Source organism: Paenibacillus sp. H1-7 (assembly GCF_022354825.1).
Taxonomy (GTDB): domain Bacteria; phylum Bacillota; class Bacilli; order Paenibacillales; family NBRC-103111; genus Paenibacillus_S.
Window position 1 is genome coordinate 6166666 of sequence record NZ_CP031168.1, and the last position, 115343, is coordinate 6282008.

A 115343-nucleotide genomic window follows, 5' to 3' on the forward strand; every position below is an offset into this window, starting at 1 on the left:
GTTATGTAGACGGGCTCCTCCGGAACGTACCACCGGTGATCCCTTAACGGCTCCGTCGGCTCGTCGCGGTGCGGATCGCTGGAATCTTGGTCGTCCGGCTGACGCATGTAGCCGGTTTCCATATCCGTATTCCGTCCGCCCGATTCACGAATGATTCGTTCCACCCGGTTCGTTTCCGTATCAAAAGAGCTCTGCCAGCCGCCGTAATCCGTCGTATACAGATTTAACGGCTGGGCATCGACGAGCACCGGTTTCGCCGGCTGCTTGGAACCATTCGTATCGTCCGCCGCCGGCGCCGGCGTCTCCTGCATGCTTGGCGTAGCCCATTCTTTAATCAGTATCGCATCGTCGTCCTTGGCCGGCGGCTCGACCACCTTGTATTCGTCGACGTGAAGCGGGATCACCTTGGATTCTTCCTTCACGGACCGTTCCGATCCGCGTTTGCGTCCCTGGCTATGATCAAATCGAAAGGTCATTTTGTTGTTCATTCTACTTCTCTCCCTTTGTCCAATTATCGTATTACTAGACTATGAGAGAGAGTAGACGATTAGAACAAGCTGTATCAGCTGCATGGCTGTAAAACCGGATTTTTAGTTAGCCGGAGGTGTAAATACGCGCTGGGAGAATTCGGTATCCAGCATGAAGAAGGCGTTGCTGTCCTTATCGATCCGCTTCAGCTTCTGCACGATGCTGTCGAACATCGCTTCTTCCTCCACCTGCTCATCGATAAACCATTTCAAGAAATGGATCGTCGCATGCTCGCGGTCGTTCAACGCAATATCGGACAAATCGTAAATCCGTTTGGTAACGATTTGCTCATGATGATAGGCATGCTCGAATACATCGAGCACCGATTTATACTCATTGTTCGGGTGTTCCATGCCGCTAAGCGTGGCTCTTCTTCCCCGGTCGTTCAGATATTTGTAAATTTTCATCGCGTGAAACCGTTCTTCTTCCGCCTGAACGATAAAGAAATTTGCGAATCCGTCCAGGCTTTCACCGGAGCAGTACGCTGCCATAGCCAAATAGACGTGGGAGGAATAGAATTCGAAGTTCATTTGTTCGTTGAGAGCTTGGCTTAATGCATCGTTTAACACAAAAACACAACCTTTCCCGTATGTAGGTACGATCTGTAGATGCCCTGAAGATTTACCCGATCAAATCCAAGAGCTCGTCATACAGCTTATCGGCTGAAGACGCACAGACGACTTTCGACTTCCCTATCATGACCATACAGGTCTTCGAGCACAGCTTGCATTCTCCCAAGCAGTCCTTCTTCTTTTGCTTAATATCGGGAAACATCTTTTTCATCGTCTTGTATACGCTCTTGGAGCCATGCTTAAAATTGCGGCAGCAGTATTTGATCTTCTTCATAAGCCTTCCCTTCTCTCCCTATATTCCATTCAAATGATAATAGTTATCATTATCATTGTCAATACAGAGATGCGGAACACTGAGGTACCGAGAAGGTACGGATTGTCCAGTTTTCTGCTGCTACTGCAAGCGAATCTTATGTATCTGAAAAAGAACCGCGCCAGAACGGATAGCTCCTTATCTGCACACAGTTCTTTTATCATTCTATGCTATTAAAGTCCCGCACGGGCTTTGAGAGCTTTGGCCAATCCGTCCGCTGCCTTCCAAATATCCCCTGCTCCCATCGTGATGATCAGATCGCCTTTTTTCACACGAGCGAGCAAATCCGCCTGCACTTCTTCCTTGGTCGGAATGTAGCGGACATTCGCATTGCTGTTCTGACGAATCAGCTCTACGAGCTTATCCGAGGATATCCCCTCGATCCGCTTCTCTCCCGCCGGAGAATAAATGTCCGTAATGATGACCTCGTCGGCTTCGGAGAATGCCCTGCTGAATTGCTCGAACAGGAAGTACGTGCGCGTGTAGCGCTGCGGCTGAAATACGGCGATAATCTTCTTACCTGTCGATTTGGCTGCGCTGATCGTGGCTTCAATCTCGGTCGGGTGATGAGCATAATCGTCAATGACGAGAATATCGTCCACTTCGCCGAGTACTTGAAACCGCCGTTTCGCACCGCGAAAATCGATGATCGCGTCCGCTACCTGCTGGAACGTCAGCCCCGCTTCCATGCAAGTAATCAGCGTTGCAAGCGCATTGTAGACGTTATGCCTTCCAGGTACGGACAAGCCGATGGTACCCAGCAGAACACCCTTACTCACGACCTCGAAGTGCACCTTCCGGTCACCCAAATCGATGTTGCGGGCTATATAATCGGCATCGTTCTCAATGCCGTAAGTAATGACTTCGCTTTGAATCGTAGGAATAAGCTCACGCAAATAAGAGTCATCCTTGCATACTACCGCTTTGCCGTCGGCTTTGACTTGGCTTAAAAATTGGGCGTAAGCCTTTTTCAAGTTTTCAAAATCGCCGTTGTAGTTTTCCAAATGATCCGCTTCAATGTTATTGACAAGGGCGATATACGGATGATACTGCAGGAAAGAGCCGTCGCTCTCGTCCGCTTCCGCTACTACCCAGTCCCCTTGTCCCGCCTTGGCGTTGCTGCCCACATTCATAATCTCTCCGCCGATAATATACGTCGGATCCTTCTCGCACTGCTCCAGCACCAGAGCAATCATCGACGACGTCGTCGTTTTGCCGTGAGCACCCGCTACCGCGATGCCCTTCTTGGCGTTCATGAGCCTGCCGAGCATTTGGGAGCGGTGAAGAATAGGAATGTTCAATTGCTCCGCTGCGGCCATTTCCACGTTATCCTTGGACAAAGCCGTCGAATAGACGACGACGTCAGCCCCTTTGACATGCTCGGCTTCATGGCCGATAAATACTTGAGCTCCTTTAGCCGCCAGCTTCTCCGTCAGCTCCTGCCGGGCCAAATCGGATCCCGAAACTTGGTAACCCATTTCCAGCATCACCTTGGCAATGGCACTCATGCCATACCCGCCGATACCGATAAAATGGATACGCTCAGATGTATTCACGCTGCTCTCACCAGCCTTTTTCAGAATCGGATTGATGTAAGATCCAGGAACGCACATCGCCTATCAAATATAACGTGCCGGAAACTACGGCCAAATCGTCTTGTGCCGTTCTGCTTTTGACCAGCTCCAGCGCCGCCTTCCAATCCGGTTCCACGATCACGTCCACGTTCTTACGATCGATCTCCTGACAAAGCGTTCTGGCCAGCTCGGCTAGCTTGGCAGCATCCTCTTTTTTATGCCAATCCGGCTCGGTAAGGATGAGGGTATCCACCAGTGGTAGTATATGCCGCAAATATTCGGAATGATTCTTTGTCGATAGCATACCCATTACAAAATGTAGTTTATTGTATGTGTAAGTTTCGCGGAGTGCCTGTGCTAGTACAGCCCCTCCTTCAGGATTATGCGCCCCGTCGATCAAAATGCGCGGAGAACTCGAGATCATCTCCAGCCGTCCTGCCCATTTCGTATCCCGCATCGCCTGCAGCAGCACGTCATCCTCTACGATCAAAGCGTAATATTGGCGCAGCAGCTCAATCGCCATCAAGGCTACGGCTGCGTTTTGCAGCTGGTGGCTGCCGTTCAAGCTGATGCCTACCTTCGGGATGTTGCGGAACGGACTGTAAAAGTTGAACGTCTGCTCGTCTTCCGCCGATGCTACCAGCTCATAGCGGAACTGCCGGTCGTTGCTATACAGCGTGCTGTTCTTGCCCTTGGCCGTCTGCTCGATCACTTCCAGCGCTTCAGGCTGATTAACCGCTGTGACTACCGGGACGCCGGCTTTGATAATGCCTGCCTTCTCCGCAGCTACTTTTTCTATCGTATCTCCCAATATTTCCATATGATCGTGACCGATATTCGTAATGACCGATACTAGAGGCGTAACGACATTGGTAGAATCAAGTCTGCCTCCCATTCCCGTCTCCCATACGACAAAATCCGGATAGGCTACATGGGCAAAATATTCTATGGCAACCGCAGTGGATACTTCGAACATGGTAGGCTGCCCCAGATCGGAAGCAGCCACCTCATCAACCAGCGGTTTGATTTTGTTAACAACTCGAAGCAAATCTTCATCAGCGATATTTTCGCCGTTCAGCCGAATCCGATCCGTGTATTTTTGTATATAAGGTGAAGTGAACGTTCCTACATCGTATCCGCTCTGCTTCAGCACCTCGGTCAGGTACGCGCATACCGAGCCTTTGCCGTTCGTCCCTGCCACATGAATGAACTTCAGGCGGCGTTCCGGATGATCGAGCAGCTCCATGAGCTGCTCCATCCGTTTGAGACCCGGCTTAATGCCGAAAGGAATTAGATGAACGATCCAATCGATCGCCTCCGCTGCGGTTTGGAATGCGCCTGCTGCGGCTTCGTTTAGTTGCACTCTCGTATCGCTCATCGTGCTCACCCTTTCAGCTCTGCCAAACGGGCGTTGACTTTATCCCGCTTGTCAGCGTAATCGGCCAGCTTCGCTTTTTCCTCGTCGATGACTTTGGCCGGAGCTTTCGCAATGAAGCCTTCGTTGCCAAGCTTCTTCTCGATCCGTTCCACCTCTCCGTGAAGGGTTTGAAGCTCCTTCTCCAAGCGTGCCACCTCTTGGGAAATATCGATCAATCCCGCCAGCGGCAAATACAGGTCCGCTCCGGTTACGATACCGGTCATCGCTTTGTCCGGAGTAGCCACGCTCAGGCTGATTTCAAGCAGCGCCGTGTTACAGAAACGTTGAACGTACTCTTCGTTCCGTTTCAAAATCGCGTGCGCATCGTCTCCGGCCGGCTTGACCAGCAGCTCGATCTTTTTGCTCATCGGCACGTTCACTTCCGCTCGGATATTGCGAACGGTGCGGATAATATCCATCAGCATTCCCATTTCGCCAACAGCGTCCGCCGCTTCAAAACGGGCTTCATATTTCGGCCACTCGGCCAATGTAATCGTATCGCCTTCATGCGGCAAGTGCTGCCAGATTTCTTCGGAAATAAACGGCATGAACGGGTGAATCAAACGCTGAGTGCGGTCCAGGACGTAGGCCAGGACGGACTTCGTCGTTTTCTTCGCTTCTTCGTCGGTTCCATACAAGGACAGCTTGCTGAACTCGATATACCAGTCGCACAGGTCATCCCAAATAAAGTCGTACAGGACACGTCCGGTTTCCCCGAACTCATAGGAATCGATAAGACGCGTTACTTCGCGAACCGTTTCGTTCAGGCGGTGCAGAATCCAGCGATCCGCCGTTCCGAGAGGTCCGCTAAGATCGATATCCTTCGCTTGGAAATCGCCCAAGTTCATAAGCACGAAGCGGGATGCGTTCCAGATCTTATTGGCAAAATTGCGCGCCTGTTCGACCTTCTCCCAGCGGAAACGCAGGTCTTGACCAGGTGTGGAGCCGGTGGACAGCATGAAGCGCATCGCATCCGCGCCATATTTCTCGATGACTTCCAGAGGGTCGACCCCGTTGCCCAGCGACTTGGACATTTTTTGTCCATCAGCTGCGCGAACCAGACCGTGGATGAGAACGTCCTTGAACGGCATTTGGCCGGTAAACTCCAGTCCGGTGAAGATCATTCTCGATACCCAGAAGGGGATAATATCATATCCGGTTACAAGCAGGCTTGTAGGGTAGAACCGTTTCATATCCTCGGTTTCTTCCGGCCAGCCCAGCGTGGAAAACGGCCACAGTGCGGAGCTGAACCAGGTATCCAGCACATCGTTGTCCTGACGAAGGTTCGTGCTGCCGCAGGAGCATGTTGACAAGTCCGTCATGGATACGTGCATAGCATTGCAATCGTCGCAGTACCATGCCGGAATGCGGTGTCCCCACCAAAGCTGACGGGAAATACACCAGTCGCGAATGTTCTCGATCCAGTGCAGGTATGTTTTCTCGAAGCGGTCCGGAATAAAGTTGGCGCGACCCTCGGATTTCTGAGCAGCAATCGCCTGATCGGCCAACGGCTTCATTTTAACGAACCATTGTGTGGACAAATACGGCTCAACGACAGCACCGCTGCGCTCGCTATGGCCTACCTGATGCACGTGATCCTCGATTTTCACGAGAACGCCGAGCTCTTTCATGTCAGCCACAATTTGCTTGCGGCAGTCAAAACGGTCCATGCCGTTGTATTTGCCTGCATTTTCATTCATTTTGCCCATTTCATCCATGACCAGTACTTGCGGCAGATCATGGCGTCTGCCTACCTCAAAGTCGTTCGGATCGTGCGCAGGAGTAATCTTTACGGCGCCGCTTCCGAAATCCTTCTCAACGTACTCGTCGGCAACGATAGGGATTTCACGGCCGATGATCGGCAATACGAGCATTTTGCCAATCAGGTGCTTATATCGTTCGTCCTCCGGATGTACCGCAACGGCTGTATCGCCCAGCATCGTTTCCGGTCTGGTTGTCGCCACTACGATAGATTCGCTGCTGTCTTTAACCGGATAGCGCAAATGATACAAGTGCCCCTGAACTTCTTTATATTCCACCTCGATATCCGAAAGCGCCGTGCGGGCTGCCGGATCCCAGTTAATAATATAGTTTCCGCGGTAGATCAAGCCTTTTTCATAGAGCGTCACGAACACGTGGCGAACCGCTTTGGACAATCCTTCGTCGAGTGTAAACCGTTCGCGGGAATAGTCGAGCGAGAAGCCCATTTTTGCCCATTGCTGGTGAATCGATTCCGCGTAATGCTCCTTCCACTCCCATACTTTTTCGAGAAATTTCTCGCGGCCCAGATCATAGCGCGTTACGCCTTCCTCGCGCAGCTTCTGCTCGACTCTGGTTTGCGTAGCGATCCCGGCATGGTCGGAGCCAGGCAGCCACAGCGCGTCGTACCCTTGCATCCGTTTGGTGCGGATTACGATATCCTGCAGCGTGCAATCCAGAGCATGACCGATATGAAGCATTCCCGTAACGTTCGGCGGCGGGATAACGATTGTATAAGTTTCAGCGTCCTGGCGCTGACCTGCTTTGAAAAATTCGCCTTTCAGCCAATAATCGTACCATTTGCGCTCCGCTTCTTTCGGATCGTAAGTGGTTGGCATCGAAGTCGTCGCTTGCGTTTGCGTTGTTTTTGTTTCTTCCATGGCTATGGACCTCCCAATTGATTAAGAATGGAAACGTCGCCGTTACTCTCCAATAAGTTCGACAAGAATGAGGAGATTGCTTCGGGGCGTCTCCGGCTACATGCAGGAACAGAACATGCTTGCTCCAAATAAAAAAATCCTTCCGTCGCAAAGGACGAAAGGATTATCTTCCGTGGTACCACCTTTATTCCGCAAAAGTGCGTTGTTATCCCTGCTCCCCTCCGGTCCAAACCGGAAGGTGTGCGTTATAATGCAACGGCGCTATGCGGCACTCAACAGATAACGGCTGCAGCCGGCAATGTCTACGTGTATCCGCGTCATCGATACCTTGAACATTGCAACTCCGGGGCGACTTCGGTCAGTTACATCCTGCGGAATCTTTCAGCGAAACAATTCCGCTCTCTGAAGGGTTGGCTGCCTACTATTCCCTTTCCAAGTTGTTAACATGTGTAATCATTCCTATGATAAACAACATTGCACGCAGAGTCAATACGATTGATGCCTAATAACAAGCTGATGTCCTCATTATAACCAAAAAACACCCCGATCAAACCCGGAAAACGGGCAGCTCGAGGTGTAGACGGCGTTTATTTTGCCGCTGAATAAACGCAGCAGCTTTATTTCGGTATATAGACGATCTGCCCTTCCGACAGGTCGCTTTCACCGAGACGGTTGAACAGCGCGATCTCACGCGGGTTCAAATCATAACGCTTCGCAATGGATTCGAGAGTCTCTTCCTTCTGTACGATGCACAGGCGCAGACGCTTGAATTCCTTCTGCTCATGCTTAGGTCCGCTCAGAAGCCTCTTCCACTCCAGCTTCTCGGACTTGTCGCTCTCCGGCGCCGGCTCAGCATCCTCCGGACGCGTCTCTACTTTGGAAGAGACTGCGCTTTGGAGCAAGGTGGTCAGTCCGATAGGCTTCGGAGACGTATCTTCGTTCTTTTTGCCAAACGCGATTTTCATCTCTTTCTTATCTTCGGCAGTCACGGTTTCAGACGCTTCAGCCTGGAAAGCCGATGTCTCGGCGGTACTGCTCGTCTCTGCTGCTTCTTCGGATTCATTCTCCGCTTCATCCGAAGCTGACTCCGAGGCGTTCACAGCAGCAAGCGAGCCGCTTTCCGCCGCTGTCCATGATTCGTGACGCTCCTCCGAAACATTCGGTTCAGCCGCTTCTGAATCCGGGAGAGGATTGGCTGCGGCATAGGCCAAGGCTGGAGATGCCCATGGGTCTTTCGGTTGAAAGTTTGGCTCCGCCGCCGCAAACGTCACTTCTTCCGGAAGCTGCTGCTCTCTGTTTTCATGGACGAAAACAACCTCATCCTCCGCCTGCTGCCAGCTATCTCCGGCAAAAGAGGAAATGGCTTCCAGTCCGTTTAGTGATAAAACGCCGGTAATATTCAAACTTCTTGTGGAGAGCAGCTCCACATCGAAATTTTCAATCTCGACTGCAATATCCTCCATCCGGTGAACGCGATTCATGGGAAGCGTTATTTCCACTGGAATGAGATGCTCCAACGTTCGGTTCGCTGCGTCCTGTTCGTCCACATACGTCCCGGATAAGAGCAAATTACCTCGTAACAATGCTTGTTCTCCGTAAGGGAGCACCTGGATGTGAGGTACGAGCTCCACGCCCTCCAATTCCTTGATCCCTGCCACGCCCTCCGACAAATGCACCCGCTCATAGATATCAAATCGTAATCCGCTTTGCTGTTCAGCCAATGTATTGCCCTCCCTTTCGTAAAACTAGTCTCGCAAACCGCATCGTGCAGATGGTCAGTTTCACTTGTCTATAGAATTATATGGTTTGCGTGGGAGGAGCATGACTATATTTTTTTCACAGCTTCATATAGGCTGGTCATATCGGCTGGCCAAGGACAGCCAATGTCCAGCTTCTCGCCTGTAAGCGGGTGATCCCAGAGCAGCCGTTCCCCGTGTAATGCCTGCCGGCCGATAAGCTCCCGCTTTCCGCCGTACAGCGCATCGCCCCAAATCGGAGCACCGAGATGGCTCAGGTGGACCCGGATCTGGTGCGTCCGCCCCGTTTCCAGCCGAAGTGCGACGAGAGCTGCATCCCGCCATTGCTCCAAGACCTCATAATGCGTAACCGCCCTCTCCCCGGTCGGCGACACCCGCCTTCTTGATGCATGATGCCGATCCCGGCCGATAGGAGCGTCGATGGTACCGGCTTTCGACGGAAGACGCCCTTGTACGATAGCCGCATAGCGCCGATCGATCCTCTTCTCTCTCATCGCTTCGTCCAGTACAAGCTGCGGCCATTCATACTTCGCGTACAGCACGGGGCCGGTCGTATCCTCATCCAGACGATGAATGTGCCGGACCTTGCACTGCTGCCCGCTGGCTTCGTAATATGCAGCCACCGCATCCGACAGCGTGGGCTCTTTACTAGGGCCTCCCCCTTCGCCGTGCACCTTCATCCCTGCCGGCTTGTGGACAACGAGACAAAAATCATCCTCATACAGCACTTCTACAGGCATCCAATTCGACATATAGTGTAGCGGTTCATTAGGAAATAAGCGCAGCCGCACCCGGACGCTTTTTATGGAAAATCCGCCGGTTTTGATCAAAGCTCCGATATATTTGTCCGAAAGGCGAAGGTACCGCTTAATCTCGTACTCCGATTCGAGCGGTTGCGGAAGTCTCAATTCCAGCCATTCCCCTTTTCTCTGCCAAGGAATCATTGCGTATATGCCCCTTCTCCAACTTGCGTTTTTGCATTGCTCTCAATTGTAGCAAAATGTCCGTGCAAGCTCAAAGTTTATAAGACTTTCAGCCCGTTCTGTTGCTATCCAATCGATAGAGAGTATGGTAGAATAATAGAGTTATGTCCAGGTTCTAATTGCCCGACAAATCGAGATGGCATGGGAACGTGCACTGTTGCAAACGTGAATGCTTTTTATTTTTATAACAGGAGTGAACCAAGTGAGCACTGCCGTACAATGGTTCGAGTCGACCGCACAGCAGCTCCGCAATTGGAGCTTGCTTAAGAAGTTATTAATGATGATCGCACTTCTTACTTTTCTAACATCGAGCTTTTTGTTTCTGACCGGCCCCGGAACGGAAATTCGCATTTGGATGGCCCAAACGGTTATCATTACGCAGCATCGGGATTGGGCATGGATGTTCGTCGGTCCGGAAAAAAGGGACGATCTGGTAAGGCAGCTCCATGCAAACGTGGAAGAGAATGCTCTCGAGAAACAAAATATGAATCTTATCAAGCCTGTCGCCACCCGCAAGAACAGATCGATCGATGAGCTGATCAAAGTCGAGGACATCTCCGGCAAGCTGTGGAAAGGCAAACGGATGTATGTATTCGATCCGAAGTCGATTCGCATTATGACTCCCGAAAAGTCCGGCGAAGGAGAGCGCATCAGCTCCATGGTCAAAAGAACCGGCGCTGTTGCCGGTGTCAATGCGGGAGGATTCACCGATCCGGAGGGGCTCGGCAACGGCTTTGCCGCCATCGGCGCCATTATTTCCGGCGGGGACATCATCTTCACGGACCAAGACGGCAGCGTTAAGCAGCATATCGTCGGCTTTACCAAAGACGGAACTCTCGTAATCGGTAAATATGATATGTTTGAATTGGAAGAAATGGGAATTTCCGAGGCTGCATCCTTCTATCCGCGCGTTATCGCCAACGGAAAGCCGCTTCCTATCAACGACAATAGCCGCGCTCCACGGACGGCGGTTGGCCAAAAGGCCGACGGTACGGTCATTTTTATCGTCGTAGACGGAAGACAGGTGCACAGCGTAGGCGCAACGTTAAAAGAAATTCAGGATATGTTCCTGGAAGATGATGTAGTCAATGCCGGCTTCCTGGATGGCGGCGCCTCCTCGGAGCTGGTTGTGAACGGCGAAGTCGTCACCAAGCCGTCCAGCCGATACGGCGAACGCCGATTGCCGTCCGCTTTTCTCGTGTATGACGATCCGGATAGCGCGGTCGCCAACCGGGTATGGGACGGTGTAGACAAGATTGATGCCGGCGGCTCTTACGACCACCCTGATTTCCTGAGAGAGCAGGCTGAGCTAAAGGCGAAGCAGAAAAACAATCCGACGCCTACGTCGACACCTACACCAACGCCGCCACCGAAAAAGACGGATACCGGAACGAACGGTTCCAAGGGAACAACCGGCAGCAATGATTCCGATACGAAAGAGTCATCGGATAAGGGATCGACACCGAAGCCGACCCCAACACCTACACCTACCCCGACGCCGGGGCACAACAATGGTTCGGGCAACAGTACGCCGGATCCGAATAAGCCTTCGACGGGCGGTAACACAACCGGCAATGAAGGTACAGCAACGCCGACGCCGAAACCGACACCTACGCCTACACCGACTCCTTCTGCGACCCCGACCCCTAAGCCGGGTAACGAACCGCAGAACGGGAACAACGGTACCTCCCAGCCGCCGAAAGCCAACAACGGAGGCTCAGCCGGAGCGCCTGGTGTATCAGGAAACACTCCTGATGCACCAGGAACTCCGACTCCAAAGCCGACGCCAACCCCTGCAGCAGGAAGCGGTACCGGCGGCCAGCAGCAATAGATTCTCTTGAATACCGTCGTCTAACAAACCAAGTCGACCAGGCGGTACATAGGTAAGCGTCGCCCCTCTCACCGAGGGGCGTTTTCTTTTGCCAGAGCAGCCTTTAAACAAAGAGAGGCAGATGCCCGCATGCAGCGAACATCCGCCTCTCTATTTTATAGGCTACAGCCTTTTCAACGCTTCGTAGTGCGCAGCAATGGTAGCTTCAATATCCTCGTCGGTATGTGCCGTTGATACGAACATACCCTCGAATTGGGATGGGGCGATGCTTACGCCCAAATCGAGCAAGGAGCCGAAGTAACGGTTGAAGCGTCCCAGATCGGACGTCTTGGCCGTTTCATAATTGATAACTTGCTGATCCGTAAAGAACGGACAAATCATCGAACCGACCCGGTTGATCGTGCTGGCGATGCCTAATTCACGGGCATTCGCCGTGAAGCCTTCTTCCAGACGAGCCGCTTTCCGTTCCAGCTCTTCATATACGCCCGGCTGTCCCAAAAGCTGAAGCGTCGTGTATCCCGCAGCCATAGCCAGCGGGTTGCCCGACAAGGTGCCGGCTTGGTAAATCGGGCCGCTCGGAGCCATGTGCTCCATGATAACCCGCTTACCGCCGTAGGCGCCTACCGGCAATCCTCCGCCAATGATTTTGCCTAAACAGGTAAGGTCCGGATCAATGCCGTACAGCCCCTGCGCGCTGTGCAATCCGACCCGGAAGCCGGTCATAACCTCGTCAAATATGAGCAAGCTGCCGTAACGGGTCGTTACATCACGCAAGCCCTGCAAGAAACCGGGAAGCGGCGGCACGACACCCATGTTGCCGCCTATAGGCTCCACGATGATTGCGGCGATTTCTTCGCCGAATTTTTCAAATGCCAGCTTAACCGATTCAAAATCGTTGTAAGGCACAGTGATCGTGTTAACCGCTACGCTCTCGGGTACTCCCGGACTGTCGGGAAGCCCCAACGTCGCAACGCCGGAACCGGCCTTGATCAGCAGCGAATCCGCGTGCCCATGATAGCAGCCTTCGAACTTCAATATTTTTTGTCTCTTCGTATAGCCCCTTGCCAGCCGCAGAGCACTCATGGTCGCTTCCGTACCGGAATTCACCATACGTACCATTTCAATGGAGGGAACACGCTCGATGACGAGCTTCGCCATCTTCGTTTCCAGTAACGTCGGAGCCCCATAGCTGGATCCGCTCTCCGCCGTCTTCTTAATGGCCTCCACGACGTCAGGATGGGAATGTCCGACGATCAAGGGACCCCAGGAGCCGATATAATCAATGAACTCATTCCCGTCGATATCGTAGACCCGGGAGCCTGATCCCCGTTCCATAAACAGCGGTGTCAGTCCCACGGATTTAAAAGCGCGTACCGGACTGTTCACCCCTCCAGGTATGACTTCTTTCGCCTCGGCAAAAGCTTCGGCAGACCGTTCGTCCGCACGTTTGCGCAAGCTCATTTCGCAACCATCCTTTACCATAATATGACTTGTAAAACCTCTACTCAGCAAGATATAATATTCGGGACCACGGACCTATCATCCTTCAAAGCGAGGAAACTTTATGATCGAACTCTTACATACGGTACCGCTATTCTCTAGATTGAACATGAATCAGCTAGAGTCGATATCTGGCATTTGCACCAAAAAGTCGTTTAAAACAGGAACCGTTCTATTTCACGAAAAAGAGCTCGGCTCGGTGTTTTATATTGTACATAGCGGGTCCGTCAAAATTTATACCGCAGGCTCAACCGGAGAAGAAAAGATCCTTTCCTTAATGAAGCCCGGAGACAGCTTCGGAGAATTGTCCCTTATCGACGGCAAGCCTCGTTCCGCAACCGCCAGGACGCTGGAAGACAGCGTGCTGATATCGATATCGGGGCAGGACTTCATTACGCTGTTAAAGACTCATTTTGACATTTCGCTAGGTATCATGCAGGAGCTGAGCACCCGGCTGAGAGAATCGAACCAGCATGTTCACGATCTTACCTTTCTGGATGCGAGAAGCAGAGTCATTCGAAGCCTGATAACGCTGGCCAATAAAAACGGCATCCGCACCGGCAGCACCATCACGATCAAAATGACCTTGAACTATGATGAAGTGTCTCAAATGGCCGGTGTTCAGAAGCCGATACTTATCCAAGTGATTCGCGAGCTCCAAGAAAAACAAATCATTACGATGCCGGGTCATGAAATGAAGCTGGATTTAGCCAAATTAAGAGCCTAATCCCTCCATTACCGGCTTCATGAAATGAAAGTCAAGCTGCCCTGCCGGTCCTTCTCATCGAACGGATTGGCAAGGCAGCTTCCTCTATTACTGCTTATTCCCGCAAAGCTCATAGACTACATCGCTTAACGTTTCCATATACAGCGGATCGGTATTAAGAGACGGTGTTCGCTCCAAATGCATTCCCAGCTCCGCCGCTACCTTCTTCGCCTCGATATCCAGATCGTAGAGCACTTCCAAATGATCGGAAACGAACCCGATCGGACAAACCAGCACATGCTTTACCTGTTCCTCCGTGCTTAACGACTGAAGCACATCCAAAATGTCAGGTCCGAGCCACGGCATCGCCGTCTGACCTGCGCTCTGCCATCCGAACTGCCAGTTGACGATCCCGGTTTTTTCCGCAACCGCCTTGGAGGTAGCCATGAGCTGATCCGGATAAGGATCTCTCATTTCCAATATTTTTTCCGGCAGGCTGTGGGCCGTGAACAGTACGCGAACATCGTCCTTCGGTGTATCGCCGAACCGCTTCAACGTTTCCGTAACCCGGCTGGATAATGCTTCGATCAGCTGAGGATGGAGATGATAGCTCTTCACAAAGCGGATATCGATGCCTCCGAGCTCCTCGGCTTTGTCCTGTGCACGCTTGATATATCCGCCAACGCTCATAATCGAATAGTGAGGCGCCAGCACGACGCCGACAGCCTGTTGAATGCCGTCCTTGACCATTTGCTCCACTCCGTCCTCGATGAACGGAGAAGCGTGCTTCAATCCCTGATAGCATACGAACGTATAGTCCGGATGGCTCTCATTCAGCTTGTCTTCCAATGCCTGGACTTGCTTGTTCGTATTTTCTCTCAGCGGGAAGAAGCCGCCCACAATAGCGTCATAACGGTCCGTCAGCTCCTTCAGCTGTTCGGGGCTTGGCGGATTTCCGCGGCGGATATGCGTATAATAGGCCTCAACCTGATCCAGACTTTCCGGTGTTCCATAGGACATGACGAGGACGCCGATTCGCTGTTTTGTCATTTTAGACACCACTTCCTAGTCTTTGTTGGGCTATGGCTTCTTTCGAGTATGCATGGATGAACTCGGTCAATTCACGCAGCTTATCGATGGACGCTTCCGGGAACACGCCGTGTCCCAGATTGAATATATAGCCCGGCTGTTGAATTCCTTGATCGATGATGGCTTTAGCCTGCTCCTGAATAAGCGACATCGGCCCGGTCAGCACGGTAGGATCCAAATTCCCTTGAATCGCAAAGCGCGACCCGACTCTTTTGCGCCCTTCCGTTATAGGCACGCGCCAGTCCAAACCGATAACATCCGCTTCGATACCGGACAAATGAGGCAGCAGCTCTCCTGAGCTAACGCCAGGGAAGTAAATTTTCGGCTGATCCAGATGGTTCAGCTCGGCAAAAATTCTTGTAATCGTAGGCAGCACATACATTTGAAAATCTCTTGGGGACAACGCTCCCACCCAGCTGTCGAACAGCTGAACCGCCTTCGCGCCCGCTGCGATCTGCGCCTTCAAATACGTGATGATCATATCGCCAAGCTTATCCATCAGCTGGAACCATACATCAGGGTTTCCGTACATTAGAGCTTTCGTATGTAAATAATCTTTCGATTTGGACGGTCTTCCTTCAACCAGATAGCTGGCAATGGTAAAAGGCGCTCCCGCAAAGGTGATCAGCGGAACTTTCAGCTCGGCGACCAAAATTTCAATCGTTTTAATAATATGGGATAAATCCTGCTCGACCTGAATCGGGCGAAGTCTGGCTACATCAGCAGCCGTTCGGATCGGATTGTGGATAACCGGACCTACGTCCTTGACGATATCAAAATCGACCCCGATGGAAGCAACCGGATTCATAATGTCGGAATACAAAATCGCTGCATCCACGCCCAGCTTCTTCACCGGCATCATCGTAACTTCCGCTGCGAGCTCAGGCTGCTTGCAAATTTCGAGCAAGCTGTATTTCTCTTTGATTTTGCGATAATCCGGATCGGAACGACCCGCCTGGCGCATATACCAGACCGGCAGCGTATCCACATCTTGTTTTTTACACGCTCTAAGGAATGCATCGTTATAGCTCATTGAATTAACCTCATTTCCGTAAGTCCTATGATCTACTAACATTATGCCCTATTTGGCATTGTCTAACAACTGATTGCCCGTCGCAGAATCCGACAAAAGTATGACAAGAGCGGTCTCCACCCGAAAAAAAGGAGCTCTTCGTCCAACCGCAGTCAGCAAGAAAAGCTCCATTATTTGGAACGAAGTCAGGAAACCTGCTCTCTTATTTAAGCCATCCGGCGATATCTTTAGCAAAATACGTGATGATCAGATCGGCGCCTGCACGCTTGAAGCCTATCATCGTTTCCATAACGATAGACTTTTCGTCCACCCAGCCCTGCAAGGAGGCAGCCTTGATCATCGAGTATTCCCCGCTCACGTTATACGCAACCAGTGGAAGATCGAACTGATCTCTCAACGTACGAATGATATCCATGTAAGCCATAGCCGGCTTCACCATCAGGAAGTCCGCGCCTTCAACGACGTCGGATTCTGCTTCACGCAGCGCCTCGCGGGCATTGCCCGGATCCATTTGATACGTTTTGCGGTCTCCGAATTTCGGAGTCGAATGAGCCGCTTCACGGAAAGGACCGTAGTAGGACGAAGCAAATTTCACGGAGTACGACATGATAGGCACTTGATTGTACCCTGCTTCGTCAAGTCCTTGACGGATAGCATAAACGAAGCCGTCCATCATGTTGGAAGGTGCGATAATATCGGCTCCCGCTTCCGCCTGGGACACCGCCGTTTTGACCAGCAGCTCCAGGGAAGGATCGTTCAAAATTTCCGCACGCTGTTTTTTCTCGTCGAAATGAACGACGCCGCAATGCCCATGATCGGTAAATTGGCACAGGCACGTATCGGCGATGACAAGCAGCTCAGGGAACCACTGTTTGATGAGGCGAGTCGCCTGCTGAACGATGCCATTCGCATCGTGGGCGGATGTCGCATGAGCGTCTTTATGTTCAGGCACTCCAAACAGCATAATAGCCTGGATACCGAGCTCCGTCACTTCTTTTAATTCTTGCTCAAGCAAATCCAGCGAAAAATGATACACGCCCGGCATGGAGCCGATCTCTTCTTTGACTTGAGAGCCATGCGTTACAAAAATAGGATAGATCAGATCATGAACCGACAGGCTTGTCTCTCTTACCAAGTTGCGTAAAGCGTTGGAGCTGCGCAATCTGCGATTGCGAACGATTGGAAAACTCATCTTAGTTTCCTCCTCATCCTGTATATAGTCTCGGTATGGAATGTTATTTTTGCGAATACAAGCTGTGAACGAGCGACTCAACCGTCGCTTCCTTCGCTACATAATCTATGGTTAGGCCGGCTTCCTCTGCCGTTTGAGCGGTCATCGGACCGATACAGGCGATCTGGCATGGCTGAAGCAGCTCTAGCGGATTCTCTACGCCAAGCTCCTTCAAAGCGACTAGCAAGTTCGACACCGTCGATGAGCTGGTGAACGTGACTACCGATATCGCTTGCTGCTGAAGCAGCTCAATGACCTCCGCACCGCCGGTTGTATCCGGCACCGTTTCGTACACGTCCACTTCGGTAACGTTCAGTCCCATTTCTTTAAGCCGCTGAGGAATATACGCCTTGGCAATATCGGCGGTCGGGAGGAGCACGTTCTGACCGGCTTTCATTTCGCCTTCGATGGAAGCGAGCAAGTCGTCCCCCTGAAACTTAGGCGGCAGCAAGTCAACCATGAGCCCCCGCTGCTCCAAGGCGTCCGCCGTCTTCGGCCCGACCGCTGCGATGCGTGCACCGCCAAGCTTGCGGATATCGATGCGATGTTTCCGGATGCGTTCAAAGAAGTAGTCGACTCCGTTGACGCTGGTGAAAATAACCCATGCAAACTCGTCCAGCCGTCCGAGCGCATGGTCCAAAGCCTGCTGCGCTTCCGGCTTCGTTGGAGACTGAGTGCGGATGACCGGAAACTCAACCGCCTCTCCGCCCAGCTCTTCAATTTGCTGTACCAGACTGCTGGACTGACTGCGGGCTCTTGTTACAAGAATGCGCCGCCCGAATAGCGGCTTCTTCTCGAACCAAGCCAGCTTGTCGCGAAGCTTGACCACATCCCCGACGATAATGACAGCCGGAGATTGAAAATTGGCGGCCTTAACCTTGTCGACGATATCGTCCAACGTGCCCGTTAACGTAGCCTGCTCCATCCAGGTTCCCCAACGGATCAGAGCAACCGGGGTACCCGGAGATTTGCCTCCATCTATCAAGTGACGGCAAATAGACTCCAGATTAGCGACCCCCATCAGAAAGATCAGCGTGCCTGATGCTTGCGACAAATTGTCCCAGTTGACGCTGCTGTATGTTTTGTTCGGGTACTCGTGTCCCGTTACTATGGAAAAGGATGAAGTAAAATCTCGATGGGTGACGGGAATACCGGCATAGGCCGGAACCGCAATCGCGGAGGTAATCCCCGGAACGATCTCGAACGGGATATCATGATCGGCCAGCAGCTCGGCTTCTTCGCCTACTCGTCCGAATACGCTCGGATCGCCGCCTTTCAAGCGGGTAACCACTTTACCCTGCAGCGCCAAATCGACCAGCAGCTGATTGATTTCCCCCTGCTTCATCATATGCTTGTCAGGAAGCTTTCCTACGAAAATCTTCTCCGCTTCCGGTTTCATATGTTTAAGCAAGCGCGGACTCGCCAGACGGTCGTACACGACGACGTCTGCACGCTGGATGGCCTCCAGTCCCCGTACCGTAATGAGCTTGGGATCCCCTGGCCCAGCTCCTACGAGATATACAACGCCTTTACTCAACTCGATTCAACCCCTCACCATGGCCAATATGTCTACAGCACCCTTGCCGATCAAAGCATCGGCAACCATCGTGCCAAGCTGATCGGGATCCGTGCCGGTCATCGTTTCCTTTAGCATGGTCTTGCCGTCAGGTGAGCCTACCATACCGGTCAGCGTAACGACCGGGTTGCCGGCTTCGTCCCCCAGGACGGCATAGGCTCCAATAGGCACCTGGCAGCCGCCGTTCAGCCTGCCAAGAAAGCTGCGCTCAGCAGCAACCGCCAATGCGGTCGGCTCATGGTTGTAGTACTTGAGCAGGCCGAGCACGAACTCATCGTCGCCACGGCACTCGATGCACAGAGCTCCCTGGCCGACGGCGGGAAGACATACATCCGCTGATAAATACGCGGTGATGCGGTCCTGCCAGCCAATCCGGTGCAAACCGGCGGCTGCCAGCATGATCGCGTCGAAGCCTTCGGTTTCCAGCTTGCGCAGACGCGAATCGATATTGCCTCGAACCGACTCGATGTTCAAGTCGGGGCGGTGGTTTTGCAGCTGGCAAGCTCTGCGCAGGCTGCTTGTGCCGACTTTGGCACCTTGCGGAAGCTCGTCAAGCGAAAGCCCCCCGTTGGAGATTAAGCAATCCCGGGGATCCTCCCGTCTCGGAACCGCTCCGACAACGAGCCCTTCAGGAAGCTCTGCCGGCATATCCTTCATACTGTGAACCGCCATGTCGATTTCACCGTCGAACAGCGCCTGCTCGATCTCTTTGACGAACAGGCCTTTGCCCCCGACCTTCGACAAGGTGACATCCAAGATCCGGTCCCCTTTGGTTACGATCTTTTTCAATTCAAATTCGCACTCGATCCCCAGCTGTTTGCACAGCTCGCGCAATTGCTCCACGACTTGTCCTGTTTGCGTTAGCGCCAGCGCGCTCTGTCTCGTACCTACGACGATTTTCCGCATGCAGTCCGCCTCCTCTGTTAGTCAATGCAATACAGTTCCTATGTAACCTTTATGGCTTATGTATGATGTTGGATCCAAATACGGATCCGTTCCATGGTCCCGGGTGTCGGCTCCAGCTCGATCCGGCGGATCAGCTCATCCTTCTCGGCCGCCTGGAGCTCTCCTGAACGTATCCAGGGCAGCAGCTCCCAGTCCAGCATTCGCCGGAACATCTCTTGGCGCACCTTGGTGTCGGAGACCATGCGCTGAACTATCAAGCGCAGCTCCTGCAACAATTCGAGGTACTCCCCGTACTCTTCGCCGAACGACTGCTCCAGCTCCTGCTTTACTTTTCTCGCAACGGCAGGACTCGCACCCGCTGTAGATACGGCAAGCAGCAGCCTGCCTCTTCTTACCGCTGCCGGGACGATGAATCCGCTGCGTTCCGCATCATCGGCCACATTCACCAGCTTGCCCAACGCTTCCGCTTCCAAACGCACAGCCTCATTAATATCCGGCCGGTCGGTCGCTGCAAAAACAAGCACCGCCCGCTGCACCTGCGGCATTTGCGTCCGATACGTTTCATACACCGCTTCCAGCACGCCGGACTCGGCCCACTGGACCAGCTTGTGCGTACATACCGGACTGATCACGGTTACCGATGCTCCCGCTTCGATCAGCGATTCCGCCTTCCGTTCCGCCACGGCACCTCCGCCAATGATGACGCAGGGCTTGTCCTGCAAATCCAGCATTAACGGATAGTAATTCTTTGATCTCATCGCGAACCTCACCGCCTCTTCGTCCTCTGCGATTAAGACCATTGATGGAACGAGGAGTAAAAATTAGCAAATACGAAATTGAGAGCCATGATAAAAAATGCAGCCAAATTCCAAAGCGCCAGCTTGTAGCCCGGTGTTTTCAGCAGCACCCTCTGAAACAAATAAAACACGTAAGCCAGCAGCACGAACCAGGAATTGATCACCTTCGGATCGAAAAACAGCGACAGGTCATGCTCCAAGGAGATCCATACGACCCCGAGCGACATGCCGAACATCAAAAGCGGCGTTCCTATGACAACGGAAACAAAGGAATAATGATCCGTCTTGTCCAGGCTCGGCAATCGCTGCATCAGCTTAGACCATTTCTTCTCCTTCAGCTGCCGGTGCAAAAACAAATACATGCCGGAGAATACGGCAGCAACGACGAATGCAGCGTAGCTTGCGATAGAAAAGCTGATGTGAATGAACAGCACCTCATCGTTGATTTCCCAGGAATCCAATGTCGGAGAAACCTTCGGGTTGCTGAAAAAGTTAAGCGCCAATACGGTGAACCCCAATATATTGACCAGAAATACAAACAGCTCGATACGAAAAAAACGGTTCACTACGAGCGAGACCGTTACGAGAAGCCAGGACAGCATAAACAGCGTTTCGAACATAGAAAACGCTGCAGAACGGTCATGAAACACGATACTAAGAACCAAATAGACCGTTTGCAATACCCATACAAAAGAAAGCAACCCTGTCCCCATCCGTTTCGCACTTCGGTTCGGACCGACAAAGTCCGAGAAGTAAAACAGCAGGCTCAGGGCATATATATAAATAATGGCATCGTATAACCAGCTTTTCGCGACCATGGCACCTCTCCCGAACTACGTTTTAGCCAAGGCATCGACAGCCTGCATCGATACTTTCGTTAACAGGTCTTCCCTCCAGCGCTCATGAGCATCGGTAGCTTCTTGCTGACGGACAGCCGCTTGCTCCGCTCGCTCTTGTTCAGCCAATTGCTCTTCCAAGGCAAAAATTTTGGTGAAATAGTCCAACGCTTCTTCCCCGTCGCGCTCGGCGGCCATTTCCTTAATCCGGATTACCGGATCCCGCAGCATTTGATTGACAATGCTTTTGGTTAATTTACGGATTACCTTCAGCTCGCGTTCATCAAGATCCGGCAGCTTCTTCATCAAGCTGTCCATCGTCTCGTCATGAATCGCACTGGCTTTGGTTTGCAGCGCTTGAATTAGAGGACTTACGCCCAACGTACGGGTCCATTGCTCGAATGCATCCATCTCTTCATCAATCATCCTCTCAATGACGACCGCAGCTTTACGGCGCTCCTCCAAGTGATTGTTAACAATCGAATGCAGATTGTCTATATCGTAAAGAAACACATTCGGCAATTCGCCGATAGCCGATTCGAGATCCCGCGGCACAGCGATATCGATCATGAACAACGGACGGGAACGCCGTTTTTGCAGCACCGCGGCAACCTGCTCACGGGTCAGCACGATATCCGCCGATCCGGTAGAGCTGATCACAATATCGACTTCTTCGAGATACTGCAGCAGATTGTCCATCGAGCTCGCGACGCCTTGGAACTTCCCTGCCAGCTCTTGAGCGCGGCTTAACGTCCGGTTCACCACGATGACCTTATCCGCTCCGTTGGCATACAAATGCTTGACGGTAAGCTCGCTCATCTTCCCTGCGCCGATAATCATAACTTTCTTATGATCATAGCTGCCAAATATCCGTTTGCCTAGTTCTACCGCAGCATAGCTGACCGATACCGGATTATCGCCGATGCCCGTCTCGGTATGAGCCCGCTTCGCCAGAGTGACCGCTTGTTTAAAGAGCGTATTGAACATAATCCCAGTTACTTTCGTTTGCTGGGCCAGCAAAAAGGAATCGCGAATTTGACCCAAAATTTGCGTTTCGCCGATAACCATAGAATCAAGTCCGCATGTAACCCGGAATAGATGATCGATTGCTTTCTCATTTTCATAAATGTACAAGTGCTTGTTGAATTGTTCGCGCGGAACGCCGAACCACTTCTCTATGAATCCGCGCAAATAATGACCGCACAAATGCTCCCGATCCACTACGACATAAAGCTCCGTCCGGTTACAGGTGCCCACAATGACACATTCCATTACACTTTTCGTTTCTTTGAGCTCTTTCAACGCCAGTTCAAGGTCGCTTTCGGCGAATGTGAATTTCTCACGAATCGCCACCGGTGCCGTCCGATAATTCAAGCCCGCCACTACGATATGCATTGGGTGTCCACCTGCCTTCCTCAATAATCTAGAAATCATTATAGCATACAATGACGAGCTTCTCCGACAAATTTTTTGTATAATATGTGAAAGAGATGTTTATCAATCAACACTATTTCCCTTATTTTCAGCATTTTTCAGCTTGTTTATACGGCTGCCATTCCAGTTTATTGAAGCAGCTTCTTGCGGAGCAGCTCTACCATCTCTTTATCCGCCTTGACCAGCCGGTCATTTTGCGAAGATACCATACTCCCGCCGGATGACATCAGCTTGCCGTAGGCGTCATAAATCTCTTCAAACAACCTTCGGCTCTCGGTCAACGTCTGTACTTCCTCGGCCTTCAAGGCGCGCTGTCCGCCTATCTGCAGCCGCAGCAAATACTGCATCAGCTGAGATAAGCCTTCGAGCGGCCTCAATTTCTTCTCGCCATAAGCCTGAACCAAATGCTCGTGAGTGAAGCTCGCGGTGTAAACGGCTTGCCTTAGCGGATTCAGCGAATTCGTATCCTTGGCTTTATCTACATCGTGCAGTGAGCTGCTTAACAGCTCCATCTGAAACAACGATACCTGATACAGGAGCTTGCCGGCGTCCTCCGTCTCCGAGTGCCCCCGCACCATTCCGATAATTTGATATAGCGGCCAAATGATTAAAAAAGCAACGATCACGTATATTATTATATTCGGCTTCCGCTTCATAAGCTTTCCTCCCCTGCCCATGCTGGTGCAAGCAGCTCCGTCCTGACGGATTCATGCAAGCTTGTCATGAACATTGTATGGGGAAGCATATAAACAAATAACCACGGATTATATCCGCGGTTATCATTCTCATTACGAGTTTATTTTGTTAGTTGAGCTTGCTTGATTACCGGCGTTTCGACTGTCAATTCGCCCATACCCCGAACCAGCTTCTTGGCATGAGCAGTTTCCGGCTTAAGCACGGAAATCATGTAGTCGATAGCCAATTGAGGATCTACCGTTTCGCCGCAAGTATAACAGTCCAGAGCAGCAAAACCCTTCTCAGGATAAGTATGAATGGAGAGATGACTTTCCGACAATAATACTAGCACTGTTGCACCTTGTGGTTCAAACTGCTTGGATTGAACCGACATCACCGTCGCTCCACATGCCTCCGCAGCCTCTACCATTTGAGCTTGTAACCATTCTGCATTGTTGAGAAGATCAAAATCGACTCCCCAAGTATCAACAGCAACGTGTCTTCCGAAAGTTGAGTATTCCATCTTTCGGTCCCCCTTCCTAGGAATAAAATGTTTGAAAATTTCATCCGCTAGGACCTACGTCATTCACTTCTCGAGGGAATAATCTCTCGCAACATTCAATGTCCTGAGTGAATCCTGGTTCCTATTTTGTTTTCAACGAAAATAAAAATAACATCTATTCGGTAGAAATGCAATACTTTTTTTTACCATTCACCTATATTTCTTTTTTGCGAGAGCTCACACAATGACTAACATATGTACGACACTTGTCCCAGGTGAATGCACAGCGCTTATATGGGCCGAAATAACAAAAAACTTTTCCGGACAATACGGCCCGAAAAAGTTTCTTCATCGTGTATAATTATGCTTCGAGTACGAATAAACGATGCGTCATTTTGTATAATCGGCTATCGATTTGTTCGCGTACGGCAGTATCTTGCATGTCATTTCGCAAGTCTAGCAGGCTGTTAATCTGCGCTTTGATGAACTGGATTTCATGCTCCACATCATCCCGGCGGTACAGCTGCTCCAGCATTCCGATCGTATCCTTGTACTCGTAGATCACCCGATCGGTCTGATCCTTGCGCTCAACGATTTTTACCACGGAACCCCATTCATATTCGTATATCATGATATACCCTTCATAAATACGATGAACGATTGCGCTCCCCTTGAAAGTGGATACCGCTTTGCGCATCAGGTTAACCAAATTCTTGTCCGTGATGCGGCAGGTGCCCCGGCAAACATAGGTGTTGAACTTTCTTTCGAACGAAAGAACGATTTCTTCTCCCGATTCGTTGTCTTGAAACACGACTTCCTGATTTCCATTCTCAAGTACTTTAACCTGCAGAGAGGCTTGATGATCGACAAACATCTGAATAAACATGGCCATCTCGGCTTCCGTTAACTGTAGGCAGGTTTTGACGTATTGGGTCGCTAACCTCATTGCCATAAAAATCCCTCAATTCTTTGTTTTCGAACCATGAAGCCAAACCGTTATTCTTTTTTTTGTTACTATATACATTATACTACATAAATATTTAATATTCCTCCCGCCATTTCATTGAATTTCGTTGAAATTCTGAAAAAACTGCTTTTTTTACGGAATGATTCAACGTATCATCTAAATCCCTCTGTTTCCCGCAGCAAGTTATGCAGTTCCCTCCTGCATCCGACGTTAAACAAAATCTTCATCTTTCAAGGACAGCGGCCTAAATCGGACTCTCTCGATAGTATTCCTCTTTCTCGCTGCTCATCACTACGTAAGCCGATTTTATGAAAAAGAAAAAACGCCTTGCGGCGTTAGGATGGATGTACAAAATACGTATGTGCGTGGAGAGGGAATCGGGTGTGGGATTCCGGCCGCTGTTGAAAAGCCGGCTATCCGGCCGTCTCTTCCTCAGCTTCTTGCTCTGCAGACGCTTCTGACGTTTCATCTGCCTCGTCATGCTTATGCTTGATCGTCTCCATGATAACCTGCCACAGCTCGTCTTTGCCTACTCCAAGCTCGGAGGAGAACAGCACCAGCCGTTCGCTTTTCTCCATTTGCAGCGTTTCCCTGACGATTTTGACATGCTTCTGCCATTGTCCTTTAGAAATCTTATCCGCTTTCGTCGTAACGACGCAATACGGAACCTCATTATGCTTCAGCCAGTCGTACATGGCTTGATCATCCTTCGAAGGAGGGTGACGCAGGTCGATTATGAGCAGCACGAGGTTCAAATATTCCCGGTGCAGCAAATATTCCTCGATAAACTTGCCCCATATCTCGCGCTTGGACTTGGATACCTGAGCATATCCGTATCCCGGTAAATCCACAAAAAATAAGTCCTGATTGATTTTATAATAATTCAATTGCTGCGTTTTTCCCGGCTTCGAGCTTGTCCTCGCCAAATTTTTGCGCTGGATCATCCGATTGATCAGTGACGATTTGCCGACATTCGAACGCCCTGCCAGAGCAATCTCCGGCAAGGCGTCGGCAGGGTACTGATTCGGACCAACCGCGCTGATAATAAACTCAGCCTGATTGACCTTCATTGTTTTCACTCTTCCTTGTTGTCGGGCTCGCTTCAGCCCTATTTTTCCGTAGCCTTATTAAACCTGTACGGGCTTCACTAATGCATGCTCGAGTACCTCATCCATATGAGCTACAGGAATGAAAGTAAGCTCCTTGCGTACGCTCTCCGGGATTTCCTCGATATCCTTGACGTTATCCTTCGGGATAATGACCTTCCGTATGCCCGCACGGTGAGCGGCAAGACTCTTCTCCTTCAAGCCGCCGATCGGCAGAACACGGCCTCGCAGCGTAATCTCACCGGTCATCGCCACTTCTCTGGACACCGGAATGTTGGTCAGCGCGGAGATCAATGCGGTTCCCATCGTAATCCCCGCGGAAGGACCGTCCTTCGGGATAGCTCCCTCCGGAATGTGAATATGGATATCCACTTTTTCATGGAAATCCTTGGCGATGTTCAACGCTTCTACGCGGGAACGGGTGTAGCTGAATGCCGCTTGAGCGGACTCTTTCATGACGTCCCCGAGCTGCCCTGTAAGCGTCAGCTTCCCGTTGCCCGGCATAACCGTAACCTCAATGACGAGAGTGTCGCCGCCGACTTCGGTCCAAGCAAGACCGGTCACGGCACCGATCTGATCGAATTCTTCCGCTACGCCGAAACGGAACTTCGGAGGTCCGAGGAATTCCTTAACCGTGTCGGAAGTAACGTGAACGGAGCTCTTCTGCCCGGAAACAACCTGCTTCGCCGCCTTGCGGCAGACCGCGGAAATTTGCTGCTCGAGATTACGAACGCCCGCTTCGCGAGTGTACTCACGGACGATGCGCATGAGCGCCTGTTCATCCATATTCAGCTGCTCTTCCTGCAGCCCGTGCTCCTTCAGCTGCTTCGGAAGCAAGTAGTTGCGTCCGATGTTCAGCTTCTCCAGCTCCGTATAGCCAGGAATGTGCAGCACTTCCATCCGGTCCAGCAGCGGCCGCGGAATATTGTGCACCACGTTGGCGGTCGTTACGAACATGACGTTGGATAGATCGAACGGTACCTCGATATAGTGATCGCTGAAGGTGCCGTTCTGCTCCGGATCGAGCACTTCCAGCAATGCCGCGGACGGATCTCCGCGGAAGTCCATCGCCATCTTGTCGATCTCGTCGAGCAGAAACACCGGATTGGACGAGCCTGCATTTTTCATGCCTTGAATAATGCGTCCCGGCATCGCGCCTACATACGTGCGGCGATGACCGCGAATTTCCGCTTCGTCACGAACGCCGCCGAGTGAGATACGGATGAATTGGCGGCCCAACGACCTCGCGATAGAACGAGCAATCGACGTCTTACCGACGCCGGGAGGCCCCACGAGGCAAAGAATCGGTCCTTTCATTTTCTTAACAAGCTGCTGAACGGCCAAATATTCGAGGACGCGCTCCTTCGGCTTCTCCAGGCCGTAATGGTCCTCATTCAATATTTCCTCAGCCTTGTTAATGTCCAGATCGTCTTCGGTGAAAATGCTCCACGGCAAGCCGAGAAGCCAGTCGATATAATTGCGGATGACGCCGCCTTCCGCGGAAGTGGCGGGCATTTTCTCCAGCCGGTCGATTTCCTTCTCGATCTTTTCCTTCACTTTCTCGGGAACTTCCGTTTCGGCTAGCTGCGAACGCAGCTCCTCCACTTCGCCTGCGCGGCCTTCCTTGTCACCCAGCTCCTTCTGAATCGCCTTCATTTGCTCACGAAGGTAATATTCCTTCTGGGTTTTCTCCATTTGCTTTTTGACTCGCTGGCTGATCTTGCGCTCAAGCTCCAATACTTCACGTTCGTTGTTAAGAATGCCTAGGAGCTTTTCCAGCCGTTCTTTGACTTCAATCGTCTCGAGAATATCCTGTTTGTCTTTGATTTTGAGGGATAAATGACTGCAGATGACATCGGCAAGCCGGCCCGGTTCATCAATATCGGATACCGCCGCCAAGGTTTCCGGTGTGACCTTTTTGGACAAATTGATATAATGCTCGAATTGATTCAGCACGGTCCGCATCAACGCATCGACTTCCGGATCCGTCACTTCCTGTTCAGGCAGCTCCTTGACCTGTACTTCGTAATATTCTTCGTTGGATAAAAATTCGGTGATTTCGGCTCGGACGACCCCTTCGACCAATACCCTAATCGTTCCATTAGGCAGCTTCAGCATTTGCCGTACTTTGGCAATCGTTCCTATGCGATATATATCTTCCGTGGTAGGCTCTTCAATGTTAACTTCCGATTGCGAGCAAAGAAGAATCATGCTGTCATCCACCATGGACTTATCCAGTGCTCTGACTGATTTCTCTCTGCCGACATCCAAGTGCAGCACCATGCTCGGATAAACGAGCAATCCCCGCAGCGGAAGCAGAGGCAAGCGCCGCACCTTTGTTTTGTTCGGTCCCATCCTGGAGCACCTCCTAGAGAACTTCGCTTCAGCATAGTAGACTTGGGGCAAGCATACAAGGCATGTAAATTTCCTCACCCGGTCCCTATTACCAATTGCTGTAGTTAACATTTTAGCAAAATTAAAATCAAAACACCAATCGGCATGTCAGCTTAACTTGCACCGGGTAAAAAAAGAGACGCCAATGAGCTAGAATTACTCCAGCCCATCAGCGTGCAGGACGGTAACCGAGGCGGACGGCAGCACATCCGGCTGTACTCCGGTGATCTCGGCCTGCCTGGAAATTTCAATCCCAAGCGCATGATGCAGCACCTCTTCCACCGACTCGACCGGGATAACCTCCAGCCCGTTCAGCCCGGCGAAAATCTCCTGCCAGTTTTCCTTAGGAATGATCACCTTGGTAGCTCCCGCCTGGAAAGCGGCCTCCACCTTGGCGACTACGCCCCCTACCGGTTTGACTTTGCCGTGAATCCCGACTTCGCCCGTCATGGCGATATGATTGTCTACAGGGATTTGATTGATAGCGGAAGCTATTGCCGTCGCCATCGATACTCCCGCGGAAGGGCCGTCAATTGGCGTTCCCCCCGGGAAATTAATATGCAAATCATAGTTGTAAGGATTGATCCCGAATCTGCGCAATACCGTCAGAACGTTCTCTACAGAGCCGCGAGCCATGCTCTTCCTGCGGATGGTGCGGGAGCCTCCCCCCATCTCCTCTTCGTCGACAACGCCGGTAATCGTGAATTTGCCGCTTCCTGCCTGTACTACCGGGATAGCCGTCACTTCAATTTCCAACAGCGTTCCGAGGTTAGGACCATATACGGCAAGGCCGTTGACGAAGCCGATCTCCGGCTGCGAACCGATTTTCCGTTCCGGTCTCGGAGGAATCTGAGAGCTGTTTACGACCCACTCCACATCGGCTGCGGACACCTCTTTACGACCGTCCGTCAACGCCATCCCCGCTGCCAGCTGAACGATGTTGACCGCTTCGCGACCGTTGGTCGCATGCCTTTTGACTACGTCCATCGCTGCCTGATTTTCGGGAAAGCCGATTTTTTTCAAAGCGTTGCTCGCAATCGTTCCGATCTCGTCAGGCAGTAGAGGGCGAAAATAAATCTCCATACACCTCGAGCGAATAGCTGGCGGAAGCTCCTGCGGATTGCGTGTTGTCGCTCCAACCAGTCGAAAGTCGGCCGGCAGTCCGTTCTGAAAAATATCATGAATATAGCTCGGAATGTTCATATCCTCCGAGTTGTAATACGCGCTCTCCAAAAAAACTTTACGATCCTCAAGCACCTTTAATAATTTATTCATTTGATGCGGATGTAATTCGCCGATCTCGTCAATAAACAAAATTCCGCCATGAGCCTTGGTTACGGCTCCCGATTTGGGCTGAGGAATTCCTGCAACCCCCATCGCGCCGGCTCCTTGATAAATAGGATCGTGAACCGATCCGATCAACGGGTCGGCAATGCCGCGTTCGTCGAAACGAGCGGTAGTAGCATCGACTTCCGTAAACTTGGCGTCTTGGCGGAAAGGCGAATCCGCGTTTTTCTTCGCTTCCTCCAGAACGACACGGGCCGCTGCCGTCTTGCCCACTCCTGGAGGACCATAAATGATGACATGCTGCGGATTGGCGCCGCACAAGGCCGCTTTTAACGCCCGCAGCCCTTCCTTCTGCCCTACAATATCCGTCATGGCGGTAGGACGCGTTTTCTCGGCCAGCGGTTTATTTAACGAGATCGAGCGAAGCTTTCTAAGCTTCTCAAGCTCTTTCTTCGACTCTTTATCTACGGCCGAACGGTTCGATTGCTGATTGCGGAGCAAATTCCAAAAGTACATACCGATAACGACGGCAAAAAACAGCTGAATAATCATCAAAATCACACTGATATTCATTTTACTTAATCCCTCCTAAATGTTGAGAGTGAGTAGCAAGCGCTCAACCATTGCATAATTGGTAGTATTGCCCTCTTCAGGATGGGTTAATCCGATTTGAGAAAGTTTTCTGGCACGTATTGAGAAAGTCGTCTCTGAGAACGCTAGGACAGTGAACCTGGAGCAAAGGAGCGTACATATGAAAAAAGTCGTTGTTTTTGTGCTCTTATTTCTAACCGTATCGCTGCTCATTCCACGCGAAACCATTGTCGCTGAGCAGACCGGTCCTTATCCGATCATTAAAAATCCAATCGTCACCGATGTTGATGTGCTTATAGATGTAGGCCATGGCGGGATTGACAGCGGAACGCTGTATGGAGAGCTGTACGAGAAAGATATTAACCTCGAGATGGCAAAGCTGACATACAACGTGCTGAAGAAAAAAGGCTACAACGTGATGATGAACCGCGTAGAGGATTACGCGTTGAGCGGCGAAAACCGCTGGTTTCGCTCCAGCTCCCGCCATCTGAAAGACTTAGCGCAGCGCAGCCATCTGGCTAATGAAATCCACCCCAAAACCGTGATCAGCCTTCACGTAAACTGGGCTGCTAAAACGGGAAAACGAGGCCCTATCGTGCTTCATCAGAAGTCGGAGGAAAGCAAGCAGCTGGCAACCTGTCTGCAAACATCGCTGAATCAGCTGTATGGCACGAACAGGGAGGTAGTATATGGAAAAACGTTCTACCTGCTGAAACATGTTCAAGTGCCTGCAGTAATTCTGGAAATGGGCTTTATATCGAATTCGCTGGACCGGGAGCAAATGACCCATCCGAAAAAACAACAGAAGCTGGCGGAATCCATTGCCGACGGAGTGATCGCTTTTCTGAAAACGACGCAGCAGCCGGCAAAATGAGAAAAAGCCGGCACCTCAAGGTACCAGCTTGGAAATCGTAACGAACTGAGCCTTCTGCTGCAGCGCAGGAACGGATTGCTTCAATACGGCAGCCGTATGTTTGCCCGGAGGCCCGACATGGCCGATCAGGATCGTTGTATCATGCTCGTCCACATGCTTGTGTACTTTTAGCGCTTGTTTCACAATGTGCTCCCGGGTATAGACATCATCCATGAACACATTATTCTCTAGCGTTCTCATCCCGATCTCCGAGGCGGTGGACTGCACGATGCTCTTATGTGTCGTTTTGCTGTCTAAGTAGAGCAGATTTTTTTCCTTGCATACTTCCAGAACGATTCGCATCACTCTTTTGTCGGCAGTCACTTTGGACCCCATATGATTATTGATGCCAACTGCATAAGGGACTTCTTCAATAGCCGCTATGACTCGGGAACGAATTTCTTCATCGGACAGATCCGTTGTAATTGCACCGGGTCCTAACCAGCTTTTCTTACCTTTTACCGGCTCCATAGGCATATGAACCAGCACGTCATGTCCGAGCTTATGCGCCCATTCGGCATCCCGCTTGGTTGTTGGCAGGAACGGCATGACCGCTACTGTAAAAGGAACCGGAAGCTCCATCATTTCCTTCGTGCCCGCCATGTCGTTACCCAGATCGTCGATGACGATCGCAATTTTCTTCTGAACGGCTTGTTCTTCCTGACTGCGGGCGCCTGCCGCCAACATGCCGGACGGTCCAAAAGCCAAACAAACGATGATAAAATACATGACAATCCATTTCACGGTTTGATTCATAGTTCCAACCTCCTGAAGTCTTGTGGCACTTATATGGTATTTACCTCAGGTGGAAAAACTATGCATCGTAAAAAAAGAACAGTGCTGCTCCACAGGAGTGACACTGTTCTTTGTATGATTTCCGTTAGTTGGCGTGTACCTGATGATGCTTTCTTCCCGGGATTTCGCCGGTACGGTTAAAATGCTCGACAATGATGTCGATTTCTTTTTTCAGCTCAGCCAATAGCTCCGCTTCCGGCACTTTCCGGATCATCTCTCCGTAACGGAACAGCATACCCTCGCCGCGGGCGCCGGCGATGCCGATATCGGCTTCTCTGGCTTCCCCAGGGCCGTTTACAGCGCAGCCGAGGACGGATACTTTAATTGGCACTTTGATCTTGGAAATGTATTCTTCCACCTCGTTGGCGATGGAGAACAAATCGATGTCCAGACGGCCGCAAGTAGGGCATGATACCAAAGTCGCCGCATTCGTAATCAGACCGAATGTTTTCAAGAGCTCCCGTGCAACCTTGATTTCCTCAACAGGATCCGCACTAAGAGAAATACGCAGCGTCGAGCCAAGGCCCATGCTGAGCAGTGCTCCGATGCCGGCAGAGCTCTTGACGGTGCCGCTAAACAAGGTGCCGGCTTCCGTAATCCCTAAGTGAAGCGGATAGCGGAACGCTTGTGCAGCCTTCGTATAAGCAGCGATAGCCATAGGCACATCGGACGCCTTCAACGACACGATAATATCACGGAAGTCAAGCTCCTCCAAAATCCCGATGTGAAACAAGGCGCTCTCTACCATAGCCTCCGGCGTAGGATAGCCGTACTTTTCAAGAAGGTGGTTTTCCAGCGATCCGGCATTAACCCCGATACGAATAGGGATACCGCGCTCCTTGCATGCTTTTACAACGGCTTCGACCTTCTCGCGGCGGCCGATATTGCCGGGATTTATCCGAACCTTATCGATGCCGTTCTCAATCGCCATCAGCGCAAGCCGATGATCGAAGTGAATGTCCGCCACCAACGGAATTTTGATTTGCTTTTTAATGTCTTTGATCGCTTCAGCTGCTTCCTTGTTATTAACAGTAACTCGAACCATTTGGCAGCCGGCCTCTTCCAATCGGTGAATTTCGGCAACGGTCGCTTTTACATCGGCGGTTTTCGTGGTGCACATACTTTGCATAATGACCTCGTTGCTTCCGCCGATCGTCAAATCCCCCACTCTGACAGGGATGGTTTCCGTTCTGTGGAACATTGTTATCGATCTCTCCCATGATACCAAACATCCTCCGCTCCAGTTCAGAGCCGTAATCGGCTCCAAACCGGATTGGAGGCTGCTATGGTTTATTTATGTTATGCGCTCTCTTCTTTTTTCTTTACGGATTTGTCGTCGCCCTTGCTTGTAATCTCCGGAGTAATTTTCGCTTGAATGGCTTCTTTCGTTACCGTGCAAGTCGAAAGCTCCGTAGCGGAAGGCGCTTCGTACATCACGTCGAGCATGATGCTCTCGATGATCGCTCTCAAGCCGCGTGCACCGGTATTGCGTTTGATGGCTTCACGCGCAATTTCCTCAAGAGCCTCGCGATTGAAATCGAGAGTTACGTTATCCATCTCCAGCATCTTTTGGTACTGCTTGACAAGAGCATTCTTCGGTTCGGTCAAGATGCGAACCAATGCTGCTTCATCCAGCGGCTCCAAAGTAGAGATAACCGGCAGACGGCCTACGAACTCAGGAATCAAACCGAACTTGAGCAAGTCTTCCGGCAATACCATCGACAAGTATTCGCCCGGTTTCAGATCCGCTTTGTTGCCGTCTGTACCGAAGCCGATAACCTTTTTACCGATTCTGCGCTTGATGATTTGCTCCAAACCGTCGAACGCTCCGCCGCAAATGAACAGAATGTTCGTCGTATCGATTTGAATAAACTCTTGATGAGGATGCTTGCGTCCGCCTTGTGGAGGTACGGATGCTACAGTGCCTTCAAGAATTTTCAACAGAGCCTGCTGAACGCCTTCGCCCGATACATCACGTGTAATGGAAGGATTCTCGGATTTGCGCGCCACTTTATCGATCTCATCGATATAGATGATTCCGCGTTCCGCTTTTTCCACGTCGTAATCCGCGGCTTGGATCAGCTTCAGCAAAATGTTCTCAACGTCTTCACCAACATAACCCGCTTCTGTCAAAGAAGTGGCGTCGGCGATCGCGAAAGGTACGTTCAAAATTTTGGCCAGCGTTTGAGCGAGCAATGTTTTCCCGCTTCCCGTAGGTCCCAGCAGGACGATGTTACTCTTTTGAAGCTCGACATCCTCCAGCTTCCCTTGCTGCGAATTAATCCGTTTGTAGTGATTGTACACCGCTACAGACAGCGATTTTTTCGCTTGGTCTTGACCGATGACGTATTGATCCAAAATACCGCGGATTTCCTTCGGCTTCGGTACGTCCTTCAGATCAAGCTCTTCCTCATGACCCAACTCTTCCTCAACGATTTCCGTACAGAGCTCAATACACTCATCACATATATAGACACCAGGGCCGGCTACCAGCTTGCGGACCTGCTCCTGGGATTTTCCGCAAAACGAGCATTTAAGCTGACCTTTTTCATCGTTAAATTTAAACATGGGATCACTCCTTATCCATTCAATTCGTTACGAGTGATAACCGCATCGATAAGCCCGTATTCTTTGGCTTCTTCAGCGCTCATGAAATTATCACGGTCCGTATCCCGCTCGATCTTCTCCAGCGGCTGTCCCGTACGTTCCACATAAATTTGATTCAATTTCTGCTTCGTCTTGATAATCCAATCGGCATGAATTTTAATATCCGACGCTTGACCTCTGACGCCGCCTAGCGGCTGGTGAATCATCACTTCGCTGTTAGGCAAGGCAAAACGCTTGCCCTTGGCTCCAGCAGTTAACAGCAGGGAGCCCATACTCGCCGCCATGCCTACGCAAATCGTAGAAACATCCGGCTTAATGAACTGCATCGTATCATATATACCCATACCGGCCGTTACGGAACCGCCCGGTGAGTTGATGTACAGGGAAATATCCTTCTCGGAATCCTGCGCGGACAAGAACAGCAGCTGCGCAATAACGAGGTTGGCAACATCATCGTCAATGGCACTGCCGATAAAGATAATGCGATCCTTCAAAAGGCGGGAATAAATGTCATATGAGCGCTCCCCGCGTCCTTCTTGCTCAACTACCATAGGTATCAGACCCATTGTTCCAACCCCTTTACTCCAAAATGACTTGCGATATCCATTGTATCATGTTTGAAATCATTTCGCGAATTTCCACTCCTCATGTATCGAAAAGCGCTACACGAAACGATTCCGGAAGCCACTGCCTTCCGAAACACGACCGTACATCCAAAGCAATATGTAATTCGGGCACTGCGATATGTATTACTCGTTAACGCTCCCGTTCCCGCCTAACCTGGATCCGCCAGGCTGAGGAATAAACCCTTTACGCAGCTGTCTATCGCTGCCGTAAAGCGTGTCCGAATCCGGTACCTCGTAAGGAGTTCCAGTTCGAACCTCCGTGAGAGTCAACTTATTACTGCCATCCTTATGCTATCCGGGGATCGAATCCCGAATCGACGCCTATAGAGAAAGGCACGCATAAGAACACGTGCCTTCACTCTTATAGGATACAGTAACGGAATTATTTGCTGTTTGCAAGCAAAAATTCAACTGTTTTCTTAACTGCGATATCATGCTTCAGGTCGTTCAGGTTACCGTTAGCTGCCAAGATCGAACGAAGCTCGTCAGCGGAACGTTGGTACATTTTCGACATGTTTTCGAGCTCTGCATTGACTTCTTCTTCGGAAGCATCAAGGTTTTCCGCTTTAGCGACGGCTTCAAGAACAAGGTTGTTCAATACGCGCTTCTCAGCGTCGCCGCGCATTTGCTCTTTCAACACGTCATCGTTTTGACCTGTGAATTGGTAGTACATTTCAAGGTTCATGCCTTGTGTACGAAGACGGTTTTCGAATTCCTTCAGCATTTGCTCGGACTCGTTGTCGATCATTACAGAAGGAATATCAACCTTTGCAGCTGCTGCAACTTTCTCAACGATATCCGCTTCTTTCTTGCGCTGAATCTCGGAGTCCTTGCGCTCTTTCAGCTTGTTCCCCAAATCTTGCTTGAACTCTTCCAGCGTTTCGAACTCGCTTACGTCTTTAGCGAACTCGTCGTCAAGAGCAGGCAAGTTTTTGCGCTTGATGTCATGCAGATGAATTTTGAATACCGCTTCTTTGCCTTTCAGCTCTTCGGAGTGGTAGTTCTCAGGGAAGTTGACAGTGATGTCTTTGTCATCGCCTTTGTTCAAGCCAACCACTTGCTCTTCGAAGCCAGGGATGAAGCTGCCGGATCCAAGTTCAAGGGAGTACTTCTCCGCTTGGCCGCCTTCGAATGCAACGCCGTCAACAAAGCCTTCGAAGTCGATCGATACGACGTCGCCGTTTTCCGCTGCGCCTTCTTCAACCGGTACCAGTTCAGCATGGCGCTGTTGCAGTTTTACAAGCTCTTCGTTAATTTCTTCAGCCGTAACTTCGGCGTCTTGCTTCTCAAGCTCGATGCCTTTGTACTCGCCAAGCTCAACTTCAGGCTTAACAACGACTTTTGCTTTGAATTTCAAAACTTGGCCTTTGCCGAATTGCTCAACGTCAACTTCAGGACGGTCAACAGGGGAAATGCCTGTTTCCACAACCGCTTCAACGTAAGCTTCAGGAACGACAATGTCAAGAGCTTCTTGATACAAGCTCTCTACGCCGAATTTGGATTCAAAGATCTGGCGAGGCACTTTTCCTTTACGGAAGCCCGGTACGTTCACTTTCGCTACAACTTTCTTAAACGCTTTGTCCAACGCGTCGGAAACTTTATCCGCTTCCACTTCAATATCAAGAACTCCAACGTTCTTCTCTATTTTTTCCCAGCTTGCTTTCATTTTATGCTTTCCCCTCCAAAAATTATCCATCACAATTTTTCACGTTCTGACGAATAAGGGGCATGCTTGTCCCCGGTCCGCCAATATAACCACTCTATTATAACATAACCCATAGGGTTTTCAAGTTCAGTTGGTTTAAAAATTAAAATCAGCGTTGAAATCCCCCGCTAAATGTCGAAGAAGCAAATTGCTGCATAATGCGATACGCCTGCTCCCACTGAAACAGCAGCTCGCTCGTAATCCCGTACAGCTCAAGAATTTCTTCCTTATCGCCGCTGTCGAAAACGCGCTCGAGCAAGACCAGATGAAGCGCCGCGGCCCATGCGTCTATGGCGTCGCGGTCCATTCTAAGCATTTGCCGGTACTGATAGGTCCCATAAATGAAGGCGAGAAACTCGTTCCACGTCTCCTGGGCAAAATACGCCAAGGCGGGATGGTTCGTCTCGCTCACCTGCTGGATTCTTTCGATAATTTCGTTAATGATCGAGGGAAATTGGTCGAAATCCGCCGGCGTATCCTCAATTTCGACAAGAACGGACTCGCCGTTTCGATGAAGCTCGATGAGCCCCTGCACGCCGCGCAGCTTTAAGGTCTGGAGCGTTTTGTACTGAATGAGCGGATGCTGCTCCCCGGATTTGATCCAGTCGATCAGCTGGCCGTTTAATTCGGGATGCTCCATTAATGCCAATTGATCAAGCGCAAGCAGCTGCTTCTCAAGCGAGGAGGCATCCTTTAACGATTCCATCAGCTTAGCGGCGTAGCTGCCGTCCTCCCGTTCCCTTAAGATCAGCTTTTCGCGCAGCATATCGCGCTCGGACAACTCGTCCTCCGGATCTGATCCGGCTCCGAAATCAGCGAACGTCTCGTCGGGAAACATCGTTTGCAGCCACTGAAGCAGCGCATTCCACTCTTCCTCGACCCGCTCATCCTGGCTGCGGCAGGTGAGCAAAAAGCGGAGCAGCGAAATGGCTTCGCCATATCGTTCGTTCTCCAGCATCCGCGTTAATTCAAATTGGTAATAATCGACAGTCTTAGGAAATAAAATGACGTTATCATGCGATTTTCCGGTCAAAAGCACACCACCTTACCGACTTCTGGCAATCCAATATGTATGAAAGTCAGTGTACCTGATTCGGCGCAGGAAAGCAAAATCAGCGCTCGTCTTTGTTGTACTGTTTGTAAGTGTACTTACCCGCTGTCGTCAATTGCACCTCGACTTTCACATCGCGAAGAGAGTCCGGCTTCAGGACAAACAGCTTCTCATCGGCAAACTGCCGGTATTTGTCCGCCCCTTTATCGTACAGCCGGTTGCCCAGTCCCAGCAGATCCGCCTGATACTTCAGTCCGGTGGCATACGTTTCTCTTATCTCCTTCTCGATCGCATCCTGCAGCTGTTTGATCAGCTCCTTGGAAGGAACCCCCTCGTCAAGCTCGGTAATGGCCCCCTCCACGATGACGTGGACATCAAAACGAGGCTTTCCTCCCGCTTCCGCAACTTTGACAGCAATTCTCGGCTTTCGCATCCGCGCGCCGGCAACATTTTTGCCGTCCTTCACAATGGAAACCGGGGCGCGATTGGTCTGCGGCACCATCCAGCGGATGCCTTTAATCTTCTCTATTGGAATAAATCCCGTTTGTTTCTGCTGCCAAAAAGAATAGATCCCGTTGTAACGCAGCGACTCGATGGGCTCTTCATTTTTATGCCAAATATCGGTTCCGATCGTTATTGAAGGCAGCGCCAGAGTATGCACAGGCTCGTAATACTCCGCCATGAAGTCGTTGAGTCTGAGCGGGGCAATATAGGAGCGCTGCTTGAAATTTTCCTTCGGGGTATGCAGCAGCATCCGAAGCCTGGAGCGTTCAAAATTCGGCGTTGCCGTAAAAATATCCGTCAGCTTGTCTTTGGTGCCGAACACCCACATGGTGTAGCGAAGCTCATAGAAGCGAAAAAATGTCTGCAGCGTTTCGCTGATCTCCCCTTTGTTCAAGAATCCGTCACCCAACACAAGCGCGGTAACATGACCCCAGAACAGTCTTCGCTGCGACTCGACCGTAATTTTCCCAATTGCTTCATTGTAGCTCTTGCCTTTGCCGATTCCTAACCATGCAGGCGTCGGATCCGGTTTGATTCCTTGCTCCGATTTGGCAGCCTTTTCGAAGCTGAGCAGCTGCAGGCATACTACGAACTGCTTTTCATCCTCCAAATAGTCGATTCCTATCGCATTGACGTAATCCAGATTATCGATAGCGTTCACGTTCCAGCAGCCGCTTAATAGCATCATAGCAGCCAGAAGGACGCAGAGGCACGCCCGGTTACGCTTCATCCCCATCCCCTCCGCGCTGTCCGTAATTGTCTTTTTGCGTGTGCAGCAGACGCGGTGTCAGCTGATGTTTGCCGCGCGGAAAATGAAACAGCACATACCGAATATCCCTCCAATTAAACGGCGAATAGGGAGCCAAATAAGGAACCCCGAACGATTTCAGGTTCGACAAATAAATCAAAACGGAGAAGGCGCCGGTAAAAAAGCCGAATAACCCGAAAAACGAAGAAAGGATGTAAATATAGATTCGGAGAATGCCGACGGACAGGCCGAACATGCCGGTGACAAGGGTAAATTGGGCGGTTGCGGAAACGGCCGCCACGACCAGCGTCGCCGGCGAGGTCAGTCCCGCTTTGATAATGGCGTCTCCGATGATCAACCCTCCGACTACGGAAACGGATGGACCTAGCGCGGATGGAAGCCGGCTCCCCGCCTCCAGGAAAAACTGGAACAACAGGATCATGAGCAGCACTTCCAGCGGTCCGGACAGCGGCGTTCCTGCAGTGGCCATCGCTACGGTAGCCAATAAAGGATAAGGGATCTGGTCTTGATGATACGAGGTTAGAGCGACCCAAAAGCCCGGAAGAAGTATTGTGATAAACAGTGCGGCACTTCTCATCGCCCGCACAATGTAAACAAGAAGAAGAGGCGTATGGGCGTCTTCGGCGGCAGACATCATGTACGATATGTTAACGGGAGCTAACATGGCCGTCGGCATGCCGTCCATCAGGATGACAAAACGGCCCCTCATCAAGCTATTGACCACCATATCCGCCCGCGTCGTTATATTGACCAAAGGAAAAAAACCGAGGCCAGGCTTGAGTATGATGTTCTTCAGTTCCTCCATGTTCAGAATGGAATCGACGTCAATAGCTTGAAGCTTCCCGCGGATATTATCCGCTATGTCCTCATTGAGCACATCGTTTAAATAGAGCAGCGCCACGCTTGTTCTGCTTCTGCTGCCGAGCGTGTACATTTCGCAGCTTAATGTGTTCGAGCTGATCCGTTTGCGTATAAGGGCAATGTTGATCGTCAGCTGCTCAATAAAGCTGTCCCTCGGCCCGTATACCGTCAATTCGGTCTGCGATTCCTCCGGATTCCGCTCAGGACGGTTTGCCATATTCGACTGGTACAACGACCCGTCCTTGGTATCGAGCATAACCAAATTGCCCTTGAACACCTCATCGATTATCACTTGATCCGACACGTCGTCCGGAAGGCGGCTGTACAGAAAGCTGTTGTGATCCATCGGTCCCGATTCATCTTTTTGATGGTGAGCGCTTTGCTTCGAGTCCGATTTATTCATCGCAAGCTCTTTGAGCATGACATTGCTGCACAAGCCTTCGCAATAAACGAGAACCAGCTCCCTGTCTCCATTCGATCGAATTTTGACGTCGTCGCAGCGGTAAAACAGCTGGTGAAGCTTTTGTTCATTCCAGGTTGTCACGGAAAGTCCCCCTTTTCTTTGCGAGCATAGCCACAATGCACAAACCCAAAGTTATAGCCAAATATCCGGCAAGCGAATACGGCAAATATATATTTTTCAGCCAGTCATAAAAGGTGATATCGCTGACAGGCAGTACGGTAATGAAAATGAGGACAACCGACAGCAGCATCAAAAACAGCGACTTGTTCGTTTTTCCCTTGAACGGGCTTAGCTCCGCCAATAGGTACATCGCAAGGGATACGCGGGTAAACGCACCGGCAAACCATTGATATATGGAGAAAAAATCGACGCGCTCGATATATTTTTGCACAACGACCAGCTTCCATTGTTCAAAAGCCGGGTAACGGTGCTTCGTTCCTTCCACAGGTCCGAATTCGGCCAAGGATCCGGTCGTCGGTCCAAGCGTCAAGCCTGTAATGATAACGCCGATCACCAGCAGCTGCCACCACTTGACCTTAGGTCCGATGTGATGCTGAAACAGGAGGATGACGATAAGCTCAATAAAGCCGGAACCCGCATAAAGTATCCCTTTCTGCAGCGGGATCGTCCCGTATTCCATAATGGGGAACAAACGGCTGTAGTCTTTGTTCACCATGTTGGCGCTCATCACGAAAAAGCCGAGCAGCACAATAAAGGGAAGCAGGACGCCGCTTGTAACCGCAATGGACAAGATGCCCGAACGTGCGGAGAAATAACACAGGCAGACGAGCAGCATAGTCAGCGCTATCATCGGCGTTTCCGGCAAATAGGAGGATGTGGCCCATGTGACCGTGTCCTTGACGGTGATTAAAGCAACCAGAAAAAAGGCGATGAAAAACAAAATCCGGAATAGTACCGAAACCGTGCCTCCCGCCGTGTCCCGGATCCATTCGAGCAGGGGTTGCTGACCGCTTCGCTTCATGATCCAGTGAATGACGAAAATCCAGACTGCGAACGGAAAAAAGGCCAGAATGGCGGATACCCAGGCGTCTCTTCCGGCAATATCCAGCAGGATCGGAATGATGATGACATGATCGAACAATCCCACGGTTGCCATAATGATCATAGTCGCCTGCAGCACGTTAATGGATCTGGACATGCTCCTTCCTCCTCCCCTGTGGTTAATACGGTGTTTTATTCCTGCGGATAGCTTTCCCATGAAACGACAAAAAAAACAGCGCAAGGGGCGATTTGTCCCTCACGCTGTTCATTTCGTTCTATATATTGGAAGCTTTATCACGAATTAGTAAATTTTCATTGCCGCTTGAATCAATTTGGCTTTAATGCCCGGATCCTGATCGATAAAAGCGTACATTTTATCAACGGCTTCCTTATTTTGCAAATAGTCCTTCTCGCTCTGAATCGCTTCGTGAGACCATTCGAGCAGAGCCTTCTCCGCTGCGCCCAATCGGTTAAGAGCCGTATGAAGGCCGGTTTGCTCGATGAGCTCCTCCACTTTCTCCTGATTCACAACGCCAAGCAATTGAACGGTAGCGAGCTTATTTTGAAAAGCCTCGTTCACTTTCTCAAAGTGCTCTTTGGCCTCTTTGTATTGGGTTTGTGCCTTGGATAATTTCGTTTTTTTCATACGTATGACCACCTCTTCTTCTTGATCGGTTCGGTCGGCTTTACAGCTTTCCCGGCATCATTCATGATTAATCGTCCTTAGCCCGATATCCGTAGCACCGCATCGGCCATGTTTGGCCAAGAAGATAAACAGAAGCGTCGCTTTGAAACTTCTTCTTCCCTTCCCAACCGCCATAAGGTTAGAGTGGGACAATCGCTCTTGTTCTATTCATCCTGCATCACTCTTGTATTGGACCGCTAACGAGTAGTGTATACGGTAATTTGGAATTTGTCTATCTTTTCCTCCCTGGAGGACAGACATTTTATGCCTCTGCTAAGCATAACCTTTATCATCATACTGTCGCTGTCGAAATGCTTGTCATCTTGACGAACGGTTAACAACAGGAGAGGATGAAGGCCATGTGCGGAATAACGGGATGGATTGATTGGCAAAAAGATTTAACCCAGTATCCGTCCGTTTTGGAATGCTTGACGGATACGTTGACGAACAGAGGCCCGGACGCTTCCGGTACGTGGATCACGCAGCATTGTGCACTTGGGCACAGACGCTTGAGCGTTATGGACCCTGCAAACGGAGCTCAGCCAATGGTTCGCAAATACGGAGAAAACACGTACACCATCGTCTATAACGGGGAGTTATATAACGCGCCCGAATTGAAAAAAGAGCTGGAGCATCGCGGCCACAAATTTCATACGACTTGCGATACGGAAGTATTGCTCGTTTCGTATATTGAATGGGGACGCGCGTGCGTAGACCGGTTAAACGGTATCTTTGCCTTCGGCGTATGGAATTCTCTCGAGCAAACGTTGTACCTTGTTCGCGACAGGCTCGGCGTCAAACCCCTCTTCTATTCTTATTCGGATGGACGGCTGCTGTTTGGGTCCGAACCAAAAGCAATTTTAGCACATCCGGATTTCCCAGCACAAATAAGCGGCGAAGGACTGGCCGAAATATTCGCTGTCGGACCGGCCCGTACACCGGGTCACGGCGTATACCGCAACATGTCGGAGCTGAAGCCGGGCCACTGCATGACCGTGGACCGCAACGGCATCCAGATCCGGACCTATTGGAGGCTCGAAAGCAAGCCTCATGAGGATGACGTCGATACGACGGCTCAGACGATCCATGAACTTCTGAAGGATACAGTGGAGCGTCAGCTGGCCTCCGACGTACCGATATGCACGCTGCTGTCAGGCGGACTGGATTCCAGCGCTTTGACTACCTTCGCCGCGAATCATTACAAGGAGAATCAGCTTGGCACAATTCATACTTATTCCATCGATTATGTAGACAACGCCAAGCATTTTAAAGCCAATGCGTTTCAGCCGAACTCCGATGCCCCATGGATCAAGCGGATGACGGAGTTTCTCGGCTCCGAGCACCACTTTCTGGAATTTGACACCCCTGAGCTGGTAGACTCGTTGAAAACCGTCGTATACGCCCGCGACTTGCCGGGAATGGCCGATGTCGACGGCTCCCTGTACTTGTTCTGCCGCGAGATAAAGAAGGATGCTACCGTAGCGATATCCGGCGAAGCGGCCGATGAAATCTTCGGAGGCTATCCATGGTTTCACCGCGTGGAGGCGCTGAATGCCAATACGTTCCCATGGTCTCTCGCGACCAAGGAGCGGGTCGATCTGCTGTCTGCCGACTTCGTCAACTGGGTGAAACCGGAGCAGTATGTACAGGAACGGTACCGTCAGGCGCTGTCCGAGGTCCCTCGCCTTGCTGGAGAGGATCAACAGCAGAACCGGATGCGGGAAATGTCCTACCTGAACATTACCCGCTTCATGCCGACGCTGCTCGACCGCAAGGACCGGATGAGTATGGCGGTTGGCCTCGAAGTGCGTGTTCCATTCTGCGACCATCGACTCGTCGAATACGTGTGGAACATTCCATGGGAGATCAAAACGGCCGGCGACCGGGAAAAAGGCATTTTGCGCCGGGCGCTGCGCGGCGTGCTTCCTGACGACGTGCTGACACGCAAGAAAAGCCCGTATCCGAAAACGCACAACCCAAGCTATCTGGCTGCCGTAAAAACTTGGGTGCTCGACATATTGAACGACTCCAGCTCTCCGCTGCTGCCATTCATCGATGTAGCGAAAATACGCGCTCTGGCGGAAGCCGACGCCAATCAGTTCAACCTTCCCTGGTTCGGTCAGCTGATGACCGGCCCGCAGCTGTTCGCCTATTTAGCCCAGGTGGACACTTGGCTGCGGCATTACAAGGTATCGGTACGATAAGCCGGCAAGCTCCCGTAATCAAAGTAATTTTTATCGCCGAATGGAACTGTCTTTCAGTGAGAAAAACCTCTACCGCGGCCTTTCAATGATGAGCGACCGCGTTCAGAGGTAGGTTTTATCGCCAAATAGAATTTTTACATCCGATGACCTCGGAATGTTATAATTTCTATTGTGGTAAAACAAGGATCGACCGTTGCTCGCGCATGCCGCAACGAATCGATCCTTTTGTATTGCCGTCGGCGGTTACTTCTGCGTAAGCTCCTCCCATAGAGCCCGGATAGCCTTGCCGCGATGGCTGATTTCATTTTTCTCTTCAATCGTAAGCTCAGCCAGCGTGCGGCCGAGTGAAGGAATATAAAATAAAGGATCGTATCCGAAGCCGTTAATCCCTCTCGCCTCCGAGAGAATATGCCCCTCGCACGTTCCTTCGACTTCGCTCACAATCCGTCCATTCGGATCCACCAGGCAAAGGGCGGATACGAATCGGGCTGTGCTCAATGACTGGTACTTATGCTCGGCCGTACCCTCTTCGGGTGCTGGCAGCTTGCCTAGCTCCTGCAGCAGCTTGCGGTTGTTCGCCTCATCGTCGCCGTGCTCCCCGGCGTACCGGGCCGAGTAGACGCCCGGTTCCCCGTTCAGCCGGTCGACGCATAAGCCCGAGTCGTCCGCCACGACGGCCACTCCCAGCTTCAGCGCAATAGTACGCGCCTTAATAAGCGCGTTGGCAGCGAACGTCTCTCCATCCTCGACGACGTCGGGAATGCCGTCGTAGTCGAGCAAGCTTTTAACAGCGATGCCCTGCTGCCGGAACATCGGTTCAAATTCTTTCACCTTACCGGCATTGCGTGTAGCTATGACGATCTCAGACCCCAAATTCAGCATGCGACGCTCTCCTGATTCGTTCTGTGATGTCCGGTCCGAGAACGGCGATTTGCTCATTGATCATCGATCGGATACCCGATTCGGCCAATGCCAGCAGCTCATCCAGCTCGCTTCGGGAGAACGGCGCTTCCTCTCCGGTTCCTTGAACCTCGACGAACTTGCCTTCCCCGGTCATCACAACGTTCATGTCGACCTTCGCTTTGGAATCCTCCTCGTAATTCAGGTCGAGGCAAGCCTCTCCGTTCACGATCCCTACGCTGACCGAGCCGAGAAAATCCGCTATCGGATATTTGGGCAGATTTCTGTCCTTCGCTATTTTATCGATGGCAAAGGCCATCGCAACAAAAGCTCCGGTAATGGATGTGGTGCGCGTCCCTCCGTCCGCTTGGATGACGTCGCAGTCCAAAGTGATGGACCGTTCGCCCAAAGCCTCCAAATGGACGACCGATCGGAGCGCTCGCCCGATGAGCCGCTGGATTTCCATCGTACGGCCGCCGAGCTTCCCTTTGGCCGACTCCCTTTGGTTACGGACTTGCGTCGCCCGCGGAAGCATGGAATATTCGGCGGTGACCCATCCTTTGCCTTGGCCCTTCATAAACGGCGGGACACGTTCCTCTACGGTTGCCGTACATATGACCTTCGTATCTCCTACCTCTATTAACACCGAGCCCTCGGCATGCTTATTATAGTGGGTTGTAATGCGGACAGGACGTGTCTGTGCCGTCTGTCTCCCGTCGCTTCTCATATATTGCTGCCTCCTTCGCACTGACTGAATCATGGTTTCCGGTTTCATTGGCTGTTTCTTCCGGTATTTCTGACCATTCCCATTGTACCAGAGTGGCTCTCCGACTTCCAATAAAACAAGGGAGCTTATCAGCTCCCTTGGATGAGTTGCTACATTTTTTGCGGATTTACCGTTGAAGGACGGCTGACCGGCTTGCTGTAATTCGTCTGGCTGTCGCTGGAAGCCACTTTCGTATCGCCATTCACCGTAATCTGCACCTTCGTGGCAGCACCGGCATTTTCCGTCAGCGACAGCACAACGGCTCTCAATGCATCGGCCGGTGCTTTCTTGTCCGGGCCGAGCACCTTGTCGGAGAAGTCCACCGTGATGAGATCATCCGCTTTCTTCACCTGCTTCAGCTCGGAGCCGGGAGTCATGACGGCGGCAAGGCCTTTCTTCTGATCCGGACCGGCGATGAGCTGCTCGATTACAGCTTGAGCAACGTTATCGGTCCGTTTGACCAGGCGCGTCACAGGGACGTAATATTTATAATTATCCTGATTTTGACCAAGGAAGTAGAGCGTTACCGGAGTCGATTGGCCGTATTCGACACCATCGGGCTTCTCCAGATTAATTCCCATCATGCGGGACAGCGGCTCATCCATAGGCGTTCCGCCCTGCGGCATCTCTTTGAGCTCTTTACCCTCCACCCGGATTTGCACCTTGTCCACCGAAGGAAATCCTGTTAAGGTCCAGGTGATCGCTTCCAATATCTTCCTTTCGTCCTGCACGTTGTAATCGGTGAAGGAAGAGGAGAAATCGACAATGGCCAGCTTCTGGTCTTTCATAATATTGATTCCTTTGACGGTGGTGCCTTTGGAAATCAAAGCGGTAAACCCGGCAGGCATTTGCTGAGCGGCCGGGTTGCCGTCGACCATGGCCTCCAGCGCCTTTTTGGCTACCTCAACCGACTTCTCGACATTCAATGAAATAGGGGCAACAAATCCGTTCGCGTCCTTCGCATACACCGTGACCGACGACGGGTTCTGGACAACGGGTGCCGTTACGGGCTTGGCCGTATTGGAGCTAGCATCGGCTCCTGTCGGCGGAGGATCGATCGATTGCGACTGTTCCTTCGTTCCCAAAACCGAGCAGCCCGAGGTCAGCAGAACAACGATGCCTGTCACTGCCGCCCACCGCGTCCATCTGTACTGTTTCATGGATGATTCCTCCTTGAAATGGGGGTTGTTTGTCCTGTCTCTTTAATCCAACTATACGAGGTGCAGACAAGTTTTATGACAACAATTTGTCCCATATTCGCAAGCGGTCCGGCTTTATTTTTTTTGGAAAATGATTGCATTTCTGTGATAGAATAAATTCACTGCGCGCTTAACCCATTGATACATCGTTTGAAGCCAGGTGAAGCTCTGCAGCAGCAAGCCGGGCACGAGGCTATGTATCAGGCCAGGCGGCACAGTAAACACTAGTTTCAGCACTTATGCCAGCACGATTTCGAACAAGCCTACATATCAAGGCTTTCTTCCAACCATGAGGAGGTTTATCAGATGCCGTACAATTTGGATTCCAAAAAAGTCGCCTCGGCCGCTAGGGATTGGCTCTCGCAAAGAGGAGTTAAGCTGGAGGATATTGCAGAGCTGACTTATTTTCTGCAAAAGGATTATTTCAGCTGCCTGACGATGGAGCAATGTATAGAAAGCGTGGAAAGCGTTATTGCCAAAAGGGAAGTGCAAAATGCGATGCTGACAGGCATTCAACTCGACATCCTTGCCGAGCAGGGCAAGCTGCTTCCGCCGCTTCAGGAAATGATCGAAAACGACGAAGGGCTGTACGGCTGCGATGAAGTGCTGGCCCTCTCTATAGTGAATGTATACGGCAGCATCGGTTTTACCAACTTCGGCTATATCGACAAATTGAAGCCGGGCATTCTGAAAATGCTCAACGATAAAAACGGGGAGCGCAAGCACACCTTCCTGGACGATATCGTAGGAGCCATCGCAGCCGCGGCCAGCAGCCGCATTGCACATCGCAAGCAAGCCGAGAAGGAAGCGAACCTGCAGGCGGAATGACTGCGCTGTGTTCGCCCCCTCAAGCTGCAAAAAAGGACCTGCCGCAAGAGCAGCTGCAAGCTGCCTGCGGAGAGGTCCTTTTTTCATAACATCCTATGCAATCGTGTCTGCATCAAGCTGCAAATTATCCCAACCGAACGTCAATCGCAATCTCCGCTCTCTGAAAAGCTTCTCTCCATCTCTCCACGGTCCAAACCCCGCGATACCGGTTGCGAATTTCCCGACCGATATCGAGCGGATCCACTCTTTGCTCCTGAAGACGCTGCAGCAGGGCGACCATCCCCCGTTCCAGCTCCTCCGCCGCCGAGGCGCCACGAACCGTCCCGTCACCGCCATAATTCCATACGGTAACCTGCGCTTTAAGCAGCGGCTTGTTCAATTCTCCATTGCCGCTCCACCGTGTACGGCAGCTCATAGCTCTTGATCCGGCTGGAGCTTGCCCTCCTGAATCGCTGCCAAGACGCTGTCCTGTCCGATCGGAAGGATAGGAACCGGCTCCATACCCGCCGAGGCATGCCAGCAGCCTAAGCTCCTCCTCCGTCAAAGCAGCCGCCGGCTCCCTGCCTCTCATCACAACGGAGCTTATGCGCATGCTCGCGCCCTTCCCATCCGGCGGAATCACAAGCGGGATTACGTTGTCTCTCCAACGTCCCGTCCCGCCCTTATGAAACGGCTTCAGCAAGCCGTCCAGCCTGTGTAATTCCGGGATCCATTGTCCCATGGCCCCTGTATCGCGAAGCATCGCTCCCGCTTCCCCTTGAACAAGAGCTACGACAGGCCGTTCTTCAGCCGGGATCACTCCAGAGCCCCGCCTGCTCCCGGCAGGCAGCCCGTTGCGGGAGACGAAAGCCTCGCCTAGCAAGACGACCTGTGTCCATTCCGTACCCGAAAGGGCGCGGATCGAATGTCCGCCTTCGGCAATTTTCATTTGACCGTCAACGGAAGCGTCCACTGCAACAACCGGTGCTTTTCCGTATTCTTGCTTCACCAGGCTTTCTTCTTCCAGCTTAGCTTCCGCACAGCCGCCGAGTTGGAGTCCGATGCAAACAAGCAGTGCCGTAACCTTGACTTTCTCCATTGCCATCACCCGGGCACCCTTTCCGCTTCAATACTTACTACCACTTATGGCCGGTCGTCGAACCGATTCGACAGACTACCATCCCCACTTAAAGAGAAACCATTTCCCGATGAAAAGCAGGGCCCCGAGAACAAGGTTCAGCCAGCCGACCATACGAGCCACCTTCATTTCTTTGGGCATAGAGGACATCCGGTATCCTTTGACATCAATCAGCAGCACGTAGGCCCCAGTCAATAGCAGCAAGGGGACCGAATAAGTAAAATAACTGGAAAAAGCGCCGACCATCCTTGCAGCTCCTTTCGGGTAAGATCCTCCGCGTTGCATTATCTCGCTTTCATTCCGACCCTTCTTACTTCAGTATTGACAACAAATTCAACTTCGATATGCGGATACATTGCTTGCCATTTTTCCTTCGTCTTTACTTGATCGTTCCAAAACCGCGGCTGTAATGCCCTGACATATTCTCCGAATCCAAAAATATCGGAGCCTGATTTCTGTGTCTTTTTGAACAGCCCCGTGCAGGTTTTGACAAGAGACTTCTTGTTCTCTTCTTCGATCTTGTTCAAGACCTTCGAGCTGTTGGTGAGCACACTCTCACTCAATTTTTCCTCGAGGTTCGTTTCGGTGAAGATATGAACGGTAAAATGGGGAAGGTCATTCACTATTTTGACCTCAAATCGAGACATCCGGTGTGTCGCAAAGATCGTAACCGTCTTGGAGGGGTCTTCATCCAGGCTGATAAAACCTCGATATCCCGCAGGGTTCAAGCCCTTAATCCCCATGTAGGCGGCAATTTCAAACGGCTCCGTCGAATCTACCATTTTGGAATTTTTAAAATAGGCGATTCCCTTCAGCTCCACATTCTGCTCCTTCATCAGCTCGATGTAAGGCAGGAATGCATCCTGCCCCTTCTTGGACTCGTTACTCCAATAAATGCCAAGAAAGTCGTTAGGAAGCTTGCCTTGCTTCACCGCATCGTCCAACGTGGAAAGCAAATATAACGTCGGCACCCGCTCCAGCTTGGGGGCGGCTCTGAGAAACGGCTCCGCCTTTCCTTTGGAAACGACCATCCATGCGGTTCTGCGTACTTCCGGATTACGGCGAAAATAATCGTTCAAGTTCTGTAATCCTCTCCGCGCTATTTTCTCGGATACGACAATAACGCGCAAATGCCCGAAAAACAGTCTTGACGATATTTGCTGCTGCAGATTCATCACCGCATCGTCAATCGTATGCCCCACGACCTCGATAACCCAAACCGTTTCTGCCGAGCTTTTTCCGGCCGCTCCGCTCTCGCCGGGTCCGAGAGGTATTTTGCCGGGCAGCGCAATCTGTACCGCTACCCTAATCATTCCCTTGTTAGGGGCGGGAAACTTTTCGTGAAGATGGGAAATCTCATCCTCCTTCTTCTCGGCTTCCGGTCCTGCTTCATCAATCGATACCCCCAGCACAATGGCACGGTCCTCAATCTCCAGCCGATCCCAGCACCCGGTCAACAGGGGTACGAAAAGCGATAGGACAATCAGCCATTTAAGACTTCGGATCCATCGTCTTGTCCCCACCCCGATCCCCCCTCTTCTTCCGGATCATGGCAATCACCAGAAGCAAGGCCGGATAAAAAATAGTAATGACGAGACCGATTCGACCTACATCCTGGATGATTTCGTACATATGCAATATGCTTTCCGGCAGCATCGCCAAAATGAAAACAAATGGCAGTACCGAGAAAGAAAACATTTTGTGGTCGCGTAAATGGAACAAATTGCTCAGGGCGCGAATGGTAAAATAATAAGTGGAAAACAGCGTAGTGAAAACCGCCGTAACCCAAACACCGAGAAACGCCGCGTCCAGCCGTTCCAAAATATTGGCGGGCAGCGAGGTCGTTTTAGCGAGCTCCAGCGTCGGCCATAGCAGCAGCTTCGTCTCCTCCGCTCCAAATACCCCGATCGTCGCAGTAACGATCGTAATGTACAGCATCCCCGAAATGATCATTGACCAAATGCTGGCTTTCATTGCGAGACGGCTTTGCCGCATGGCCGGTATGACGATAGTCATTACGAAAGAAGCCTGAAAGAGAGCGGCGACGGTAAATACGCTGCGGAACATTTTACCGGACGGGGTTCCCCATACCGGCAGCAGATTGATGACGTCGGCGTTCTTCAAAGACAAGGCTACAATCAGCAACGCAGGGATGAGCAGCAGGGGAACATAAAAGTTATGAATATAGGCGAACGTTCTCATATCATGGCGGGTCGAGATAGCAGAGAGAAGCAGCATGACGAACACCGTCACTTCGAGCGGAGTCCGTTTCAATACGGATGTAATGACCACTTCTCCGAATTCCCGGGCCGTCAGGGAGCTGAGCACTGCAAAGAAGATGATAATGCAAACACTCCCTATGGCTGCAGGCCATTTGCCTATGATTTCGGCACTATATTCAACGATCGATTTGTCGGGAAATCGCATCCCGAGGACTGTAATGAGCCACAAGCCGATAAAAGCCAGCGAGGTGCCGGCTAAAGTAACCATGGGAGCACCGGACCCCACGTCGCGAACGGCAAAGAGAGGCAAGGGCAAAATCCCGACTCCGATGATCGTGCTGACCAGTATCGTGGTTGCTTGAATCATGGTGATTTGACGAGAATACACGGTTACCGCCCCTTTTCTTTATAGTTCAAAGGATCCAGCACATTTTCAGTCGTACTTTTCAGTTCATCCATAGTATTCGGATTTAGGGGGGTATCGTCGATCGTTTGCAGTATGGAAGGTCTTTTCTTAAAAAACCACATCGGGCTTCGGAACAAAAGATCCTTCATTCCTTCAAAGTTGCCTGGAACTAGCGGGCTTAAGTAAGGTACACCGAACGATTTCAAAGAAAGCAGATGGTTGGCGATAAGGATCAATCCGATCATAATGCCGTAAAGACCGAAGATGCCTCCCAGCACTATAAGCGGAAACCTCAGCAGCCTTAATGCCAGCGCGGCATTGTAGGCCGGCGTGGCGAACGAGCCGATCGTCGTCAAGGCGATGATAACAATTGTAATGGGGCTGGCAAAGCCAGCCGAAACCGCCGCTTGCCCGATGACAAGAACGCCGACGATGGACAAGGCGCCTCCGACCTGCTGCGGCAGCCGAATGGTCGCTTCCCGCAGCACTTCCATCGAGATTTCGATGATCAGAACCTCGATGATGGCCGGGAACGGCACGCCCGCTCTTCCGCCGGCAACCGCAACCGCAAACTCCGTCGGAATCAGCTCCGGGTTGAAGGAGATGATCGCTACGTACAGTGACGGGAAGATTAACGAAAAGATGAGAGCTACGAGCCGTGCCATCCGAATGGAGCTCATTAGCAGAAACCGTTCGTTGTAATCCTCCACCGTCTGATACAGCTGGCTGAAGATGGTTGGCACAACCAGCGCCATCGGCGAGCCGTCGACCAGGATGGCGACCCGTCCCTCAAGCAGATTGGACACGACTTTATCCGGCCGCTCCGTATATTGGACCTGCGGGAATGGAGACAGATGGTTATCCTCTATGTATTGCTCCAATATTCCAGAATCAAGCACCGAGCTAATGTCAATTTTGGACAACCGGTTCTTCACTTCCTGAACGAGCTCCGGCTTCGTAATCCCTTCCACGAAACAAATCGCGACCTTGGATCTCGTTCTCCTCCCGATCTCCATCGTGTGCATACGAAAATCCGGGGTCTGCAGCCGATAACGCAGCAGGGCGATATTCGTTCCGAGCAGCTCGATAAATCCTTCGCGCGGTCCTCGGATCACCATCTCCGTAGCAGGCTGGTCGACCGTCCGTTTGTCGATATTGCGGGTGCCGATCATAAACGCTTCGTCCAACCCGTCCACAATGACTACCGTATGGCCGCGCACAAGCCCTTCGATCAAATGGTTCAGCTTGCTTTCCCGCTTGGCTTCGGTATGGTATAAAGCATCATTTATCAGTACTTCTTTCAGGTCGTGCAATTCTATTATTTTGCTGTCTAAATGAGCAGGCACGTACATGAGAGCCTTTAAAATGTCCGTGTTCACAGCCGATTGGTCGACCATATTGCAGTAATAGCATAGAACGGCTTTATGCCGTCCGAATGCATTAAACCGGCGAATGACGAAATCGTCGTTCTCACCAAGAATTTTTTCGATATAAGTAAGCGAATCCTCCATATTGGTGTTAACCGTTATATCCGTATTATTTTTCATAATCTGGTCGGGTACCGTAATGGGGAGCCGGTTGGACTTGGGCTTGGTTGACTTGAACCATTTCAGAATCGACTTCATCTGTTCACTTCCTCACGCATCTTGTTGTATACCTTTTATGCAGCGGACGGACATACAAAGTAATTATTCCCATTTCATCCAGGGAACAAACATTTTTGATTTGCGTTGAAAGTGGAAGGAGCGATGATCATGTCGTCAAGTCCTTTTTCACTCATCCTGCAGCCTCGGAAGTTATCAATGAGAAAAACGTCTATCGACGTCCTTTCACAGAGGAGCGACCGCGTTAAGAGGTTGTTTTTATCGCCAAATAGAATTTTTACATCCGATGACCTCGGAATCTTATAAATTCTATTGTGGTAAAAAAAACCACTCACGCCTTGCACAAGGCGGAATGGTCTTTCATCGGGAGGGTGCTGATTATAGTGCTTGGAAGAGCACAATCCCTTCGTGTTCCAACGAACGGATACGCTCTGTTTTTTCCAAATAGATTAAATGAGCCAGCGTTTCGGACAAGGCAAACCGCATTTGATGCAGCGTCAGCCTGTCACCGAAGGTTGCGCGGCAAACTTGATAGGCTGTCAACGATTCGCCTGCCAGCTGCGCTCTCATTGCTTCAAGACGGATTTCATGATGGTCCAGCAGCTCCCGAACCCGTTTGCCAAATGTCGAGAACGGCTCTCTGTGGCCGGGATATGCCCAGCTCACCTCATATTCACCGATATGCTCCAAGCTGCGAAGGAAGCTGTCCAGCGGATTGTCGTCTACACCAAAGGGTAAGTAACTGATGTTAGGAGAAATTTGCGGAAGCACATGATCCCCGCAAATCATCGCCTGGCGCTCCGGAAGGTAGAAGCATACATGCCCCGCCGCATGACCGGGCGTATGAATCGTCTCGTATACGCTGTTGCCGAGACGAATCGGCTCTCCGATCGTTATTAGGGAAACGTCCGGTTGGGGCGAAACCATGGGGACGAAATCGTCCATATGGGACTTCATAGGCCCCGCAAGCTCATCAGGCAGCCCATGGCTTGCGAACAGGCTTAGCAAGGCCGCTGTCATAGGCTGACCTTCTCCCCAGAGCAGCTTCGCTTGCTCCCAGCCCTTCGCCGACATGCGAACCGGTGCCCCCGACTTCTCCTGAAGCAGACCGGCCAGACCGTAATGATCGGGATGATGATGGGTCAGAACAATTTGCTCCATATCCTTCCAGCTTAACCGTAACTCCTTCAGCACCGCTTCCCAGCATTCGACGGATGCTTCCGTATGCAGACCGGGATCGATCAGCGTATAACCGTCGTCTCCGCGAATCAAATATCCGTTCACCCAACGCAGCGGAAACGGCAGCGGCACTTTTACCTGAATGTACTCTTCATTATGTAGGGTGTACAAGCTCATGATGGTGTTATCCTTTCCTGTGCCCGACAAATATCATACGTTTGGATAATTCCCGGTCGTATTCCGATGCGTTATAGTCCCCGTACACATGATCGATCTCCAGATTCGAGGCACGCAGCATCTCCTGGAACCGCTTCAGGTCGAACAGCTTGACCTGCTCCATATAGGTGCGCTCCTCTGCCCCTTCCTTGACGACAATCGATTTGCGGACAAAACCGTCCTCGATTCTTCTCGACTCCTCAATCGTAATCCCGTCTTCGTCCCGGGTAGAGAACGGAACAAGATGGCTTATGACGTACTCGGGATTGAGGAAATCGATAATAAATTTGCCCTGCACCTTCAGCAGCCGGTGGATTTCCTTCAGCACTTTCACATTTTGTTCATCGTCTTCAAAATAACCGAACGAAGTAAATAAGTTCACTACCGCATCATAAGGACCTTCAAGAGGAACCTCCCGCATATCCCCCTGCAGAAAACACACCAGGTGCTGTCCATCCAGCTTACGCGCTTCCGAGAGCAGTACTTCCGACAGATCGATACCGGTGACGTTGTAACCGAAATCGTTCAAAGCCATAGAATGGCGGCCCATCCCGCAGCACAGATCCAGAACGTCGGCACCCGGAGAAAGCTGCAGCCACTCAATCATCCGTTTGACCTCATCATAGGCCCCCTGCATATCCCGGTGCTTATATACTAATAAATAATCATCGCCAAAGCTTTTGCGATACCAATCCGACATGGTCTTCTATCTCCTTTACGCGTTCGTGCTGCCGAAGCAGCCGGGGCGACACCCCGCATGTAACCATGGTTACTATCTTACCAGACATGACCGCCATGCCACAATCAATAGATGCAAACGAAACGTCTCCCGGCATGTCCGGAGAATGGACCCGTATCGAGCTTTCCGCTATGGTTAAGCCCTCGAAACTCGTGTATAATTGGTCGTTATAGAGCATGTTTCTTCATATACAGCAAGTACCGAAAAATAATCGATGCCGCATTAAAGCTTGGTTGGAGGTTTCAATGAGCTTGTTACCGATAAACGAAAGAATGGGCAGCCGCAAGCACAAGGAAATATACGAACGTATCCGGCGGCAAGGAACCGTTTCCAAAATCGATTTGCTTGAGCAAAGCCAAATGACAGGAAGCACGCTGACGAGGACATTGGAGGAGCTGACAGCGCAAGGCTGGCTGGTCGAAGCAGGCCTGGGTGAATCGACCGGGGGCCGCCGTCCGATTCTGTATGAAACGAATCCGGCAGCCGGATACGTATTCGGCCTGGACATTTCACGGATGAGCTCCAAGCTTATTCTATGCGATCTGCATTTGAACAAGCTGGACGGTCATAGCTGGATCATGGACGAAACGATGACCCCGTCCAGGCTGTTTCATGCCATCGCCGAAACCGTGGACGTCATGCTGAAGACGCACGGGATTTCCACAGAATCGGTGCTGGGCATGGGGATCGGCGCAGTAGGTCCTCTGGACCGCAGCTCAGGCATAATTGTGGAACCGCTGTATTTCCAAGCACCCGGATGGCGGCATGTCGAGATTGTCCGCTATTTGCAGGAACGTTTCGCTTTCCCCGTGCTGCTTGATAACGGCGCCAATACCGCCATCATGGGAGAATCGTGGTCCGACCGTAACCGGGACTACCGTCACCTGCTATACGTTCATGTCGGCGTCGGAATCCGGTCCGCGATGATGTCTAACGGCAAAGTCGTATATGGAGCAGTCGATATGGAAGGATCCATCGGACAAATGATCATCCAAACGGACGGCCCGAGAATTGGAGAGCAGGGCAATTTCGGCAGCCTGCAGACCTATGCATCCATTTATGCGCTGGAGCAGCAGGCACAGTCCCGGTTAAAGCAAGGGCGGGAAAGCTCCTTGCGCTTCAAGGAGCCGGATCCCGAGAAAATTACTTTCGCGCACTTGCTTCAAGCGCTGAAGGAGCACGACCCGCTGACCGTCGAAATCTTCTCCCAAGCCGCCACCTATTTCGGTATCGGCTTATCGAATTTGCTGAACATTTTGCATCCGGAAAAAGTCATTCTCGGCGGCTCGCTCATGAACAGCGACCCGAGCTTTTTCCAAATCGCGACTCGCGTCGCCATTCGCAATACCTACTACTACCCTGCTTACCAAGTCGTATTCAGCCAGGGGCATCTTGGGGAAGAGGCGCTGGTCATCGGTGCAGCCACTATGGTCATTAATCAGCTTACAGAAGTATAGGCACATCGCAACCGCTACAGATGAACGAGGGGGAACTTTACAATGACAGAACCGACAAAGCCTTCCTGCTGCTCAACAAGCCGATCGGAAGCCGATGGCAATACAGTCCAGCACATCTCTATGGATAGCTTGCTTCGCAAGCCTCAGCAGAGCCATAACCGCAACAGTACCATTACCGATCCGCGCGAAGGTATGATCTATTTGCCGGGAGGGCAATTTCTGATGGGAACAGACGATCAGGAAGGATTTCCGCAGGATGGAGAAGGTCCTGTGCGGCCCGTTACCGTGAATCCTTTCTATGTGGATCCTTGTACCGTAACCAATGCCGAATTCGCCCGGTTTGTCCAAGAGACCGGATATAAAACGGAATCGGAGCAGTTCGGATGGTCCTTCGTATTCCATCTGTTCGTTTCCGAGGAAACCGCTGCAAAAGTAAAGCATGTCGTACAGAGGACGCCCTGGTGGTGGAATGTCGAAGGCGCGGACTGGGCGCATCCGGAAGGACCGGACTCGTCGATCAAGGATCGAATGGATCATCCGGTAATCCATATATCGTGGAACGATGCGCAAGCCTACTGCCGATGGGCCGGCAAACGGCTTCTTACCGAAGCGGAATGGGAATATGCAGCCCGGGGCGGCTTGGAGCAAAAGCGTTACCCTTGGGGCGATCTGCTGAAGCCGGGTACCGAGCATATGTGCAACATTTGGCAGGGTAAGTTCCCTGACAAAAACAACAAGAGCGACGGCTACGCCGGGACCGCTCCGGTCCGTTCGTTCCAGCCTAACGGCTTCGGCTTATACAATGTCGCCGGTAACGTGTGGGAATGGTGCCAGGACTGGTTCAACCCGACATGGCACATTACCGGGCCAAGCGACAACCCGAAGGGACCGGACAAAGGCACCTCGCGAGTTATGAGAGGCGGCTCCTACCTGTGCCACAAATCATACTGCAACCGCTACCGGGTCGCCGCACGCAGCTCCAATACACCGGATAGCGCCTCCGGCAATATGGGCTTCCGCTGCGCAGCCGATGCGTAAGCCGGAAGCCTGCCAAGCCTGCCTGTAACATAACAAAACCCTCCTATTCCATTTCTTGTTGGGAATAGGAGGGTTTTTAGTTTATAGCGTAGAAAGCGGTTAAGCGGTCGACGCTTCGTCATCCGCTGCTTCGCCATGCAGCTCGCGGAACAGCGCAACGAGCTTGCCGTGCTTGCGGAGCGATTTCTCATGGATCAGGTTCAGCTTGCCGTTATCCAGCGTTCCGAACCGCTCGACCAGCTGCTCATTTTCATGGGTCCAATCGAAGCCTTCGAAAATACTAAGACAGGTGGTCCAGTTTTTCACATATTTGCCATCCTGATACAGATGAGCATGTGCATACAGGGCGATACTCTCCTGCATAGCCCGGCTCGCCGAGCTGAACTGAGGCAATCCCGGCTGCTCCGGCATCAGCGGCAGCAGCGTGCTGTAAAACTGGTGAAGGATTTCGATATGAGCCGAAGGATCCTGCCTGATTTTGCGCGCCATCTCGTAGGAAGGCTGCATTTTTCCCGTAAACAGCATCGTTGCCGTCGAATACAGCCAGCTGAACGAGGTGAAGTTTTTATTGTAAGAAGTCAGGTTGGCGCGGCGTTCCACACCGGCTCCCTTCAGGAATACGTTATGATCAACGACCTGCTGAATGACCAGATTGAGCGGATCGATGCTGTCGAACGAATGGCCGAGCTCTTTACTAACGAGTTGAACCTTGGAGTTGATATCGCCGAACAGCTGCTTTTCTTCCTCTTCGCTCAAGCCGATATAAATTTGCACAGCAAGCTCGCTCTCCATCAATTCCAGACGGCGGCGCTCGATTTGCTCAACAAGCCCTTCCATTTGCTCAAGCTCCGTCTTCACTTCTTCGCTGTCCGGCATCCGGCGCTGCTTAATTTTCAGAGCGGATACCTTCTTCTCGTGGCTGCGAACTTCCTTAAGCAATTGCTCGTTCACATAGCCCAAGGCAAGAATCCGGTGCTGTCCGTCCAAAATGCTAAGCTTCGAACCCGGACGCAAATACAGTCCTTTATCCGTTTTGGCAAGCGAGCTGACATCGCGCAAGCTTAAAGTTACAGGTCCGAAGAAGACGCGGTCAAGCTCGCGCTCCTGCAGGTAATTCGAAATTTTCCGGCGTTGGCCTGCGCTCAGCTTGCGCTGTACCATCGGATCGATCGTCGTATAGTTAAGCAAATCCTGCACTTGTACAGGAACGGTAGCCAAACCGAATTTTTCGCAAAACGGGTGAATCGTCATATTGAGGCAAAGTCCATCCATTAGCCGGCATCCTCCTTATCACGGATCAAGAACAAATGATGCTCCTGATAAAAATCTTTAATATACTGGTAAGCCTTCATAATACGCGAGCGTCTAGGCAAACGGTCCTTCTCATCGCCGGTATAAATCGCATTCCAATCGATGTGAGGCAAAATTTTCATCGCATAGTCCAGCGCATAGCGGTTGAAGCTTCCCGTCTTGGTCGCTTCCTCGTGGAAAAACATCGCCATAGCGATTTGCATATTTTCGGTCCAGCAAAGCTCGCCTTTCTCCGGCTCAGGCAAATGACGAAGCATAACGTCGAAATAATGGGACGCGAGTCTTGCATGCTCGTCGATGTCCGTATCCTCAAAGTAATATCCGTTGTTGCGCGCAGCCGATTTCAAGCGGCCCTCGAACAGTCCGCAAAGAATTTCGACCAGCAGGTGATACGAGAACAAAAATTCCGGCCCTTTCCCCCGCTCAGTAAACATATCTACCGAAATTTGCTTCATAGCCGGGGATTTCATCGCCAAATGAGTGGCCAGCACATGATAAAATCTGCGCTGCTCGCGAAGAACCGCCAAGTTGCCGCCGATTTTGCGCGGAAGCTTATTAATATCCGAGAACAGCTGACGCTCCTGACGAGCGTTAATATCGAGATAAATCATCGTCGACATCGGGAACGTGTACAGCTTGCTCAGCTTATCCGTAATTTCTTCCATACGGTCATATTCTCTGCGGTCTTTGGCACGGGCCATGTTGCTTTGCAGCGTTTCCATAATTCTCCGGAATGCGGCAAGCCGGTGCTGTCCGTCTACAACGTATAGCTTCTCGATGGCCTGAAGGCGGTATACCTGCTGATCGGCGTCATACTCGCCCGCTCCTCTGGCGGAAAGAATGATGCCCGGGAAATAAATCCCCTGCTGGTGATCGAGATACAGCATAATATAATCCATCAGTTTCGATAAGTTCTGCGGCACGATCGCCCGCTGAACTTCCAAATCTACTTCATAGATGGAAAACAGCTTGCTCATAGGCAAGGTGGTGGACAAGGTTGTTTGTCCGAACGTCCGTGAAACCGCTCCGGGGATCTCGATGTAGGATGAAGCTTTTTGCTCCGCCAGAAGTTCCGACAGAGAAGAAATTTGGTCCATTCGTTCTTTCCTCCTTAAGTGGCTGTTGCTATAGATATATATTACTATAATAGGTTCATATAGTTCCATTATACACCGAATTATCACGAAACATTCAGGAAATAGCCAGAATATTACTTGATTTCTAAAAGTTATTCCCGATTCATGTAGGTTATTCTTGCCACTTCCCCTTGACATTCTGGAAAATGCAAAAAAACTTATCCGCCTCGCAGCAAGCGGCCAGCCTGCCGTGCAGATAAGTTTCGCTTGCTCAGAATATTCAGAGCTGTTTGGCGCAATCCGTTTCCTAGCTCTTGCGGACTAGTCCTTCAGCCATAAAATCAACCAGATGCACCGCTTTCATGCGCTCTCCGAGTCCTGCTCGCTCAATTCCCCATTTCATCTGCAGCAGGCAGCCGGGATTGGTCGTCACGACATATTCCGCCTCTGTTTGCTCCACATGCTCCATCTTGTGGTCGAGCACATCCGCCGACATTTGCGGCTGCGTCAAGTTATAGATGCCTGCGGAGCCGCAGCAGCGGTCGGCTCCCTGCAGCTCGTTCAGCCGCACACCCGGCCTCGACTGCAGGAGGGTGCGGGGCTGCTGCTGGACCCGCATCACGTTGCGCAGATGGCACGAGTCCTGGTACGTGACGACGAGGGGGGCCCCCGTCGTCTCCGGCGCCGGAAGGAGCGGGCGGCCGTGCTCCACGAGCAGCTCCGCGACGTCCCGCACCTTGCGCGCAAAATCGCGCGCAGCGTCCGCCGCCGACTCATCGCCATGCAGCAGATGGTCGTACTCTTTCAGGCTCGCGCCGCACCCGCCGGCGTTGCTCGCCACGAAGTCGACGCCGGCTGCGCCGAAGGCGTCGAGGTTCTCGCGGGCGAGGCGGCGGGCCGACGCCGTCTCGCCCGCGTGGGCGTGCAGCGCTCCGCAGCACGTCTGCGAGGTCGGGATGACGACCTCGTAGCCGGCCTCGCGGAGCAGCCGGACCGTGTTCACGTTCGTCGACGTGAACAGCACATCCATGATGCACCCGCGGAACAGCCCGACGCGGGCGCGTGTGGCGCCGCCGGCAGGGGGAATGACGAGCATGCGGCGGCTGCCGCCGCTGCCGTTCGTCGTTTCCCACGCCGCCGGGAGGCCGAGCTTCGCCCAGGCGCGGATGACGCCGTCGGCGGATGCCTCCGGCAAGATGGCTTCCATTTGCCGCATATGCTCGGGCAAGAGCCGCATGACGCCGCTCATGCGCGCCAGCTTCTGCATCCCGGAGCGCTGGTACAGCTTCAGCATGCCGCCGAGCAGACGCATGCGCCCGTGATGCGGGAACAGCCGCTCCATGAACAGGGTGCGGATTGCTTTCACGTTCGGAGCGTAGTCCGTCTCCGCTGCGATAGACTCCCTCGCCTGCTCAATGAGCTGCCCGTACTTCACGTCCGAAGGGCAAGCCGGCTCGCAGGCGCGACAGCCGAGGCACAGATCCATCTGCTCCTTGAATCTGGCATCAGGCTCCATGAAACCGTCGGCAACCGCTTTCATCAATGCGATGCGCCCGCGTGGCGACGCCGCCTCCAGTCCGGTCTCGTTGAACGTCGGACAGGCGGTCTGGCAAAACCCGCAGCGCATGCAGTTCGTCAGCTGATCCGAATCCAGCGTCAGCTTCAATCTCGCCGCAAGCTTCTGCGTCTGAGCCGCTTGCGGTAGATGCTGGGCTGCCGATGGCGCTGCGCTCTCCTGTGCCGCCGATCGTGCACCTGCTCCTGTACCATGAGTCGTCATGACAAGCCCTCCTCGCTTCCTGTTCCCGCTCTCCTCACACGCTGCTGTGTCTCCTCAGCTAACTGCAATGAATGCTCTTGCTGGTCTTGCCGCCCTTGCCGGTCTTGCTTCGATTCCAATTCCGATTCCGTTTGCCGTTCTTGCTCGTTCGCCCGCACTTGCCCTGCTTCCCGGGCTTCTGAACGTCCCTCGCCCTCTCCTTCGCCCGGCCCATCGGTCAGCACGATACGCTTGCGCGTTTCGGCGAACAGCTTGCCCGGATTCAGCAGCTGATCCGGGTCGAACGCCAGTTTCAGCCGCTTCATAATATCTATGCCGGAAGCGCCTACTTTCCATTCCAGATACGGCGCCTTCACCATGCCGACCCCGTGCTCCCCGGTTATCGTCCCGCCCATGCTTATAGCCGCTTCGAATATTTCCTCGAACGCTTTTTCCACGCGGTGAATTTCCTCCGCGTTGCGCGCGTCGGTCATCGCCGTAGGATGCAAATTTCCATCACCGGCATGGCCGAATGTACAAATTTGCACATCGTATTTGGCAGCAATCCGCTGCACCTCCATGACCATATCCGCAATCCGGGAACGGGGAACGGTCGCATCCTCCAATATCGTCGTCGGCCGCAGACGCGACAGCGCAGCCAGCGCGCTCCGCCGAGCTTCCATCACTTTGGCGCCCTCCTCCGGGGTGGCCGCCACCTTGACCTGGATCGCGCCTTCCTTGCGGCACAGCTCCTCGATCCGCTGCAAATCCCGCTCGACCATGCTCTCGTCGCCGTCCTGCTCTATCGCCAGAATCGCCTCCGCGTCGACTGGCAGACCGATTCGTGCGAAATCCTCTACGACCCGAATCGTTGCCCGGTCCATAAATTCGAGCGTGCACGGGGTAATCCGGTTCGCAACAATTTGCGACACCGAGCGTGCCGCCGATTGCAGATCGCTGTAGATCGCTACCATGGAGCGCCGGAAATCAGGCTTCGGCACGAGCTTCACCGTCGCTTCCGTAATGATGGCCAGCGTACCTCCCGATCCTACGAGCAGACGCGTCAAGTCGTAGCCGGCCACATCCTTGACCAGCTTCCCGCCCGTCCGCAATATGTCTCCGTTAGCCATTACCGCTTCCAAGCCGATCACATAGTCTTTGGTCGTCCCGTACTTTAAACCGCGCAAGCCACCCGCCCCCAAAGCGATGTTGCCCCCCATCGTGCAGATGATCATGCTGCTCGGATCCGGCGGATAAAACAAGCCGGTCGCTTCCACTGCCGTATGAAATTGCTTCGTATTCAACCCCGTTTGGAATGTGGCCGTCAAGTTATCCTGATCGATCTCAATCAGCCGGTTCATGCGAGTCATGACCATGACGATGCCCCCTTGAACAGGAACGACGCCTGCGCACAGGTTACTCCCGGCTCCCCTCGCAATAACCGGTATTTTATGGCCGGCACAAACCTTCATAACCTCGGACACTTCCTCCGTAGACGCAGGAAATACGACTCCGTCCGGCATCGCTTGATATAACGGCGTCGCGTCGTAGCTGTAAGATACAAGCGTTTCCGTATCATCTTTGAACCATTTCGGCCCTACAATGCTCTGTAATTGCTCGCGAACAGACTGCGCTATCACTGAATTCAAACCCTCCCATGGCATTGGATAACGTTGAATAAGCAGAAACAATCGATTATAATTTTAATCAGGTCATCTGATGACTTTATTATAGAAGTACATTTTCCCAAGTGTCAATATAGAGGATTAAGGACGTGTAGTCATGATTATTCGTAAAGCTTATGAAGTAGTCGCCGAAACGATTCGCGAGCAAATCATCCAGGGAGAATGGGCCGTCGGAACCCGCCTTCCATCGGTAGAAAAGCTTGCTGTCCGTTACAACGTCGGCCGCTCCACGATCCGGGAGGCGCTCATGTCATTGAAAGCGCATGGCTGGGTGGACGTCCGCCACGGCGGCGGCACCTTCGTGCTTAAGCTTACCGATGACGCTCCGCTATGGCAGCCCCCCGAAATTAACGACAGGAAGCAGCTGGCGGCGTGGCTGGAGCTTCGATACATCCTAGAGACGGAGAGCGCAGGACTTGCCGCTCTAAGAAGATCGGAAGGGCAGCTTGCGCAGCTTCATGCCATTTTACACGAAATGGCCTTGCTTCGGGACGAAGAGGCTCTGGAGCAGGCCGACATCCGGTTCCATACCTCACTTGCCGAGGCAGCGGGAAATCCGCTCCTTCGAGGCACTCTGGAATCTTTATTCTCCAATATGGGCAAGGTGATGCAGGAAAGCCGCCGCCTTTGGCTGTTCGCCGAGCAAAGCGAAACCGACAGGCTGGTTGAGGAGCACCGGCTTATTGTCGATGCAGTTGAACAGAGCGACGCTCCGCTTGCCAAGCAGCGGATGGCCGCGCATCTTCGCAAAGTAGAGCAGGTGCTGGAGAAGCTGAACAAGCTCCCGGAGCCGGAACCGCGTTGAAACGCAGACAAATTGAGCGCCGCTCCTTCCTTAGTCAACTTTACATATTTTTTAAACTTATATATTGACTAAATATCATTAATAAACCATAATAAAATGATGATTTGTTTTTCTACATAATCCAACCTAGAATTTGGAGGTAATGATGATGAAAGTCGTAGCTATTGTAGGGAGTATTCGTAAGGAATCTTATAACTTGAAGCTTGCCAAATTCATTCAGAAACGTTACCAGGACCGTTTTGAGCTTGAAATTTTGACCTTGCGGGATCTTCCCTTCTATGATCAAGATATTGAAAATGACCCACCCGCTGCCGTAAAGGAATTCAAGGGCAAAGTGGCTGCCGCCGACGCCGTATTGTGGGTTGTTCCCGAGTATAATGCAACCGTTCCGGGTGTGATGGTTAACGCCATCGATTGGATGTCCCGTGTAGACCGGGTATTGAACGGCAAACCGTCCTGGATCGTAGGAGCATCGATGGGCTTGCTCGGTACGGTTAAAGCCCAAGGCCATTTGCGCGACATCTTGTTCGCCCAAGGCGTCGGATCTCCGCTTCTTCCGGGTAACGAAGTGTATGTAGGCGTCGTTCATGAAAAAATCGATACGGAAGGCAACCTGACTCATGAGCCGACCGTGAAGTTTTTGGACTCCGTTGTCGACAACTTCATCAACTGGTACAACCAGCAAGCTAAAATCGCCGTGAACAAATAATTGCATGCTGGTAACAAAAGAGGGTGCCCCAAAAGCCGAAATCTCGGTTTGGGACACCCTCTTGGCATATAAAGTGAGCTGTTTAAGCCGACAGACTGGTGCTTCAAGTGCTTATTGAGCCGTATAGCCGCCATCAACCAGCAGACTTGTGCCTGTAATAAACGATGCGTCTTCACTAGCGAGAAACAGAACGGCTTTGGCCACTTCCTCCGGCTTGCCGAGGCGACCCATCGGATGAAGGCTGATCAAATGTTCATTAATCGCTTCATTGCGCCCTGCAATAAGAGGCGTATCGATATAGCCCGGGCAAACCGCATTCACTCGAATCCCTTGTTTCGCATAGTCGATGCCTAGCGATTGCGTCAGCAGCTTCACCCCGCCTTTAGCGGCCGCGTAGGCTGTTACCCCCGCTTTCCCGACATGGCTGTGGATGGAGCCGCAGTTGACGATAACCCCTCCTCCGTCCTGCTTCAGCATCTGCTCGATGGCATATTTATCCGACAAAAAGACGCCGGACAAGTTGATATCGATCGTTCTCTCCCACGCATCCGCCGTAAGCATATGAGCAGGCCCGTCCTTGGCAATACCGGCATTGGCGAACATAATATCGAGCCTTCCGAATTGCTTTACCGTTTCGGCAACCATCGCTTGAACCTGATCTTCCTTGGTTACATCCGTTTTGATGAACAGCGCTTCTTTGCCGCCGTTACGAAGCTCGTCCGCCAAGGTCTCGCCCCTGTCGGAAAAATCGGCAATGACGACCTTCGCTCCTTCCTCTGCAAACAACCGGATCGTCATCTCTCCGATTCCGCTCGCTCCTCCGGTAACAACCGCGACTTTGTTAGCAAATCTCATCCTGACAGCCTCCATGTGCTTGAATAGTTGTAAAACCGTAGTATGCCGAGTGAGCTTCGTTTTTAAACAACGATTCGTTTCAGGGAACAGCGTATAGCCGTTCTTTTTACTGCTTCGAGCCTGCTCTGCTCTTCTTGTTCATAGAAACAGGCATCCGACAGCAGCGTTTCAACGGCTGCAAGCGCCGCTTCCATGGCTAGCGGTTCGCTGCGCAGCAAATAGTAGCACATTTGGTAGCACGCCTGCTCATAGCGCCGTATAAGCTGAGCCCGTCTTTCCAGCGTCATCTCCCGGGAATCGGCAGCTCCCGCCATTACACCGCTCCCCCAGCCGATGCAGCCAGACCATAGCCCGCTTTGAGTTCGATAATGGACATGAGACGGGCCGATTTTAGCAATGTACTCATCCCTTTGATGCTCCTCACTGTCAACTTGATTTGCAACTGTTGCTTCATGCTTTTTATTGTAGGGAGCAATTCTTAAATAAGATAAAAGGAAAGTTTAAAATTTGCTTAAGTTTTACTGATCATTCATCCTGCAATTCGTCATAAAAATGTGCGACCAGGCAACAGAGGTTCGGGAATCATGTGGTAAAATAATGAAGAAATGAGGTAAAATCAACGACACCTCCTAATCCCGCTACACATCGACGAAAACATGGAGGGACATCATGGAACCGGCTTTGGCATTTTATTTGAAACTGGCGGACGGCGTTATCATTACCGATCAAGAGCACCGGATCGTGGAAGTGAACGCGAAGTACGAGGAAGTAACCGGGTATGCCCGCGACTATATGGTCGGACTGCGAGCCAACTTTCTGCGTTCACGGCTGACCCCTTCCAAGACATATGACAGCATGAAGCAGTCGCTTAGTATGAATTTGGCATGGACCGGGGTATTCATTAACCGGAAGAAAAACAAAGACATTTGGCACACCAACATCACCATAACCCCCATGAGCTTGAACGGGCGAACGTATTATGTCGGCGTCGTCCGCGACCTGGACCGAATCCCCGAGGGCAGCTATTTGTCCGAATCACGCAAAATAAAGCTGCAAAGCGAAATATTAAAGGTTCTTGCCATCTCCTGTGAAATAAGAGACCCTCACATTGAGGAGCATTTAACCCGTGTACAGCAAGGCACCGAGAAGCTGCTGACAGCCCATAACCGGAGGCTGAACCTCGGACTGTCGGAGGAGTACATTCATCAGGTCGTCAACGCCAGCATCATGCACGATATCGGCAAATCGGGAATCCCCGAGGGCATTCTGTACAAGCCCGGGCAGCTTAATTACTACGAGCGTCATATTATTGAAACGCATCCGCTCATCGGGGTCGAAATCGTGAACAAAATTTCCCGTGAAATGGAGGACGAGATTCTTCAGGAGGAGCTGCGGATCGCCGAGCATATTATTCACTATCATCATGAAAAATGGGACGGCAGCGGTTATCCCGCCATGCTGAAGGGCGACGAAATCCCGTTCGAAGCGCAGGTCGTCTCGATCGTCGACGTGTTCGATGCGTTGACGAGCCGCAGAGCTTACAAGGATGCCTGGAGCCGGGAGAAGGCCATACAGTTTTTAAATGAGCAAAAAGGATCCGCCTTCAATCCCGACCTCGTCGATACCTTCGTTTTGACGCTGGAATGTTCCTGATTTTTGCTTTATAAAAACAAAACGACCGGTCGCATCATCCCCTTACCGGGGTACGCCGGTCTTTTTTCATTGGATAGGCTCTTATTCCGAGGCATTCATCTTTTTATCCATTTTGTACATTTCGTTAAGCTCTTTCAATACCGCATCGATCCCCATCCGCTTCGCTTCCGCTACAAACGCGTCATACTTGTCGACCGGATACTGGCCGGTAATGATTTTGGATATGTACTCCAGCGCCAGCTTTTCAAAAGCGGGTGCTTTGCCGGATGCTTTTTCACTGCGCGGGATGTACAAGCTGTTCATGCTCGTTTCCGTCTTAAAGCCGTTCACGGCAAGCCGGTTTTGCTCCAGCACCGGGATCGGGACAGGCAGCATCAATGGATGCACACTGAACAGGACGGCCCCGGGATTGTAGTACTTTTCCTCTCCCTCTACCATCCAGCATATTTTCCCGTCCACAATCTTGTACGTCAGACCTTCGAACCCGATCGCCGTGAGCTTCGTCCCTTCCGGCCCCAGCAAGTAATCGAGCACCATTTTCGCTTCTTTGGGATACCGGGTTGTGGACGGAATGACATAGGAGCTTGAATAGCCTGCGCGGACCGTGTAATTCGATCCATAGGGTCCTGTCATCGTCGGAACAGTAGTGATGGCCGCATTGGGAAAGCGTGCCTTCAGCTTATCATAGCGTTCCGTTATCATCTCGGCTCCCCGGATCCAGGCACCCGTTTTGCCGGAGGTAAATTTGTCTTCAGCCGTTACGCGTTTTTCCAGCACCCACTCCTTGTCAAGCACCCCGTTCTCATACGCTTTTCTGAACCACGCCAATGCCTCCTTCATTTCCTTGGAGGACAAATAGGCCGACTTGATCGTGTCGTCTACCGGATCCAGATACAATGCAAGCTTACGGGGGTGGGCTGGAACAAACAGTTTCCACAACGGTCCTGAACGGCTTAAGTCTCCTCCCATAGTAAACCCGGTCGTATTGGCTTTACCGTCTCCATCAGGATCCTCCTTCGTAAAGCGGTACAGCATCGTATACAGCTCATCGGCATTGACAGGCGTCTTGATTTGAAGCTTCTCCGCCCAGTCCGCCCGGTAATAAATCGATTCCGGAGCTTGAAAAAACTGCGGAAGCGAATACATTTTCCCATTGTAGGTGGAGTCCGCAAAATATTCCTTGGGCATGCCGCTCCAAATCGGAGACGCTTTAATCAATTCGTCCAAAGGCATTAGCGCTCCGACGGCCGACGCCCCCCGAATTCTCTCGCTGCTCATCCAAACAATATCCGGAACCTTCCCGCTGTTCATTAAAGCATTTACATATTTCTCATACTCGTCTTTCTCGTAAATCTCGATATGCAATGAGACATTAAATTTCTCTTTCAGTTTTCTTTGCAGCAGCTGCCTTTTCATTGGAGATAAGGTTTCGCTGCCTCGCCACAGCATGGTTAATGGAACGGACGCTTCAGGATCAACCGCCTCAATGGATTCATTCGCAGTACCGCAGCCGGGCGTTGACACGGTAATGATGATTAAACATAGAATCCAGACTGCAATCGCTTTCTTTGACATGATTCCATATTCCTCTCTCTATAGTGCGACAGTCTTATCACCCTTGAAGGCAATGGGAATACAGTATGAGTTCTTGTCGAACCATGACATCTCACTTCTATTTTAAATGTAAATGCTGGAAGCGTCATTTTCAACATTTTTATAGACAACAACCATAAATTAACCCCGGCAAGCATCCGCTAACGGAGCTGCCGGGGTAGCATTACGACCAATATTCATCGATGATGTTCGTGCCTTGCATTGACCTGACGATCTTTCCTTGCGGTTGAAGCGGCGATAAAGGGTAAAATGTGTTTCCCTCGCAGTCATCACAGGTGTTTTTGTAGCAATCGGCTTGCTCTTCCAATTCGATCCCACAGCGGCAACAGCGTTTAACGGCAAACAATTCTAAAGGATTCATCGGTTCTACTCCCATAGTCGACACTCCTTTAATCGCTTTTAAACAAGTATACACGAAAAAGGGGACTAATGTTACCGCTTTCATCCATCTGAAAAAAATATTTTTTTAAAAATAAGTAAGCCGGAAGTAGCGCCTCCGGCCAGCCGGGAGCTTTATTCGCCTAGTGGGCCCCCGAAGATTGAAATTCATTTCCGCAAGGACCTGCGTCCTCGTTCTCATCGACCGTCAAATCCGTACCGTCGTACCGGTACAGCGGCTTGTAATATTTCCCGATCTTCGAGGTCAGCCCGTCGGAATAATGGCAGATGAATGCTCTGCGGAATCGTTCGCCGGACGTGTTCGGGAAAGAACCGTGAATGACGCTGCCGTTAAAGAACAACACGTCGCCGGCTTCCATGCGGGCGGGTACGACTTCATACCCTTCAGGTACTTCTACTTCCTCTTTCGTGAAGGACACTTCCGGATCGGCCATATGCGGGCATTGAATCGGGAAGCGGTTCGTTCTTGGCACGAGGAACAAGCCGCCGTTTTCTTCGTCCGCCGGATCAACGGCCGTCCAAGCCGCAATACATGTACCCGGCTCCACCTTCAAATAAAACTGATCCTGATGCAGCGCCTGCCCTTTCGCACCCGGTGGCTTGAAGTAAAACATGCTTTGCGCGGCAAGCGGCTCGGCACCGAACAGATCCGCCAATATGTTCATCACCTTGGGATGGAGCATATACTCGAATGCTATCTCATTGACCTTGTGGGGATGCATCATCCGCGGGTACAGCTTCAGAATGTCCCCATTGGCCTCTTCTTCGGACAACGGGTTGAAGCAGCCTGGAATCGGCCCTGCGGCATGAAGCCTCATGAATTCGTCCTTGATGCGCTCGACGTCCTCCGCGAGCAACCCTTTTACGATCAAGTATCCTTCTTCATCAAACTGCTTTTTCTGCTGCTCGCTCAGCACGCCGCCAAGTGTTTGGTTTGACATGGAATCCTTCCCCCATCCATAATATTGATTATGATTCATTGATATCATTATAAAAGGTTAAGGACATCCGGAGGAATGGAACAAATGGCTGAAAACCATAACAATCCTGCTGCCTCATCCGTTTCGGCAGAAACCGCCGCGCCTCCCCCGGGGATCCTGGTCTCGGGGCATTTCAACCAAGCCTACGGCTATCAAACAAATCGATCCCGCGGGACGAAGGACTGGCTAATAATGTTTACTTTATCCGGCTGTGGTTATTATTGGCATCAAGATACGATGCGGCATTGCTCCTCTGGAGATATCCTCGTGCTGCCGCCGGGTACGCCTCACAATTACGGGACGCCGGAGGGGCACGTGTGGGAATTCGTATGGGCGCATTTTTTGCCGCTTCCTTCATGGTCGGAATGGCTATCGCCTCCGCAGGACAAAGATGCGCTGTTCCTCATTCATGTGGAATCGGAAGCACAGCGGGAGAGGATCAAAGGGGCTTTCGAGCGGATGATCAGGGACAGTCTGGAGTCGGACTTTTACCGGACGCGGCTCGCTCTCAACGCAATGGAGGAAATATTGCTGCTCATCGGGCAGCAAACCAATAGGAAAAGCGTGCCCTTGGACCCGCGCGTTGAGCAAGTCCTCGGGTTTATGGAGCAGCATATGAAGATGCGGCATACGGTGGAGGAGCTGGCAGCACTAGTCGCCCTTTCTCCATCCCGCTTGGCCCATTTATTCAAGCAGGAGGTCGGTGAGTCGGTGATGGAGACGCTGCTGCGGCTCAGGCTCCGGCATTCGTCGAGGCTGCTCGAGCATACGACGATGCAGGTCGGTGAAATCGCCGAGGAGGTGGGCTTTCACAGCCCGTTTTACTTCACGAAGCAGTTTACCGCCTACTATGGCAAAAGCCCCTCTCATTACCGTAAGACGGTAAGGAAAGCGGCTGATGAGGAAGAGCCGTGACCTATTGGGCCACGGCTTGATCTATAGCGAATGAAGCAGCTCTGCGTGGCGGGATTTGAGCGACCTCCGCACGGAGCCGCAAACGCGCGCCTAGGATTAACGCGCTTCTGAGTAATTTCTTTGTCCCTCATGCTATTGAGGGCCGGTACTCCTCCGCCTATGAATGGTGATCGATTCCGTGTGCGGCCTGCTTCGTGATGCAAATTTCGTTGGTGATGGAGATACGCTCCAGCTTCAAATGCCATATATGCCGGTGCAGCTTCTCCGTTGCCTCTTCGTCGCCGCTCTCATGAAGCAGTTGCCGGTATGCTTCCAGCAGCTTCAAATTCACCGCGTCGAATTGCCTGTACAGCATCTCCCTCTTCCGTCTGTACTCTTCCTTGCGAAGGGTCTCTTTGCGGTTTTTCAATTTATGCAGCAGCTCATCCGCCCACACTTGATCCCCTAATTGAAGGGCGTACAAATACAGGTCCAGATGGTCGTCAATATATATGGATTCCAGGCTTGAGTTCATAATGAAGCTCCTTTCTCCCGTTTCTCCGTCATTTGCATGGTGAACCGGCTTCTTTAACATATATATCGGATAGTTTTACTTGGTTTTTAATATTTTTACCACGATCGGCTGCAAATGTAAAGCGGTTTTTCTCTCTCCTTACCGCCAAAAAAGGCGAACCTTGAAGGCTCGCCTGGCTGTCGGAAAGTATTGATTTATAATTTGCCATAAGAGGAGGTGCGGAATACCTTGGAGAAGCGTCAGCGTCCGCCTTTGAATTCCGTGAATACACCATAAGATATAATTATAAAATTCACGGGATTCAACAGCGGCTGGAAAGGTATCCGTACCGGAGCTTCCTGTGCAAATAATGATCTGAGCTTTCGGCAGTCCATAGAATCATCGGGTTCGCCTTCCCCTACCCTCTGATTTCATTTTCCTCCAGCAAAAGGTCCGTTACGATCGCCAGAGTCTCCTTCTGCTGCTCCAGCAAAGCGTCCCGGTCCAGCTTCCCTGCCTTCAAGTCCTTGTCTATCAGCGTCATAATCCATAAGGAATGGATGAGGGCATAGCGGTAATAATTTTTCTGAAACGTATGGAAGCGGCTGCTCCAGCCAAGCTGTAACCGGCGTGCGTAATACACCTGCAGCACTTCGTTCCGGACCGAGGCGTTTACTTCCGGCCTGCGGTAATTCGGACTTGTAATGTCCAGCAAATTATATAAATCCCAATACATCGAGTTCAAATGAACATATTCCCAATCGAGAATTATAATTTCATCATTGCGAACCGACAGATTGAGCGGGTGGTAATCTCCGTGCGATACCGTCCATTCGGACTGCAGCTCGTCATCGACCTGCTGTAGGATCCGCGCAGCCCGGTCAATCAAGTACGCCGGAACCGACCGCTTCTCCAGAATCGATTGCCAGAGCTCGCTCTTCTCTCTTACCTCGTTCAGCACCACATCAACCTTTGGCGTATGCCCTGTAAAATCAGCCGGCAAACAGTCCATCGGAAGCTGGTGCCAAGATGGAATCGCTGCAGCCGCTTTCACCAGCGTGTCCCGGTCGAACCGGTGCTGAAGCGGCCCCAAATCCTCATATATAGCCCAAAATCGGTCGGCATCCCGATGCTTGGCCTGCGCCAGCAAATTCGGAAATCTCACCGGGATATGTGGGAGCAAATGATCATAAACCCACATTTCCCTCCCGATGGTTTCCAAATTGGTGAGCGGCTTGAAGATGAAGCTCGAATGGTCGTCGTTCTCCACGACAAACCGTTCTACCGCTTTTCCGTTGCGTCCGACATACAAAGTTTCCCGGCTCACCAGCTTACTGGAATCAAGTGTTCCGTCTTGTCGTACCATTTGATCAAAAAGTATGCTATCCATGTACCGGTCAAATCCTTTCATGCGGCGCTCTCCATCTCCACATTTTCTTTATCTATCGTTCAATATATGCGATAGAGGACATAACATCAATAGGTTTTTTACAATATATTCACAATGCAGCAGTACTAAAGATTACCATCAAAATCGGCCAGGCAAGAAGAGCTTAGCGGCGACCAGCAGCTCCGTATCGGACAAACTCGTCGTACGCCCGTCCTTGTACTGTTCGGCAACCCATGCGGTCATGGCCTGAATCGCCTCGTCCCTTTTATCGATCCGCTCCGATCCAGCCAGACCAAGCTGCTTGTTCACCCAAAAAGCAACTCCCGCAGCCCCCGCTTTATCCGTCACCTGCACACCGAGAGGACGGTTCAACAGCTTGCCCGTATCGAAAATATTGTAAATCTCTTCGTTCTTAATCACTCCGTCCGCGTGGATCCCTGCCGCAGTAACATTAAACTGCTTGCCGACAAACGGCGTCATCGGCGGGATGCTGTATCCAAGCTCATGCTCAAAATAGTCCGCAATTTCCGTAATGACCGTCGTATCTATCGAATGATCTCCGGTAAGTCCGATATACTCGAACAGCAGCCCCTCAATCGGCGTGTTGCCCGTTCGTTCTCCAAAGCCGAGCAGCGTTCCGTTCACTCCTCCGACTCCATATAACCACGCGGTAGCAGCGTTGGTCAGCACCTTATAAAAATCGTTGTGCCCGTGCCACTCCAGCTGCGCGCTTCGGATTCCCGTCTCCTGCCGCAGCGCGTGGACAAGTCTCGGTACGCTTCTCGGCAGCACCGCACCGGGATACGAAACGCCGTATCCCATCGTGTCGCACAGGCGAACCTTAACGGGGATACCGCTGTCCTCGGACAGTTGAACAAGCCGTTGTACGAATGGAATGACGAAGCCGTGTACGTCCGCCCTGGTCACATCCTCCAGATGGCAGCGAGGACGAATCCCTGCCGCAAGAGCGGCTTCGACGATATCAAGATACTGCTTCATCGCCTGCTCCCGATCCAGACCGAGCTTCGTAAAAATGTGGTAATCCGAAATGGATGTCAGGATGCCCGTCTCCTTAATGCCCATATCCTTCACCAGCGCAAAATCTTTCTTAACCGCACGAATCCAGGCAGTCACCTCGGGAAACCGGTAGCCTTTTTCCATACAGCGATATGCGGCCTCCCGATCCTTTTCACTATACAGGAAAAACTCGGATTGACGGATCACGCCACGCTCTCCGGACAAGCGGTGCAAATAATCGTACAGCGTTACAATCTGATCGACCGTATATGGAGGTCTTGCTTGCTGCCCGTCCCGAAACGTCGTGTCTGTAATAAAAATGTCGCTTGGCATGGCGGTAGGGACGTCCACCCCATCGAACAAGATTTTGGGCGGGGCGGAATAAGGAAACTGATCGCGAAAAAATTCCGGCTGTTGGCTCATGGGATTGCACAACCTTTCTGAGTAGTCTTGTTAATAGCATATACAGTTTCTTGCTATAAGTATAATTGTTCATTTTTATTATCGTGATAACTTTATGTTATGTAACATTCGAAATAAAAAGCCCCACACCCATTCCTTACCGGAATTTGTGGGTGGACGCTTGTACTTTTCACTCTTAGCTCTTACATGCGCACTATCAACTCTGCTTCGCTTGTGCCTCTGCCAGCCGCTTAATATGCTCGTTCCGTTTGCGCAGCAGCTCGGACATATACTTTTCAAGAAACAGCTTGTCGGCCAATTCTCCTAAGAAGCCTAACGGCGACGTATAGTCGAACCGGTCGAGCATTAACGTCCCGCCGCCTTGCTGCGGAATGAATTCATGCACATGGTAAAACCGGCTGAACGCTCCGCTTACCATTTCATCCACAAACCGATGAGGTGCATCCATCTCCGAAATTCGTGCGGTCAATCTCTGCTTGATACCAAAATGCACCGCTTCCCACGTTACCGTTTCGTTCAGCTCGATCAGCCCGCTTAATCGCCCTGCTACTGCTTTCTCCTTCGTTTGAGAGGTAGATTCCATATGGACATCAATGCTTCTGGCCAGATCAAAGCACACTGGCGCCGGCGCTTGTATGTAAAAAGACATTTCAATGGTTGGCATACTCATCGCCCCTAACTGCCGTTGTTGTGTCATTGTATATGAAAATGGGTATAATGCACAGGCATAGGAGAGCCTGCTCACTGCTTAGTCTAAATGTTTTCGTTAACAACATAAAGAAATCTTTAAAGAAACCGTGTTGAATTCACGGAGCTGTTGATATAAAATCAATTCGTTCGTTATAAAGAACAAAAAGGAGGGTCGTTTCTTTTGTTACATTCTTTGACTTCTTTCCGGTTTGTCGCCGCTATGATGGTCTTTCTGTATCATGTGAATCTATTCAAGCAATTTGAGCTTGGGACAGCGGGAGTTCAGTTCTTTTTTGTATTATCCGGGTTTATACTTGCCTACAACTATCGCTCCAAGTTTTCACAGCTAACCTTAAACCAAACAAAGAAATTTTATTTGGCGCGGTTTGCCAAAATCTATCCAGTCCATGTGTTAACCTTTGTAATTTCTATTCCTCTTGTCGTAATGTATTTTCATCCGAATGGTCTATATGCCGTTAAATTCGCTGTTATGTCGGCCATCAATCTGATGTTAATTCACAGCTTCATTCCAAGCCAGGCCACCTATTTCAATTTTAACGGCGTATCCTGGACATTATCGGTTGAATCCGTGTTCTATTTAACTTTCCCGTTCATCATCTGGTTGTTTACCAAATTTAGAGTGACTAGACACGTTCTCAAATCGTTAATTGTACTATTTGCTGCTTGGCTCATTATGTTTTTATTGAACATGAATTTGGATGCGGATAACAATCTTTGGGTCTGGATGCTGCATATTTTTCCTATTACAAGATTGTTTGAATTTATGACCGGCGTGTTATTAGGGATCATTTTTATCGAGCAATCCACAAACAAATTGAAATTGATAAATAATACGAAGCTTTTTCACTGGCTTGAGCTGTTGAGCTTGTTGTCGTTTGTCATTTCTCTCGTTCTTTCCAAGCAAATGAGCCCGGCGATCGTCCGTGGAGTTTATTTTGTTCCAGTCTGGTGCTTCCTCATTTATGTATTTGCTTTCCAAAAAGGTGTCTTTTCAAAAGCTCTTTCCAACAAGTGGTTAGTTTACTTAGGAGAGATCAGTTTCTCTTTTTACATGATCCATCAGCTAGTAATCCGTTATTCAGAATTTACTGGAATTGCGCCCGTGTCTCGATATGTGCTGTGCTTCATCGTTTCTTTAGTGCTTAGTGCGCTTATGTTTCAATACTATGAAGAGCCTTTGCGGAAAAAAATTCGCTTTGGGCTTTTCAAAACAAGCAAACCATCCGTACAGTTATCAAATAGTGCCATGATCAAATAGATTTTGGCGTTTGAACATGCTAACGCATTTTTCCAACAAGCAAATCAGCTCAATTTCAATCATAACAATCATTTATTTGACTATTACTTATTCCTCACGATGACATGGTTATCCAGCAGAGTCCACTGGACTCTGCCCCATTCGGTAAACGGGTAGCTGTTCTGAAGAAGCGCATACACTTCATCCGACTTCCTCATTGCATTCGTCAAATAAGGCGTTGGTGAAATGGCGTTCTTGCTTTCTCTTTTGTTGATTTCGATGCTGCTAAAAGCGGAGTTTACGTGCACGATAATCTCGCTCCACTCCAGTTCCCGATTTCTTCCTGGTTCAGTCTAAAAATCGCACGATTAAATCCTTTATTTTGAAACTAAGCTATCACCGACGAATGGTTTACTGGACCGGCTACATATCAGCAAAACCCAACCAATATTTCATCCTTTTCCTCATTTCATCTCCAACTCTCGGGTTACGATTACTAAGCCATTGGTACAAAGGAATGTCTATGAATGCCATAAGATCGCTCATAGATTTTTGAATGCACTGTACTAATTCTTCATGAGAATATGGAATAGTGATCATTCTCTCCATGGAGCCGGCAGAATCCGACCATACCAAAGTATTGTTCTCTTTATACTCTATCCAAGGATCAGGATCATGTCCTAGCCAGGGACTTTGCTTATTTACTACGTTCTCATACATTTCAAATATGCCCTCGAGACCACAGCAGCAGCTAGGAAGAATATAAATTTGCTCGTTCTCAAAAAAAGCAATACCGCCAGATATTGCTATTCCATCTTCCAAGAACAGTGTATCAAATGCAGCCTCAAACGATAATTCAGCATCTATACGGTTATATCCAAGCAATAGCGTCAAAAACAGTTCAACATCTTCTTCGTTGCTTAATGAAGTTAGAGTAACAAAGTGCTTTTGAGTTCTCGGTTTATCAAGCCATCCGGGACTATCATGATAGGGTTCTGTTATTACAGGCATTGTATATGGGGCCACGATATGGTCTCCTTCTGCGGTACATTCTAAACAATCTGTGTGGCAGTTATATTTAATATTACCACAAGCCTATATGTACTGAGGTTGAGTTTTAGAACAGTACTCACTAAGTATAAAAGCTAAATGGGTGATAAATTATGAAATGGGATAAAATTATTAAGGATTATTTAAATCAATTTGTAATGTACCACTGATGATATGTCCGAGGTGAACGATTATGAAAACTCCAAGGCAGCTTGGGAAGGGTTTAATGGAAGAAGATCACAAGAAAGAGCCGGAACGGAACTATATATTCCATACAATCCGTGAGAATATAGAAGTAGTTGAAGAGCTTTTCCAAAATGAGTGAGTACTGATTCAAATACAAATGGTTTATGGTGCAATCAGATAGTTAGTTCTCCAAGCTTGATCACTTCGATAACTGCGGTGTAAATAACCTATCACATTCAGTTTTTGCATGACGTTGGAAGTATGGTTACGTACCGGTTTCTCGCTTATAAACAGCTGTTGTGCTATATCCTTGGTAGTTTTGTCCTACACCAACAGTCTTCGCGTTCACGATCGGTTAGCAAAAATTTACTTTTATGGTCGCTGCCCTTCAAAGTGTCACACCTTACGTCCTCTCTTTACAACTCGAGATACCCTATAAATCCATAAATACCCCCCCCCAAACCAAAGAGCCCTCCAGCCACTTTCCCTAAGGAAAGCGCATAAGAGAGCTAAACTAGGTGGACTGCGCAAAGCGGGATTGACTAGCCGATCAGATGGTTAATTCCCCAAGCTTGATCAGCTCGACAACTGCTTGTGAACGACCTTTCACATTCAGTTTTTGCATGACGTTGGAAATATGGTTACGCACCGTTTTCTCGCTGATAAACAGCTGTTGTGCTATATCCTTGGTAGTTTTGTCCTGCACCAACAGTTCGAAAACTTCGCGTTCACGATTGGTTAGCAAAAATTTACTTTTGTGGTCGCTGCCCTTCAAAGTGTCACCCCTCCTTGCCCGGGTTTTTGTATCATTACAAGGTGTAGGGATACAGTCAAAGTTAGTTTATGAAGGGCACTATATAATGGTGCAGTAGCTGGAAAAAATGGGCGTTGATCAGGGAAACGGCTCTTTAGCCTATGCAAAAAGGCACCCGGCGTACAAGCCGGATGCCTTTTATCATTTTCATAAGGTGAGGATCATCATGTCCTCATCCAAATAAGTGCCATTCACTTTTACCGCACGAGCTTCGGTGCCATAGACGGTAAAGCCTAACGATGCATAGAGCCGCTTGGCAGCACCATTATTGGAGACGACCGTCAGCTTTATCAATTCCAATCCATCGAACGACTTGGCCCGCTGCAGCAGCTCGTTGAGCAAGGATCGGCCCACTTGCTGACCGCGCGCCTCGGGGGCGACGTACATCGCGTAAATATTGGCTTTATGCTCGATCTTCGGTTTCGTTTCACGAACCAAGGTAACAATCCCGACTAATTGCTTCGAATCCGAGAAGCAGCCTAGAGTGAACTTCCCTTCAGCCGGGGCGAGATTTTGCCTAAACACCTCTATCGGCTTCTGCAGCTCGGTTTCGTAATCGGCCAGAAACGCTTCCGAATGCTCCTTTAATGCCCGAAGCCTAACCTCCCGGTACACCTCGGCGTCTGCCGATCCCAACACTCGAATGTGCATCTGCATTGCCCCCTTTCCGTCTAGCCATTATACCAGATACGAAGGCCTCTCACACAAACAAAATCGGCTGACGAATCCCGATATTACGGCGAACCTCCATATCGGTCGGATCCGGATCAAGTCGCTTCCACAGCTCAATGTACGCATTCTCACCATAGGCCAATCCCGCGAACAGCAAGGAAGGCACCTTTGCAGGCCAGCCATCGAAGTGCTCCACATCCGGCGGGTAAGGCCAGCTGCTTTTGTCGTTCATATACGGGTACAGGTAGGATAACCCCTTGCGAATGCCGCGGCCGTCCGCCAGCTCGAATTGCCACAGGTTATCTTCGGGTGTCGATAAAATATAGCACAGCGCAGCCATGTTATCGAGCACGAAGATCGCGTATCCATAAGGCTTGGTCCGTGCCAGCTCCCGCGGGAAGCTGCCGTCTGCAGCCATCTGCTCAGGAAGCAGCACTTCTTTATACCGCTGCCTGCAAAATTGCAGCATATCCTCATTGCCTGTAAACCAGGCGAAGGCAGCCGCTTGAACGAACCAGCACACCGAATGGTTGTTGTCGGCGTTCATTTCCTCGATCCCATTTTTGTGCGTGCTCATCCAGCTCAAGTATTCTGCGAACCAGCGCTTCAGCCCGTCGTAAATTTCCTCTGTCATCGATGGGGAAGCTTTTAAGGCTTCTGCAGCAAATGGAACGTCCACCAAATGCAGCGTGTCGATAATGCCGATGCCACGTCCTGGGGTAATTCCCGGTATCGCTTGAGCATAGAGCAGATGCGGGTTCATAAGGGTTTCCTCATCCAGGAAAAACTCTTTCAAGAAACGCACCGCCTTGGCCGCATAAGCCTCGCTGCCTGTACACTGGTATGCTGCCGCCAAATTAGCTACATGAGTTCTCATGCTTCTTAAGGTAAGACGGTGGCTGTCAAAATTGTTCGGGTTGCTCTCTCCGTCGCGTCGAATATACGGTAAGCCGTCCTGCGTTTCAGGATTAGGCCACCAATAGTCGCCGTTGGAATAAAAATCGTGAATGCCGCCCTCGCTCATACGGGCGACTGCATCGGTGATATGGACCGGCTTCGCCTTCAAGGATGCATCCGCATGGCGGACAATCCACTCCTTGTCGAACAGCTCGAATTTGTCCTTCGCTGCAAATCTGATCATGTAGCTGTACTCACTCCTTTGTCCTGTTCGTTCAGCACTCAAGCTTGAGGTCCTTGCCCCTGCTTACGCTTCGCAATCGATCATCACATGAATCGTATCGCCTTTATGCTCGTTGCGGAGCTTGAAAGCTTCGGCAATATCCTTCAGCTTGACCACGTGCGTAATCATCTCGGCGGTGTTCACCAGCCCGTCCAGAACCAATTGCAGCCCTTGATCGAAATAGCGCCGGTTGTCGATATCCCGCTTCGGTTCCGTAGAATAAATGTCCAAACGTTTTTTATGGACTTTGAAGAAATCCACCGGCTTGTGGCATGTGCCGATACAACCGTACATCACAATCCGGCCGTTCTGCCCAGCCGCGTTAATCGCGTCCACCATGCCGTCGCCTTCCAGCAGGCACGGGATCACGACGTCGAACCCTTCGGGAAAGTCGCTTCCGACGACATCCATCGTATTCGCATCTGGTGACGGCATTTTATACGTATGGGTTGCTCCGTATTTGCGCGCAAGCTCCAGCTTCTCGTCGAACAGATCCGTCACGATCAGGTTACGCGGACTGTACAGGCTGACGATTTGCGTCATGATCAAGCCGCTGACCCCTTGTCCTGTTATAAGCACGTTTTTGTGAGGGGAAATTTCCGCAAGCTCCGCTGCATGAATGATGCCCGGAAGCACCTCGATCAGCGATCCTTCGATTAACGGCAGCTCTTTGGGAAGCACCTTCACGGAGAACGGAGTGCAGCATACATACTCGGCGAAAGCTCCCCATATATAGCGAAGGGCGACATGATCACCCACCTGCAAACCGATGACGTTCGGTCCCACTTTATCTATGACTCCGGCCACTTCATGGCCAAGTCTCGTCGGATAACTAATAAATTCCGGCTCTCGGGCGCCGCGAAACACTTCCACATCGCTCCCGCATATGCCCACCCATTTGACTTTAACCCTGACTTCCCCTTCCGCCGGCTCGGGTATAAGTGCTCTTTGCAGTGAGATGCTTCCCACCTCTTCAACAACGGCGCACAGCTGCGTCCCTTCTCCATCGGAATCAACCAGCTGCATCGGCGGCACGGACATTTTTTTAACCATATGATAGCTCCTCCTTATGTGTTCGACCCATAAAAAAATTATATAGGATGAGCTCTGGCATCGGTATGGAAAAACTTCATTTGTTTATTGTCATTATTCAGTTTCTGTCATAAGTCACGATACGCCATACGTTGGAAAAGTCCTGCTCCAGATTAATGTCCTTCCCGATGGCATTAAGCAGCGATTCCCTGTACTGGGAAGGAGATTGCCCGATTCGTTTCTTCAATATTTTAGAGAAATAAGCCTGCGTCCAGCCCACTTTCTCTGCAATTTCCGATATCGGCAGCGCGGTGAATTCAAGGTATTCCTTTGCCTTCTCCAAGCGGATTTCCTGCAAATACTGGATCGGCGTCATCCCGGTCTTATCGTGAAACCGTTTGATCAGATAGTTCGGATTAAAGCCAAAGTGACGCGCCAGCAGATCCAGCGTGATTTTATCGGCAAAATGGCTCTTCATGTAATGGACAATCGGGTCATTGTCGTCGTGCGGCGGCATCGTTTGGAATGTATCCTGTTGTTCGGCTCCCGCTCTGGTCATCATGGACACCAAAGTTCCTTTAAAGCCCGATTCGATAGTGAGCGGGTGCAGCGTACCGGGCTTTCTTGCATGCAGCAGCGACATTTTGTAGTACTGTTTCAGCTCCGGCAAATAGCTTCCTGCACAAGCGCAATGCGACGGAACAGCGGACAGGCAATCGACGATCTTCGGATCCTCAATTCGGAATTTGAAATCCAGCGTTACCGAAGGGCTTGAAAATTGAAAACAATGTGAAACCCCTTTCAAGAACAAGTAAGCGGCTCCTTCTTTCATTTCGCAGCACTGCTGTCCTATAGTTACTTTGCCTTTTCCGGAAAGAACGACCAGCAGCTGATCATAGTCGGTATGTAAATGAGACTCTACCTTGCTGCCCTTGGCATAATCGATACGCGCTGTCCAAAGCAACGATAACTGGGAATCTCTTAAAAGGTTCATATGTATTGACCCTGCCTCGCTTCATGAAGTTAGCTGCTTAAAAAGATAGCAGAGCAGACCTTGACAGGTCTTCCTCCTCATATTTTAATATATTACCTGGAAGGAAGCCAGACAAAGCCTGCAATCTATTCCTTGACTCCATCTGCTAGGGCTAAAGTTAAATAACGAAATAATATCCGTTGAAAAAACCGATAGTAATGATGACGTTAACAATCATAAAAAACAGCTGGAACAGCCTGAAGCCGTTCTCGCTTTTAGACGTAAGGCTTACCAAATAAATGTAAAAAGGAATGCAGACCATCATATACCGGACCACGCTGACCAAGAAATATGGCTGGCTGGAGAACGGAATCACAATCAGCATCGCGCCGTACAAGTACAGCAAAAGCTGCTTCCAGTCGCGGCATATCGTTTTGAAATGAACCACAATGTAAGCAATATATACAAGAAACACGAGAGTCGATACCGCAAATGCGATAAATCCGTTATCCCACCCGTCCGGCGTGGCAAAGTAAGGGTTGGACAAGTACCCTATGTAATTTTTAAAGGGAGCGGTCGTATGCCGGAACCAGTTCAGGCTCTGCTCATGGAACGGCGCCAGAAAATCTCCCGTGATTTGATACATATGCAGCAAATACAAGCCCATCGGCACTAAAGAAAGGACACCGTAAGCCGCGCATTTGACATAGGTTCGGGTAAACCGAAAGCCTTGGTCGAGACAGACGGCTCCCGCTACGAATGCCAGATTCATCACGCCGGGAACCCGGGTCACGGTAGACAATCCCGCCGCTAGGAAGGCCAAAGCATACTGCCTGCTCGTCGCACAATAAATCGATATCGCGGACAGCATCAGAAACAAGCTCTCCGTATAAGCAACCGATAAGTAGACGGATGAAGGGTATAGCAGAACCAGAAAAACAACCGCCCCGGCCTGCTGCTCTGTCAGCCCTCTCTGTCTGCCGATGAGATATATAAATAACAGCGCTGCATACAAGAATAAATTGGACAGCAGCATACCGACGGCAATCGGTTCCAGGAACGGCAGCAGCTTGCCGGTAATAAATATCAGCAAAGGATACAGCGGGAAAAACACCCAATTCGCAGCGGTATGCGGTTCGTCGATTCGCACCTTGTCATAGCCTTGAGTAGCGATTCTCAGATAAGAATACGTATCGAATTTCAGAAAATCCGTGAGGGTCGGCAGCTGCGTTTCCTCCAATGCTTCAGGCTGCTGGAGCTTCCAGGCCGGCAAAAAATCGAATTCGCTTCTCTCATAGGTCGGCATGTTGTTATAATGGTTAAATAAATTCATTCCTATGTAGCCTGTAAATAAAGTGAGTGCGCGGCTTATGATCAGCAGGATTGCTATCGTAAGCATGATTTTTTTCGTCAATCGAACTTCTAAACCCAATCTCTCCACCCCATCCTCTCTTTATATGTACTATGATAGACGGATTACATAGCCGAATGGGTGTTAATTTTTTGTAAATATATAAATAAATAACGAATTATATGTTTAAATACTATAAACAACATTCCTATGCTTAGAAACATTTCGACTCGATGGAAATTCAGGAACGGAGGTTATTCCTATTTTGGAGAATCCGGTATTGACGATTGTTGTCCCATGCTATAATGAAGAAGAAGTGCTGCCGGAGACGGAGACCAGGTTAAGCCGCGTATTAAACGAACTCGTTCAAGACCGGCTAGTTTCTTCCGCAAGCACTATATTGTTCGTCGATGACGGGAGCCGCGACCGCACCTGGGCGTTGATTGAGCAATTTCATATCTCCAATCCGTATGTAACCGGGCTCAAACTAGCTGCCAATGCCGGGCATCAGAACGCTCTGCTCGCCGGTTTAATGACCGCTGAAGCATATTCGGACTGTGTCATTTCGATTGATGCGGACCTGCAGGACGATACCGGGGTGATGCGCGAATTTGTCGTCCGCTTTCGTGAAGGCTATGATGTCGTATACGGAGTGAGAAAAAGCAGAGCGACGGATACGTGGTCCAAACGGGCGACCGCCCAAGGCTTCTACAAGCTGATGACCAAAATGGGCGTCAATATTCGCTATAACCACGCCGACTATCGCTTATTGAGCAAGAGAGCGCTGCAGTCTTTGGAGCAATTCAAGGAAGTGAACTTGTTTTTGCGGGGCATCGTTCCGTTGATCGGATTCCCCTCCACGGAAGTGTATTACGATCGTCTGGAACGATTTGCGGGAGAGTCGAAGTATCCACTTAAAAAAATGCTCGCCTTCGCCCTCGAAGGCATCACGTCATTCAGCGTCAAGCCGATCCGGTTTGTTACGCTTACGGGATTCGGCTTTGCTGTGTTAAGTGCGCTTGCGTTTATCTACGCGCTCGTCGGCAAGTTCTGGGGGACTACGGTATCCGGGTGGACCTCCCTCATCTTATCGATCTGGTTCATCGGCGGCGTGCAGCTGCTGGCGCTTGGTCTGATCGGCGAATACATCGGTAAAATATATAAAGAAGTCAAGCGGCGTCCGCTCTATGTCATTGAGAAACAGATGCTGACCGATGTCGGAAAAAGAGAGTACCAGCAATCCGCGGCGGAGGCCGCCATTTCCATTGGGGGACGTTATGATTAAGCTGCTTCAGCACAGCTTTGTAAGATTCCTGCTGGTCGGCGTATTCAACACGCTGGTCGGTTTGGGAACAAGCTTCTTGTTATTTAACCTGCTCGATCTCGGTTATTGGCCGGCGACCTTCTTGGGCAACACGATAGGGGCCATCGTAAGCTATGTGTTGAACAAGAAATTCACCTTCCGTTCGGAGGTAAGCGTCAAAAACAGCTGGTGGAAGTTTATGCTCGTTATTTTATGCTGTTACGGCGTGTCGTACGGGGTAAGTAATTGGTTGGGACAGGTTGTTTTGCGGATGCTTCCGCATGTGAAACCCGTTTGGGTTCACAATGCCGCTATTTTGGTCGGCAGCGGGCTGTATACGATCAGCAATTATTTCGGTCATAAATATTTTACGTTCCGCTCCCGCACTGCCGGTTCGCCTATGACGAACTAAGAGTTGGCCAAGCTTCTATTATTGATTTCGTCACGGATACGAAAAGATGGCGTGGCAGCAGCCTGAAATCATTTATATGAAAAAAAACCGCTGACTCAGCGGTTTTTCATCTTTTTATTCGGTAAGTCCTTAGTTCATCGTGCGTGGAGATTCCAGATTCGCTGCCGGTTCAACGTAAGCTGTGCAAAATTTGCAGCGGACCGCCTGCTTAGGAATATCGGATAGACATTCCGGGCATTCCTTCGTTTCCTTCTTCGGATCAGGCTTGTCCTCCTGCTTTTTACGCAGGCGGTTGATCTGCTTGACGGTAATAAAAATAACGAATGATAAGATAAGGAAATCGATCATCGTACTGAAAAACAATCCAAAATTAAGTGTCGGTGCCCCAGCAGCCTTAGCTGCCGCCAAGGAATCGTAGCTTTTTCCATCTAAGCTGAAGAACAAATCCGAGAAATTGACCCGGTTAAGCAAAAGGCCTATCGGAGGCATAACAAGGTCACTCACAATAGAGGTAACGACTTTACTGAACGCTCCGCCGATGATAACACCGATCGCCAGATCGATCATGTTCCCTTTCATTGCGAATTCTTTAAACTCTTTGATCATTTTGGAAGCCATACTTCAACGTTTCTCCTTTGCTGCGCTTGTTTGTTACTATCATACCCGATTTTTCCCTCGGGGTCGATAAGGTAACGGGCTGGAGGCATAAAAGCATTCCCTTCCAAATCAAAATAAACCTCCAGAGCCCCTAGATGATGGAGGCAGCCTGGAGGTTATGCTGCGAGTGTCGGGATGGACCTAAGGTCCAATGGACACTCGACTTTGTTTAAACAGCGTGGTTGGTTACTTCCCGATAAACTGCTGGGTAACCATCTTGCCGCAAGCTCCCCCATCCACAATGCCGATGCCGATATGGGTAAAGTCTTCGCTCAGAATGTTGGAGCGGTGCCCCGGAGATTCCATCAGCGCACTATGCGCTGTGTCCGTCGCTTGATTGCAGGCGATGTTCTCCCCTGCCGTCGAATAGCTGATACCGAGCCGCTTCATCATGTCGAACGGCGATCCGTACGTTGGAGAATCGTGCGAGAAATAGTTTTTGTCCACCATGTCCTGACTTTTGAGCTTCGCCGACTTGGACAGCTCGAGGTCAACTGTTAATGGGGGAACACCCTCCTGCTGACGGGCTTCATTCACGAGATCGATCATTTGCTTCTCTTCAGGGGAGAGAAAATCCGCTGTCGGAGGCGGAGTCGGTTTCGGCGCCGGACCAGGTGAGGGAGCTGGGGCCGGTTTCCGATCAGGAGCAGGTGCAGGAGCCGGCTTCTTCGGAAGCTTCCGATTGCTATACGCCCATATAATTGATTGAAGCGTCCGGTCGTCAACGGCACCGGTCACCGGCAAGCCATAAGATTTCTGGAACGTTCTTACACTCTGCTCCGTTTCCGCTCCGTAATACCCCGTTATCGTACCCGGAAAATACCCTAGCGTCTTCAGCATCCCTTGTACGACGAATACGTCAGGTCCTTGGGAATTCTTTCCGAAGCCTAATACGTTGGTGCTGAAGGATAATAACAACAGCAAACAAATACAGAGAGTAACGAGCAGTTTCCCCTTCCTGAGCTTGCCGCGCATATACTCATACCTCCATGGGTTGGATTGATGTTTCGTTTATACCAAGCTTCCCCATTTGCCTTCATTTTTATGAGAACAGACACGCCGTTTTACTTAGTTTATGGGAAGCGGATGATCATTCGTCCATTGAACGCCAAAAAAATCGGAACCCTTATCTCCGGGTTCCGATTTTTGAAATCAGGCGCTGCTTTTTAGCGGCTGGATTTTCTTTTGGACAGCGAGATGACAAAAGAGATCAATCCCAATACTAGTGCCGCGATAGACAAGTACAACGGTGCTTGCGATGCGGCAGGAGCTGCAGCAGGCTGGCTGTCGTGCCCGGCACCCGCAGCACCTTGTGCAGGCGTTGACGTCGTGTTGCCATGGCTGTCTTGGCCCGCGCCTGCTGGCTTCGCTTTGACTTTGGTTACGGAAGCCGGTTTATCCGAGCCTTCTGCCCCTACCCATTCAACGACCGAGCCGTCTTTGTACGTTTGATAAGCTTTCCAATTGATGCTGGTAGCGTTGTCCGCTACTTTCCCTTGCATATAAAATTCCATAAATTCCGTTGCACTAATCCCATCACCGGTTGCCGTCCAGGTTACGCCTGTAATTTTGCCGCTGGCATCCTTCGCAATCTCATACTTCCAGCCCGGCTTCGGTTCGAATCGGCTGATCGATACGGAGTCGACAGCAAATTTCACTTCCACTTTGACCGTCGGCGCCTCTTTTTCCGATGGTACGCGGACGGCGAATTTTTCATACGAGCCTTGTACAGCTTCTGCAGGCTGCACGGTAACGTGAGCGCTTGCCAGTCCTCCTCCGAGCATGGATAGCAGCAACCCGATCATAAGGAACATGTTGATTTTTTTCATTTGTTCATTCATCCCCTCAACTTCATGCTTGAAAAACTACTTACTTAATGTACAACACAGAGGGTGGGATGAATATGACTCTATCGGGCTATTTGCGCCCTTGTTTTTGACTATACTGTGTCAAGCCGTGACGGATTGCATAAGCTGTTAGCTGCACCCGGTTGTCCAGCGACAGCTTGGATAATATGTTCTTAATATGATTTTTGACCGTGTTCTCGGTTATCATCAGCTGCTCCGCGATTTGCCGGTTGCTCTGCCCGCTCGCGACACATGTCAGAATTTCTCCTTCCCGAGCAGATAAGACGTGAGGTTTCGTTTCTTCGACCGCCTGCGCAGGTACGGAACGGAACTGATGAAAGAGCCTGTCCGCCATCTGGCGCGCAATGTCGCTGTTATCGTCCAGAAGCCCGCGCAGGTAGTCGATCCAGTCGTCAGGGTCCATATTTTTAAGAAGATACCCTTGTGCTCCGTTCTGAATGGCCGTGAACAAGTCGGCTACGTCGTCCGACACGGTCAACATGACAATTTTGATATGAGGATGCAGCTGTTTGATTTTCCTCGTCGCCTCCAGTCCCGTCATTCCAGGCATTTGAATATCCATAAGCACCAGGTCCGGGGACATCTCGCGGCATTTGGCGAATGCTTGCTCTCCGTTATCCGCTTCGCCAATGATCTCAAAGCCTTCTTCGCCCTCGAGAAGCGTTCGGACCGCCCTTCGGGCCAGCGGATGATCATCGGCTATCAACACTCTGTAATTCATTGCGGCTCGCTCCTTTTTACCGGACCGGATACAATCAGCTCCGTTCCTCCTTGGCTCAAATTCTGGATAGTTAAGGCTGCCCCCATCTCGGCGGCGTGCTTGCGCATAAAGGTCATTCCGTAACGATTAGTGCCCCCTATCATGCTCGGATCAAAGCCTATCCCGTTATCGGAAATCCGCAGTACCCAGTCCGTTCCCGCCCCGTTAATAAGCTGGAGCTCTATCGATGCATGATCCGCTTGGGAATGCTTGCGAATGTTCGTGAACGCCTCGCGGATTATGGCGAACAGCTTCACTTCCTCCGCGGGGGCGACGGACTGCTGGAATTCGTCCACCTTTTGTTCGACTGCAATGCCAGTGATCCCGCTCCATTCATCAAGCCAAGTGGACAATCGGGTTCCAAAAGTAGCCCCCTCCTCCGGCGCCGTTCTCAAGTTGAAAATCGCCTGCCGGAGGTGATGATCGATCTCGGAAACGGCGGAGCGGGCTTCCTGAATTTGGCCTTTTTTCAGCTGAACGTTCAGGAAAAACAAGATTTGCGCAATATTATCGTGCAGCTCCTGCGCCATTCGCTCCCGCTCTTCGTATACGGCTCGTTTCGATTGCTCTGCGGCCAGCCGCTCGTTCGTGCGGCGTATGCTGCGGAACATCCAAGAGGCGAACAAATAAGAAAGAAACAAGGTAAGCACGGTAATATAGACGTTGCCCGCCTCCATCGAGAGCTCATCCAGCAAAAACTCATGACGGATATATTCAAAACCGCCGATAATAAGCGTTGGCAAAATGATGGCCAGCAGCTTCAATGTGCGTAAAGACATGGATATCCTCTCTTCTAGTAGTCTAAGGCCGCAAGATAGACGGCTCGCACTAATAGAGCTTGTACGCTTCTTGCTGATGATCGCCTACCTGAATGATACCATCATTCCTGCGCAACGGGAATCGCAGCTTCCAGTGTGTAGCGACAAAATCTCCCATCTGGGTTACGCACGACGCATGCTATTCTTTTCTAACGCTCGTTGCAAAATCAGTCCATGGATCCCGAACCGTAATGACCGGAATAACCGACTCTATATGTCCATTGGGCCAAGTGGCATGAAAACGGAATGAATACGATTGGTCCGGCAGCGTTTCGAAATCATCCCGATGCATCTGCCCGCTCCAAATCGTGTGCGTCGTGTTGGAAGTTAGCTCTTGATCCAGCTCGGTGTAAGACATATGAACCTGGACTGCCGCGGCAGGCTCGTTAGTCAATGCTTCCAATACAAAAGCTTCTCCCGACCAGAACATATCGTACGGACGCGGCCGTTCCGGATCGCCGGATTTTCGCATATTGTAGCTTTTCCGGTTATCATCCCATTGACCGGTATGCTTGACGAATCCTCTTAGCTGCAGGTCTCCGACACGTACGATCTTTTCCACTTGACTTGTAGCTCCGTGGATATCGGTCACTTTCAACGAAACAATATAATCGCCGGGATGGTTATCCGTCACCGTAGACGGGATGGAAGTATCCCATGTATGTTGAACCACGTCGTAAGCCGGACCCTTGATTTGCCATTCATAAGTTAACGGATCCCCGTCCGGATCTGTCGACTGATTAAGTAAATATACGGTATCCCCTTCAAATGCCGGCTTCGGCGTCCAGTCAAAATCAGCAACCGGCGGGCGGTTTATCATCATCCAAGCATCAGGCGACCAGCTGGATTCAGCACCGTATTGGTCCCATACCTTGACGCGTACCCGCATTTTCTGACCTGTAGGAAGATCCCACGGGACCGTTATGCTGCCGTTGGTTGATTGCGTATGCTGCCACACCTTGCCGCTGTCGTAAATCGTATTATTATTGGCCTCATTGATAATAAGGATTTGGAAGTAATCGAGCCAGCCGCCGGCATCCGGATCACTTTGCGTCCAGGTAAGCGTTGGTTGTCTCGTATTCACTATCGTTGGATTGTCTTGTGTACCCCAAGGATAGCTCATATACGCCACAGGAGGGCTGTTCGTCATCATCCATCCGATATTACTCCATCCCGACCATGCTTCTCCATCGTTAATCCGTACTTGAGCGCTATACTTCCGTCCTTCGGTAAGTTGAACATCCATGGTCCATGCCCAGCTGCCCGCCGTTGTTCCCATGAAATTATTCGTTACGCATTCGACGCAAGCGCCCCATTCTTCTTTAATGTTCAAATCAAACGTTTCGTACACGGTTCCCGGATCGGGGTCCCATTGATTCCAGTAAATCGTCGGCTGCAGACTAACCGGACTCGGGTTGTTATAGTCGCCGCCAGGAAATGTCAGCCAAACCCCCGGCGGGTTGTTTGGTGCTGCTTGACATCCGTTACAAATATCGATCGTTTGCTCGTACCAATCGCTCCAAGCATTATATTCGTCGGCCACGGCCATAGCTACAACATACGTTCCGGACTCGGTTGGCCGGATCAGCTTGCCGTCTACGCGGCTGCCGCTAGGCGTGATGTAGTAAAACTTTTTCTTGTATATCCCGTGACTTGTGGGGTAGTCCGATTGATTTTGGCAGTTTCCAGAGTTGTAGCAACGATCCGGATCATAACTGGAGTCGGACCATAATACCATTCGGCTCCCATCCTGCCAGATGTTAAATAGCGAAATCGGTCTACGGTGAACGATCAAGTATTGCGAATACCAATCCGAATATTTGGAATATCCTTCAAACATCAAGTCACCGTTCGCGATACGGTGATCCTGGTGCGGATCGTCCGGCACGCGGTAATCGATCTTGTACACGCCGACTTTATCGAATGTGAGTGCTGGCGATGTAATGATTCGGCCGTGAAGCGAAGACAAACCGGATTTTCCATCCCCATAGTCCAAAAACTTCGTCGTATCGACGTGCTGATAGCTCCACTGCGTTCGAATATCTAAGCGCGGGTCATTTTCCGGTTGGTCGTTATACGTTGGATCGTATTTCACACTCGTATCAACGATGGCCGTTCCTGGCGTTGCATAGCTGTTGTCTGCATTGCTCCATTGGAAAGACATGCCTTTAAATTGGCTGCTGTCGGCCGTGGAGAATGGACCCATCGTTCCCCACGAGAACGTATCATCCCATTCGTCCATAATCAAACTGTTATTCTCATATACTTTCATATTGGAACCGGTTATCTTGATCCGGTATGAAACCCATGTGTCTACAGCTGCCGATCGGTTGACCGTTGATAGAATGGTTTTGCGGCCATTAACGATTTTCACCAAATTGAGCTTCCGCTTGTTCGATTCCAGTCGGTACATGTTTTGATAGTTCTGGATTCTAAAGGCCATCCCTGCCGTCATATTCACCTGATCCAAACGGGTTTTCATGCTCCAAAGAATCGTCCCGTTCGTAATTTGCTGCGAAGACGTATTAATGAGCTGGCCGAACGTGAACGGCTCGTTGGAAGCTGCTGGCTGATCCTCGCTCGGGTTGTATCGATACAAATACTCGCCATCAAAGTACTGGTTCTCAGAAACAACCGTTACGTTCGATTTATTTCGGTCAAAACTGCTGTCCCATACACGATTATTATAGGATAGCTCATGCAGTCTCATGACATTTTGAGTTGTAGGCAAGGTACAACCACAATCTTCATCATAATAGGTGGTGGGTTCGCTAACCATTTTATAGCCGTAACCGTTTTGGTAGGAATCTGAATCGTATCCAACCAAATGCTTTGATCCAGCTCCGGTTTCATTTCCTGTCCGTAAGTCGATATAAATCGTTTCACTACCTAAATCAAACCCTGCAATATGACCGTCTTCCGATATGGACACGAATTTTGCATACGTTACTCTCGAATTAAGAGTACCTGCAAATGTAGGGATACCCGTAAACGAATCCAATTTCAACAGAGTCGGATTCCCGTTCAACCTCGTATAAAAGTAATAGTTCCCTTTCGCATCCATGGAGTAGTTATTGTTATAAGAAGGGTAAGTATCACCATCATCGGTCGGTGCAAAAAGAACATCGGATACCAATTCAGGATACCATTCCAAGTTATATACATTGCTTCGTTCTCTGTTCTGTTGCGGAAGAGCTGGAATCGTATCATAAGATATGACACTATAAGGGTTTATTTTATCTGCTTCCGTGTATGATTTAATCGTTCTTGTTGTAAAATTGATTTCCTTAAAATCATCTCTAAACGGAATTCGTGAAAAACCTCCCGGAAGGGTTCCGTCCGACCATGCTCCTCTCGTGCCCGAGGCAACGTAATATTTTCCTCCTGCCCGATATTCAACAGATCGTGTACCGCTTCCTGTCTTAACAACGACGGCTTCTTTCAGTTTTGCCAGATCGTACTTCTCCCAAATTTCACTATAACGGTCAGAGTAACTGTTAGATCGTTTGACAACCATTAGTTCTTGTGTCGCCTTATTGATATATACACTCCCGTTATTAGTTGTAATAAGCTTGGGAGCAAAGCTTGGACTTGCCAGGTACAAAGTGTCACCAACATCAGCTACAATAAAAATCTCATTTCCGAGTGAAGCAATAAATTGGCCGTCAACACCATCTTGTGGAGTTATATAGCCGAATGGCCCCCTTGGAAGCCACAACATTTTTTTACCTTGAAGCTTCATATTGGCATCGCCTAAAGGTACGGAGTAGAAGTTGGGTAACGCACTCCCTGGAAAGTTTTTTACAGGTGCCCTCTTGCTGCTTACCAACGTATTGTTCGGCCCTACACTCCATGAATTAAACATCCAGGATTTATCCAAGCTTGTATTCGTCCAACCATTCGCTAAATCGCTCGGATTGAATCCCGCAACATTGACCGGACTCGGTTCGGATGCTTCCCCTGTTACGGTAAACGTAACTTCCGGACTATCGTTAATTACCTCGACTGTGTAATCTTTATACGCGTCTTTGCCGTAAACTTGCGGTTCTTTTGCATAAACCCTAAAATGATATTTTCCTACGCGAGTCGGATTAAATATAAATCCGTTGTTGCTGGTAGAAACCTCGGACTCATAAATATTAAAGACTCCGTTATTGCTCCATTCATAACCTACGGTTGCTCGGTACATTTCAATTCCGTCGCCATCTGGACTGTAAGAAGCGTTACGGAACGTCTGCGCCGAACGTGTCATAACACTTAAATATTCAAACTCAATCACTGGCGGCTCATCCGGTATTACCGTAATAACGTGCGTATCTGGAGCGACGGATTTAAGTCCCGTATTATCAAAAACATGAAGGGAAACGGTCACTTGGCCATCTTTGGGAAAGGAATTGCTAAATCCTCCCCATGAAGAAGTGGTCCCATCGCTCCATAGGGCCGTGCTGCTCCATTCGTCACGGACATGATCGATCGTTCTACCTGGAACAGGTGAGAAACTTTTCAATGCATCCAATGTCGGATTTAACGGTCGATTCACTTTTACCGATGTTGCCCCGCTGATTACAGGGATCGGATTCGGTCCAATGACATCCAGGAAGGCACAAGCCTTATTGGAAACGCTTCCTTTTTCATCTTGAGCGATAGCGCAAACTTTATGTGTACCTTGAATGTTTGCTGTTATATTGCTATAGCTTTTTTTATCATAAGGTGCTTTAAACCCATAGGCAGATGGCAAATTTCGAACCCAATCCGTACTTTGATCAAAATACCATAACCGTGTTACTCGCTCGTTATCCGGATCTTCTTCTTTCTTGACTCTTAGCTCTACAACGGCCCCTTCCGTTACTGTATCTGTTTCTATCCCGTTGTAATACCATGCAATTTCTAGGTACGGCGGCTTGTTATTGGGATCGTCAATGATCTGAAACGTCTTGGGCCCAACCTCCTCGGAAACTCCGCAGGAAGTGTTGATTTTCATTTTCACGGAAACGGTTCCCTTGCCTATCCCTCCACCATACGTTTTAAAGCCAGAATCATAATCTAAAAAATACACTTTATCTGCTGGACTTAAAGTATCATTCGGATAAAAACGATTGCTTCCCTGTGCAAAGCTAAAGGAGTGAGAAACATAAGTACAGCCGTTCCCTCCTGTTACGTCAATTCCCTCCGGTACCATAGTATTGGATTCTGTAAAATAAATGGTTGATTTCGCAATGCGAAAATCTCCCTTGATCTTGAGATCGGGCGGCCGTGGGGGTGGTTCGTCCGGATCGCAAGCCTTGAACGTCTGGAGCAGCACATTCGAAGAGTTAGCTTCATTCGATTCCAGAACATCATTGTTGCTGTCTACGAATACGGAGAATGTCTTCTCCCCAGCCGAAGGGAACGTATACCGTACCGTGCCGGTTTTCTTGGTATTTGCTCCTAATCCTCCTGTGAAGGTATGAGTTGCTATTTCTGTGCCGTCAACGCGAATCTGTACTTTGAAGTCTTTTGTCGTTGCTGCGTCTTTATTCCATATGGTGTAAGTGAACATAGCTTCCGTTCCGACTTCGGGGCAGCCGTTCATAACAATTGATTCAACGGAAAGATCGGGTTGATCGGGTGGCGGGCCTTCTTCGGCTTCGATGTACAGCTCGGGAACGAAGTACACTTCACCACGAAAGGTGAATTTCCATCCGTCGTACCATCGTATCACTCGCCCACCTGTGGGAGTATCTGAAATTACTTCGTAGCGACTGTTATCAAATTTAGCTCTTATATGAAATTTGAAAATGTCATTGGCAACATCCACATAATCTGCTACGACATCTACTTTATCATCTTCATGAATGGTGTGCTCAAGAATATCACTGTCCTTAATGTGCTCAACACTGTAAACAATTTCATTATCATTGACATGAACATTTGACGCTTTTTCAATCGGTATTGAAACACTAGTGTTTTCATTAAGTACAAGACTTGTAACTCCAAGACTCGTTTCATGATGAATTTCCGCAATATGACTTTCGGAATCTAATGGACCGCTTGTGGCGAACGGATCGTGAACCCTCATCATACCGGAAATTGGAATATCTGTTAGTTTGCTAGAGCGATAGTGTACACGCTCTTGCCCTGGGATATCATACATCCATGTGTACTTGTTTGGGTCACGAAACCATTCGAAATAACCGCTATATGGAGTCGCTTCTCTATTTATTGGCTTGCTAATGCCATTAATTGTATCAATTTTCCATTGATCGCCACCTATATTTTTTAGTTTTCCGTATTCGGAACCATCTTTCCTAACCATTATTACACTTTTAATTATGTTCCCAGGTGTTTTCGGCGTTACAGTAATTGGTGAAAAATTATAGGTGGAATTAGTAGTTAAATATCCTGCCACTTTTGATATCTTATCCTCATAAGATGTGATAATACTCGAACTTGGATAGTCCAAGTCACCTACAGGAAAAGCTTCCGCTTTCATACAATAGATGAAGGTGAACATCATCACCAATAAAAATGTTCGTAACAATACTGTTTTCATGGTTCACCTAATCTTTGAATTCTTTGTTAATGATACCATCGTAAACAACTTTAGGGCTGAACGCATCGACTCCATAAAAACCAATTCTGAAGATATCCGGGGATGTGTTTTTTGATGTTAAAGGAGCTTTGGGCAATATCTCGTAAGAGTATGTTGTCTTTATTACTTCAGTCCCTTCTTCTCCCTTAATACGGTTTGAATATTTCTGTTCTTTAGTATTTTCTATATATGCACCTAGCGGAGCTGTTTGGTAAGCTTGACCCTCTGATTTAAGTTTTCCAGTATCATCGAACAACATATCAATAATTGCAATATAGCATCCTGCAATTTTAGGGGTGTTTGCAGGAAAATATTTAATACGAGTCGTTTGTTTAGAAACTAGAACATAATTACTTCCGGAAATCTCACGAGTTCCAGTTTGTTCAAAAACTTTTAAATCACCCGGCACAAGCGAACGATTAGGATCGTTAGGATCGTCCATATCGACGACAACATACTGGTCCACTGAACAAGTAACATTCCCATCCCAGGCTGAGCTAGTTAGCATTTCATCCCGGAACCTTTCATCTTTCCTAACTTTAGTAAAATACCTCGGAAGCATAGTAAACACATTCGTCTTATGCCAATACACCTCCGCAGATGACACCGCATACTTATCCGTCGGCAAGCTCGCCCCTTCGCGAATTTTCATAATTCGCCGAATAACCGTAACCGCCTGCGCACGGGTTGTAGGCTGCTCCGGCCCTAACGTTCCGCTGGAGTCCATCCCCGTAATAATCCCTTTTGATGTGGCCAGGTACATCCATTTCTTAGCATCGTAATTGGCCTGCCCTGTAGCCCGTACGGCAATACGCGCCATCTCCTCGCGGGTCATCGGATCATTCAGTCTATCCGAAGGGAACTCGTCAGCGACATGCAAGCCGTTAGCCACAGCGGCATCCACATAAGGCTGGTACCACTCCACGGCTTGTCCATTCTTCGCAAACTTCAACGCATCCACCACCAGCTTCAAGAATTCCGCCCGGCTCACCTGCTGGTCCGGACGGAACGTGCCGTCGGGATATCCGTCGACATACCCTTCCTTGACCGCAGCTTCAATCTGCGTTCTTCCCCAATGATCGGTTATATCCTGGAGCCCGGAGGCATTCGCATTGTGCTGATAAGCAATCGGCACCACTACAGCCGATACGATCATACTTAAAGCCAACTTCTTGATTCTGTTCATTCCATCCACTCTCCCGCGTTATTTCTATATACCGGCTGGCATGTCCGCCATACTGTACAGCTGGACATTTCCAGCAAAAAAGCACCCCAAACTCAGGGTTGTTCCCTCTGATTGGCGGTGCTTCCGACCTATTTCCATATGAAATTATGTCACAATCATTCCAAAAGTTTCCTTTACAGTACGATTATACTAGATAAATTATATTTTTGGCAACCACTATTGCATCATTAGCACTAATCCGGTCGAATGGTCCATGCTAACGGTCCATCCGTAGAAGAATAAATCCCGGACCCGCGGGCTCGGGGTCAGCAAATAAGTATCGCGGCAGTGCCGGGCGGCTTCGCGCTCCAGTTGAACGGCGCGCAGCAAGCCATCGGCATATGTGGGGGAATCGAACGATTCGGGCCTGGCTTGCGGCTCCACACCCTTCAACTCCATGTACATGGCACTCAATAACGAGAAGATCGCTTTCTCTTCAAGCATCATCCGGTCCAATTCTATAACGGCATCTTCATCGGGAGCCGATTTGATCAAAGCGGCATAAGCGCGTACTAAGGTGGCTGTATGGTCGACGCTCCACTGCAGCTGCTCCATAAATCGCCGCACATCCCGATATTGCAGCTTCACGGATAGATTGCAGCTTTCGTCGGCAGAGGGGGATTGGTTAATCATCCTGCATCCTCCATTCCAAAACAAGAATAGGCATTAGCCCTACTATAGCCTATTCATTACAGCTCGCCTACGTCACTACTTTTTAACAATGCTCCGGCCTCCCGACCCAGCCCTTTACCTCCACCCAATTCCGGATGAATTGCTACAGTACAAGCCTTTCCGCAAGAATACTGAGCAAAGCTCTGACCCGCTGATCGAACGTGTGATCACGCACCGTTTTTTTCAAGCCATTCAACGCGATTTGGTTCCGCTCCTCCTCATGCTCTAAATAATAATTGAGCTTATTTACTAAATCCTCTGCCGACGTGTAGGTGATTAAATCATGACCCGGTGTGTAATGAGACGGCAGATCCAGTCGGGCGTCCGTCAATTGAAACGCGCCCGTGCCGCAAATTTCGAATGTGCGGGGATTGGTGGACAGCGCGGCTACACGCGAGCTGTTTTTGTTAAAGGTTTCATCATCAGGGGAACGATGCAGATTGATAACGATTTTGGCTCCGTTGTAATAACGTGCCGTTTCCTCTGGAGACAGCCACTCGGTACGAATGCTTCGGGCCAGACGCGAATACAGGCTTAGTCTCTGCCACCACCAGCCAAAGATTTTGACATCTTGCTTGATCAGGTACGGAGCGATTTTATTAAAAAATTCCACCCGGTACCAATACGCGCTTCCAATAAAGCATATATCGCTATAATAGCCCCGCTTCGGCTTCATAGGACGAAAAGCGCTCAAATCGACGGCCAGCGGCATATGGTACACGTGCCTGCACCCGACCTGCCGGTAAAACTCAACGCAGCTAAGCTCATTCGTGAACACGAAATCGTAATAGATGGCCGTATTCCTTGTAGTATCGGTATAGTAAGGATCGTCCGAATACCATATCGCCGTTTTGATCCCGAGCAATTTCAAGCTGGCCACCGTCGTTACAGGCATATGTGTCCCAAGCAGGACGATGACCAGCGTCGGCCGAAATTGAGCCGCAACGGCAACAATATCGTCTTTCGGCGAGCAAACCTGAAGCTTGCGAACCTGCTTCTTCATGGCATTCGTAACCGCATGATCTATCGGCGAAAACGGATAGCCCATACCCGACGTGACGAGCAGCACGGAAAAATCGCGAACGGGGAGGTGCTGCGGCGGCTGGGAGCGGATTACCGCTTCACTCTTTCCGTAACGGAGCCCATGGCTCCAGCCCAGCCGGTAGCCCGCCAAACGGCCTCTTTTCGACGCATGGCTGAGTAATGAACCTTTGACACGTTTTACCGCCATCATCCATTCTCTCCTTTCCTGATTTCATCACATGCTACCCGAAAATGATGCTAAGCAGCCTCGACAACCGCTTGGTGTACGTATGCTCGCTCATGGTTCTTTGCAGCCCCCTGAGGGCGATTTCCCTGCGTTCATCCTCATGCTTCAAATAATACTCGCATTTGGAAACCAGCTCCTCCGGAGACGAATACGTGACGATTTCCTGACCGGGGGTATAGAAGGTCGTCAGATCATCGCGCGAATCGGTCAACTGCAGCGCGCCGCATGCGCAAATATCGAAGGTTCTAGGATTGATGGACAGGGCTCTGATTCCGTTCCGGTTGTGGTTATGCTGACTATCCTCATGGGAACGGTGCAGATTAATGACGATGCTGGAAGCATTATAATAAGCTGAGGTCTGCTCCGGGCTCATGCAGCGTTCCAGACTGACTTTGGAGCCCAGTTTTTTGTAATGGGACATGCGATTCCAGAGCAGACCGGAGATAAAGGTTTTTTTCTTGGAAAGGTATGGTGATATGGCGTCGAAGAAACGGACCCGATTCCAAAACGCCGTCCCGATAAAGCAAATATCCCGGTTATACTTTGGGCTGACCTGTCTCGGACGAAACATGGCGTCATTGACGGCAAGAGGCAAATAGTGCACCTGTTGACAGCCCGCCTTCTGATAGTAGGGAAGCGCGCCGAGTTCATGGGTGAATACATAGTCGTAATGCGGAGCTTTGAGCAAGGTGATATCAATGAAATACGGGTCTTCGGTGATCCAGACGCAAGTCTTGATCCCGCTCATTCTAATTTCGTTCACCTGCTCGATCTGCAGATGGAATATGCCATTCAAGACCATAACCAAATCCGGCTGCAGAGCTTTGGCCTGTTTGGCCACATTGTCCACTGGACTCGCGACGGATACTTTGCGCACTTGCGCCTGCAGTCCCTTGATGATCCCCTGGTTGATCGGATCATGGAATTGCCCGCCTTCATAAGCCTCCACCACAAACAGCACATGAAGATCGCGTATCGATTGAAGTCCGGCGGAGGCAGCCAGCTTCTTCACAATCGCCTGGCTTCGCCCAAGGTGATACCCTCGGCTCCATCCCGATGCATAGCCAAGTTTGCTTCCTCTTTTCGACCAATACGCTTGAAAAGCGCTTTTCTTATGCGCCGAGGCGGGACGAACTTGTTTTTTTTCCATCACCTACCCCACCTATTCCCCAAAAATAATCCGCAGCATTTCCTCCAGACGGTGTCCGTACGTGTGATCGCTAAGCGCCCTCGACAAGCCGCGGAGCGCCATTTGTTCACGTTCCTCCTCATGCTGCAAGTAATAATGAATCCGCTCGACCAGCTCCGCCGGAGTGGAAAAAGTCGCTAACTCCTCTCCTGGAGTAAACATACGAGGGAGCTCGCTACGTACGTCCGTCAGCTGCATGGCGCCGCTTCCGGCGATTTCAAACGTCCGCGGATTGAGCGACATCGGCTGAATGAATTTGCTGCTAGCCGGATTGGTAATCCGGTGCAAATTAATCACGATTTTGGCGCCGGCATAGTGCATGATATTTTGGTCGTACAGCACGCCTCTTAGGTTGACATATCTCTTTATATCCGCGTAGTTTTTGAGAAAATTCCAGCCGTATCCCGCCATAAAGAGCCGAACCCCTTTCAGCGCCGGAACGACTTTGTTAAAAAAAGCAATCCGGTTAGGAAACCCTTGCCCGATAAAGCAAACGTCCGAACGGTACTCCTTCTCTACATAGCGCGGAGATATAACGGCTCTGCTGACGGCTGAGGGCAAATAATGGACTTGAGGGCAGCCGAGGCTCTTGTAGTAGGGTACTGTATTGACTTCATACGTAAACACATAGTCATAGAGCGGTGTCATTCGGGTCGTCACGTCCATAAAGTACGGATCGTCCATAATCCACACCGCGGTACGGAGCCCAAGTGCTCTAAGCTGTTCAAGCTGTTCATTGCTAACCTGGAAAATACCGTTAAGCACAAGGATGAGATCCGGCTTGAACTGCTGGGCCGCCTCGATCAAATCCGAGGAATAAACGACGCGGAGCTCCTGCACCATGTCGCCCAGCGTATGAATAATGCCCAAATCCAGCGTACGGAACCCAGGCGTTCCTTCCTGCACATACATCACTTTGACTGCGCGTCTCTTCTCGATTCTCTCGGGAATACGGTTCATTACAGCCTGGCACCGGCCCGTATGAAAACCGTGGCTGAAACCAAACCGATAGCCCTTCACCCGTCCGCTGCGTGCGCCACCTAGCGCTCTTTTTCTTGCCTCCGACCTGCCTTGCTTTGCTTTGATAGCCACGTGCTTCAGCCTCCTCCGTACTCCGGGTCACTAAGGTCTTTAGCGATTCCTGGTTTTCCAATCGAATCCGATCGTTTCATCGTCCCAATCGATCCGGTATTCGTCGGGTTGTTGCGGGTCGTAAGCAAGATTCGTGAAATAGACGATGGTCGCCGGCTGATTGCCCAGCACGCGGTATCCATGCGCCACGCCGCGGGGAATGAACAGCAGATAGCGGTTATTATCCCCCATATAATAAACATCCGTTTGCCGATAGGTCGGGGAATCCGGCCTCATATCGTGAAGAACGACCTGGGCGCTTCCGGCTGGAAAGAACCAGATGTCATCCTGCTTTTTGTGGTAATGAAACGCTTTGATAACGCCGGGATACGACATCGAGATCGAAGCCTGCCCGAAACGTCCGTAGATCGCGTCGTCCTCGCGCAGTAGTTCCATGAAATAGCCCCGATCGTCGCTATGCAGCACGAGATTTTTTTTCTGAACCCCTTCGATCATGACTTCGACTCCTCTTTGTTATAATCGTTAAGCAAAAAATCGACCAACGCTTCTTTCCAAGGGCGGAGCCTCGGCAGCCGATTTCTCCGGATGGCCTCATCGTCGAAAACGGAATAGGCGGGCCGCTCCGCCGGTGTGACGAATGCGTCCGAGCTTACAGGCACAAGACGGACATGTTCCAATTGCAGTGTGCGGAGAATCTCCTGAGCAAATTCGAAGCGGGAGCAATACCCGCGGTTGGAGGCATGGTACAATCCGTAATGATCCGTTTGCATCAACTGCTCGATAAAGCGGGCCAGATCCAGCGTATACGTAGGGGAGCCGAACTGGTCGTCAACTACGGATATTTCTTCCTTTTGCCTGGCGAGAGACGCTACTTTCGTCACAAAGTTGCTGCCGGTTCTCCCATAGAGCCAGGAGGTGCGCAGGATGAAATAACGCTCGCAGGCAAGCTCCACGAATTTCTCCGCATGCAGCTTGGAATTGCCGTAGATGTTGATCGGGTTAGGCCGATCCGATTCCGTATAAGGGGTCCGCTTGGAGCCGTCGAATACGTAATCGGTACTAATATGGACCAGCTTCGCACCGGCTTCCGCTGCCGCCCTGGCCACATGGTTCGTTCCGATGGAGTTGATCAAATAGGCTTCATTGGCCTGCTGCTCCGCCAAATCGACATTCGTATGAGCAGCCGCGTTGATAATGATGTCCGGCTGCGCTTTCCGGATGGCGGCATAGACCGCCTGTTCATCGGCTATATTAAGGTCGGTTCTCGTATGAGCGAAAAGCTGATGGCTGCCGGACAGTACCCGAATCAAATCGTGCCCGAGCTGTCCTCCTGCCCCCGTAATCAAAACTTTCATCGACTCACGCTCCTTCCGCGTCACCGCTTTCTTCCGCAGCTTCGTTACGCTTTACTGTGGTATTGCTCGGCCGAAGCCAATAGTCCTTGTGATTCGCATACCATTCCACCGTCTGAGCTAACCCTCGTTCGAACGTATAGGCGGGCTTCCATCCGAGCTCGGATTGAATTTTGGAAGAGTCGATCGCGTACCTCCGGTCGTGTCCTAGCCGGTCGGAGACGTACCGGATCAAGCTGTCCGGCTTCCCCAGCGTTCGCAAAATCTGCGAAACCACCTCCACATTCGTACGCTCATTGTTTCCGCCGATATTATAAACTTGGCCCGGCACCCCGCATTCGATTACCTTCTCAATAGCGGAGCAATGGTCGTCGACATGCAGCCAATCCCTGATGTTGCGGCCGTCTCCGTACAGAGGAATCGGCTGATCCACCAGCGCTTTCGTAATGACGGCAGGAATAAGCTTCTCTGGGAGCTGGCGGGGCCCGTAGTTATTCGAGCAGCGGGTAATGAGGACGGGAAAGCCATACGTCTCGTAGTAAGCTCTCGCCAACAAGTCCGAGCCGGCTTTGCTTGCGGAATACGGGCTGTTCGGCGCGAGCGGGGTTGTTTCGCTGAAGTACCCTTCCGCTCCCAAGCTTCCGTATACCTCATCGGTAGAGACGTGGATGAAACGGCCGACTCCGCATTGCTTGGCAGCTTCCAGCAGGCATTGGGTGCCAAGCACATTGGTCGTGACAAAGCAGGACGGATCCAGAATGCTTCGGTCAACGTGCGATTCGGCGGCAAAGTGGACAACCCGCTCGACCGATTCCTCCTTCATCACCTTCTCGAGCAAAGCGAGATCCGTGATGTCTCCTTTTACAAACCGGTAATTGGGCAGGTGGCTGATCTCCTCGACATTGGCGGGGTTTCCCGCATACGTAAGCAAATCGTAGTTGATCACCCGATCCTTGGGATGCCGCTTCATCCAGTACTGCAAAAAGCTGCTGCCGATAAAGCCCATTCCCCCGGTTACAAGCACCGTCGTCACTCCTGATCACGCCCCGTCAGCAGGACGGCTGCTTGCTGCAATGAAGCGTGCGTCCCCGCATCAAGCCACCATCCCGATAATATGCTGTATGTCAGCTGTCCCGTTGCCGCATACACGTTGTTCACATCCGTGATTTCCAGCTCTCCCCTTACCGAAGGCTCTATGGTACGTATAATTTCGAATACTTTGGAATCGTACATATAAATGCCCGTCACACAGTAATCGGATTGCGGTTGTTCCGGCTTTTCCTCAATAATCGCAATGCGCCCTTTATTCAATACAGGAACACCATACCGTTTGGGATCCGGCACTTGCTTTAGAAACACATGCGCCCCGTTCGCAATCCTCTCGAACTCGTTTACTGCATCGGTTAAATCATCCAGAAACAGGTTATCCCCCAAGATGACGAGCATTTTCTCACCGGGAGACACAAAATCCTCCGCCAACGCCAACGCTTCAGCAATGCCGCCAGCCTGTTCCTGGATTTTGTACGAAATGTTGACTCCCCATTGCTGTCCGCTTCCGACATATTCCGTATATAAGCCCGCCGATTGTTTGCCAATGACGAGCAGAATATGCTCAATTCCGAGCGATGCCATCTTTTCGATAGCATAATGAATCATGGGATAATTTCCGACAGGCAGGAGATGCTTATTCACTATGTTCGTCAATGGACGAAGCCTTGTTCCTGTCCCCCCGGCCAAAATGACTCCTCTCAATGAACTTCGACTCCTTTCCCACCTACTTATCTCTGGTTCTCGTTTCTGCACTCTAGTAACAAGATATTCTCCTACAGACAAGAGCATATGGACGTATACCGTCGTATTGTAAAAATTGGCTTATGTCCGATAAAGTGTGGTAAAAAATGTCCCATACTCCTTGGAGCATGGGATCGGTGTTTGTTATTTTTCTTTTTTATGAACAAAAGATGCATTCACTTTTTGCGGGTCAATAATGAGCTGCAAGCCTGGACTCGTTCTTTGCACGGCATTATGCAGCTTCAGGATCGTATCCTCCGACTCCGAAGACACGATGTTCAACGTATAGGAAATACTAGAAAGGTAGGCGGGAACATAGGACGCTCCGTACCAGCCTGAGTACCTATCAAGCTGTCCGTTCACTTCGACCTCGACGGATTGTACCGATATACCTCTGTCGGCGGCGATGGCAACCGTAGCTTCCGCAATGCTGCTCCCCAATGCGCCGAGCATCATTTCGACCGAATTGGGAATTAAATGAATTTTATCCAAATCGGATAAGCTGTCGTGCATAATCTGAACATTTCGGATATGAATGTCCCTTGTCAGCTCGTTTTCCGTTTCGACGATTCTTACCTTCACATTTCCGGATTGAGAGAAGGATTCTCTCTTTGCCGAAGTGTTCATGATAGGAATCGCTTGCTTCTTGACTGAGACGTGGTCGGGAGCAGGGGACTCCTGTTTCACGGCAGCTTGTTCTTTGCCCGCTGCTTCCTGTTGGAGGACAGGCTTCTCGACAGCCGTTGGCGGTTCGCTCTTCTTTTCCTCTTCCGCATAGGAATAATCAATCACATAGGGACCCGAATCTTGTGCCCCGTTGTACTGCTGGCGGTCACGAAACCATAGTGTGGCAATCCATTTTTCGCCGGTTTTCAGCTCTCTTGAGCCGTGCATGGATAGAGGGTGCGGTGTGGCGCTATTTGGGTAGCAGTTATGGAAGAGGAGCAGCGTCCCCTCCGTCGGAGCCACTTCGAAATTGAGGTTGGGAAAATAGGTCTCGCCTCCGTTGCCTTCTTCGACGTCATTCAAATACATGAGCGCCGTATATAGCCGCTGCCCTCCTTCCTCGTAAAACCTTTTGCCGGCAACGGACGACAAATCGTAAGTATCCAGATGCGCACCGAATCTGCCTCCAACCCCATACCTCGCAACCTGCAAATTTTCGGCGTAGTGAAGCGGATGTCCCATAATGGAAGCGACCCGCTCCGTTACTTGCTTCACAACGTCATTAGCCTGATGCGTAAACCAGGCGAATTCAGATTTGCGGAATTCCGAAGTAATGACTTCCTTTTCACCGATAACCTGAGCCGGCTGCAGCTGGTTTCTGGCCATTTCGATCAATTGGCGGCACTCCCAGCCGGATAAGACATTCTCGTATTTCGCTACACGCGGTTCTTCATTAAAGATGACGGAAGGTTCCTTCATCAGTCGGCCTCCTTTTGAGCATACTTCTACATCGACTATCATATTGCCAAGTACGGCGGCCTGTGTGGACGAAGAGAATGGAGCTGACGCCCTTTTATCCGCAGGTCCCTTAGACCATGCTTCCGGCGTTTTCCAAAGTTAATACAAGCGTCTATTTCAATCAATCCTATCGTTACATATGTTAGTAAGAAGAATTTAGAAAAAAAGGATAGCTACCGTCTTCTTGTCAACAGGAGGGAAAGGAAACCCGATGGATATTTTTCAATTAAGAATACGTAACAACTATTATCAAACATTGCTGTTTCAGGGAGGCTTCAAAAGAATCATCGAAATTTTATATCCCATTTTTCATCTGGGGAATGAGGATTTCATTTGGGAAGTCTATCGGCAACTACTGAAACGGGAACCGGATGCTGCGGGTTATTATACTCATCTTAGTAGTCTGGCTGCAAGCATGTCTAAGGCTGAGGTAGTTGCTTCCATTATCCAAAGCGAAGAAGCCGAGCATTTATATCAGCAGCCGGTTCCTCCCGAGCAAGCCGGATCGCCTGACCGTATTCTCATCGCCGATCACATGCAAAGATTGTACGGCTACAATGAATTTCATTTCATCTATGCTCTTTACTACGAACTGTTAGGCCGCAAACCGGATTTGCCTGGTCTCGATAGTCATATCTATCATTTGAACCGGGGCTTGTCGAGAGGCAAATTATTCAAAAGCTTCTTGATATCGGCTGAATGCATCGGCGCTTTATCTTCTCCCTATCCGCCGATGACTCACGAGCCCCCTCCAGCGTCGTTGGCTCCAAGTACACATTTGATGAACCGACGTAATAAATCGTCCGGCAAAGGCTTCATCTTTCGTCATGGAACGACCCGTGTCGGGTTCTATCTTGGATATCCGATGCGAATTTCTCTCGATGGCGAAGGAATCGGGCGGTTCATTGCAAGATTGCTGGAAGGGCTGCTGCTTCATAGCGAAGATGTCGTCATAGATGTTGTTTGTTTCGAAATGAACTATTCGCATCTTGTAGAGACCCTCGGCAAATTTGCCGCTCAATTCCCGAACCGAGTGTTTATTCATGCATTTCAGGATATCGAATGGGTCAATAACCATGTCCATGTCGATGCATGGATTATTCCTTACGTGGGATTGGAGTCGGCGCTGCAATTGCAGAAGCCTATCATTCTGTGCCTGCATGACATGGTTCATCTTCATTTCAAAGAAATGTATTACGACAAAAATCCTCAGTGGTGCATGGAGATCGAACGGGTTGCTTCCGCCATGGCGGGCAAAGCCGAAGCCGTCCTCTTCCAATCCGAATTTACACGTAATAATGAAGGATTGCGGTTTCTGCAAATTCCATCTCATAAAACCCACGTCGTCCGCTTCGCGCCGCCGATTGAAGAGTACCACGCGATCGGCACCTACGACGAAAGCTTGTTCAGGCAAAAATACAATCTGTATGACGAGTACATCGTATTTCCGTCGGTGATTCGTCTGCACAAAAACCATGAACGGCTTATCGAAGCGTTCCTGTACTTTAAAGCGTCCAACCGTGAGAATAGAACCCGCCTGTTCTTGACCGACGATTATGTTCATCGACCTAACAGCGCCGAAATAGCAGCCATTTTACGCCGATACCCCGATTTGCAGGGCAGTATCATCTTCTCCCAAAACCGGATGCCGATTTACGACGTCCCTTCGCTGTACAAGTATGCCAAGGGCACCATCGTGCCGACGCTGTTCGAAGGAGCCATCCCGTTTCCGATTCTGGAATCGCTCCTGATGGGAACGCAGGTATCCGTAAGCAAAATCGGAGTTACACAGGAAGTCGTACCGGATATGGATCCGTTTATCCCGTTTGACCCATACAACGTCTATGAGATGTCCATAGCCATTTACAGGCTGATCTATTCCCACAGCTCCTTGGCGGCTATTCAAGCTTCCGCATTGAGCAGCTCCCTTCAGAGAACGTGGAGCGATGTAGCCCGTGATTATTATAAGGTTATTAAAAGCATTCGAAGGAGATAGCCATGGAAAACCAATTGCTTCGCATCATTAATAAAATATTGAACAAAAAGGAAAACCCGAGAGGGCGTTATGAGGCTCTCGATCCAGCGGCTTCGTTAAGAAGCGATCTGCAGTTCGATTCGCTTGATTTAGCTGAATTTACGGTTCGGATTGAGGACGAATTCGGCGTTGATGTTTTTGAGGACGGGAACGTAGATACAATACAAGACGTTTTACAAAAAATAGCCCGGAGCGAAAGCTTATGAGTCTGTTTTGGATAGATGAAGCGCGCGGAATAAAAAAAAGCTATGCGGATTTAATAGCGGACATGAACGCGAAGAACGGCTGCAGGCGCTGCATTTTCTACGATAATCCCTACCATATCTTTTTGGAGTTAGTTCACAGCATGGCGTACGGGATCGGCGTTGAAATGCTCGACTCCAATTTCTCGGAAAGCGAAAGGAGCCGTCTCGGCGTCAGCCCAAGCATGCTGGTATCAGAGACTGAAACCGGCGGCCGTCCCATCGCGGACTTCGAAGAGCTATGCACTCGAATCGATGCAGCCAAAGAGCGATGGAGCGTAACGATCTACACGTCAGGAACTACGGGCAGGCCGAAGAAAGTGACCCATTCTTTATCCACCATAGCAAGAAGCGTAAAACAAGGGCCCAGATATAAGGACAATGTCTGGGCATTTTCTTTTAACCCGACCCATTTTGCCGGACTCCAAGTCTTTTTCCAGGCATTCTTCAATCGCAATCCGATGCTGTATATCTTCGATACCGATAAGAATGAAGTTCATTCTCTCCTGCTGAAATATGGAGTAACCAATATTTCCGCTACGCCGACATTTTACAGAACGCTGCTGCCCTTCATGGAGCATCCTTTGCCGGACGTACGGATTGTTACAGTCGGGGGAGAGAAGTTCGATTCGAACGTCCTAAAAGACCTTGGCAGAGTGATGCCCCATGCGAAAATAAGAAATGTTTACGCCTCGACCGAGGCGGGAAGCTTGTTCGGCTCCGTAGGGGAAATATTCGAAATCAACGAGTCCCTCCGGCCCTTTGTTAAAATCTCGGACGACCGGGAGCTGCTTATTCACAAAAGCCTCCTGGGTGCCGCCGAGGAGGTGTCCCTGGCAGACGGGGACTGGTATCACACCGGGGATACAGTCACGCTTCTTGACGAGCATAGATTCGTATTCGCTGCAAGAAAAACCGAGATGATCAATATCGGCGGTTATAAAGTAAACCCGCATGAGGTGGAAGAACAAATCAAGACCGTAGACGGGGTCCTGGATGTGCTCGTGAAAGCGAGGCATAACCGCATTACCGGCAATATATTGGTTGCAGACATTGTGAAGGCATCCGGATACGACGAGCAGCAGCTGGAGGATTCAATTAGAAACATATTGGTGTCCACTCTGCAAGCTTGGAAGATCCCCCGGCTGTTTCATTTTGTGAACGAATTACCTAAATCTCGAACAGGCAAAAAGGTGAGGACATGAAAACCATCATAGTTACCGGAGATACAGGCGGCTTGGGGCGGCAAATCGTCCAGACGCTATTGAAGGAAGGCAATTATCGCGTTGTTGGAATCAGCAGGAAGGAAAACGAGGCTACCGCATCGTTCCGGGAGAAGTACCCCGAGAGGTACCACCATTTGAGCTATGATCTAAGCGAGCTCCAATCGATCCGCAAGCTTTATTTGCAGCATCTGAAGCCGCTTGGGCCAATCTATGGCCTGGTCAACAACTCCGCAATGGCCTATGACGATATCGTTACGAACATCAATACGGATGCGCTGCAGCAGATGTTTCAGGTCAATGTGTTCGCCCCGATGCTGCTGACCAAGTATGCTATCCGGGATATGCTGTTCCACAGAACAAAGGGGTCTATCGTTCATATTTCTTCGGTAAGCGCTCATACCGGTTATAAAGGTTTAAGCATGTACGCTTCGAGCAAAGGCGCGCTGGAGGCATTCTCAAAAGGAACGGCCAGAGAATGGGGAAGCCTGGGCATCCGCTCCAATTGCGTCTCCCCCGGCTTCATGGAAACTGCGATGAGCGAATCGCTGTCCCAGGAGCAAAAAAACAAAATCTACGGCAGAACCTCGTTAAAGGAGGAAACCGATCCGGAAAGCGTTGCGAACACGGTGGCGTTTCTCCTCTCGGAGGATGCACGCTCCATAACCGGAACGGTAATCCACGTCGATAACGGAACCATTTAGAATGAGACAGGATTTGGCTATGAAAGGAGTGTTGCCGTATGCTGGATATTATTATCGTTGGCGCTGGAGGGTTCGGACGGGAAGTTTATCTGTGGGCGAAGGATGCATTTCCGGAGAACGAATACAGAATCAAAGGATTTCTTTCGCCTAACCCTCATGATCTGGATTCATTCCGTACTAAGGCAAAGATACTTGGCGATGAGAACACCTATGACATTCAGGAGAATGACCGGTTCTTGTTTGCCATCGGCAATATTGATATTAAGAAGCGGGTCGTTACGCAGCTAAAGCAGCGGGGGGCACAATTCCTTACTCTCATCCACCCGACAGCCATCGTTGCGCCGACCGCAACTATTGGGGAAGGCGTCATCCTCTGTCCCTTCGTTACCGTAAGCGATCATGTGGAAATAGGGAATTATGTCATGATGAATTTTTATTCCTCCTGCGGTCATGATGCCAAGGTGGGAGACTTCTCCATCCTATGCCCGTACGCCACGGTGAACGGATTTTCCGTCCTGCAGAATGAAGTATTCCTGGCCAGCCACTCTACGGTCACCCCCTGGAAAAAGGTGGGATACAGAGCGCAGGTAAGCGCCAATTCCGTTGTTATGTACGACGTTCCCGATTACAACTTTGTCTTTGGCGTCCCCGGCAGAAATAAACGGATCTTTTAACCCATAGAGGGCTATCCCTTTGTCCGAACAATAAGGGATAGCCCTCTTCATTTTATCTGCTTTGTTGTTCGATCTCATTTCAATCTCATTCCACTGAATATTTGATCCCAAAGCTGCACATTCACAAATATATTGGGAGCTTGATGAGCCTGAAGCACGCAGACCCCTTTCATTCCCCAATCCAGCTCCACATAGCCCTCCATACTTTCTAATGGCTGAACAACAAGAATATGGAACCGGCCTTTCGTCATGCGGGATAGAATGCTTTGCAGCTGGACGATTTCTTCTCTCGAATCGTTCGACCACCTTACGAACAACAGGGATCGGCTGTTTGCGATTTTATCCAGAAATCGAGTGGCAAGATAATTGTATTTTCCTTTAATGGCAGGGTACATGTTCATCCAGTCCGCGGTATTAGGAAAATCGTGAACCGTAATAATATTATAGTACGCATCCGTAACATAGAGGGAATTCGACGTTTGATACTCCCCGTCATCAAATACATAATCGACACCACCAGGTAAAAATAGATTATTCAGTTCCATGAAATGTTGAAAGCGGTTGGACAGCAGCCTGTTCACATCCGAGAGTGAAGGAGATAAATTCCAATCCAACGGTCCCGCATACTTTCGTAAATTAAGCCGCTTCAAATGCCATGCAGGCTCGCAATTACCTCCGAGACTAAAGATCACATCATAGGAGGTCTGGATATCCTTCAATCGCATTTCTATCACCTCCTATTGATTCGTATCCCTATATTCTATGAAATTTGGATAATAATGGATTGGACATTTCGTTATGGATACATAAGAAATCCCGCATCCGAAGATGCGGGACTTTTTTTGGATAAACGCTATGCGATGACGCGTATTAGGCTGGAGCGACTGAACCTACGACAACATTGATTGCTCTGTTGGTTACCGTTACGGTTGCAGCCACAGCGACAAGCAAGTCTACTTGAATTCTCAGCGTATAGGATTCAGTAATTGGAGCAAGAGCAGCCAAATTATCGACAGCTGTGACATCTCCCGAAACTATAGCTGGAATTACGATAGCAGTAATAATTTCAACTACACCGCTGTTTACTTGTTCTGCTAGCAATAGCTGGTTCGGGCCGCCAAAATCTCTATACAATCTAGCAATAACATTAAATCCAACGGCTACAAGTCCAGTAACATTCACCTGGAACTCAGCGTCAACCTTAACCTGATTTGCACTAGCCGTTGTCGGAACACCAGTAAGTGTAAGAACCGTAGCTTCCGTTCCCGGTGTAATGGTTTGTGCAGTGGAAGTTCGAGTACCCATAACCGTTGTTGTTGGGCCTGTTGGACCTGTCGGGCCTGTTGCACCTGTTAACCCTGTTGGACCTGTCGGGCCTGTCGGGCCTGTCGGGCCTGTCGGACCTGTTGCACCTGTTAAGCCTGTTGGACCTGTCGGACCTGTCGGACCTGTTGCACCTGTTAACCCTGTTGGACCTGTTGGGCCTGTTGCACCTGCTGGACCGGTTGGGCCAGCAGGGCCTGGAGCGCCTGGAGCGCCTGGAGGGCCTGCTGGACCTGTCGGGCCTGGAGGGCCTCCTGCGGGTCCTGGAGGGCCTGCCGGGCCTGTCGGGCCAGTTGCGCCTGTTAAGCCGGTGGCTCCAGTCAAGCCAGTTGCCCCCGTCAAGCCGGTGGCTCCAGTCAAACCGGTAGCTCCAGTCAAACCGGTTGCCCCTGTCGGTCCCGTTGGTCCGGGAGGTCCTGGAGGTCCAGGTGGACCTATGAATGCCATATAAATCACTCCTTTAATTTAAGATACTATATTAATATGTTACTGCTTGTTCACCGCCACGGTACATGCCGATAGATCAATACATATTTTGATAATAAAGTAGACTCATCCATTTAAAGGCAAACATATTACCAGCTTCCCCCACGGCATTCAAACCTATCCTCTCAGGTTGGGCCGGAAATGCCGCTGCATTCGAGTCCCTTATCTCCCTCCACGCATATAGTAGTAAAGAATGCTTCATTATCAGTTACGATGTGGGGGAGATTCGTAGTGGACATTTTATATCCCGTTGCACTTCCCGCCTTAAACGGGAACGAAAAAGACTATGTATTGGATTGTCTTGATTCGACCTGGATATCCTCAAACGGTTCCTATATTCATAAGTTCGAGCAAGGATTCGCCGAGTTTTGCCAAACGAAGCACGCTATGGCTTGCAGCAACGGAACGACCGCCTTGCATCTTGCCTTATTGGCTCATGGCGTGGAAGAAGGCGACGAGGTTATAATACCGACCTTTACCTTCGTAGCTACCGCTAACGCGGTAACTTATTGCAAGGCAACGCCGGTATTTGTCGACTCGGAACCTGACACCTGGAATCTATGTCCTCAGCACATAGAGGCCAAAATAACACCTCGCACGAAAGGAATTATTGCCGTCCATCTGTACGGCCATCCCGCCGATATGGACCCGATTATGGACATCGCCCGGCGTCACGGCCTGTTCGTAATTGAAGATGCGGCCGAAGCCGTAGGAGCGCAATACAAAAATAGAATGGTAGGCTCACTGGGGCATACCGCTATTTTCAGCTTGTTCGGCAACAAAATTATAACTACAGGTGAAGGCGGAATGATCACGACGAATGATGATTCCGTTGCCAACAAGATCAGGCTTTTGAAAGGCCAAGGGATGGATCCAAACCGGCGCTACTGGTATCCCGTGATCGGATACAATTACCGGATGACCAACATTCAAGCGGCCATCGGCTGTGCACAGCTGGAAATGGCGGAATGGCATATCGGTCAACGGATTCAAAGCGCCCGTCATTATATTGAAAATTTGCAAGATTGCACCGCTATCACCCTTCCTGTAGAGAAGATTTGGGCTAAGAATGTGTACTGGATGTTCAGCGCCGTATTCCACGAGTTCACAGAGGAGCAGCGTGATGAGGTTATGCACGGGCTTCGCCGGATGGGAATCGAAACCCGGCCTTTCTTCTATCCGATGCATACGCTGCCGCCTTATAAGAACCTGCAAGCAGCCGACGAATTTCCAGTCGCCAACCGAATTTGCGCCCAAGGAATTAACCTCCCGAGCTATGCTGGCCTAACCGCCAACGATATAGAACATATTAGCTCTTGTCTGAAAAAGGTGCTATATGAAGTAAGCTCTGAAGAGAGGCGCTGAATGAAGCATGAAGCCATTACGTAAAGCGGCAACAAGGAGAGCGTCACGCCATAGACGCAAAGAGCAAAAGCTGCGAAAGGGGTCTGTCAGCCGGCGTGCAAAGAAGGGGGATAATAAAAACGCGGCTTCACGTTCAAAAGCAGTAAGAAAAAAAACAGCCTTCCCCCTTTTACAAGAATCTCCTTTTTACCGGATCGGATGGTCCGCAGGCAGAGAAGATGCCGCTCTGCATACTATCGAGAGCGGTCCTTTGCAGAAAATAACATTGAACCGGTATTGGGTGAAACGGGTTGAGGCGCTTAATCTGGCCGGAGAGCCGTGGAGTCGCTATATCAATGCGGCAAGAGGATATGTGCAAGGCTTTATGTCTGCCCGGAAAAAGCCGTCTCGTAAATGGCTCCTTTTACCGACTTACCGCTCCGTAGCTGTCATTGTTAACTTAGGGAGCGAAAGGAAG

The 115343-nt window shown here is 50.4% G+C and carries 104 protein-coding genes, 1 pseudogene and 1 other annotated feature (2 of these 106 only partly in view); of the genes and pseudogenes, 22 read left to right on the plus strand and 83 right to left on the minus strand.

Annotated features, from left to right (window positions below):
* The 8 genes from DVH26_RS27280 to DVH26_RS27315 form a co-directional block, all read right to left on the minus strand.
* Positions 1–488: the beginning of an SPOR domain-containing protein gene (locus DVH26_RS27280; RefSeq protein ID WP_239627581.1), read on the minus strand. 892 nt of this gene lie to the left of the window's left edge; 488 of the gene's 1380 nt are visible here — the first part of the coding sequence; its start codon is at positions 486–488; its stop codon lies off the left edge, out of view.
* A gap of 102 nt (positions 489–590) precedes the next feature.
* Positions 591–1058 carry a ferritin gene (locus tag DVH26_RS27285; protein ID WP_275590487.1) on the minus strand — a complete coding sequence of 156 codons (468 nt, stop codon included), beginning with the start codon at positions 1056–1058 and terminating at the stop codon, positions 591–593.
* 91 nt (positions 1059–1149) lie between these two features.
* Positions 1150–1374 carry a DUF1450 domain-containing protein gene (locus DVH26_RS27290; RefSeq protein WP_239627585.1) on the minus strand — a complete coding sequence of 75 codons (225 nt, stop codon included), beginning with the start codon at positions 1372–1374 and terminating at the stop codon, positions 1150–1152.
* Positions 1375–1586: 212 nt separating this feature from the next.
* Positions 1587–2969 carry a UDP-N-acetylmuramate--L-alanine ligase gene (murC, locus tag DVH26_RS27295; protein WP_239627588.1) on the minus strand — a complete coding sequence of 461 codons (1383 nt, stop codon included), beginning with the start codon at positions 2967–2969 and terminating at the stop codon, positions 1587–1589.
* A 7-nt stretch (positions 2970–2976) separates the two neighbouring features.
* Positions 2977–4365 (minus strand): bifunctional folylpolyglutamate synthase/dihydrofolate synthase, encoded by a 1389-nt coding sequence (locus tag DVH26_RS27300; protein ID WP_239627590.1) that lies wholly within the window; start codon positions 4363–4365, stop codon positions 2977–2979.
* Positions 4366–4370: 5 nt separating this feature from the next.
* Positions 4371–7043, minus strand: a complete 2673-nt coding sequence (locus DVH26_RS27305) for a valine--tRNA ligase (protein ID WP_275590425.1) — start codon at positions 7041–7043, stop codon at positions 4371–4373.
* Positions 7044–7190: 147 nt separating this feature from the next.
* Positions 7191–7487: a binding site (T-box leader), on the minus strand.
* A gap of 173 nt (positions 7488–7660) precedes the next feature.
* Positions 7661–8764, minus strand: a complete 1104-nt coding sequence (locus tag DVH26_RS27310) for a LysM peptidoglycan-binding domain-containing protein (protein WP_239627592.1) — start codon at positions 8762–8764, stop codon at positions 7661–7663.
* A 104-nt stretch (positions 8765–8868) separates the two neighbouring features.
* A complete protein-coding gene (locus tag DVH26_RS27315) occupies positions 8869–9744 on the minus strand; it encodes an RluA family pseudouridine synthase (RefSeq protein ID WP_239627594.1) in 876 nt (291 codons plus the stop codon).
* A gap of 241 nt (positions 9745–9985) precedes the next feature.
* Here DVH26_RS27315 and DVH26_RS27320 point away from each other — a divergent pair, with 241 nt between their 5' ends.
* Entirely contained in the window at positions 9986–11614 is a 1629-nt protein-coding gene (locus tag DVH26_RS27320) for a phosphodiester glycosidase family protein (protein ID WP_239627596.1), read from the plus strand.
* Positions 11615–11776: 162 nt separating this feature from the next.
* Here the strand turns inward: DVH26_RS27320 and hemL are convergent, their stop codons facing one another.
* Positions 11777–13075, minus strand: coding sequence for a glutamate-1-semialdehyde 2,1-aminomutase (gene hemL / locus DVH26_RS27325; protein WP_239627598.1), 1299 nt, complete (start codon positions 13073–13075; stop codon positions 11777–11779).
* A gap of 103 nt (positions 13076–13178) precedes the next feature.
* On the opposite strand from hemL, the gene DVH26_RS27330 reads away from it, so the two are divergent.
* Positions 13179–13841 (plus strand): Crp/Fnr family transcriptional regulator, encoded by a 663-nt coding sequence (locus tag DVH26_RS27330; RefSeq protein WP_239627600.1) that lies wholly within the window; start codon positions 13179–13181, stop codon positions 13839–13841.
* A gap of 87 nt (positions 13842–13928) precedes the next feature.
* Here the strand turns inward: DVH26_RS27330 and hemH are convergent, their stop codons facing one another.
* From hemH to lonB, 14 genes are all read right to left on the minus strand, one after another.
* Positions 13929–14870 carry a ferrochelatase gene (gene hemH, locus DVH26_RS27335; protein ID WP_239627602.1) on the minus strand — a complete coding sequence of 314 codons (942 nt, stop codon included), beginning with the start codon at positions 14868–14870 and terminating at the stop codon, positions 13929–13931.
* Position 14871: 1 nt separating this feature from the next.
* Positions 14872–15942 (minus strand): uroporphyrinogen decarboxylase, encoded by a 1071-nt coding sequence (gene hemE, locus DVH26_RS27340; RefSeq protein WP_239627604.1) that lies wholly within the window; start codon positions 15940–15942, stop codon positions 14872–14874.
* Positions 15943–16144: 202 nt separating this feature from the next.
* A complete protein-coding gene (hemB, locus tag DVH26_RS27345) occupies positions 16145–17134 on the minus strand; it encodes a porphobilinogen synthase (RefSeq protein WP_239627606.1) in 990 nt (329 codons plus the stop codon).
* A 43-nt stretch (positions 17135–17177) separates the two neighbouring features.
* Positions 17178–18710, minus strand: coding sequence for a uroporphyrinogen-III C-methyltransferase (cobA, locus tag DVH26_RS27350; RefSeq protein ID WP_239627608.1), 1533 nt, complete (start codon positions 18708–18710; stop codon positions 17178–17180).
* A gap of 6 nt (positions 18711–18716) precedes the next feature.
* Complete coding sequence (gene hemC, locus DVH26_RS27355; RefSeq protein ID WP_239627610.1) at positions 18717–19655, minus strand: hydroxymethylbilane synthase; 939 nt, start codon at positions 19653–19655, stop codon at positions 18717–18719.
* A gap of 56 nt (positions 19656–19711) precedes the next feature.
* Positions 19712–20413: a precorrin-2 dehydrogenase/sirohydrochlorin ferrochelatase family protein gene (locus DVH26_RS27360; protein ID WP_239627612.1), complete on the minus strand. Its 702-nt coding sequence runs from the start codon at positions 20411–20413 to the stop codon at positions 19712–19714.
* A gap of 32 nt (positions 20414–20445) precedes the next feature.
* Positions 20446–21270: a cytochrome C assembly family protein gene (locus tag DVH26_RS27365; RefSeq protein WP_239627614.1), complete on the minus strand. Its 825-nt coding sequence runs from the start codon at positions 21268–21270 to the stop codon at positions 20446–20448.
* 15 nt (positions 21271–21285) lie between these two features.
* Positions 21286–22683: a glutamyl-tRNA reductase gene (hemA, locus tag DVH26_RS27370; protein ID WP_239627616.1), complete on the minus strand. Its 1398-nt coding sequence runs from the start codon at positions 22681–22683 to the stop codon at positions 21286–21288.
* Between the two features lie 167 nt (positions 22684–22850).
* Entirely contained in the window at positions 22851–23378 is a 528-nt protein-coding gene (locus DVH26_RS27375; protein WP_239627618.1) for an S-adenosylmethionine decarboxylase, read from the minus strand.
* A gap of 140 nt (positions 23379–23518) precedes the next feature.
* On the minus strand, positions 23519–23920 hold the full coding sequence (gene speD / locus DVH26_RS27380; protein WP_239627619.1) for an adenosylmethionine decarboxylase: 402 nt from the start codon (positions 23918–23920) through the stop codon (positions 23519–23521).
* 340 nt (positions 23921–24260) lie between these two features.
* The gene (locus tag DVH26_RS27385) at positions 24261–24851 is read right to left on the minus strand and encodes a non-ribosomal peptide synthetase module (protein ID WP_239627620.1); all 591 of its coding nucleotides are present in this window, start codon (positions 24849–24851) and stop codon (positions 24261–24263) included.
* A 428-nt stretch (positions 24852–25279) separates the two neighbouring features.
* Entirely contained in the window at positions 25280–25936 is a 657-nt protein-coding gene (gene yihA / locus DVH26_RS27390) for a ribosome biogenesis GTP-binding protein YihA/YsxC (RefSeq protein ID WP_239627622.1), read from the minus strand.
* 57 nt (positions 25937–25993) lie between these two features.
* Positions 25994–28327 (minus strand): endopeptidase La, encoded by a 2334-nt coding sequence (gene lon, locus DVH26_RS27395; RefSeq protein ID WP_239627624.1) that lies wholly within the window; start codon positions 28325–28327, stop codon positions 25994–25996.
* Between the two features lie 195 nt (positions 28328–28522).
* On the minus strand, positions 28523–30226 hold the full coding sequence (gene lonB / locus DVH26_RS27400) for an ATP-dependent protease LonB (RefSeq protein WP_239627626.1): 1704 nt from the start codon (positions 30224–30226) through the stop codon (positions 28523–28525).
* Between the two features lie 178 nt (positions 30227–30404).
* On the opposite strand from lonB, the gene DVH26_RS27405 reads away from it, so the two are divergent.
* Positions 30405–31118 carry an N-acetylmuramoyl-L-alanine amidase family protein gene (locus tag DVH26_RS27405; RefSeq protein WP_239627628.1) on the plus strand — a complete coding sequence of 238 codons (714 nt, stop codon included), beginning with the start codon at positions 30405–30407 and terminating at the stop codon, positions 31116–31118.
* A gap of 15 nt (positions 31119–31133) precedes the next feature.
* Here DVH26_RS27405 and DVH26_RS27410 read toward each other — a convergent pair whose 3' ends face one another.
* The 10 genes from DVH26_RS27410 to DVH26_RS27455 all read right to left on the minus strand — a co-directional run bounded on the left by DVH26_RS27410 (position 31134) and on the right by DVH26_RS27455 (position 42186).
* Entirely contained in the window at positions 31134–31844 is a 711-nt protein-coding gene (locus tag DVH26_RS27410; protein ID WP_239635500.1) for a divergent polysaccharide deacetylase family protein, read from the minus strand.
* Between the two features lie 193 nt (positions 31845–32037).
* Positions 32038–33153, minus strand: coding sequence for a flavodoxin-dependent (E)-4-hydroxy-3-methylbut-2-enyl-diphosphate synthase (gene ispG / locus DVH26_RS27415; RefSeq protein ID WP_239627630.1), 1116 nt, complete (start codon positions 33151–33153; stop codon positions 32038–32040).
* A gap of 98 nt (positions 33154–33251) precedes the next feature.
* On the minus strand, positions 33252–34520 hold the full coding sequence (gene clpX / locus DVH26_RS27420) for an ATP-dependent protease ATP-binding subunit ClpX (RefSeq protein WP_239627633.1): 1269 nt from the start codon (positions 34518–34520) through the stop codon (positions 33252–33254).
* A gap of 11 nt (positions 34521–34531) precedes the next feature.
* The gene (gene clpP / locus DVH26_RS27425; protein ID WP_239627635.1) at positions 34532–35125 is read right to left on the minus strand and encodes an ATP-dependent Clp endopeptidase proteolytic subunit ClpP; all 594 of its coding nucleotides are present in this window, start codon (positions 35123–35125) and stop codon (positions 34532–34534) included.
* A 442-nt stretch (positions 35126–35567) separates the two neighbouring features.
* A complete protein-coding gene (gene tig, locus DVH26_RS27430) occupies positions 35568–36851 on the minus strand; it encodes a trigger factor (RefSeq protein ID WP_239627637.1) in 1284 nt (427 codons plus the stop codon).
* A 148-nt stretch (positions 36852–36999) separates the two neighbouring features.
* A complete protein-coding gene (locus DVH26_RS27435) occupies positions 37000–37923 on the minus strand; it encodes a hypothetical protein (protein ID WP_239627639.1) in 924 nt (307 codons plus the stop codon).
* Between the two features lie 79 nt (positions 37924–38002).
* On the minus strand, positions 38003–39175 hold the full coding sequence (locus DVH26_RS27440; protein WP_239627641.1) for a Ger(x)C family spore germination protein: 1173 nt from the start codon (positions 39173–39175) through the stop codon (positions 38003–38005).
* Positions 39165–40619, minus strand: a complete 1455-nt coding sequence (locus tag DVH26_RS27445) for a spore germination protein (protein ID WP_239627643.1) — start codon at positions 40617–40619, stop codon at positions 39165–39167. Before DVH26_RS27445 ends, DVH26_RS27440 begins: the two co-directional genes overlap by 11 nt.
* Positions 40603–41697 carry a GerAB/ArcD/ProY family transporter gene (locus DVH26_RS27450; RefSeq protein WP_239627645.1) on the minus strand — a complete coding sequence of 365 codons (1095 nt, stop codon included), beginning with the start codon at positions 41695–41697 and terminating at the stop codon, positions 40603–40605. The genes DVH26_RS27445 and DVH26_RS27450 overlap by 17 nt, the downstream gene beginning before the upstream one ends.
* Positions 41698–41841: 144 nt before the next feature.
* Positions 41842–42186 carry a hypothetical protein gene (locus DVH26_RS27455; protein WP_239627647.1) on the minus strand — a complete coding sequence of 115 codons (345 nt, stop codon included), beginning with the start codon at positions 42184–42186 and terminating at the stop codon, positions 41842–41844.
* 398 nt (positions 42187–42584) lie between these two features.
* On the opposite strand from DVH26_RS27455, the gene asnB reads away from it, so the two are divergent.
* On the plus strand, positions 42585–44429 hold the full coding sequence (gene asnB, locus DVH26_RS27460; protein WP_239627649.1) for an asparagine synthase (glutamine-hydrolyzing): 1845 nt from the start codon (positions 42585–42587) through the stop codon (positions 44427–44429).
* 243 nt (positions 44430–44672) lie between these two features.
* Here the strand turns inward: asnB and DVH26_RS27465 are convergent, their stop codons facing one another.
* The 3 genes from DVH26_RS27465 to DVH26_RS27475 all read right to left on the minus strand — a co-directional run bounded on the left by DVH26_RS27465 (position 44673) and on the right by DVH26_RS27475 (position 47255).
* Positions 44673–45311: an XTP/dITP diphosphatase gene (locus DVH26_RS27465; protein WP_239627652.1), complete on the minus strand. Its 639-nt coding sequence runs from the start codon at positions 45309–45311 to the stop codon at positions 44673–44675.
* Complete coding sequence (gene rph, locus DVH26_RS27470; protein ID WP_239627654.1) at positions 45292–46056, minus strand: ribonuclease PH; 765 nt, start codon at positions 46054–46056, stop codon at positions 45292–45294. The genes DVH26_RS27465 and rph overlap by 20 nt, the downstream gene beginning before the upstream one ends.
* A gap of 149 nt (positions 46057–46205) precedes the next feature.
* Positions 46206–47255 (minus strand): GerMN domain-containing protein, encoded by a 1050-nt coding sequence (locus DVH26_RS27475; protein ID WP_239627656.1) that lies wholly within the window; start codon positions 47253–47255, stop codon positions 46206–46208.
* Between the two features lie 345 nt (positions 47256–47600).
* Here DVH26_RS27475 and DVH26_RS27480 point away from each other — a divergent pair, with 345 nt between their 5' ends.
* On the plus strand, positions 47601–48122 hold the full coding sequence (locus tag DVH26_RS27480; RefSeq protein WP_239627658.1) for a phosphatidylglycerophosphatase A family protein: 522 nt from the start codon (positions 47601–47603) through the stop codon (positions 48120–48122).
* 124 nt (positions 48123–48246) lie between these two features.
* Here the strand turns inward: DVH26_RS27480 and DVH26_RS27485 are convergent, their stop codons facing one another.
* The 7 genes from DVH26_RS27485 to DVH26_RS27515 form a co-directional block, all read right to left on the minus strand.
* Positions 48247–49206: a Ger(x)C family spore germination C-terminal domain-containing protein gene (locus DVH26_RS27485; RefSeq protein WP_239627660.1), complete on the minus strand. Its 960-nt coding sequence runs from the start codon at positions 49204–49206 to the stop codon at positions 48247–48249.
* Between the two features lie 69 nt (positions 49207–49275).
* Entirely contained in the window at positions 49276–49485 is a 210-nt protein-coding gene (locus DVH26_RS27490; protein WP_239627662.1) for a CLC_0170 family protein, read from the minus strand.
* Positions 49486–49523: 38 nt separating this feature from the next.
* Complete coding sequence (locus DVH26_RS27495; protein ID WP_239627664.1) at positions 49524–50762, minus strand: Ger(x)C family spore germination protein; 1239 nt, start codon at positions 50760–50762, stop codon at positions 49524–49526.
* Positions 50731–51828 carry a GerAB/ArcD/ProY family transporter gene (locus DVH26_RS27500; protein WP_239635501.1) on the minus strand — a complete coding sequence of 366 codons (1098 nt, stop codon included), beginning with the start codon at positions 51826–51828 and terminating at the stop codon, positions 50731–50733. The genes DVH26_RS27495 and DVH26_RS27500 overlap by 32 nt, the downstream gene beginning before the upstream one ends.
* 23 nt (positions 51829–51851) lie before the next feature.
* The gene (locus DVH26_RS27505) at positions 51852–53492 is read right to left on the minus strand and encodes a spore germination protein (RefSeq protein ID WP_239627667.1); all 1641 of its coding nucleotides are present in this window, start codon (positions 53490–53492) and stop codon (positions 51852–51854) included.
* Between the two features lie 357 nt (positions 53493–53849).
* Positions 53850–54827 carry an MBL fold metallo-hydrolase gene (locus tag DVH26_RS27510; protein WP_239627669.1) on the minus strand — a complete coding sequence of 326 codons (978 nt, stop codon included), beginning with the start codon at positions 54825–54827 and terminating at the stop codon, positions 53850–53852.
* Between the two features lie 7 nt (positions 54828–54834).
* A complete protein-coding gene (locus DVH26_RS27515; protein WP_239627671.1) occupies positions 54835–55566 on the minus strand; it encodes a class I SAM-dependent methyltransferase in 732 nt (243 codons plus the stop codon).
* 284 nt (positions 55567–55850) lie between these two features.
* Here DVH26_RS27515 and DVH26_RS27520 point away from each other — a divergent pair, with 284 nt between their 5' ends.
* Positions 55851–57062 carry an ROK family protein gene (locus DVH26_RS27520; protein ID WP_239627673.1) on the plus strand — a complete coding sequence of 404 codons (1212 nt, stop codon included), beginning with the start codon at positions 55851–55853 and terminating at the stop codon, positions 57060–57062.
* 42 nt (positions 57063–57104) lie between these two features.
* Complete coding sequence (locus DVH26_RS27525) at positions 57105–58100, plus strand: formylglycine-generating enzyme family protein (RefSeq protein WP_239627676.1); 996 nt, start codon at positions 57105–57107, stop codon at positions 58098–58100.
* A gap of 99 nt (positions 58101–58199) precedes the next feature.
* Here the strand turns inward: DVH26_RS27525 and DVH26_RS27530 are convergent, their stop codons facing one another.
* The 4 genes from DVH26_RS27530 to DVH26_RS27545 form a co-directional block, all read right to left on the minus strand.
* The gene (locus tag DVH26_RS27530) at positions 58200–59372 is read right to left on the minus strand and encodes a DNA sulfur modification protein DndB (protein ID WP_239627678.1); all 1173 of its coding nucleotides are present in this window, start codon (positions 59370–59372) and stop codon (positions 58200–58202) included.
* Positions 59372–60508 (minus strand): DGQHR domain-containing protein, encoded by a 1137-nt coding sequence (locus DVH26_RS27535; RefSeq protein ID WP_239627680.1) that lies wholly within the window; start codon positions 60506–60508, stop codon positions 59372–59374. The genes DVH26_RS27530 and DVH26_RS27535 overlap by 1 nt, the downstream gene beginning before the upstream one ends.
* Before the next feature lie 286 nt (positions 60509–60794).
* The gene (locus DVH26_RS27540) at positions 60795–62114 is read right to left on the minus strand and encodes a (Fe-S)-binding protein (protein ID WP_239635502.1); all 1320 of its coding nucleotides are present in this window, start codon (positions 62112–62114) and stop codon (positions 60795–60797) included.
* 149 nt (positions 62115–62263) lie between these two features.
* Positions 62264–63886, minus strand: coding sequence for an FAD-binding oxidoreductase (locus DVH26_RS27545; RefSeq protein ID WP_239627683.1), 1623 nt, complete (start codon positions 63884–63886; stop codon positions 62264–62266).
* Between the two features lie 142 nt (positions 63887–64028).
* Between DVH26_RS27545 and DVH26_RS27550 the strand changes: the two genes are divergently transcribed.
* Both DVH26_RS27550 and DVH26_RS27555 read left to right on the plus strand, forming a co-directional pair.
* Complete coding sequence (locus DVH26_RS27550) at positions 64029–64736, plus strand: FadR/GntR family transcriptional regulator (RefSeq protein ID WP_239627685.1); 708 nt, start codon at positions 64029–64031, stop codon at positions 64734–64736.
* Positions 64737–64884: 148 nt separating this feature from the next.
* Positions 64885–65445: an NADPH-dependent FMN reductase gene (locus tag DVH26_RS27555; protein ID WP_239635503.1), complete on the plus strand. Its 561-nt coding sequence runs from the start codon at positions 64885–64887 to the stop codon at positions 65443–65445.
* Between the two features lie 111 nt (positions 65446–65556).
* On the opposite strand, the gene DVH26_RS27560 is transcribed toward DVH26_RS27555, so the two are convergent.
* On the minus strand, positions 65557–66300 hold the full coding sequence (locus DVH26_RS27560; protein WP_239627688.1) for an SDR family NAD(P)-dependent oxidoreductase: 744 nt from the start codon (positions 66298–66300) through the stop codon (positions 65557–65559).
* A 62-nt stretch (positions 66301–66362) separates the two neighbouring features.
* The gene (locus DVH26_RS27565) at positions 66363–66614 is read right to left on the minus strand and encodes a hypothetical protein (protein WP_239627691.1); all 252 of its coding nucleotides are present in this window, start codon (positions 66612–66614) and stop codon (positions 66363–66365) included.
* Positions 66615–66969: 355 nt separating this feature from the next.
* On the opposite strand from DVH26_RS27565, the gene DVH26_RS27570 reads away from it, so the two are divergent.
* The gene (locus DVH26_RS27570) at positions 66970–67953 is read left to right on the plus strand and encodes an HD domain-containing phosphohydrolase (RefSeq protein WP_239627693.1); all 984 of its coding nucleotides are present in this window, start codon (positions 66970–66972) and stop codon (positions 67951–67953) included.
* Positions 67954–68034: 81 nt separating this feature from the next.
* Here the strand turns inward: DVH26_RS27570 and DVH26_RS27575 are convergent, their stop codons facing one another.
* The 3 genes from DVH26_RS27575 to DVH26_RS27585 all read right to left on the minus strand — a co-directional run bounded on the left by DVH26_RS27575 (position 68035) and on the right by DVH26_RS27585 (position 70907).
* Positions 68035–69528, minus strand: a complete 1494-nt coding sequence (locus tag DVH26_RS27575; RefSeq protein ID WP_239627695.1) for an extracellular solute-binding protein — start codon at positions 69526–69528, stop codon at positions 68035–68037.
* A 202-nt stretch (positions 69529–69730) separates the two neighbouring features.
* A complete protein-coding gene (yhfH, locus tag DVH26_RS27580; RefSeq protein ID WP_239627698.1) occupies positions 69731–69943 on the minus strand; it encodes a protein YhfH in 213 nt (70 codons plus the stop codon).
* 145 nt (positions 69944–70088) lie between these two features.
* Positions 70089–70907 (minus strand): phytanoyl-CoA dioxygenase family protein, encoded by an 819-nt coding sequence (locus DVH26_RS27585; RefSeq protein WP_239627700.1) that lies wholly within the window; start codon positions 70905–70907, stop codon positions 70089–70091.
* An 84-nt stretch (positions 70908–70991) separates the two neighbouring features.
* Between DVH26_RS27585 and DVH26_RS27590 the strand changes: the two genes are divergently transcribed.
* Positions 70992–71861 (plus strand): helix-turn-helix domain-containing protein, encoded by an 870-nt coding sequence (locus tag DVH26_RS27590; protein ID WP_239627702.1) that lies wholly within the window; start codon positions 70992–70994, stop codon positions 71859–71861.
* Between the two features lie 157 nt (positions 71862–72018).
* On the opposite strand, the gene DVH26_RS27595 is transcribed toward DVH26_RS27590, so the two are convergent.
* The 4 genes from DVH26_RS27595 to DVH26_RS27610 all read right to left on the minus strand — a co-directional run bounded on the left by DVH26_RS27595 (position 72019) and on the right by DVH26_RS27610 (position 75848).
* The gene (locus tag DVH26_RS27595) at positions 72019–72375 is read right to left on the minus strand and encodes a hypothetical protein (RefSeq protein WP_239627705.1); all 357 of its coding nucleotides are present in this window, start codon (positions 72373–72375) and stop codon (positions 72019–72021) included.
* Positions 72376–72772: 397 nt separating this feature from the next.
* A complete protein-coding gene (locus DVH26_RS27600; RefSeq protein WP_239627708.1) occupies positions 72773–73765 on the minus strand; it encodes a phosphotransferase in 993 nt (330 codons plus the stop codon).
* A 117-nt stretch (positions 73766–73882) separates the two neighbouring features.
* Positions 73883–75184, minus strand: a complete 1302-nt coding sequence (locus tag DVH26_RS27605) for a beta/alpha barrel domain-containing protein (protein ID WP_239627710.1) — start codon at positions 75182–75184, stop codon at positions 73883–73885.
* A gap of 196 nt (positions 75185–75380) precedes the next feature.
* Complete coding sequence (locus DVH26_RS27610; protein ID WP_239627714.1) at positions 75381–75848, minus strand: SRPBCC family protein; 468 nt, start codon at positions 75846–75848, stop codon at positions 75381–75383.
* A 207-nt stretch (positions 75849–76055) separates the two neighbouring features.
* Between DVH26_RS27610 and DVH26_RS27615 the strand changes: the two genes are divergently transcribed.
* Complete coding sequence (locus DVH26_RS27615) at positions 76056–77153, plus strand: acyltransferase family protein (RefSeq protein ID WP_239627716.1); 1098 nt, start codon at positions 76056–76058, stop codon at positions 77151–77153.
* Positions 77154–77236: 83 nt separating this feature from the next.
* On the opposite strand, the gene DVH26_RS27620 is transcribed toward DVH26_RS27615, so the two are convergent.
* From DVH26_RS27620 to DVH26_RS27660, 9 genes and pseudogenes are all read right to left on the minus strand, one after another.
* Positions 77237–77440 carry a hypothetical protein gene (locus tag DVH26_RS27620; protein WP_239627718.1) on the minus strand — a complete coding sequence of 68 codons (204 nt, stop codon included), beginning with the start codon at positions 77438–77440 and terminating at the stop codon, positions 77237–77239.
* 115 nt (positions 77441–77555) lie between these two features.
* Positions 77556–78158, minus strand: a complete 603-nt coding sequence (locus tag DVH26_RS27625) for a hypothetical protein (RefSeq protein ID WP_239627721.1) — start codon at positions 78156–78158, stop codon at positions 77556–77558.
* A 383-nt stretch (positions 78159–78541) separates the two neighbouring features.
* Positions 78542–78760: pseudogene (locus tag DVH26_RS27630) on the minus strand (LuxR C-terminal-related transcriptional regulator).
* Positions 78761–78918: 158 nt separating this feature from the next.
* Entirely contained in the window at positions 78919–79143 is a 225-nt protein-coding gene (locus DVH26_RS27635) for a helix-turn-helix domain-containing protein (RefSeq protein ID WP_028547616.1), read from the minus strand.
* 186 nt (positions 79144–79329) lie between these two features.
* Positions 79330–79833 (minus strand): GNAT family N-acetyltransferase, encoded by a 504-nt coding sequence (locus tag DVH26_RS27640; protein ID WP_239627724.1) that lies wholly within the window; start codon positions 79831–79833, stop codon positions 79330–79332.
* 49 nt (positions 79834–79882) lie between these two features.
* Entirely contained in the window at positions 79883–80995 is a 1113-nt protein-coding gene (locus tag DVH26_RS27645; protein WP_239627726.1) for an alginate lyase family protein, read from the minus strand.
* Positions 80996–81058: 63 nt separating this feature from the next.
* Positions 81059–82087: a zinc-dependent alcohol dehydrogenase gene (locus DVH26_RS27650; RefSeq protein WP_239627729.1), complete on the minus strand. Its 1029-nt coding sequence runs from the start codon at positions 82085–82087 to the stop codon at positions 81059–81061.
* 97 nt (positions 82088–82184) lie between these two features.
* Entirely contained in the window at positions 82185–83060 is an 876-nt protein-coding gene (locus DVH26_RS27655; RefSeq protein WP_239627731.1) for an AraC family transcriptional regulator, read from the minus strand.
* Between the two features lie 157 nt (positions 83061–83217).
* Positions 83218–84471 (minus strand): mannosyltransferase family protein, encoded by a 1254-nt coding sequence (locus tag DVH26_RS27660; protein WP_239627734.1) that lies wholly within the window; start codon positions 84469–84471, stop codon positions 83218–83220.
* A 184-nt stretch (positions 84472–84655) separates the two neighbouring features.
* On the opposite strand from DVH26_RS27660, the gene DVH26_RS27665 reads away from it, so the two are divergent.
* Entirely contained in the window at positions 84656–85675 is a 1020-nt protein-coding gene (locus DVH26_RS27665) for a glycosyltransferase family 2 protein (RefSeq protein ID WP_239627737.1), read from the plus strand.
* Positions 85668–86105 (plus strand): GtrA family protein, encoded by a 438-nt coding sequence (locus DVH26_RS27670; protein ID WP_239627740.1) that lies wholly within the window; start codon positions 85668–85670, stop codon positions 86103–86105. The genes DVH26_RS27665 and DVH26_RS27670 overlap by 8 nt, the downstream gene beginning before the upstream one ends.
* 129 nt (positions 86106–86234) lie before the next feature.
* Here DVH26_RS27670 and mscL read toward each other — a convergent pair whose 3' ends face one another.
* From mscL to DVH26_RS27750, 16 genes are all read right to left on the minus strand, one after another.
* Complete coding sequence (gene mscL / locus DVH26_RS27675; protein WP_239635504.1) at positions 86235–86711, minus strand: large conductance mechanosensitive channel protein MscL; 477 nt, start codon at positions 86709–86711, stop codon at positions 86235–86237.
* A 237-nt stretch (positions 86712–86948) separates the two neighbouring features.
* Positions 86949–87737, minus strand: a complete 789-nt coding sequence (locus DVH26_RS27680; RefSeq protein WP_239627744.1) for a CAP domain-containing protein — start codon at positions 87735–87737, stop codon at positions 86949–86951.
* Between the two features lie 191 nt (positions 87738–87928).
* Positions 87929–88591, minus strand: coding sequence for a YcnI family copper-binding membrane protein (locus DVH26_RS27685; protein ID WP_239627746.1), 663 nt, complete (start codon positions 88589–88591; stop codon positions 87929–87931).
* 88 nt (positions 88592–88679) lie between these two features.
* Positions 88680–89351 carry a response regulator gene (locus DVH26_RS27690; RefSeq protein WP_239627748.1) on the minus strand — a complete coding sequence of 224 codons (672 nt, stop codon included), beginning with the start codon at positions 89349–89351 and terminating at the stop codon, positions 88680–88682.
* Positions 89348–90169, minus strand: a complete 822-nt coding sequence (locus DVH26_RS27695) for a sensor histidine kinase (protein ID WP_239627750.1) — start codon at positions 90167–90169, stop codon at positions 89348–89350. The genes DVH26_RS27690 and DVH26_RS27695 overlap by 4 nt, the downstream gene beginning before the upstream one ends.
* 178 nt (positions 90170–90347) lie before the next feature.
* Complete coding sequence (locus DVH26_RS27700; RefSeq protein WP_239627752.1) at positions 90348–96740, minus strand: CARDB domain-containing protein; 6393 nt, start codon at positions 96738–96740, stop codon at positions 90348–90350.
* Positions 96741–96747: 7 nt separating this feature from the next.
* The gene (locus DVH26_RS27705; protein WP_239627755.1) at positions 96748–97965 is read right to left on the minus strand and encodes an S-layer homology domain-containing protein; all 1218 of its coding nucleotides are present in this window, start codon (positions 97963–97965) and stop codon (positions 96748–96750) included.
* 216 nt (positions 97966–98181) lie between these two features.
* The gene (locus tag DVH26_RS27710) at positions 98182–98637 is read right to left on the minus strand and encodes a ferritin-like domain-containing protein (protein ID WP_239627757.1); all 456 of its coding nucleotides are present in this window, start codon (positions 98635–98637) and stop codon (positions 98182–98184) included.
* 142 nt (positions 98638–98779) lie between these two features.
* On the minus strand, positions 98780–99910 hold the full coding sequence (locus DVH26_RS27715) for a CgeB family protein (protein WP_239627758.1): 1131 nt from the start codon (positions 99908–99910) through the stop codon (positions 98780–98782).
* A gap of 31 nt (positions 99911–99941) precedes the next feature.
* A complete protein-coding gene (locus DVH26_RS27720) occupies positions 99942–101096 on the minus strand; it encodes a CgeB family protein (protein WP_239627761.1) in 1155 nt (384 codons plus the stop codon).
* A gap of 12 nt (positions 101097–101108) precedes the next feature.
* The gene (locus DVH26_RS27725; protein WP_239627764.1) at positions 101109–102227 is read right to left on the minus strand and encodes a CgeB family protein; all 1119 of its coding nucleotides are present in this window, start codon (positions 102225–102227) and stop codon (positions 101109–101111) included.
* Between the two features lie 39 nt (positions 102228–102266).
* Positions 102267–102722, minus strand: coding sequence for a dTDP-4-dehydrorhamnose 3,5-epimerase family protein (locus DVH26_RS27730; protein WP_239627766.1), 456 nt, complete (start codon positions 102720–102722; stop codon positions 102267–102269).
* Complete coding sequence (gene rfbD / locus DVH26_RS27735; protein ID WP_239627769.1) at positions 102719–103582, minus strand: dTDP-4-dehydrorhamnose reductase; 864 nt, start codon at positions 103580–103582, stop codon at positions 102719–102721. The genes DVH26_RS27730 and rfbD overlap by 4 nt, the downstream gene beginning before the upstream one ends.
* A 4-nt stretch (positions 103583–103586) precedes the next feature.
* Positions 103587–104612 carry a dTDP-glucose 4,6-dehydratase gene (gene rfbB / locus DVH26_RS27740; protein WP_239627770.1) on the minus strand — a complete coding sequence of 342 codons (1026 nt, stop codon included), beginning with the start codon at positions 104610–104612 and terminating at the stop codon, positions 103587–103589.
* Entirely contained in the window at positions 104609–105331 is a 723-nt protein-coding gene (locus DVH26_RS27745; protein WP_239627773.1) for a sugar phosphate nucleotidyltransferase, read from the minus strand. The genes rfbB and DVH26_RS27745 overlap by 4 nt, the downstream gene beginning before the upstream one ends.
* Positions 105332–105514: 183 nt before the next feature.
* Positions 105515–106795 (minus strand): 2OG-Fe(II) oxygenase, encoded by a 1281-nt coding sequence (locus DVH26_RS27750; RefSeq protein ID WP_239627774.1) that lies wholly within the window; start codon positions 106793–106795, stop codon positions 105515–105517.
* A 250-nt stretch (positions 106796–107045) separates the two neighbouring features.
* Between DVH26_RS27750 and DVH26_RS27755 the strand changes: the two genes are divergently transcribed.
* The 5 genes from DVH26_RS27755 to DVH26_RS27775 are packed head-to-tail and all read left to right on the plus strand — an operon-like array spanning position 107046 to position 111712.
* Entirely contained in the window at positions 107046–108830 is a 1785-nt protein-coding gene (locus DVH26_RS27755; RefSeq protein WP_239627778.1) for a DUF4214 domain-containing protein, read from the plus strand.
* Between the two features lie 2 nt (positions 108831–108832).
* The gene (locus DVH26_RS27760) at positions 108833–109075 is read left to right on the plus strand and encodes an acyl carrier protein (protein WP_239627780.1); all 243 of its coding nucleotides are present in this window, start codon (positions 108833–108835) and stop codon (positions 109073–109075) included.
* Complete coding sequence (locus DVH26_RS27765; RefSeq protein ID WP_239627782.1) at positions 109072–110316, plus strand: class I adenylate-forming enzyme family protein; 1245 nt, start codon at positions 109072–109074, stop codon at positions 110314–110316. Before DVH26_RS27760 ends, DVH26_RS27765 begins: the two co-directional genes overlap by 4 nt.
* Positions 110313–111038, plus strand: a complete 726-nt coding sequence (locus DVH26_RS27770; protein WP_239627790.1) for an SDR family NAD(P)-dependent oxidoreductase — start codon at positions 110313–110315, stop codon at positions 111036–111038. The genes DVH26_RS27765 and DVH26_RS27770 overlap by 4 nt, the downstream gene beginning before the upstream one ends.
* Before the next feature lie 38 nt (positions 111039–111076).
* The gene (locus DVH26_RS27775) at positions 111077–111712 is read left to right on the plus strand and encodes an acetyltransferase (protein WP_239627792.1); all 636 of its coding nucleotides are present in this window, start codon (positions 111077–111079) and stop codon (positions 111710–111712) included.
* A gap of 74 nt (positions 111713–111786) precedes the next feature.
* Here DVH26_RS27775 and DVH26_RS27780 read toward each other — a convergent pair whose 3' ends face one another.
* Positions 111787–112437, minus strand: coding sequence for a DUF1796 family putative cysteine peptidase (locus tag DVH26_RS27780; RefSeq protein WP_239627794.1), 651 nt, complete (start codon positions 112435–112437; stop codon positions 111787–111789).
* 145 nt (positions 112438–112582) lie between these two features.
* Positions 112583–113017 (minus strand): hypothetical protein, encoded by a 435-nt coding sequence (locus tag DVH26_RS27785; RefSeq protein WP_239627796.1) that lies wholly within the window; start codon positions 113015–113017, stop codon positions 112583–112585.
* A gap of 5 nt (positions 113018–113022) precedes the next feature.
* Between DVH26_RS27785 and DVH26_RS27790 the strand changes: the two genes are divergently transcribed.
* From DVH26_RS27790 to DVH26_RS27800, 3 genes are all read left to right on the plus strand, one after another.
* Complete coding sequence (locus tag DVH26_RS27790) at positions 113023–113403, plus strand: hypothetical protein (protein ID WP_239627798.1); 381 nt, start codon at positions 113023–113025, stop codon at positions 113401–113403.
* 349 nt (positions 113404–113752) lie between these two features.
* A complete protein-coding gene (locus tag DVH26_RS27795) occupies positions 113753–114886 on the plus strand; it encodes a DegT/DnrJ/EryC1/StrS family aminotransferase (protein ID WP_275590426.1) in 1134 nt (377 codons plus the stop codon).
* Between the two features lie 7 nt (positions 114887–114893).
* Positions 114894–115343: the 5' portion of a glycosyltransferase family A protein gene (locus DVH26_RS27800; RefSeq protein WP_239627801.1), read on the plus strand. Its footprint extends 330 nt past the window's final position; the window shows 450 of its 780 coding nt (coding positions 1–450); the start codon lies at positions 114894–114896; its stop codon lies off the right edge, out of view.

Coding starts and splice junctions, on each gene's coding strand:
- DVH26_RS27285 (WP_275590487.1), bottom strand. CDS start 1,058: ATGAACTTCGAATTCTATTCCTCCCACGTCTATTTGGCTATGGCAGCG.
- DVH26_RS27290 (WP_239627585.1), bottom strand. CDS start 1,374: ATGAAGAAGATCAAATACTGCTGCCGCAATTTTAAGCATGGCTCCAAG.
- DVH26_RS27300 (WP_239627590.1), bottom strand. CDS start 4,365: ATGAGCGATACGAGAGTGCAACTAAACGAAGCCGCAGCAGGCGCATTC.
- DVH26_RS27305 (WP_275590425.1), bottom strand. CDS start 7,043: ATGGAAGAAACAAAAACAACGCAAACGCAAGCGACGACTTCGATGCCA.
- DVH26_RS27315 (WP_239627594.1), bottom strand. CDS start 9,744: ATGATTCCTTGGCAGAGAAAAGGGGAATGGCTGGAATTGAGACTTCCG.
- hemL (WP_239627598.1), bottom strand. CDS start 13,075: ATGAGCTTGCGCAAACGTGCGGACGAACGGTCTGCCGAAGCTTTTGCC.
- DVH26_RS27330 (WP_239627600.1), top strand. CDS start 13,179: ATGATCGAACTCTTACATACGGTACCGCTATTCTCTAGATTGAACATG.
- hemH (WP_239627602.1), bottom strand. CDS start 14,870: ATGACAAAACAGCGAATCGGCGTCCTCGTCATGTCCTATGGAACACCG.
- hemE (WP_239627604.1), bottom strand. CDS start 15,942: ATGAGCTATAACGATGCATTCCTTAGAGCGTGTAAAAAACAAGATGTG.
- hemB (WP_239627606.1), bottom strand. CDS start 17,134: ATGAGTTTTCCAATCGTTCGCAATCGCAGATTGCGCAGCTCCAACGCT.
- hemC (WP_239627610.1), bottom strand. CDS start 19,655: ATGCGGAAAATCGTCGTAGGTACGAGACAGAGCGCGCTGGCGCTAACG.
- DVH26_RS27360 (WP_239627612.1), bottom strand. CDS start 20,413: ATGAGATCAAAGAATTACTATCCGTTAATGCTGGATTTGCAGGACAAG.
- DVH26_RS27365 (WP_239627614.1), bottom strand. CDS start 21,270: ATGGTCGCGAAAAGCTGGTTATACGATGCCATTATTTATATATATGCC.
- hemA (WP_239627616.1), bottom strand. CDS start 22,683: ATGCATATCGTAGTGGCGGGCTTGAATTATCGGACGGCACCGGTGGCG.
- DVH26_RS27375 (WP_239627618.1), bottom strand. CDS start 23,378: ATGAAGCGGAAGCCGAATATAATAATATACGTGATCGTTGCTTTTTTA.
- speD (WP_239627619.1), bottom strand. CDS start 23,920: ATGGAATACTCAACTTTCGGAAGACACGTTGCTGTTGATACTTGGGGA.
- DVH26_RS27385 (WP_239627620.1), bottom strand. CDS start 24,851: ATGGCAATGAGGTTAGCGACCCAATACGTCAAAACCTGCCTACAGTTA.
- yihA (WP_239627622.1), bottom strand. CDS start 25,936: ATGAAGGTCAATCAGGCTGAGTTTATTATCAGCGCGGTTGGTCCGAAT.
- lon (WP_239627624.1), bottom strand. CDS start 28,327: ATGGGACCGAACAAAACAAAGGTGCGGCGCTTGCCTCTGCTTCCGCTG.
- lonB (WP_239627626.1), bottom strand. CDS start 30,226: ATGAATATCAGTGTGATTTTGATGATTATTCAGCTGTTTTTTGCCGTC.
- DVH26_RS27405 (WP_239627628.1), top strand. CDS start 30,405: ATGAAAAAAGTCGTTGTTTTTGTGCTCTTATTTCTAACCGTATCGCTG.
- DVH26_RS27410 (WP_239635500.1), bottom strand. CDS start 31,844: ATGTTGGCGGCAGGCGCCCGCAGTCAGGAAGAACAAGCCGTTCAGAAG.
- ispG (WP_239627630.1), bottom strand. CDS start 33,153: ATGTTCCACAGAACGGAAACCATCCCTGTCAGAGTGGGGGATTTGACG.
- clpX (WP_239627633.1), bottom strand. CDS start 34,520: ATGTTTAAATTTAACGATGAAAAAGGTCAGCTTAAATGCTCGTTTTGC.
- clpP (WP_239627635.1), bottom strand. CDS start 35,125: ATGGGTCTGATACCTATGGTAGTTGAGCAAGAAGGACGCGGGGAGCGC.
- tig (WP_239627637.1), bottom strand. CDS start 36,851: ATGAAAGCAAGCTGGGAAAAAATAGAGAAGAACGTTGGAGTTCTTGAT.
- DVH26_RS27440 (WP_239627641.1), bottom strand. CDS start 39,175: ATGAAGCGTAACCGGGCGTGCCTCTGCGTCCTTCTGGCTGCTATGATG.
- DVH26_RS27450 (WP_239627645.1), bottom strand. CDS start 41,697: ATGTCCAGATCCATTAACGTGCTGCAGGCGACTATGATCATTATGGCA.
- DVH26_RS27455 (WP_239627647.1), bottom strand. CDS start 42,186: ATGAAAAAAACGAAATTATCCAAGGCACAAACCCAATACAAAGAGGCC.
- asnB (WP_239627649.1), top strand. CDS start 42,585: ATGTGCGGAATAACGGGATGGATTGATTGGCAAAAAGATTTAACCCAG.
- DVH26_RS27465 (WP_239627652.1), bottom strand. CDS start 45,311: ATGCTGAATTTGGGGTCTGAGATCGTCATAGCTACACGCAATGCCGGT.
- rph (WP_239627654.1), bottom strand. CDS start 46,056: ATGAGAAGCGACGGGAGACAGACGGCACAGACACGTCCTGTCCGCATT.
- DVH26_RS27475 (WP_239627656.1), bottom strand. CDS start 47,255: ATGAAACAGTACAGATGGACGCGGTGGGCGGCAGTGACAGGCATCGTT.
- DVH26_RS27480 (WP_239627658.1), top strand. CDS start 47,601: ATGCCGTACAATTTGGATTCCAAAAAAGTCGCCTCGGCCGCTAGGGAT.
- DVH26_RS27485 (WP_239627660.1), bottom strand. CDS start 49,206: ATGGCAATGGAGAAAGTCAAGGTTACGGCACTGCTTGTTTGCATCGGA.
- DVH26_RS27490 (WP_239627662.1), bottom strand. CDS start 49,485: ATGGTCGGCGCTTTTTCCAGTTATTTTACTTATTCGGTCCCCTTGCTG.
- DVH26_RS27500 (WP_239635501.1), bottom strand. CDS start 51,828: ATGATTCAAGCAACCACGATACTGGTCAGCACGATCATCGGAGTCGGG.
- DVH26_RS27505 (WP_239627667.1), bottom strand. CDS start 53,492: ATGAAGTCGATTCTGAAATGGTTCAAGTCAACCAAGCCCAAGTCCAAC.
- DVH26_RS27510 (WP_239627669.1), bottom strand. CDS start 54,827: ATGAGCTTGTACACCCTACATAATGAAGAGTACATTCAGGTAAAAGTG.
- DVH26_RS27515 (WP_239627671.1), bottom strand. CDS start 55,566: ATGTCGGATTGGTATCGCAAAAGCTTTGGCGATGATTATTTATTAGTA.
- DVH26_RS27520 (WP_239627673.1), top strand. CDS start 55,851: ATGAGCTTGTTACCGATAAACGAAAGAATGGGCAGCCGCAAGCACAAG.
- DVH26_RS27525 (WP_239627676.1), top strand. CDS start 57,105: ATGACAGAACCGACAAAGCCTTCCTGCTGCTCAACAAGCCGATCGGAA.
- DVH26_RS27530 (WP_239627678.1), bottom strand. CDS start 59,372: ATGGATGGACTTTGCCTCAATATGACGATTCACCCGTTTTGCGAAAAA.
- DVH26_RS27535 (WP_239627680.1), bottom strand. CDS start 60,508: ATGGACCAAATTTCTTCTCTGTCGGAACTTCTGGCGGAGCAAAAAGCT.
- DVH26_RS27540 (WP_239635502.1), bottom strand. CDS start 62,114: ATGCGCTGCGGGTTTTGCCAGACCGCCTGTCCGACGTTCAACGAGACC.
- DVH26_RS27550 (WP_239627685.1), top strand. CDS start 64,029: ATGATTATTCGTAAAGCTTATGAAGTAGTCGCCGAAACGATTCGCGAG.
- DVH26_RS27555 (WP_239635503.1), top strand. CDS start 64,885: ATGAAAGTCGTAGCTATTGTAGGGAGTATTCGTAAGGAATCTTATAAC.
- DVH26_RS27560 (WP_239627688.1), bottom strand. CDS start 66,300: ATGAGATTTGCTAACAAAGTCGCGGTTGTTACCGGAGGAGCGAGCGGA.
- DVH26_RS27565 (WP_239627691.1), bottom strand. CDS start 66,614: ATGGCGGGAGCTGCCGATTCCCGGGAGATGACGCTGGAAAGACGGGCT.
- DVH26_RS27570 (WP_239627693.1), top strand. CDS start 66,970: ATGGAACCGGCTTTGGCATTTTATTTGAAACTGGCGGACGGCGTTATC.
- DVH26_RS27575 (WP_239627695.1), bottom strand. CDS start 69,528: ATGTCAAAGAAAGCGATTGCAGTCTGGATTCTATGTTTAATCATCATT.
- yhfH (WP_239627698.1), bottom strand. CDS start 69,943: ATGGGAGTAGAACCGATGAATCCTTTAGAATTGTTTGCCGTTAAACGC.
- DVH26_RS27585 (WP_239627700.1), bottom strand. CDS start 70,907: ATGTCAAACCAAACACTTGGCGGCGTGCTGAGCGAGCAGCAGAAAAAG.
- DVH26_RS27590 (WP_239627702.1), top strand. CDS start 70,992: ATGGCTGAAAACCATAACAATCCTGCTGCCTCATCCGTTTCGGCAGAA.
- DVH26_RS27595 (WP_239627705.1), bottom strand. CDS start 72,375: ATGAACTCAAGCCTGGAATCCATATATATTGACGACCATCTGGACCTG.
- DVH26_RS27600 (WP_239627708.1), bottom strand. CDS start 73,765: ATGAAAGGATTTGACCGGTACATGGATAGCATACTTTTTGATCAAATG.
- DVH26_RS27605 (WP_239627710.1), bottom strand. CDS start 75,184: ATGAGCCAACAGCCGGAATTTTTTCGCGATCAGTTTCCTTATTCCGCC.
- DVH26_RS27610 (WP_239627714.1), bottom strand. CDS start 75,848: ATGCCAACCATTGAAATGTCTTTTTACATACAAGCGCCGGCGCCAGTG.
- DVH26_RS27640 (WP_239627724.1), bottom strand. CDS start 79,833: ATGCACATTCGAGTGTTGGGATCGGCAGACGCCGAGGTGTACCGGGAG.
- DVH26_RS27645 (WP_239627726.1), bottom strand. CDS start 80,995: ATGATCAGATTTGCAGCGAAGGACAAATTCGAGCTGTTCGACAAGGAG.
- DVH26_RS27650 (WP_239627729.1), bottom strand. CDS start 82,087: ATGGTTAAAAAAATGTCCGTGCCGCCGATGCAGCTGGTTGATTCCGAT.
- DVH26_RS27655 (WP_239627731.1), bottom strand. CDS start 83,060: ATGAACCTTTTAAGAGATTCCCAGTTATCGTTGCTTTGGACAGCGCGT.
- DVH26_RS27670 (WP_239627740.1), top strand. CDS start 85,668: ATGATTAAGCTGCTTCAGCACAGCTTTGTAAGATTCCTGCTGGTCGGC.
- mscL (WP_239635504.1), bottom strand. CDS start 86,711: ATGATCAAAGAGTTTAAAGAATTCGCAATGAAAGGGAACATGATCGAT.
- DVH26_RS27680 (WP_239627744.1), bottom strand. CDS start 87,737: ATGCGCGGCAAGCTCAGGAAGGGGAAACTGCTCGTTACTCTCTGTATT.
- DVH26_RS27685 (WP_239627746.1), bottom strand. CDS start 88,591: ATGAAAAAAATCAACATGTTCCTTATGATCGGGTTGCTGCTATCCATG.
- DVH26_RS27690 (WP_239627748.1), bottom strand. CDS start 89,351: ATGAATTACAGAGTGTTGATAGCCGATGATCATCCGCTGGCCCGAAGG.
- DVH26_RS27695 (WP_239627750.1), bottom strand. CDS start 90,169: ATGTCTTTACGCACATTGAAGCTGCTGGCCATCATTTTGCCAACGCTT.
- DVH26_RS27700 (WP_239627752.1), bottom strand. CDS start 96,740: ATGAAAACAGTATTGTTACGAACATTTTTATTGGTGATGATGTTCACC.
- DVH26_RS27705 (WP_239627755.1), bottom strand. CDS start 97,965: ATGAACAGAATCAAGAAGTTGGCTTTAAGTATGATCGTATCGGCTGTA.
- DVH26_RS27710 (WP_239627757.1), bottom strand. CDS start 98,637: ATGATTAACCAATCCCCCTCTGCCGACGAAAGCTGCAATCTATCCGTG.
- DVH26_RS27715 (WP_239627758.1), bottom strand. CDS start 99,910: ATGATGGCGGTAAAACGTGTCAAAGGTTCATTACTCAGCCATGCGTCG.
- DVH26_RS27720 (WP_239627761.1), bottom strand. CDS start 101,096: ATGGAAAAAAAACAAGTTCGTCCCGCCTCGGCGCATAAGAAAAGCGCT.
- DVH26_RS27730 (WP_239627766.1), bottom strand. CDS start 102,722: ATGATCGAAGGGGTTCAGAAAAAAAATCTCGTGCTGCATAGCGACGAT.
- rfbD (WP_239627769.1), bottom strand. CDS start 103,582: ATGAAAGTTTTGATTACGGGGGCAGGAGGACAGCTCGGGCACGATTTG.
- DVH26_RS27750 (WP_239627774.1), bottom strand. CDS start 106,795: ATGAAGGAACCTTCCGTCATCTTTAATGAAGAACCGCGTGTAGCGAAA.
- DVH26_RS27755 (WP_239627778.1), top strand. CDS start 107,046: ATGGATATTTTTCAATTAAGAATACGTAACAACTATTATCAAACATTG.
- DVH26_RS27760 (WP_239627780.1), top strand. CDS start 108,833: ATGGAAAACCAATTGCTTCGCATCATTAATAAAATATTGAACAAAAAG.
- DVH26_RS27765 (WP_239627782.1), top strand. CDS start 109,072: ATGAGTCTGTTTTGGATAGATGAAGCGCGCGGAATAAAAAAAAGCTAT.
- DVH26_RS27770 (WP_239627790.1), top strand. CDS start 110,313: ATGAAAACCATCATAGTTACCGGAGATACAGGCGGCTTGGGGCGGCAA.
- DVH26_RS27775 (WP_239627792.1), top strand. CDS start 111,077: ATGCTGGATATTATTATCGTTGGCGCTGGAGGGTTCGGACGGGAAGTT.
- DVH26_RS27780 (WP_239627794.1), bottom strand. CDS start 112,437: ATGCGATTGAAGGATATCCAGACCTCCTATGATGTGATCTTTAGTCTC.
- DVH26_RS27785 (WP_239627796.1), bottom strand. CDS start 113,017: ATGGGTACTCGAACTTCCACTGCACAAACCATTACACCGGGAACGGAA.